Annotated in this window: 106 protein-coding genes, 1 tRNA gene and 1 pseudogene (1 of these 108 cut by a window edge); 71 read left to right on the top strand and 37 right to left on the bottom strand. The window is 71.1% G+C overall.

The genetic code is table 11. The features are described from left to right. Positions 1-676: the 5' portion of a pyridoxal phosphate-dependent aminotransferase gene (locus ACZ6I3_RS35645; protein WP_469420355.1), read on the bottom strand. It extends 518 nt beyond the left edge of the window; only the first 676 of its 1,194 coding nucleotides appear in the window; it begins with the start codon at positions 674-676; its stop codon lies off the left edge, out of view. Positions 677-804: 128 nt separating this feature from the next. Between ACZ6I3_RS35645 and ACZ6I3_RS35640 the strand changes: the two genes are divergently transcribed. The 19 genes from ACZ6I3_RS35640 (at position 805) to ACZ6I3_RS35550 (ending at position 20,799) form a co-directional block, all read left to right on the top strand. Continuing rightward, a complete protein-coding gene (locus tag ACZ6I3_RS35640; RefSeq protein WP_469420354.1) occupies positions 805-1,080 on the top strand; it encodes a hypothetical protein in 276 nt (91 codons plus the stop codon). A 556-nt stretch (positions 1,081-1,636) separates the two neighbouring features. Then, positions 1,637-2,164 (top strand): DUF2617 family protein, encoded by a 528-nt coding sequence (locus tag ACZ6I3_RS35635; RefSeq protein WP_469420352.1) that lies wholly within the window; start codon positions 1,637-1,639, stop codon positions 2,162-2,164. Between the two features lie 114 nt (positions 2,165-2,278). Next, complete coding sequence (locus ACZ6I3_RS35630; protein ID WP_469420350.1) at positions 2,279-3,934, top strand: polyamine aminopropyltransferase; 1,656 nt, start codon at positions 2,279-2,281, stop codon at positions 3,932-3,934. A gap of 107 nt (positions 3,935-4,041) precedes the next feature. Then, positions 4,042-5,049: an SRPBCC domain-containing protein gene (locus ACZ6I3_RS35625; RefSeq protein WP_469420349.1), complete on the top strand. Its 1,008-nt coding sequence runs from the start codon at positions 4,042-4,044 to the stop codon at positions 5,047-5,049. A 51-nt stretch (positions 5,050-5,100) separates the two neighbouring features. Beyond that, positions 5,101-5,889 (top strand): aldose epimerase family protein, encoded by a 789-nt coding sequence (locus ACZ6I3_RS35620; RefSeq protein WP_469420347.1) that lies wholly within the window; start codon positions 5,101-5,103, stop codon positions 5,887-5,889. 10 nt (positions 5,890-5,899) lie between these two features. Next, positions 5,900-6,448 (top strand): orotate phosphoribosyltransferase, encoded by a 549-nt coding sequence (gene pyrE / locus ACZ6I3_RS35615; protein ID WP_454360502.1) that lies wholly within the window; start codon positions 5,900-5,902, stop codon positions 6,446-6,448. Positions 6,449-6,595: 147 nt separating this feature from the next. Continuing rightward, a complete protein-coding gene (gene fbaA, locus ACZ6I3_RS35610; RefSeq protein WP_469420345.1) occupies positions 6,596-7,627 on the top strand; it encodes a class II fructose-bisphosphate aldolase in 1,032 nt (343 codons plus the stop codon). Positions 7,628-7,700: 73 nt separating this feature from the next. After that, positions 7,701-9,167 (top strand): MFS transporter, encoded by a 1,467-nt coding sequence (locus tag ACZ6I3_RS35605; protein WP_469420344.1) that lies wholly within the window; start codon positions 7,701-7,703, stop codon positions 9,165-9,167. 131 nt (positions 9,168-9,298) lie between these two features. Next, positions 9,299-9,712 carry a DUF3151 domain-containing protein gene (locus ACZ6I3_RS35600; RefSeq protein ID WP_399024863.1) on the top strand — a complete coding sequence of 138 codons (414 nt, stop codon included), beginning with the start codon at positions 9,299-9,301 and terminating at the stop codon, positions 9,710-9,712. 152 nt (positions 9,713-9,864) lie between these two features. Next, entirely contained in the window at positions 9,865-10,695 is an 831-nt protein-coding gene (locus ACZ6I3_RS35595) for a tryptophan 2,3-dioxygenase family protein (protein ID WP_469420342.1), read from the top strand. Next, complete coding sequence (gene kynU, locus ACZ6I3_RS35590) at positions 10,688-11,878, top strand: kynureninase (RefSeq protein WP_469420341.1); 1,191 nt, start codon at positions 10,688-10,690, stop codon at positions 11,876-11,878. The genes ACZ6I3_RS35595 and kynU overlap by 8 nt, the downstream gene beginning before the upstream one ends. Before the next feature lie 217 nt (positions 11,879-12,095). After that, the gene (locus ACZ6I3_RS35585) at positions 12,096-12,962 is read left to right on the top strand and encodes an alpha/beta hydrolase (protein ID WP_469420339.1); all 867 of its coding nucleotides are present in this window, start codon (positions 12,096-12,098) and stop codon (positions 12,960-12,962) included. 164 nt (positions 12,963-13,126) lie between these two features. Next, entirely contained in the window at positions 13,127-14,128 is a 1,002-nt protein-coding gene (locus ACZ6I3_RS35580) for an alpha/beta hydrolase (protein ID WP_469420337.1), read from the top strand. Next, on the top strand, positions 14,121-15,350 hold the full coding sequence (locus ACZ6I3_RS35575; protein WP_469420335.1) for an acyltransferase family protein: 1,230 nt from the start codon (positions 14,121-14,123) through the stop codon (positions 15,348-15,350). The genes ACZ6I3_RS35580 and ACZ6I3_RS35575 overlap by 8 nt, the downstream gene beginning before the upstream one ends. Further along, on the top strand, positions 15,343-16,734 hold the full coding sequence (locus tag ACZ6I3_RS35570; RefSeq protein ID WP_469420333.1) for a sensor histidine kinase: 1,392 nt from the start codon (positions 15,343-15,345) through the stop codon (positions 16,732-16,734). Before ACZ6I3_RS35575 ends, ACZ6I3_RS35570 begins: the two co-directional genes overlap by 8 nt. Then, a complete protein-coding gene (locus ACZ6I3_RS35565) occupies positions 16,731-17,414 on the top strand; it encodes a response regulator (protein WP_469420331.1) in 684 nt (227 codons plus the stop codon). The genes ACZ6I3_RS35570 and ACZ6I3_RS35565 overlap by 4 nt, the downstream gene beginning before the upstream one ends. A gap of 93 nt (positions 17,415-17,507) precedes the next feature. Next, entirely contained in the window at positions 17,508-18,848 is a 1,341-nt protein-coding gene (locus ACZ6I3_RS35560; protein ID WP_469420329.1) for a sensor histidine kinase, read from the top strand. Continuing rightward, positions 18,845-19,510: a response regulator gene (locus tag ACZ6I3_RS35555; RefSeq protein ID WP_189725722.1), complete on the top strand. Its 666-nt coding sequence runs from the start codon at positions 18,845-18,847 to the stop codon at positions 19,508-19,510. Before ACZ6I3_RS35560 ends, ACZ6I3_RS35555 begins: the two co-directional genes overlap by 4 nt. A 71-nt stretch (positions 19,511-19,581) precedes the next feature. Beyond that, a complete protein-coding gene (locus ACZ6I3_RS35550) occupies positions 19,582-20,799 on the top strand; it encodes a cytochrome P450 (protein WP_469420327.1) in 1,218 nt (405 codons plus the stop codon). On the opposite strand, the gene ACZ6I3_RS35545 is transcribed toward ACZ6I3_RS35550, so the two are convergent. Genes ACZ6I3_RS35545 through ACZ6I3_RS35535 form a run of 3 tightly spaced genes read right to left on the bottom strand, consistent with a single transcriptional unit; the run spans position 20,783 to position 23,557 of the window. After that, the gene (locus tag ACZ6I3_RS35545; protein WP_469420326.1) at positions 20,783-21,007 is read right to left on the bottom strand and encodes a hypothetical protein; all 225 of its coding nucleotides are present in this window, start codon (positions 21,005-21,007) and stop codon (positions 20,783-20,785) included. The two genes, ACZ6I3_RS35550 and ACZ6I3_RS35545, sit on opposite strands and share 17 nt — an antisense overlap. 46 nt (positions 21,008-21,053) lie before the next feature. Further along, a complete protein-coding gene (locus ACZ6I3_RS35540; RefSeq protein ID WP_469420324.1) occupies positions 21,054-22,652 on the bottom strand; it encodes an ABC transporter permease in 1,599 nt (532 codons plus the stop codon). Continuing rightward, complete coding sequence (locus ACZ6I3_RS35535) at positions 22,649-23,557, bottom strand: ABC transporter ATP-binding protein (protein WP_469420322.1); 909 nt, start codon at positions 23,555-23,557, stop codon at positions 22,649-22,651. The genes ACZ6I3_RS35540 and ACZ6I3_RS35535 overlap by 4 nt, the downstream gene beginning before the upstream one ends. 74 nt (positions 23,558-23,631) lie before the next feature. On the opposite strand from ACZ6I3_RS35535, the gene ACZ6I3_RS35530 reads away from it, so the two are divergent. Both ACZ6I3_RS35530 and ACZ6I3_RS35525 read left to right on the top strand, forming a co-directional pair. Continuing rightward, entirely contained in the window at positions 23,632-24,129 is a 498-nt protein-coding gene (locus ACZ6I3_RS35530) for a GbsR/MarR family transcriptional regulator (protein ID WP_469420320.1), read from the top strand. A 52-nt stretch (positions 24,130-24,181) separates the two neighbouring features. Further along, on the top strand, positions 24,182-24,778 hold the full coding sequence (locus ACZ6I3_RS35525) for a Uma2 family endonuclease (protein ID WP_469420318.1): 597 nt from the start codon (positions 24,182-24,184) through the stop codon (positions 24,776-24,778). A gap of 1 nt (position 24,779) precedes the next feature. Here ACZ6I3_RS35525 and ACZ6I3_RS35520 read toward each other — a convergent pair whose 3' ends face one another. Further along, positions 24,780-25,658, bottom strand: a complete 879-nt coding sequence (locus ACZ6I3_RS35520) for a diacylglycerol kinase family protein (protein WP_469420317.1) — start codon at positions 25,656-25,658, stop codon at positions 24,780-24,782. Between the two features lie 185 nt (positions 25,659-25,843). Between ACZ6I3_RS35520 and ACZ6I3_RS35515 the strand changes: the two genes are divergently transcribed. After that, positions 25,844-27,127, top strand: coding sequence for an adenylosuccinate synthase (locus ACZ6I3_RS35515; RefSeq protein WP_469420315.1), 1,284 nt, complete (start codon positions 25,844-25,846; stop codon positions 27,125-27,127). Positions 27,128-27,170: 43 nt separating this feature from the next. Here ACZ6I3_RS35515 and ACZ6I3_RS35510 read toward each other — a convergent pair whose 3' ends face one another. The 4 genes from ACZ6I3_RS35510 to ACZ6I3_RS35495 all read right to left on the bottom strand — a co-directional run bounded on the left by ACZ6I3_RS35510 (position 27,171) and on the right by ACZ6I3_RS35495 (position 30,569). Next, positions 27,171-27,557 (bottom strand): hypothetical protein, encoded by a 387-nt coding sequence (locus ACZ6I3_RS35510; RefSeq protein ID WP_469420313.1) that lies wholly within the window; start codon positions 27,555-27,557, stop codon positions 27,171-27,173. Positions 27,558-27,582: 25 nt separating this feature from the next. Beyond that, on the bottom strand, positions 27,583-28,233 hold the full coding sequence (locus tag ACZ6I3_RS35505; protein ID WP_376388725.1) for a hypothetical protein: 651 nt from the start codon (positions 28,231-28,233) through the stop codon (positions 27,583-27,585). A 135-nt stretch (positions 28,234-28,368) separates the two neighbouring features. Beyond that, positions 28,369-29,067 carry a GntR family transcriptional regulator gene (locus ACZ6I3_RS35500; RefSeq protein ID WP_469420312.1) on the bottom strand — a complete coding sequence of 233 codons (699 nt, stop codon included), beginning with the start codon at positions 29,065-29,067 and terminating at the stop codon, positions 28,369-28,371. Positions 29,068-29,213: 146 nt separating this feature from the next. Continuing rightward, complete coding sequence (locus ACZ6I3_RS35495) at positions 29,214-30,569, bottom strand: aminotransferase class III-fold pyridoxal phosphate-dependent enzyme (protein WP_469420310.1); 1,356 nt, start codon at positions 30,567-30,569, stop codon at positions 29,214-29,216. A gap of 187 nt (positions 30,570-30,756) precedes the next feature. Between ACZ6I3_RS35495 and ACZ6I3_RS35490 the strand changes: the two genes are divergently transcribed. The 4 genes from ACZ6I3_RS35490 to ACZ6I3_RS35475 all read left to right on the top strand — a co-directional run bounded on the left by ACZ6I3_RS35490 (position 30,757) and on the right by ACZ6I3_RS35475 (position 35,543). Next, positions 30,757-31,362: a type 1 glutamine amidotransferase family protein gene (locus ACZ6I3_RS35490; protein WP_469420309.1), complete on the top strand. Its 606-nt coding sequence runs from the start codon at positions 30,757-30,759 to the stop codon at positions 31,360-31,362. Then, positions 31,359-31,817, top strand: a complete 459-nt coding sequence (locus tag ACZ6I3_RS35485; RefSeq protein WP_469420307.1) for a MarR family winged helix-turn-helix transcriptional regulator — start codon at positions 31,359-31,361, stop codon at positions 31,815-31,817. Before ACZ6I3_RS35490 ends, ACZ6I3_RS35485 begins: the two co-directional genes overlap by 4 nt. Before the next feature lie 79 nt (positions 31,818-31,896). Beyond that, entirely contained in the window at positions 31,897-33,861 is a 1,965-nt protein-coding gene (locus tag ACZ6I3_RS35480; RefSeq protein WP_469420305.1) for a serine/threonine-protein kinase, read from the top strand. 128 nt (positions 33,862-33,989) lie between these two features. After that, the gene (locus ACZ6I3_RS35475) at positions 33,990-35,543 is read left to right on the top strand and encodes a substrate-binding domain-containing protein (protein ID WP_469420303.1); all 1,554 of its coding nucleotides are present in this window, start codon (positions 33,990-33,992) and stop codon (positions 35,541-35,543) included. A 10-nt stretch (positions 35,544-35,553) separates the two neighbouring features. On the opposite strand, the gene ACZ6I3_RS35470 is transcribed toward ACZ6I3_RS35475, so the two are convergent. Next, positions 35,554-36,309, bottom strand: a complete 756-nt coding sequence (locus ACZ6I3_RS35470) for an SLATT domain-containing protein (protein ID WP_469420301.1) — start codon at positions 36,307-36,309, stop codon at positions 35,554-35,556. A gap of 278 nt (positions 36,310-36,587) precedes the next feature. Here ACZ6I3_RS35470 and ACZ6I3_RS35465 point away from each other — a divergent pair, with 278 nt between their 5' ends. The 3 genes from ACZ6I3_RS35465 to ACZ6I3_RS35455 all read left to right on the top strand — a co-directional run bounded on the left by ACZ6I3_RS35465 (position 36,588) and on the right by ACZ6I3_RS35455 (position 38,256). Continuing rightward, positions 36,588-36,929 carry a YbaB/EbfC family nucleoid-associated protein gene (locus ACZ6I3_RS35465; RefSeq protein WP_078899404.1) on the top strand — a complete coding sequence of 114 codons (342 nt, stop codon included), beginning with the start codon at positions 36,588-36,590 and terminating at the stop codon, positions 36,927-36,929. 75 nt (positions 36,930-37,004) lie between these two features. Continuing rightward, positions 37,005-37,604 (top strand): recombination mediator RecR, encoded by a 600-nt coding sequence (gene recR, locus ACZ6I3_RS35460; RefSeq protein WP_003991835.1) that lies wholly within the window; start codon positions 37,005-37,007, stop codon positions 37,602-37,604. Then, a complete protein-coding gene (locus ACZ6I3_RS35455; RefSeq protein WP_469420298.1) occupies positions 37,597-38,256 on the top strand; it encodes a DUF5063 domain-containing protein in 660 nt (219 codons plus the stop codon). Before recR ends, ACZ6I3_RS35455 begins: the two co-directional genes overlap by 8 nt. Here the strand turns inward: ACZ6I3_RS35455 and ACZ6I3_RS35450 are convergent. After that, positions 38,249-42,907, bottom strand: a complete 4,659-nt coding sequence (locus tag ACZ6I3_RS35450; RefSeq protein WP_469420297.1) for a wHTH domain-containing protein — start codon at positions 42,905-42,907, stop codon at positions 38,249-38,251. The genes ACZ6I3_RS35455 and ACZ6I3_RS35450 overlap by 8 nt on opposite strands. 194 nt (positions 42,908-43,101) lie before the next feature. Here ACZ6I3_RS35450 and ACZ6I3_RS35445 point away from each other — a divergent pair, with 194 nt between their 5' ends. After that, a complete protein-coding gene (locus tag ACZ6I3_RS35445; RefSeq protein WP_469420296.1) occupies positions 43,102-43,278 on the top strand; it encodes a hypothetical protein in 177 nt (58 codons plus the stop codon). A 38-nt stretch (positions 43,279-43,316) separates the two neighbouring features. Here the strand turns inward: ACZ6I3_RS35445 and ACZ6I3_RS35440 are convergent, their stop codons facing one another. Continuing rightward, on the bottom strand, positions 43,317-44,153 hold the full coding sequence (locus tag ACZ6I3_RS35440) for a PhzF family phenazine biosynthesis protein (protein WP_469420294.1): 837 nt from the start codon (positions 44,151-44,153) through the stop codon (positions 43,317-43,319). Between the two features lie 151 nt (positions 44,154-44,304). Between ACZ6I3_RS35440 and ACZ6I3_RS35435 the strand changes: the two genes are divergently transcribed. After that, positions 44,305-44,841 (top strand): SgcJ/EcaC family oxidoreductase, encoded by a 537-nt coding sequence (locus ACZ6I3_RS35435; RefSeq protein ID WP_469420293.1) that lies wholly within the window; start codon positions 44,305-44,307, stop codon positions 44,839-44,841. Between the two features lie 6 nt (positions 44,842-44,847). Here ACZ6I3_RS35435 and ACZ6I3_RS35430 read toward each other — a convergent pair whose 3' ends face one another. Continuing rightward, positions 44,848-46,185, bottom strand: coding sequence for a sensor histidine kinase (locus ACZ6I3_RS35430; protein ID WP_469420292.1), 1,338 nt, complete (start codon positions 46,183-46,185; stop codon positions 44,848-44,850). After that, on the bottom strand, positions 46,182-46,877 hold the full coding sequence (locus ACZ6I3_RS35425; protein WP_215119959.1) for a response regulator transcription factor: 696 nt from the start codon (positions 46,875-46,877) through the stop codon (positions 46,182-46,184). Before ACZ6I3_RS35425 ends, ACZ6I3_RS35430 begins: the two co-directional genes overlap by 4 nt. A 235-nt stretch (positions 46,878-47,112) precedes the next feature. Here ACZ6I3_RS35425 and ACZ6I3_RS35420 point away from each other — a divergent pair, with 235 nt between their 5' ends. The 4 genes from ACZ6I3_RS35420 to ACZ6I3_RS35405 all read left to right on the top strand — a co-directional run bounded on the left by ACZ6I3_RS35420 (position 47,113) and on the right by ACZ6I3_RS35405 (position 51,636). After that, positions 47,113-48,405: an aspartate kinase gene (locus ACZ6I3_RS35420; RefSeq protein WP_469420291.1), complete on the top strand. Its 1,293-nt coding sequence runs from the start codon at positions 47,113-47,115 to the stop codon at positions 48,403-48,405. Continuing rightward, positions 48,405-49,496, top strand: coding sequence for an aspartate-semialdehyde dehydrogenase (locus ACZ6I3_RS35415; protein ID WP_469420290.1), 1,092 nt, complete (start codon positions 48,405-48,407; stop codon positions 49,494-49,496). The genes ACZ6I3_RS35420 and ACZ6I3_RS35415 overlap by 1 nt, the downstream gene beginning before the upstream one ends. A gap of 458 nt (positions 49,497-49,954) precedes the next feature. Further along, a complete protein-coding gene (locus tag ACZ6I3_RS35410) occupies positions 49,955-50,530 on the top strand; it encodes a SigE family RNA polymerase sigma factor (protein ID WP_469420371.1) in 576 nt (191 codons plus the stop codon). A 65-nt stretch (positions 50,531-50,595) separates the two neighbouring features. Next, a complete protein-coding gene (locus ACZ6I3_RS35405; RefSeq protein WP_469420288.1) occupies positions 50,596-51,636 on the top strand; it encodes a hypothetical protein in 1,041 nt (346 codons plus the stop codon). 15 nt (positions 51,637-51,651) lie between these two features. On the opposite strand, the gene ACZ6I3_RS35400 is transcribed toward ACZ6I3_RS35405, so the two are convergent. After that, positions 51,652-52,455 (bottom strand): SURF1 family protein, encoded by an 804-nt coding sequence (locus ACZ6I3_RS35400; protein WP_469420287.1) that lies wholly within the window; start codon positions 52,453-52,455, stop codon positions 51,652-51,654. A gap of 168 nt (positions 52,456-52,623) precedes the next feature. On the opposite strand from ACZ6I3_RS35400, the gene ACZ6I3_RS35395 reads away from it, so the two are divergent. Next, the gene (locus ACZ6I3_RS35395; RefSeq protein WP_469420285.1) at positions 52,624-54,501 is read left to right on the top strand and encodes a S9 family peptidase; all 1,878 of its coding nucleotides are present in this window, start codon (positions 52,624-52,626) and stop codon (positions 54,499-54,501) included. Between the two features lie 117 nt (positions 54,502-54,618). Here ACZ6I3_RS35395 and ACZ6I3_RS35390 read toward each other — a convergent pair whose 3' ends face one another. Then, positions 54,619-56,514 carry a potassium channel family protein gene (locus tag ACZ6I3_RS35390; protein ID WP_469420284.1) on the bottom strand — a complete coding sequence of 632 codons (1,896 nt, stop codon included), beginning with the start codon at positions 56,512-56,514 and terminating at the stop codon, positions 54,619-54,621. Positions 56,515-56,694: 180 nt separating this feature from the next. Here ACZ6I3_RS35390 and ACZ6I3_RS35385 point away from each other — a divergent pair, with 180 nt between their 5' ends. From ACZ6I3_RS35385 to ACZ6I3_RS35375, 3 genes are all read left to right on the top strand, one after another. Beyond that, the gene (locus ACZ6I3_RS35385; RefSeq protein WP_469420370.1) at positions 56,695-57,717 is read left to right on the top strand and encodes a permease; all 1,023 of its coding nucleotides are present in this window, start codon (positions 56,695-56,697) and stop codon (positions 57,715-57,717) included. After that, entirely contained in the window at positions 57,714-58,421 is a 708-nt protein-coding gene (locus tag ACZ6I3_RS35380; RefSeq protein WP_469420283.1) for a TIGR03943 family putative permease subunit, read from the top strand. The genes ACZ6I3_RS35385 and ACZ6I3_RS35380 overlap by 4 nt, the downstream gene beginning before the upstream one ends. Positions 58,422-58,485: 64 nt before the next feature. Further along, complete coding sequence (locus tag ACZ6I3_RS35375; protein WP_469420281.1) at positions 58,486-58,827, top strand: Pycsar system effector family protein; 342 nt, start codon at positions 58,486-58,488, stop codon at positions 58,825-58,827. A 50-nt stretch (positions 58,828-58,877) separates the two neighbouring features. Here the strand turns inward: ACZ6I3_RS35375 and ACZ6I3_RS35370 are convergent, their stop codons facing one another. After that, positions 58,878-59,444 (bottom strand): hypothetical protein, encoded by a 567-nt coding sequence (locus tag ACZ6I3_RS35370; protein WP_469420279.1) that lies wholly within the window; start codon positions 59,442-59,444, stop codon positions 58,878-58,880. A 137-nt stretch (positions 59,445-59,581) separates the two neighbouring features. Continuing rightward, positions 59,582-60,445 (bottom strand): hypothetical protein, encoded by an 864-nt coding sequence (locus ACZ6I3_RS35365; RefSeq protein WP_469420278.1) that lies wholly within the window; start codon positions 60,443-60,445, stop codon positions 59,582-59,584. Positions 60,446-60,809: 364 nt separating this feature from the next. Here ACZ6I3_RS35365 and ACZ6I3_RS35360 point away from each other — a divergent pair, with 364 nt between their 5' ends. Further along, positions 60,810-62,054: a PP2C family protein-serine/threonine phosphatase gene (locus ACZ6I3_RS35360; protein WP_469420277.1), complete on the top strand. Its 1,245-nt coding sequence runs from the start codon at positions 60,810-60,812 to the stop codon at positions 62,052-62,054. 33 nt (positions 62,055-62,087) lie between these two features. Here the strand turns inward: ACZ6I3_RS35360 and ACZ6I3_RS35355 are convergent, their stop codons facing one another. Together ACZ6I3_RS35355 and ACZ6I3_RS35350 are read right to left on the bottom strand one after the other, a co-directional pair. Next, complete coding sequence (locus tag ACZ6I3_RS35355) at positions 62,088-62,219, bottom strand: DUF397 domain-containing protein (protein ID WP_469420369.1); 132 nt, start codon at positions 62,217-62,219, stop codon at positions 62,088-62,090. Further along, a complete protein-coding gene (locus ACZ6I3_RS35350; RefSeq protein WP_469420367.1) occupies positions 62,182-63,096 on the bottom strand; it encodes a helix-turn-helix domain-containing protein in 915 nt (304 codons plus the stop codon). The genes ACZ6I3_RS35355 and ACZ6I3_RS35350 overlap by 38 nt, the downstream gene beginning before the upstream one ends. A gap of 191 nt (positions 63,097-63,287) precedes the next feature. Here ACZ6I3_RS35350 and ACZ6I3_RS35345 point away from each other — a divergent pair, with 191 nt between their 5' ends. The 8 genes from ACZ6I3_RS35345 to ACZ6I3_RS35310 all read left to right on the top strand — a co-directional run bounded on the left by ACZ6I3_RS35345 (position 63,288) and on the right by ACZ6I3_RS35310 (position 69,757). Next, positions 63,288-63,758 (top strand): ATP-binding protein, encoded by a 471-nt coding sequence (locus ACZ6I3_RS35345; RefSeq protein ID WP_469420275.1) that lies wholly within the window; start codon positions 63,288-63,290, stop codon positions 63,756-63,758. 403 nt (positions 63,759-64,161) lie between these two features. Next, a complete protein-coding gene (locus ACZ6I3_RS35340) occupies positions 64,162-65,700 on the top strand; it encodes a hypothetical protein (RefSeq protein WP_469420274.1) in 1,539 nt (512 codons plus the stop codon). A gap of 2 nt (positions 65,701-65,702) precedes the next feature. Further along, positions 65,703-66,098: a hypothetical protein gene (locus ACZ6I3_RS35335; RefSeq protein ID WP_469420273.1), complete on the top strand. Its 396-nt coding sequence runs from the start codon at positions 65,703-65,705 to the stop codon at positions 66,096-66,098. A 104-nt stretch (positions 66,099-66,202) separates the two neighbouring features. After that, positions 66,203-66,622 (top strand): hypothetical protein, encoded by a 420-nt coding sequence (locus tag ACZ6I3_RS35330; protein ID WP_469420272.1) that lies wholly within the window; start codon positions 66,203-66,205, stop codon positions 66,620-66,622. Further along, on the top strand, positions 66,606-67,301 hold the full coding sequence (locus ACZ6I3_RS35325; RefSeq protein ID WP_469420271.1) for a hypothetical protein: 696 nt from the start codon (positions 66,606-66,608) through the stop codon (positions 67,299-67,301). The genes ACZ6I3_RS35330 and ACZ6I3_RS35325 overlap by 17 nt, the downstream gene beginning before the upstream one ends. Positions 67,302-68,392: 1,091 nt before the next feature. Next, positions 68,393-68,644 carry a hypothetical protein gene (locus tag ACZ6I3_RS35320; RefSeq protein WP_469420270.1) on the top strand — a complete coding sequence of 84 codons (252 nt, stop codon included), beginning with the start codon at positions 68,393-68,395 and terminating at the stop codon, positions 68,642-68,644. Beyond that, positions 68,631-69,257, top strand: coding sequence for a helix-turn-helix domain-containing protein (locus ACZ6I3_RS35315; protein WP_469420268.1), 627 nt, complete (start codon positions 68,631-68,633; stop codon positions 69,255-69,257). The genes ACZ6I3_RS35320 and ACZ6I3_RS35315 overlap by 14 nt, the downstream gene beginning before the upstream one ends. Beyond that, positions 69,257-69,757 carry a hypothetical protein gene (locus ACZ6I3_RS35310; RefSeq protein WP_469420267.1) on the top strand — a complete coding sequence of 167 codons (501 nt, stop codon included), beginning with the start codon at positions 69,257-69,259 and terminating at the stop codon, positions 69,755-69,757. Before ACZ6I3_RS35315 ends, ACZ6I3_RS35310 begins: the two co-directional genes overlap by 1 nt. 564 nt (positions 69,758-70,321) lie before the next feature. On the opposite strand, the gene ACZ6I3_RS35305 is transcribed toward ACZ6I3_RS35310, so the two are convergent. The 5 genes from ACZ6I3_RS35305 to ACZ6I3_RS35285 all read right to left on the bottom strand — a co-directional run bounded on the left by ACZ6I3_RS35305 (position 70,322) and on the right by ACZ6I3_RS35285 (position 74,215). After that, positions 70,322-71,164, bottom strand: a complete 843-nt coding sequence (locus ACZ6I3_RS35305) for an HNH endonuclease (RefSeq protein WP_469420265.1) — start codon at positions 71,162-71,164, stop codon at positions 70,322-70,324. Between the two features lie 463 nt (positions 71,165-71,627). Next, entirely contained in the window at positions 71,628-72,152 is a 525-nt protein-coding gene (locus ACZ6I3_RS35300; protein WP_469420264.1) for a hypothetical protein, read from the bottom strand. A gap of 148 nt (positions 72,153-72,300) precedes the next feature. Next, positions 72,301-72,374: transfer RNA gene (locus ACZ6I3_RS35295), tRNA-Pro, on the bottom strand. A 47-nt stretch (positions 72,375-72,421) separates the two neighbouring features. Then, positions 72,422-73,192 (bottom strand): Pr6Pr family membrane protein, encoded by a 771-nt coding sequence (locus ACZ6I3_RS35290; protein WP_469420262.1) that lies wholly within the window; start codon positions 73,190-73,192, stop codon positions 72,422-72,424. Positions 73,193-73,288: 96 nt separating this feature from the next. Beyond that, the gene (locus ACZ6I3_RS35285; RefSeq protein ID WP_469420261.1) at positions 73,289-74,215 is read right to left on the bottom strand and encodes a metallophosphoesterase; all 927 of its coding nucleotides are present in this window, start codon (positions 74,213-74,215) and stop codon (positions 73,289-73,291) included. Positions 74,216-74,362: 147 nt separating this feature from the next. On the opposite strand from ACZ6I3_RS35285, the gene ACZ6I3_RS35280 reads away from it, so the two are divergent. Further along, positions 74,363-74,827 (top strand): GatB/YqeY domain-containing protein, encoded by a 465-nt coding sequence (locus tag ACZ6I3_RS35280; RefSeq protein WP_468192704.1) that lies wholly within the window; start codon positions 74,363-74,365, stop codon positions 74,825-74,827. A 115-nt stretch (positions 74,828-74,942) separates the two neighbouring features. Here the strand turns inward: ACZ6I3_RS35280 and ACZ6I3_RS35275 are convergent, their stop codons facing one another. Continuing rightward, entirely contained in the window at positions 74,943-77,243 is a 2,301-nt protein-coding gene (locus ACZ6I3_RS35275; protein WP_469420259.1) for a transglycosylase domain-containing protein, read from the bottom strand. Between the two features lie 408 nt (positions 77,244-77,651). Between ACZ6I3_RS35275 and wblA the strand changes: the two genes are divergently transcribed. Beyond that, the gene (gene wblA, locus ACZ6I3_RS35270) at positions 77,652-77,990 is read left to right on the top strand and encodes a transcriptional regulator WblA (protein WP_215119936.1); all 339 of its coding nucleotides are present in this window, start codon (positions 77,652-77,654) and stop codon (positions 77,988-77,990) included. Positions 77,991-78,060: 70 nt separating this feature from the next. On the opposite strand, the gene bagB is transcribed toward wblA, so the two are convergent. Continuing rightward, positions 78,061-79,494, bottom strand: a complete 1,434-nt coding sequence (bagB, locus tag ACZ6I3_RS35265) for an ATPase BagB (RefSeq protein WP_469420257.1) — start codon at positions 79,492-79,494, stop codon at positions 78,061-78,063. A 70-nt stretch (positions 79,495-79,564) separates the two neighbouring features. Beyond that, entirely contained in the window at positions 79,565-80,542 is a 978-nt protein-coding gene (bagA, locus tag ACZ6I3_RS35260) for an ATPase BagA (protein WP_469420255.1), read from the bottom strand. 106 nt (positions 80,543-80,648) lie between these two features. Here bagA and ACZ6I3_RS35255 point away from each other — a divergent pair, with 106 nt between their 5' ends. The 4 genes from ACZ6I3_RS35255 (at position 80,649) to ACZ6I3_RS35240 (ending at position 83,072) form a co-directional block, all read left to right on the top strand. Beyond that, positions 80,649-80,807 carry a DUF4177 domain-containing protein gene (locus ACZ6I3_RS35255; RefSeq protein WP_097218487.1) on the top strand — a complete coding sequence of 53 codons (159 nt, stop codon included), beginning with the start codon at positions 80,649-80,651 and terminating at the stop codon, positions 80,805-80,807. Next, entirely contained in the window at positions 80,807-81,268 is a 462-nt protein-coding gene (locus ACZ6I3_RS35250) for a RidA family protein (protein WP_403889615.1), read from the top strand. Before ACZ6I3_RS35255 ends, ACZ6I3_RS35250 begins: the two co-directional genes overlap by 1 nt. A gap of 83 nt (positions 81,269-81,351) precedes the next feature. After that, positions 81,352-82,245, top strand: coding sequence for an NUDIX hydrolase (locus ACZ6I3_RS35245; RefSeq protein ID WP_469420254.1), 894 nt, complete (start codon positions 81,352-81,354; stop codon positions 82,243-82,245). Beyond that, positions 82,242-83,072, top strand: coding sequence for an MBL fold metallo-hydrolase (locus ACZ6I3_RS35240; protein WP_469420252.1), 831 nt, complete (start codon positions 82,242-82,244; stop codon positions 83,070-83,072). The genes ACZ6I3_RS35245 and ACZ6I3_RS35240 overlap by 4 nt, the downstream gene beginning before the upstream one ends. An 83-nt stretch (positions 83,073-83,155) precedes the next feature. Here the strand turns inward: ACZ6I3_RS35240 and ACZ6I3_RS35235 are convergent, their stop codons facing one another. Continuing rightward, positions 83,156-83,830 (bottom strand): Crp/Fnr family transcriptional regulator, encoded by a 675-nt coding sequence (locus ACZ6I3_RS35235; protein ID WP_215119931.1) that lies wholly within the window; start codon positions 83,828-83,830, stop codon positions 83,156-83,158. A gap of 275 nt (positions 83,831-84,105) precedes the next feature. Between ACZ6I3_RS35235 and nth the strand changes: the two genes are divergently transcribed. The 3 genes from nth (at position 84,106) to ACZ6I3_RS35220 (ending at position 87,152) form a co-directional block, all read left to right on the top strand. Continuing rightward, complete coding sequence (nth, locus tag ACZ6I3_RS35230; protein WP_469420251.1) at positions 84,106-85,137, top strand: endonuclease III; 1,032 nt, start codon at positions 84,106-84,108, stop codon at positions 85,135-85,137. Between the two features lie 106 nt (positions 85,138-85,243). Continuing rightward, the gene (locus tag ACZ6I3_RS35225; RefSeq protein WP_469420250.1) at positions 85,244-85,939 is read left to right on the top strand and encodes an NUDIX hydrolase; all 696 of its coding nucleotides are present in this window, start codon (positions 85,244-85,246) and stop codon (positions 85,937-85,939) included. A 13-nt stretch (positions 85,940-85,952) separates the two neighbouring features. Next, the gene (locus tag ACZ6I3_RS35220) at positions 85,953-87,152 is read left to right on the top strand and encodes a MarP family serine protease (RefSeq protein ID WP_469420249.1); all 1,200 of its coding nucleotides are present in this window, start codon (positions 85,953-85,955) and stop codon (positions 87,150-87,152) included. Between the two features lie 60 nt (positions 87,153-87,212). Here ACZ6I3_RS35220 and ACZ6I3_RS35215 read toward each other — a convergent pair whose 3' ends face one another. The 5 genes from ACZ6I3_RS35215 to acs form a co-directional block, all read right to left on the bottom strand. Continuing rightward, on the bottom strand, positions 87,213-87,395 hold the full coding sequence (locus ACZ6I3_RS35215; protein ID WP_078506886.1) for a hypothetical protein: 183 nt from the start codon (positions 87,393-87,395) through the stop codon (positions 87,213-87,215). A gap of 127 nt (positions 87,396-87,522) precedes the next feature. Continuing rightward, entirely contained in the window at positions 87,523-88,476 is a 954-nt protein-coding gene (locus ACZ6I3_RS35210; protein ID WP_469420248.1) for an alpha/beta fold hydrolase, read from the bottom strand. Continuing rightward, positions 88,473-88,961, bottom strand: a complete 489-nt coding sequence (locus ACZ6I3_RS35205) for a phage holin family protein (protein ID WP_469420247.1) — start codon at positions 88,959-88,961, stop codon at positions 88,473-88,475. The genes ACZ6I3_RS35210 and ACZ6I3_RS35205 overlap by 4 nt, the downstream gene beginning before the upstream one ends. A gap of 42 nt (positions 88,962-89,003) precedes the next feature. Then, complete coding sequence (gene nhaA / locus ACZ6I3_RS35200) at positions 89,004-90,440, bottom strand: Na+/H+ antiporter NhaA (protein ID WP_469420245.1); 1,437 nt, start codon at positions 90,438-90,440, stop codon at positions 89,004-89,006. Between the two features lie 191 nt (positions 90,441-90,631). Further along, a complete protein-coding gene (gene acs, locus ACZ6I3_RS35195; RefSeq protein ID WP_469420243.1) occupies positions 90,632-92,587 on the bottom strand; it encodes an acetate--CoA ligase in 1,956 nt (651 codons plus the stop codon). Between the two features lie 240 nt (positions 92,588-92,827). On the opposite strand from acs, the gene ACZ6I3_RS35190 reads away from it, so the two are divergent. Both ACZ6I3_RS35190 and ACZ6I3_RS35185 read left to right on the top strand, forming a co-directional pair. Then, the gene (locus ACZ6I3_RS35190; protein ID WP_469420242.1) at positions 92,828-93,442 is read left to right on the top strand and encodes an RNA polymerase sigma factor; all 615 of its coding nucleotides are present in this window, start codon (positions 92,828-92,830) and stop codon (positions 93,440-93,442) included. Continuing rightward, entirely contained in the window at positions 93,439-94,155 is a 717-nt protein-coding gene (locus ACZ6I3_RS35185; protein WP_469420240.1) for a hypothetical protein, read from the top strand. The genes ACZ6I3_RS35190 and ACZ6I3_RS35185 overlap by 4 nt, the downstream gene beginning before the upstream one ends. Positions 94,156-94,610: 455 nt before the next feature. On the opposite strand, the gene ACZ6I3_RS35180 is transcribed toward ACZ6I3_RS35185, so the two are convergent. Next, positions 94,611-96,980 (bottom strand): bifunctional SulP family inorganic anion transporter/carbonic anhydrase, encoded by a 2,370-nt coding sequence (locus ACZ6I3_RS35180; RefSeq protein ID WP_469420239.1) that lies wholly within the window; start codon positions 96,978-96,980, stop codon positions 94,611-94,613. 294 nt (positions 96,981-97,274) lie between these two features. Here ACZ6I3_RS35180 and ACZ6I3_RS35175 point away from each other — a divergent pair, with 294 nt between their 5' ends. Both ACZ6I3_RS35175 and ACZ6I3_RS35170 read left to right on the top strand, forming a co-directional pair. Further along, the gene (locus ACZ6I3_RS35175) at positions 97,275-98,540 is read left to right on the top strand and encodes a polysaccharide deacetylase family protein (RefSeq protein ID WP_469420237.1); all 1,266 of its coding nucleotides are present in this window, start codon (positions 97,275-97,277) and stop codon (positions 98,538-98,540) included. Positions 98,541-98,601: 61 nt separating this feature from the next. Then, positions 98,602-99,426 carry a Fic family protein gene (locus ACZ6I3_RS35170; RefSeq protein WP_469420235.1) on the top strand — a complete coding sequence of 275 codons (825 nt, stop codon included), beginning with the start codon at positions 98,602-98,604 and terminating at the stop codon, positions 99,424-99,426. A 340-nt stretch (positions 99,427-99,766) separates the two neighbouring features. Here the strand turns inward: ACZ6I3_RS35170 and ACZ6I3_RS35165 are convergent, their stop codons facing one another. After that, complete coding sequence (locus tag ACZ6I3_RS35165) at positions 99,767-100,600, bottom strand: HAD family hydrolase (protein WP_469420234.1); 834 nt, start codon at positions 100,598-100,600, stop codon at positions 99,767-99,769. A 582-nt stretch (positions 100,601-101,182) separates the two neighbouring features. Between ACZ6I3_RS35165 and ssd the strand changes: the two genes are divergently transcribed. The 7 genes and pseudogenes from ssd to ACZ6I3_RS35130 form a co-directional block, all read left to right on the top strand. After that, positions 101,183-102,298 (top strand): septum site-determining protein Ssd, encoded by a 1,116-nt coding sequence (ssd, locus tag ACZ6I3_RS35160; RefSeq protein WP_469420232.1) that lies wholly within the window; start codon positions 101,183-101,185, stop codon positions 102,296-102,298. Beyond that, complete coding sequence (locus ACZ6I3_RS35155) at positions 102,295-103,653, top strand: TadA family conjugal transfer-associated ATPase (RefSeq protein ID WP_469420231.1); 1,359 nt, start codon at positions 102,295-102,297, stop codon at positions 103,651-103,653. The genes ssd and ACZ6I3_RS35155 overlap by 4 nt, the downstream gene beginning before the upstream one ends. A 7-nt stretch (positions 103,654-103,660) precedes the next feature. Further along, positions 103,661-104,509: a type II secretion system F family protein gene (locus ACZ6I3_RS35150; RefSeq protein ID WP_469420366.1), complete on the top strand. Its 849-nt coding sequence runs from the start codon at positions 103,661-103,663 to the stop codon at positions 104,507-104,509. After that, the gene (locus tag ACZ6I3_RS35145) at positions 104,506-105,294 is read left to right on the top strand and encodes a type II secretion system F family protein (protein ID WP_469420230.1); all 789 of its coding nucleotides are present in this window, start codon (positions 104,506-104,508) and stop codon (positions 105,292-105,294) included. Before ACZ6I3_RS35150 ends, ACZ6I3_RS35145 begins: the two co-directional genes overlap by 4 nt. 84 nt (positions 105,295-105,378) lie before the next feature. Further along, entirely contained in the window at positions 105,379-105,588 is a 210-nt protein-coding gene (locus ACZ6I3_RS35140; RefSeq protein WP_469420228.1) for a DUF4244 domain-containing protein, read from the top strand. Then, the gene (locus tag ACZ6I3_RS35135) at positions 105,575-105,934 is read left to right on the top strand and encodes a TadE family type IV pilus minor pilin (protein WP_469420226.1); all 360 of its coding nucleotides are present in this window, start codon (positions 105,575-105,577) and stop codon (positions 105,932-105,934) included. Before ACZ6I3_RS35140 ends, ACZ6I3_RS35135 begins: the two co-directional genes overlap by 14 nt. Further along, a pseudogene (locus ACZ6I3_RS35130) lies at positions 105,931-106,215 on the top strand (Rv3654c family TadE-like protein); the annotation flags it as partial. The gene ACZ6I3_RS35135 and the pseudogene ACZ6I3_RS35130, both read left to right, overlap by 4 nt. Before the next feature lie 40 nt (positions 106,216-106,255). Here the strand turns inward: ACZ6I3_RS35130 and ACZ6I3_RS35125 are convergent. Continuing rightward, positions 106,256-108,841 (bottom strand): DEAD/DEAH box helicase, encoded by a 2,586-nt coding sequence (locus tag ACZ6I3_RS35125; RefSeq protein ID WP_469420225.1) that lies wholly within the window; start codon positions 108,839-108,841, stop codon positions 106,256-106,258. A 78-nt stretch (positions 108,842-108,919) separates the two neighbouring features. Here ACZ6I3_RS35125 and bldG point away from each other — a divergent pair, with 78 nt between their 5' ends. The 3 genes from bldG (at position 108,920) to ACZ6I3_RS35110 (ending at position 112,512) form a co-directional block, all read left to right on the top strand. After that, entirely contained in the window at positions 108,920-109,261 is a 342-nt protein-coding gene (gene bldG / locus ACZ6I3_RS35120; RefSeq protein ID WP_003991900.1) for an anti-sigma factor antagonist BldG, read from the top strand. Positions 109,262-109,394: 133 nt separating this feature from the next. Further along, positions 109,395-109,832, top strand: a complete 438-nt coding sequence (locus ACZ6I3_RS35115; RefSeq protein WP_469420224.1) for an ATP-binding protein — start codon at positions 109,395-109,397, stop codon at positions 109,830-109,832. Positions 109,833-110,106: 274 nt separating this feature from the next. Continuing rightward, positions 110,107-112,512 (top strand): sodium-translocating pyrophosphatase, encoded by a 2,406-nt coding sequence (locus ACZ6I3_RS35110; protein ID WP_469420222.1) that lies wholly within the window; start codon positions 110,107-110,109, stop codon positions 112,510-112,512. Positions 112,513-112,648: the final 136 nt, after the last annotated feature.

Raw genomic sequence — 112,648 nt, 5'->3', positions numbered from 1 at the left:
GCACGTGCTCGGCCTCGTCGAAGACCAGGTGCTCGTACACCTCGTCCGTCACCACGAGCAGATCGCGCTCCACCGCCAGCTCGGCGATCGCGGCCAGCTCCTCGCGCGTGAGGACCGTGCCGGTGGGGTTGTGCGGGGTGTTGACCAGCAGCAGGCGGGTGCGGTCGGTGACGGCGTCGCGCAGCTCGTCGAGGTCGAGGCGGAAGCGGCCCTCGTCCTCGTGTGCGCGCAGGGTGACCGGCACCCGGCGCCCGCCCGCCATCGCGATGCACGCCGCGTACGAGTCGTAGTACGGCTCCAGGGCGATCACCTCGTCGCCGGGCTCCACCAGGGCCAGCAGCGAGGCCGCGATGGCCTCCGTGGCCCCGGCGGTGACCAGGACCTCCGTGTCGGGGTCGTACGACAGCCCGTAGCGCCGCTGCTGGTGGGCGGCGACCGCCGTGCGCAGCTCGGGGACGCCGGGGCCCGGCGGGTACTGGTTGCCGCGGCCGTCCCGCAGGGCCCGTACGGCGGCTTCCCTGACCTCCTCCGGGCCGTCGGTGTCGGGGAAGCCCTGGCCGAGGTTGATGGCGCCGGTGCTCAAGGCCAGGGCGGACATCTCGGCGAAGATCGTCGTCCCGAACTCGGCGAGCCGGCGGTTGAGGAGGGGGCGCGCGCTGGAGGTCATGCCGGTCATCCTGCGCCGAAGCTCTGGACTTCCTCAACTCTGCTTTGGGGCGTTCGAGGGCAGGGCATCCCCTGTTCACGCAAGAGCGAGGCGCCCACGGGGGGCCGCTTCGGGGGAAACGAAAGGAGGGTGACGCCATGGTTATCGGCATCATCCTGGCGGTGTTCGCAGTCGTCCTGGTCGCGGCGCTGGTGTCCGGTGTGCGCAGGGGCGGCTCCAGGCGGTCGGCGCGTCGCCGACCGTGGACGTCCTCCGGTTCGGCGAGCAGCGGCAGCACCGGAAGCTGGTGGGCCGGTGGGGGAGACTCCGGCTCGTCCGGCGGTTCGTCCTGCAGCAGTGGCTCGTCCTGCGGAGGCGGGTCGTCCTGCGGGGGCGGCGGCGGTGGCGGGGGCTGCGGTGGCGGAGGCAGCTGACGGCAGTCGGCGAGCCCTCCCCACGGGGGAGACGCACCCACCGAACGCGGGGTCCGCAACTGAGGCGGGCCCCGCGTTTCCCGTCCGGCGGATCCGTCGAACGTCTGTCGGGTAACTGCACGAGGTCTCAGTCAACGTCGCATGTCTGTAGGACAACTGCCTCCATGGGACGGCGTACTCGGGCGTGACTCCGGCAACTGCGCTTGTCAAAGGGGCATCTCGCGGGCCCCTTCCGAGTTCGGGCACCCGTCCGTCCCGGCTCCGGGCGGCAGCCCCGGCGCACCGGCGCACGCCTCCCCGACACCGGCGCACGCCGTAGTTGAACAATTGAGCTGTAGAGCCCTCTGAGGGATGGAAACCCTACGAACTTGGGTAAAAACGCTGTGTTGGCGCCACAGTTCATGATTCCCTCTAACACACCGACGCGGCCCCTCGGACGCCCTGCGGACACCCTCCTGAAACCGGCCGACCGGGTTGATCCGGGCCGAATTTTCCCGGTGCGACCGGGGCGCGGCGGACCCATCTCCCTCTCCTTGTGTGCTTGCGGAGCCGATCCATGCTCACGACCCTGAACACCTCCTACACCGACACGCGCGCGGCCGATCTCGCCTGGGCGCTGGGGCGCGAGCCGCTTCCCGCACTGGCCGCACTGGACCTCGAACTGACGGGCACCAAACTGCAGTTGCGCCTCCTCGGCGCGTCCCACCAGGTCCTGCTGGAGGAGGAGCGGGGCATCTGCTCGGAGACGGTGGCGTGCATCCCGGGCAGCAGCACCCCGCTTCCGCTGGGCGTCGCTAAGCGGGTGGGCGACTGGGAGTACGAGTTCGCGGCCCGGGTCGAGGTCCTCTCGCCCGGCTCCTTCGAGGGCCGCGCCCAGGAGTTGCTGGCCCTCGTCTCCGACCATCCGCACGGCCTCGCGGGCGTCTTCCCCGGCAGCCCGCACGCCTTCACGGCACTGCTGGCCCAGCACCACGAGGGACAGGTGCACTGGCGGACCTGGCACGCGTACCCGCAGGACGGCCAGTTGGTGGCGACCCGGACGAGGGTCGGCGTACGGATGCCGGCGACGGTCTCCGTCAACTGAACCGCCGGCGCCTCAGGCGGCAAACCGCATCTCTCACCGATATCGGGCCTCTGTAAACCAGCACCACACGTGTGGGTGACGAACCGCGGTCGAGGCGTGACGTAACGTCGCAGCGTGATCGAGCCGCACGCGCCCGCCCCGCCCGGTTCCCCGCCCCCCTGGAGCGCCCCGGGCGGCCCCGGCGGCCCGGCGCGGCTGCCCGTCCGGCCGGGCACCGGACGGTTCCTGGTCCTCGCCGGCGTGTTCGTCTGCGCGGCCTGCGGACTCGTGTACGAACTCGAACTCGTCGCCCTCGCCTCCTACTTGATGGGCGACTCGGTCACCCAGGCGTCGGTCGTGCTGTCCGTCATGGTCTTCGCGATGGGCATCGGCTCCCTCGCCGCGAAGCGGCTGCGCGGGCTCGCCGCGGCCGGTTTCGGCGCCGTCGAGGCCACGCTCGCGCTCGTCGGCGGATGCAGCGCCATGGCCCTGTACGCTGTGTTCGCCTGGACCGGCGACTGGGGCGGTATGTGGGCGAGCGGCCCCCGCTGCCTCCTGGTCGCCTTCTCCCTCGCGACCGGGCTGCTCATCGGCGCCGAGGTCCCGCTGCTGATGGAGCTGATCCAACGCATCCGCCGCCAGGACGCGGGCGGCGCGGTGGCCGACCTGTCCGCCGCGGACTACGTCGGCGCCCTCGTCGGAGGCCTCGCCTTCCCCTTCCTCCTGCTGCCGTTCCTCGGCCAGCTCACCGGCGCGCTGCTCACCGGCGCCGTCAACGCGGTCGTCGGCGGGGCGCTGGTGCTCGGGCTGTTCCGCCGGGATCTGACCCGGCGCGCCCGCTGGCTGCTGCTGCTCGTCAACGGGCTCGTGCTCGCGGTCCTCGCCTCGGCCGCCGTCCTCGTCGACGACTTCGAGCGGGCCGCCCGGCAGGCGATGTACGGCAGGGACGTCCGCGTCGCGCTCCAGACCGGCGTCCAGGAGGTCGTCCTCGCGGGCGGCACGGACGGCCGGCCCCTCGCCCTCTTCCTCGACGGCCGGCTCCGGGTCAGCGGACGCGACGAACTCCGCTACCACGAGGCCCTCGTCCACCCCGCGATGACCGGGACGCACGCGCGCGTGCTGATCCTCGGCGGCGGGGACGGCCTGGCGGCCCGCGAGGTGCTGCGCCACCCCGGAGTGGACCGGGTCGACATCGTCGAACTCGATGCCGAGGTCGTACGGCTGGCCCGCACCGACCCGGGCCTGTCCGCGCTGAACCGGCACGCCTACGGCGACCCGCGCGTGCGCGTGACGGTCCAGGACGCCTTCGGCTGGCTGCGCGGGGCGCCCCCGGCGGCGTACGACGTGGTCGTCTCGGATCTGCCGGACCCGGGGATCACGGCGAGTACGAAGCTGTACTCGCAGGAGTTCTACGGCCTCGCGCGGCGCGTGCTGGCCCCCGGCGGCCGGCTCGTGGTGCACGCCGGGCCGGTCGCGGCGGGCCCTCGGGTGTACTGGACGGTGGACGCGACGGTGCGCGCGGCGGGCTTCCGTACCGCCCCCTACGGCATGAAGGGGCGCCGCGCCGGTTTCGCCGCCGGCCCCGACCGCACACCGGCCGACCGCTCCCGGGCGCCCCGGGACTGGGGTTTCGTCCTGGCCGCCCGCACGGACCCGCGGCCACGCCTCGACCCGGACGGTCCGCGCCCGCGGATCCTCACGGACGCGTCGCTCGCGGCGGGGGCGCGGGCGGCGTGGGGGACGCGGATCGCCGGGCTGCCCGCTTCGACGCTGGTGCATCCGCGGTACTGAGGGAGCCGGGGGCGGGGCGGCGCAGGATACGCCGGGCGGACCCGGATGCGGAGCGAATCCCGGAGGTGGGGGTGCGTTTTCGCCTGTGCTGGGTAGAGTCCGTCGACATGGAGCACGAGGTGTTCGTTCCGGTTCCGGCCGAGCGGCTCAGGGAGGTGCTGGACGACCCCGCGCGGGTCGCCCGGGTGGTACCCGGGCTCCAGCAGGACGCCGGCGCCGAGCCGGTCGCCGGGCGGCTGAAGATCCGGGTCGGCAGTCATTCCGTCACCTACCGGGGTGCCGTACGGGTCTCCCGGCGGGACGACGGGGCGTACGCCGTGGAGGGTGAGGCGGAGGAGTCGCGCGGCAGCGGCTCGGTCAAGATCGCCCTGCGGATCTTCCTGCGGGAGGCGGAGGGCGGCTGCACCGTCGCGTTCGACGGCACGGCCTCCGCGGACGGGCGGATCAAGGACCTGCCGTCCGACGCGGTGCAGAGCGCCGTCGTCCGCCTGCTGAACCGCTTCGCGGAACACCTGGCCGACACGGCCCCGGAGACGACGACGTCCCTCGCCACCCAGGACTTCGAACCCCGGGCGACGACCGACCACGAAACGACCCCGGACGCGGACGACGAGGCCCTGCCCCCGGCGGGGGCCGCCGAGGGCCCGTCTTCCGACTCCGGCGGTGAGGGCCCGGCGTCCGCCCCCGGTGCCGAGGACTCGGCCTCCGGCTCTGGCGGCGAGAGCCCGGCTTCCGGCCACGCCGGCGAGAGCCCCGCCTCCGGTTCGGCCGACGAGAGCTCCACACCGGCCCCTGATGACCAGCCCCCCGCCCCGGCGCCAGACGATCAGCCCCCCGCCCCCGAACCCCCCGCCGTTCCGTCGGCCCCCGTAGGGCGGGCCGCTGAAGGGGACGAGGACGCCGAGTCCATCGCCGAGGCGGCGCACGCGCGGCGGACGATGATCGGGCGGAGTGCCGAGGAGGTCGATCACGCCCCGCCGCGCGGACGGTACGCGCCGGTGCCCGCGCCGCAGACCGTGTCGCCCCCGGCCCCGCTGCGCTGGGCGGCGCCCGCGGCGGCGCTCGCCGTGGCGTCGGCCATCGTGGCGGTCCGGGCCCTGCGCCGACGGCGTTGAAACGTCCCGCACCGCACGGTGCCCCCTTGATCACCGCAGTAGGGTCGTCCCGTGAGTGACGAAGACATCACGCTGACCGCGGGCGACGCGGAGGTGACCGTGCAGCCGGGCAACGGCGGCCGGGTCGGAGGGCTGCGGATCGGCGGCGTGGAGGTGCTGCGGCAGGGGGAGCGGTTCGGCTGCTTTCCGATGGTGCCCTGGTGCGGCAGGGTCCGGGACGGCCGGTTCCTGGACGGCGCCGCCGTACGGCAGCTGCCGCTCAACGCCCCGCCCCACGCCATCCACGGCACCGTCCGCGACCACGCCTGGCGCACCGCCCGCACGAGCACGGACGAGGCCGTCATCACGTACGAGCTCGTCGACCCCTGGCCCCACCCGGGCCGCGTCACCCAGGTCGTCGCCCTCGCCGAGAACGCGCTGACGCTCACCATGTCCGTGGAGACGTACGACTCGTCCTTCCCGGCGCAGATCGGCTGGCACCCGTGGTTCAACCGCAACCTCGGTGGCGAGGACGTACAGCTCGACTTCGACCCCGCCTGGCAGGAGGAGCGCGGCGACGACCACCTGCCCACCGGCAACCGCCTCGACCCGAAGCCCGGCCCCTGGGACGACTGCTTCGGGATGCCCGGCGGCGTCGACGTCACCCTGACCTGGCCCGGGCAGCTGGAGCTGAAGGTGGCGAGCCGCGAGGAGTGGGTCGTCGTCTACGACGAGCAGGAGGCGGCCGTGTGCGTGGAGCCGCAGACCGGGCCGCCCAACGGGCTCAACACCATGCCGCGCCTGGTCACGCCCCTGGAGCCGCTGGAGGCCACCACTACCTGGAGCTGGCGCCGCCTCTAAGCTGGGCGCCATGACGGACACACGCGGCGCGCTGCTGCAGCAGATCAAGGACAAGGCCGTGGTGCACGGCAAGGTGACCCTGTCGTCGGGTCTGGAGGCCGACTACTACGTCGACCTGCGCCGCGTCACGCTCGACGGCGAGGCCGCCCCCCTGGTCGGGCAGGTGCTGCTGGATCTGACGTCGGAGCTGGAGTTCGACGCCGTCGGCGGGCTCACCATGGGCGCCGACCCGGTCGCCGCCGCCATGCTGCATGCCGCCGCCGCGCGCGGGAAGCGTCTGGACGCCTTCGTCGTCCGCAAGGCCGCGAAGGCGCACGGGCTGCAGCGGCGCGTCGAGGGCCCGGACATCGCGGGCCGCCGCGTGCTGGTCGTCGAGGACACCTCCACCACCGGCGGCTCCCCGCTGACCGCCGTCGAGGCCGTGCGCGAGGCCGGGGCCGAGGTCGTGGCCGTCGCGACGATCGTCGACCGGGCGACCGGCGCCGCGGAGAAGATCCAGGAGGGCGCCGGGGTGCCGTACCTCTTCGCCTTCTCGAAGGACGAGCTCGGACTGGACTGACCGGAGCCTGACCAGGGCGTGGACGGTGGCCTGGACCTTCCGGCCAAGTCTGGAAGGATGGGGCCGACGATGACGTCGCATCCCAAGGTCTAGGTCAGGGCCGAAAAGAGCGCAGTACCCCAACCCGCAGATACAAGGAGCGGACGCATGCCCATCGCAACTCCCGAGGTCTACAACGAGATGCTGGACCGGGCGAAGGCAGGAAAGTTCGCCTACCCGGCCATCAACGTGACCTCCACCCAGACCCTGCACGCGGCCCTGCGCGGTTTCGCTGAGGCGGAGAGCGACGGCATCGTCCAGATCTCCACGGGTGGCGCCGAGTTCCTGGGCGGTCAGTACAGCAAGGACATGGTGACCGGCTCGGTCGCCCTGGCCGAGTTCGCGCACATCGTCGCCGAGAAGTACCCGGTGAACATCGCCCTGCACACGGACCACTGCCCGAAGGACAAGCTCGACGGGTACGTACGTCCGCTGCTGGCGCTCTCCCAGAAGCGCGTCGAGGCCGGTCTGAACCCGCTGTTCCAGTCGCACATGTGGGACGGCTCGGCCGAGACCCTGGCCGACAACCTCTCCATCGCGCAGGAGCTGCTGGAGCTCGCCCGCGCCGCCAGGATCATCCTCGAGGTGGAGATCACCCCGACCGGTGGCGAGGAGGACGGTGTCTCGCACGAGATCAACGACTCCCTCTACACCACGGTCGACGACGCGATCCGCACCGTCGAGGCCCTGGGCCTGGGCGAGAAGGGCCGCTACCTGCTGGCCGCGTCCTTCGGCAACGTGCACGGCGTGTACAAGCCGGGCAACGTCGTCCTCCGTCCCGAGCTGCTGAAGGAGCTGAACGAGGGCGTCGCCGCCAAGTTCGGCAAGGCCGCCTCTCCCGGTCCCTTCGACTTCGTCTTCCACGGCGGCTCCGGCTCCACCGCCGAGGAGATCGCCACCGCGCTGGACAACGGCGTCGTGAAGATGAACCTCGACACGGACACCCAGTACGCCTTCACCCGCCCGGTCGCGGACCACATGCTCCGCAACTACGACGGTGTCCTGAAGGTCGACGGCGAGGTCGGCTCCAAGAAGACCTACGACCCGCGCACCTGGGGCAAGCTGGCCGAGGCGTCCATGGCCAAGCGCGTCCTCGAGGCCTGCGGCAACCTCCGCTCCACCGGCACGAAGATCAAGTAAGTCAGGTTCTGGTCTTCTCGTCGTTTGAGCCCGGCACCTCCTGTGGTGCCGGGCTCTTCCGTATGCTCCCTGCATGCCCGATGTCCGGCTGGCCTCCCCGCAGGGCAAGTGGATCCTGCTCACCACCGTCCTCGGTTCCAGCATGGCCCTGCTGGACTCGACCGTCGTCAATGTCGCGCTGCCCCGCATCGGCCGTGACCTCGACGCGAACCTGTCCGCACTGCAGTGGACGGTCAACGCGTACATGGTCACGCTGGCCGGGCTGATCCTGCTGGGCGGGGCGCTGGGAGACCGTTTCGGGCGCCGGAAGGTGTTCGTCGTCGGGGTGGTGTGGTTCGCGGTGGCGTCCCTGCTGTGCGGGATCGCGCCGAACGCGGGGACGCTGATCGCCGCGCGGGCCCTGCAGGGGGTGGGCGGTGCCCTGCTGACCCCGGGGTCGCTGGCGCTGATCCAGGCGTCCTTCCACCCCGACGACCGGGGCCGGGCGGTGGGTCTGTGGTCCGGCTTCGGCGGCGTCGGCGCGGCGGTCGGGCCGTTCGTCGGCGGCTGGCTGGTGGACGGGCCGGGCTGGCGGTGGGTGTTCCTGCTGAACGTGCCGCTGGCGCTGGTGTGCGTGCCGGTGGCGCTGCGGCATGTCCCCGAGTCGGGCGGAGAGGGGGCCCGTGGCCGGTTCGACGTGCTGGGCGCGGTGCTGGGCGCGGTGGCGCTGGCGCTGCTGACGTACGCGCTGATCGAGGCCGGTGAGGGCGGCTGGGTGGTGGCCCTCTCGGCGGTGGCCGGGGTGGCCGCGGCCGTCGCGTTCGTGGTCGTCGAGCGGCGCAGGCCCGATCCGATGATGCCGACGGACATCTTCTCCTCCCGCCAGTTCACGGTGATCAACATCGTCACCCTGTGTGTGTACGCGGCCCTCGGCGGGTTCTTCTTCCTCGCGGCTCTGCAGCTCCAGGTCGTCGTGGGCTACACCGCCCTCGGGGCCGGTACGGCGCTGCTGCCGACGACCGTGCTGATGCTGCTGCTGTCGGCGCGGTCCGGGGAGCTGGCCGACCGGATCGGGCCGCGTCTGCCGCTCACGGTGGGGCCGCTGCTGAGCGCCGCCGGGATGCTGCTGATGCTGCGGGTGGGGCCGGGCGCGTCCTACTGGGCCGATGTGCTCCCGGCGCTGGTGGTGCTCGGACTGGGCCTGGTCATGCTGGTGGCGCCGCTGACGGCGACCGTGCTGGGTTCCGTGGATGTGGCGCGGGCGGGGCTGGCCAGCGGCATCAACAACGCGGCGGCCCGGGCGGCGGGGCTGGTGGCGGTGGCCGCGCTGCCGCTGCTCGCCGGGATGGGGGAGGAGGCGTACCGGGAGCCGGCCGCCTTCGACGCGGCGTTCGGGCGGGCGATGGGGTGGTGCGCGGGGGCGCTGGTGGTGGGGGCGTTGATCGCGGGGGCCACGGTGCGCAGGCCTCCGCCCGGGTGCAAGCGGCCGGAGTGCCTGCGGCAGGGCGGTGTCGTGTCACCTCCGCTGGAGGGGGAGCCGGTGCGGAAGCGGCTGTCCTAGGGCCTGTCTGACAAATCCCCGCCTGCTCTGCGGGCGGACGACGGGGATTTGTCAGACAGGCCCTGGCAGCCGTCCGGCCAGTACCCCCGCCCACTGCGCCGCGGCTGTCGTCATGGCGCAGACTTGACCCCATGTCCATTCACGAGAACCTTCTCGGGGGTCCGCCCCCGACCCACCTCCCCGATGACCCCGGGCCACGGGAACTGCTCGCTTCGGGTACCGCGCCGGTCGACGTCGCCGCCGCGCACCCCACCTCCTCGCTCGCCTGGGCGCAGCTCGCCGACGAGGCGTTCGAGCGGGGCGCCACCGTGGAGTCGTACGCGTACGCCCGTACGGGCTACCACCGCGGCCTGGACGCCCTGCGCCGCAGCGGCTGGAAGGGCCACGGCCCGGTGCCGTGGGAGCACGAGCCGAACCGCGGCTTCCTGCGCGCCCTGCACGCCCTCGCCCGCGCCGCGCAGACGATCGGCGAGCAGGAGGAGTACGAGCGCTGCTCGCAGTTCCTCAAGGACTCCTCGCCGACGGCGGCGCAGGTCCTGGGCTGACAGCGGTCTGTAGAGGCGAGGCCCGTCCGCTGAGCGGGCGGGCCTTGCGGTTCCGGGGGATTATTGCGGAGTATGCCCGTGGGGACCGGGGCCCCCGTGCCGGAATTCGGCAGGGGCGGACCGCTACCCGGAGTTATCTGCAGGAGACAGCGATGTCCCACGAGGCTCACGAGCCCGAGACCCCGCATCTCGATTTCCAAGGCACGACGCCGTACGAGGACTACGTCAAGGCGGACGTGCTCACCCACCTCCAGCACACCCTCTCGGACGACCCCGGAGAGATGGTCTTCCTGGTGACGACCCAGGTGATGGAGCTGTGGTTCACCGTCATCGTCCACGAGTGGGAGACAGCGGCCCGCGCACTGCGCGGCGACGACATCCCCACCGCGACCGCCGCGCTGAAGCGGTCCGTGCGCGAGCTGGAGGCGCTCAACGCCTCCTGGAGGCCGCTCGCCCAGCTCACGCCCGCCCAGTTCAACTCGTACCGCAGCGCCCTCGGCGAGGGCTCCGGCTTCCAGTCGGCGATGTACCGGCGGATGGAGTTCCTGCTCGGCGAGAAGTCCGCGTCCATGCTCGTCCCGCACCGGGGCGCCCCGCGCGTGCACGCCGAGCTGGAGAAGGCCCTGCACGAGCCGAGCCTGTACGACGAGGTCGTACGGCTGCTCGCGAGGCGCGGGTACGACGTCCCGGAGGCCGTGCTGCGGCGGGACGTGGCGAAGCGCTACGAGCCGTCGCCGGAGGTGGAGGCGGCCTGGACGGCCGTCTACTCCGGCGACGAGAGCGACGGACTGGCCCGGCTGGGCGAGGCGCTGAGCGATGTCGCCGAGCTGGTGTGGCGCTGGCGCAACGACCATCTGGTCGCCACCCGCCGCGCGATGGGCTCCAAGACCGGCACGGGCGGCTCCGCCGGGGTGGCCTGGCTGGAGAAGCGGGCGCAGAAGAACGTCTTCCCCGAGCTGTGGACGGCGCGGTCCTATGTCTGAACTGGCCGTCACGGCAGAGAAGCTGGACGCCGCCGACGAACTGGGCGGCAAGCGCGAGGGGTTCGTCCTCGACGAGGTCGTCTACCTCGACGGCAACTCGCTCGGCGCGCTGCCGGCCGTCGTCCCCGGGCGGGTCGAGGACGTCGTACGGCGTCAGTGGGGCGAGCTGCGCATCCGGTCCTGGGAGGAGAGCGGCTGGTGGACGGCGCCCGAGCGGATCGGTGACCGGATCGCCCCGCTGGTCGGGGCGGCACCCGGGCAGATCGTGGTCGGCGACTCGACGAGTGTCAATGTCTTCAAGGCACTGGTGGGTGCCGTGCGCCTCGCCGGGGACGACCGCGACGAGATCCTCGTCGACGCCACGACCTTCCCGACCGACGGGTACATCGCGGAGTCGGCGGCGCGGATGACCGGCCGCACCCTGCGGCCGGTGACCCCGGCTGAGGTGCCGGGCGCGCTGTCCGGCCGTACCGCCGCCGTCCTCCTCAACCACGTCGACTACCGCACCGGCCGGCTGCACGACCTGCCGGCGCTGACGGCCGCCGTGCACGAGGCGGGCGCGCTCGCCGTCTGGGACCTGTGCCACAGCGCGGGCGCCCTGCCGGTCGGGCTCGACGAGCACGGGGTGGACCTGGCCGTCGGCTGTACCTACAAGTACCTGAACGGCGGCCCGGGTTCCCCGGCGTACCTGTACGTACGCCGGGAGCTGCAGGACCGCTTCGACTCCCCGCTGCCCGGCTGGAACTCGCACGCCGAGCCGTTCGGGATGCGCGGCGCCTACGAACCGGCCTCCGGTGCGTTGCGCGGCCGGGTCGGTACGCCGGACATCCTCTCCATGCTCGCCCTGGAGGCGGCCCTGGAGGTGTGGGACGGGGTGTCGGTCGAGGCGGTGCGGGCCAAGTCCCTCGCGCTGACGGACTTCTTCCTCCGGTGTGTGGCGGAGTACGTGCCCGAGGGCAGGGCCGAGTGCCTGACGCCGGTGGCGCACGCGGAGCGGGGCAGCCAGATCGCCCTGCGCTGTGACGACGCCGGCGAGGTGATGAAACGGCTGATCGAGCGGGGTGTGGTCGGCGACTTCCGGGCGCCGGACGTGCTGCGCTTCGGGTTCACGCCGCTGTACGTGGGCTTCGCCGACGTGGAGCGGGCGGCGCGGGTGCTGGCGGAGACGCTGTCCCTCGCGTGAGTCGCCCGTGACGGACGGCCCCTGCCGCCGCGGGGGCCGTCCGTCACGGCTCGCCGTTCGTCACCAACTCGCCGTAGACGCAAGGAAACGGCTGAACCGTCCGATCTTCACCCAGCGTGACATCCACGTGTCCGCGCATGTCACCTGCCTGGTACCGTCCCGGCCAACGGCCGACTTCTCACTGGTCCGCCCGTACGTTTCGCTGGAAGGTTGGAGCATGACGGACGACGTCGCAGCAGCACGCGCCGCTGCCGAGGAGAAGTCGGCGTTCTCCCACGAGCCCGTCGGCCCCGACGCCACCGCCGCCTACGGCGACCACCCCGACCAGGTGATCGACTTCTACGCCCCGCGCGGCGAGGCCGGTCCGGGCGGCCCCGCCCCGGTCGTCCTCGTGCTGCACGGCGGTGCCTGGCGGGCGCCGTACGACCGGCGTCACATCAGCCCCTTCGCGGCCTTCCTCGCCCGTCGCGGACTGGCCGTGGCCAGTGCCGAGTACCGGCGCGGTGGCGGTGAGGACTCCCTCGCGGGCCGCTGGCCCGACACCTTCGACGACGTGGCCGCCGCGCTGGACGCCCTCCCGGCGCTGGTACGGGAGCTGCTGCCGCAGGCCGACCCGCGCCGTACGGTCCTCACCGGCCACTCGGCGGGCGGGCACCTCGCGCTGTGGGGCGCCGCCCGGCACGTCCTGCCGCCCGACTCGCCCTGGCGCAGTGGCGGTTCGGCGGCGCTGCGGGGTGTGGTCGCCCTCGCGCCGATCGCGGACCTCGCGGTCGCCGACAAGCTGGACGTGTGCGGGGGTGCCGTACGCCAACTCCTCGGCGGGGACGAGCACCTCGCCGAGCGGCGGCCGTACGCGGACCCGGCGCTGCTGCTGCCGACCGGCATCGCCACCACCCTCGTCCAGGGGCGCGCGGACCTCGATGTGCCGCAGCTGGTCGCCGAGTCGTACGCGGAGGCGGCGGCGAAGGCCGGGGAGATGGTGGGGGTGACGCTGCTGGAGGACGTGGGGCACTTCCCGCTCATCGACCCCGCGGCGGACGCGTGTGCCGTGGTGGCTCAGGAGATCGAGCAACTGGCCTGGTGAGAGGCGTTCCTGGCCGGACCCTTGGGTGGTCCCCCGGCCATACCCGTAGTACTTGAGAGCTACGCCGCAGGTGAGTTCCCCGGTGGGACGCGGACGACGACTCCGGCTCCGTAACTTCCCTTCCGTGCAGACCCGATGGCCGGGTGCGCTGGAGGGGAACGACCATGGGGCTGGCATCGGGGTACCGCCGTAGCGACGGAGGCCGGCGCCGCGTCGGCCGATGGCGTCGTGCCGCGCTCGCCGCCCTCGTCACGGGTGCGGTGGTTCTCCCTCTTTCCGGGGCGGTGCGGCCGGAGATCCCCGCTCCCGCACCCGCCTCTCTCGCTCCGCTCAGCGCGTCGACGCTGGACGAGGCGTACGCGGCCAACCGCGCCAACGCCGCCGAAGCGGCCCGCATGGCCGCGGGCCACCACGACCGGGCCCGTGCCGCGACGGACCGTTCCCTGGCCGCCCCGGCCCGGCACCTGCTCGCCTTCGACGGCCGCGGCTCCGGCCTGGTCACGGAGGTCCTGGGCGACCTCCGCCGGGCCGACCGGATAGCCGTCCTGGTCCCCGGCTCCGACACGAGCCTCGACACCTACGGCCGGTTCCACGCGGCCGCCGCCGCGCTGCACGGGCAGCTCGTGCGGCAGGCCCCGGCGGGCACGCGCACCGCGGTGGTGGCCTGGCTGGGCTACGAGACGCCGGGCACGGTCAGCACGACGGTCACGACGACCGGCAGGGCCGAGCAGGCGGCCCCGCGGCTGCGCGCCCTGGTCTCCGGCCTGCGCGCCATAGCGGGCGACGGACCGCGTATCTCGCTGCTGTGCCACTCGTACGGCTCGGTCGTCTGCGGACGGGCCGCCGCCGGGCTCGCCGTCGACGACCTCGCGCTCGTCGGCAGCCCCGGCACCGGCGCGGACTCCGCCGCCGCCCTGCGCACTCGCGCCCGCGTCTGGGCGGCCCTCGGCGGTGACGACTGGGTGGCGAACGTCCCGCATGTCAGCACGGACCTGTTCGGCACCACCGTCGGCTTCGGCACCGACCCCGCCTCCCCGGCCTTCGGCGCCCGGGTCTTCGCGGCCGGCGACGGCGGCCACAGCGACTACTTCAGGCCCGGCACGGCCTCCCTGGCCAACCTGACCCGGATCGTCCTGGGCGAGACCGAGGCGGTGACCCATGAGTGACGTCGGCGTACGGACGACCGGTATCGGCGTACGAGGTGTCCGGCAGGCGGTGCTGCGCGGCGCCGGCCGTGTCGGTTCGGCCACCCCGGCCGAACGGGACCGGGCCGTGGACGCCCTGCGCGCCGTCGCGGTGCTCGGCGTCGTCCTCGGCCACTGGCTGGTCACGGCCCTGGTCTCCGACGGCCGCGCCCTGCGCACGGCGAGCCCGCTCAGGGACATGCCGTGGCTGACGCCCGTCTCCTGGCTGTTCCAGACCCTCGCCGTGTTCTTCCTGGTCGGCGGCCATGTCGCCACGCGCGGCTATGCCTCGGCCCGCGCCCGGGGCGTCCCGTACCACCGCTGGCTGACGGGCCGTCTGACCCGGTTGTTCAAGCCGGTCGCGGCCGTCCTCGGCCTGTGGACGGTCGCCGCGCTCGCGCTGCTGCTGTCGGGCGCCGAGTTCGGGACGGTCCGCACGCTGGTGAAACTGGCCCTGTCACCCTTGTGGTTCCTCGTGGTGTTCGCCGTGCTGACGGCGGTGACCCCGTTGCTGACCCGGCTGAACCCCCTGTGGCCGCTGGCCGTCGTACTGCATGTGGACCTTGTGCGGTTCGGCCTGGGCGGCCCCGCCTGGCTGGGCTGGGTGAACGTGGCGGCGGGCTGGATGGTGCCCTACACCCTGGGCGCGGCCTGGACCCGGGGCGAGCTGGAGGGCCGCCGCGCGGGCTGGGTCCTGCTCGGCTGCGGTACGGCGGCGACCGCCGCTCTCGTCGTCCTCGCCGGCTACCCGGCGTCGATGGTCGGCGTCCCGGGCGAGGGCATGTCCAACCTGGACCCGCCGACGCTGGCCGTGGTCACCTTCGGCCTGGCCCAGTGCGGTCTCGCCCTGCTGCTGCGGGAGCGGCTGCGCCGCGCGATGCGCCGGCCCGTGGCCTGGGCGGCGGTGGCGCTCGTCAACCTCTCCGCGATGACCGTCTTCCTGTGGCACCAGACGGCCCTGATGGCCACGACGGCCACCGGCCTCCTCGCGGGCCGGCTCCCCGGGCTGCACACCCGGCCCGACGGGCTCGACTGGGTCGGGGCCCGGCTCCTGTGGCTTCCCGTGTTCGCCCTGGCCCTCGCGGTCTGCTGCGCCGCGTTCCGTTCCTTCGAACGGGGCGGTGACAAGGGCCGCCGTTCGCGGGTGGTGCGGGCGCACCGTCCGTCCGGCCGGGGGACAGCGGCGAAGGCCCGCCATGTCTAGGCTGGGCCGCGTGACGGACACGGGGGTGGGCGGCGCGCCGCGAGCGGGCGTCAGGGGCTGGCTGCGGACACTGCGCGGGGACCTGGGGACGGTCCGGGCCGACCCGCTGCCGCCCTCCACCTGGCTGCGCTGGCTGCCGCACGGGCTGGTGTGCCTGGCCGCGTTCGGCGTCTTCCTCGGTGGCGTCAACGACATGGCGGACAACGGCCATCTGAGCCGCGGCCCGGCCCTCCTGGTCGCGGGCGCGCAGGGCGGCGCGGTGGTGCTGGGGCTGTGGCGGCCGGTGCCGGCGTGGTGGCTGTCGCTGGGGGCCTTCTTCACGGGTGCCGTCCTGTTGCACCGTCGGCTGAGCATCGAGCTGGAGACCTACACCTGGCCCTGGACCGCGGCCGGGATCATCGGCATGCTGCTCGTGCTGCTGCTGCTCGCGCTGCGGGTGCCCACCCGGGCGTCGGTGGCGGCCCTGGTCGTGACCGCACTGGTCACCTATGGCCTGGAGAACCTGTGGGTCCGGGTGGACCACGACGCCACGGGCACACTCGCGATCGCTCTGGCCACCTTCGCCGTGGTCGTCGGCACCGCCCTGCGCGGCCGCCGCGAGGCCCGCGCGCAGCTCCTGGAGCAGACCACGCTCACGGCCGAGGAACGCACCCGGCGCACCCTGCTGGAGGAGCGCAGCCGTATCGCGCGGGAGCTGCACGACGTGGTGGCGCACCACATGTCGGTCATCTCCATCCAGGCTCAGGTCGCCCCGCATCTCGTCGAGAACCCGCCCGACGAGCTCAAGGAGAACCTCGCGGGCATCCGGCAGAACGCCCTGGAGGCGCTGACCGAGCTGCGCCGGGTGCTGGGCGTGCTGCGCTCGGAGCACCCCGGGCCGGGGGAGGCCCTCGTCGGCCCGGGCGGCGACACCGCCGACCACGCCCCGCAGCCCACCCTCGACCGGCTCGACGCGCTGGTGGAGAACACCCGGGCCGCCGGCCGCGAGGTCACCACCGAGATCAACGGCGAGCGGCGTCCGCTGCCGCCCGGCGTGGAGCTGTCGGCGTACCGGATCGTGCAGGAGGCCCTGAGCAACGTCCTGCGGCACGCGCCCGGCGCGAGCGCCAAGGTCCGTCTCACGTACCAGTCGGACGGTCTTGAGGTGGAGATAGTCAACTCCCGGCCGACGGGGCCCGCGTCGCCCTCGACGGGAGCGGGGCACGGACTGCTCGGCATGCGGGAGCGGGTCGCGATGCTCGGCGGCACCATGACGGCGCACCCGTGGCACTGGGACGGCTTCAAGGTCAGCGCGTTCCTCCCGGACACCCCGCCCGCCGACGCGACTCCGGGCACCGACCGGATCACCTACCACTTCCCCGACCCCGAGGCAGGAACCCCATGACGAGTGGCAGCGGCAAACCCATCCGGGTACTCATCGTCGACGACCAGGCGATGGTCCGGCAGGGCTTCACCGTGCTGCTCGGCATCCAGCCCGACATAGAGGTCGTCGGCGAGGCCCGGGAGGGCCGGGAAGCCGTGGCGAAGGCCGCCGAGACCGCCCCGGACGTCGTCCTCATGGACATCCGCATGCCCGGGGTCGGCGGGATCGAGGCCACCGAGCTGATCACGGCCGCGCACCCGGACATCAAGGTGCTGGTGCTCACCACCTTCGACCTCGACGAGTACGTGTACGACGCGCTGCGCGCCGGGGCGTCCGGCTTCCTGCTGAAGGACGCGTCGTCGGAGCAGCTCGCCGAGGCGGTCCGGGTGGTGGCGGCCGGGGAGGCGCTGCTCGCCCCGGTCATCACGCGCAAGCTGATCGCCGAGTTCTCCCGGCTGGACGGCCGGCCCCGCTCCCCGCTCAAGGAACGCGTCGGCGATCTGACCGAGCGGGAGACGGAGGTGCTCGCCCTGATCGCGCAGGGCCTGTCGAACGGGGAGATCGCCCGGCACCTCTTCGTCGCCGAGCAGACGGTGAAGACCCACGTGGGCCGGATCCTGGTGAAGCTTGGCCTCAGGGACCGGACGCAGGCGGCGGTGTTCGCGTACGAGTCGGGGCTGGTGCGGCCGTCGGGGTACTGAGACCAGGTGCCCCCCGTAGTACCTGAGAGGGACGGTGTGGAACCCCTCTCACTGGGGACGACCGGGGCCCGGGGTGCGCATACCTTTCTGTACGTGACCGAGACGACTCACACGCAGACCATGCCGCCGGGGGACAGGGCCAAGCCGCGCAGTCCGGAGTACCGGGTGGCGGTGGACTCCCTGCGCGGGCTGCGGCAGGACCTGATCCATGACGCCTTCGCCTACCGGCCGCTGCCGGGCCGGCGCACGGACGGCCGGTTCGCCCGGCGGCTGCCCGGCCGCCTGCGGGAGTACGCGGCCTGGACGCCGCACGCCCTGATCGTCGCGGCGGCCCTGATATCCGTGGCCTTCGCCACCGTCGACTCCGGTGGACCGGCCGCGCTGATGGGTCTGTTCTGCGCGGTTCCGGTGCTGCTGACCATGGTGCGGCCGGTGGGGGCGTTCTGGGCGTCCATGGTCTCCACCCTGGTCGTGGCCGTGATCGGCAGCCGCTGGTTCGAATGGCCGTGGGCGGCCGGCAGCTTCGTCAGCCACCTGACCGTGCTGACGGTGGTGGCGATGCGCACCAGGCCGCGCACGGCCGGGTGGATGTGGGCGCTGACGGCGCTGTACGCCGTCGTCGCGGACAGCGGCATCGGCCCGACCTCCATGTACGGCAGCAACTCCGGCGCCATGCTGATCATCTCGGCGCTGGTCCTGCTCTGCGTCACCGTCCGGCACATCCGCCGGGACGCCGTGCAGGAGGTCACCGCCCAGCAGACGGTCACCGCGCACGAGCGGTCCCGCCGCACCCTGCTGGAGGAGCGCACCACGATCGCCCGCGAGCTGCACGACGTCGTCGCCCACCACATGTCGGTGGTCGCCATCCAGGCGGAGGCCGCGCCCTACCGGGTGGAGAACCCGCCGCCGGAGCTGGAGAAGGCCTTCGCCACGATCCGGGAGAACGCGGTGGCGGCCCTGACCGAACTGCGCCGCGTCCTGGGCGTCGTGCGCGCCGAGGACTACGAGGCCCCGGACGCCCCGCAGCCCACGCTCGCCGAGCTGGAGGGGCTGCTGGCCAATGTGCGGGAGGCCGGGCTGGGCGTGGACAAGGCGGTGACCGGGGCGGTGCGCGAACTGCCCCAGGGCGTGGAGCTGTCGGCGTACCGCATCGTGCAGGAGGCGCTGAGCAACTCCCTGCGGCACGCCCCGGGCGCGACCGCCCGCGTCGAGATCGGCTACGTCCTCGGCGGGCTGGGCCTGCGTATAGTCAACGGCCCGCCGCCGAACCCCAGCCTGATCAAACCCTCGCCCGGCGCCGGACACGGCATCACCGGCATGCGGGAGCGGGTGTCGATGCTCAGCGGCGAGATGACGGCGGGCCGCACGGACGACGGAGGCTACGAGGTGGCGGTGTTCCTTCCGGTCGCACTGCCGGACGAGGGTGACGCATGACCATTCGCGTACTGATCGCGGACGACCAGATGATGGTGCGCGAGGGCTTCTCCGTCCTGCTGAACGCGATGCCGGACATCGAGGTCGTCGGCGAGGCGGTGAACGGCCGGGAGGCCGTCGCGAAGGTCCGCGAACTCGCCCCGGACGTGGTGCTGATGGACATCCGCATGCCCGAGCTGAACGGCATCGAGGCGACCCGCGAGATCGTCGCCGCCGACGGCGCGGCGAAGGTGCTGGTGCTCACCACCTTCGATCTCGACGAGTACGTGTACCAGGCGCTGCGCGCGGGAGCCTCCGGCTTCCTCCTCAAGGACGCCTCGGCCCGCCAGCTCGCCGACGGGGTGCGGATCGTGTCCACCGGGGAGGCCCTCCTGGCCCCCTCGGTCACCAGGCGTCTGATCACCGAGTTCTCCAAGCTCTCCGAGACCCCGCGCCTCATGCCCTCCGCGCAGGCGGCGTACGGGGACCTCACCGAGCGGGAGACGGAGGTGCTGGTCCTGATCGCGCAGGGCCTGTCGAACGCGGAGATCGCCGAGCGGCTGGTGGTCGCCGAGTCGACGATCAAGACACATGTCAGCCGGATCCTGGTGAAGCTCGGCCTCCGGGACCGCACCCAGGCGGCGGTGTTCGCGTACGAGGCACGGCTGGTGACGCCGGGCTAGCCGGCGGGCGGGGGCCCGTTCGTGTCGGAACACCCCTGGTCGGAGACGGGGATCCGGGCTAGCGTCCGTCCATGGCAGCTGCTTTCGACCTCGCGTTCGACCCGTGGGACCCGGCGTTCCTCGCCGACCCTTACCCCGCCTACGCCGAGCTGCGGGCCAGGGGCCGCGTGCACTACTACGAGCCCACGAACCAGTGGCTCGTCCCGCACCACGCGGACGTCTCGGCCCTGCTGCGCGACCGGCGCCTGGGCCGGACGTACCAGCACCGCTTCACGCACGAGGAGTTCGGCCGGACCGCGCCGCCGCGGGAGCACGAGCCGTTCCACACGCTCAACGACCACGGGATGCTCGACCTGGAGCCGCCGGACCACACCCGGATCCGGCGCCTGGTGTCGAAGGCGTTCACACCGCGCACGGTGGAGCGGCTGAGGCCGTATGTGGCCGATCTCGCCGGGGAGCTGGTCGACGGGCTCGTCAAGCGAGGCGGCGGCGACCTGCTCGGCGACGTCGCCGAACCCCTCCCCGTCGCCGTGATCGCCGAGATGCTCGGCATCCCGGAGTCCGACCGGGCCCCGCTGCGCCCCTGGTCGGCGGACATCTGCGGGATGTACGAGCTGAACCCGTCCGAGGAGACGGCGGCGAAGGCGGTCAGGGCGTCGGTGGAGTTCTCCGACTACCTGCGTGAACTGATCGCGGCCCGCCGCGAGGAACCGGGCGACGACCTGATCTCGGGCCTCATCGAGGCACACGACGAGGGCGACCGCCTCACCGAGCAGGAGATGATCTCGACGGCGGTCCTCCTCCTGAACGCCGGCCACGAGGCCACGGTGAACTCCACGGTCAACGGCTGGTACGCCCTCTTCCGCGACGAGGCCCAACTGGCGGCCCTGCGCGCGGACCACACCCTCGTCCCCACCGCCGTCGAAGAACTGATGCGCTACGACACCCCGCTCCAGCTCTTCGAACGCTGGGTCCTGGACGACATCGAGATCGCCGGCACGACGATCCCGCGCGGTGCGGAGATCGCCCTGCTCTTCGGCTCCGCCAACCACGACGCGACGGTCTTCTCCGACCCGGCCCGCCTCGACCTGAGCCGCACGGACAACCCCCACATCTCCTTCAGCGCGGGCATCCACTACTGCATCGGCGCGCCGTTGGCACGGATCGAGCTGGCGGCCTCCATGACGGCCCTCCTGGAGAAGGCCCCGACGCTCCGCCTCGCCGAGGAGCCGCGACGGAAGCCCAACTTCGTGATCCGGGGTCTTGAGGGGCTCAGCGTCGCGGTCTGAGACGCCGGACCAGCGCCCAGGCCGCCAGGGAGGCGGCGACCCCGCCGAGGACCGCCAGCGGCAGTTCGGCGTAGAGGACGCTCCAGTCCGGGGCCGCCTCGAACCGCCAGAGCCGCTCCCGGACCCCGACGGCCCACACCGCGAGCCCCGCGCCCGCGCCGACGGACGCGGTCAGGCATCCCGCAGCGGCCTGCGTACGTTGTCCCATGCCCGGCATGGACGTACGCGGGCCGCGGCGCGGTTCCGGCCGCCGCTCAGGAGGTCATGTCCCGGCGCCGCAGCCCCGCCAGGCCGGCGGCCACCAGCACCACGGCCAGCCCCAGCAGGACCAGCACCGGCCCCCACTCCATCGCCCCGCCCGGCAGCTTGGGCAGGTGCCCGAAGGGCGACAGGTCCAGCACCGCCCGCGGCACGTCCAGCGCGGGCCCGACCCAGCCGATCAGCAGGACCGCTCCGGCGACGCCCCAGGCCGCCGCCGCTGCCCGGGGCAGTACGCCGATCAGCAGGACCGCGAGGCCGCCGATCACCCAGATCGCCGGGAGCTGCACCAGGCACGCCCCCAGGATCGGGCCGATGTCCCTGCCGTAGCCGAGGGCGAAGCCCAGGCCGGCCAGCAGCATCAGGAGCGCCGCACCGCCGAAGGCGATCGCCAGATGCCCGGCGGCCCACCGCAGCCGCCCGACCGCGTTCGCCAGGACCGGTTCCGCCCGGCCCGACGTCTCCTCGCCGTGCAGCCGCAGCACCGACGCCACGATGTACAGGGCCGCGACCAGGCCGAGCATGCCGACCATCGACGCCAGGAACGCGTCCGTCAGGCCGGAGTGGCCGCCCATCCGCTCGAAGATCCGCCGGGCACCGGCGTTGTCGCCGACCAGGTCGGCCGCGCCCTCGGTCATGCCGCCGTAGACCGCCCCGGCGAGGAGGAAGCCGATGCTCCAGCCCAGGACACCGCCCCGCTGCAACCGCCAGGCCAGCGCGCCCGCGCTGCCCAGGCGGCCGCTCGCGGGCCCCGGCCGGGTGGGCAGGAAGCTCATGCCGACGTCCCGGCGGCCGGCCAGCCCGTAGGCCGCCGCGCCCTGGAGCAGGACCGCCCCGGCGAGCAGCGCCAGTACCCACCAGCGTTCGTCGGCGTACGGCCGCAGGTTCTCCAGCCAGCCCAGCGGCGACAGCCACGTCAGTACCGACGAGCCGTCGTCCGTCGCGGAGTCGCCCGCCGCGCGCAGGACGAAGGCGGTGCCCAGCACCGCCGCCGTCAGCCCTCGGGCCAGCCGGGCGCTCTCCGTCAGCTGGGCGACGATCGCCGCCATCGTGGCGAAGACCATCCCGACTCCGGCGATCCCCAGGCCCAGGGCCAGCGCCCCGGCCACTCCCCGCCCGGCCAGTCCGGCCGTCACCAGCAGCGCCAGGACCGCGTTGGCGACGGCCGCCGCCAGCAGGGCCGACGTCAGGGAGGCCCGGCGGCCCACCATCCCGGACGCCACCAGCTCCTGACGGCCGCTCTCCTCCTCGTCCCGGGTGTGCCGTACGACGACCAGCAGGCTCATCACGGCGGCCAGGGCACCCGCGTAGACGCCGACCCGCCAGGCCGTCAGCGCGCCGATCGAGTCGTCGAAGACCGGGCCGATCATCGCGCGCAGCGAGGAGTTGGCGGCCATCTGCCGGATCAGGTCGGCGCGTTCGGCCGGGGTGCCGTACAGGCCCTCCAGCGTGCCCGGCATGGAGAGGACCATCAGGGCGTTGACCCCGATCCACACCGGGATCATCAGCCGGTCGCGGCGCAGCGCGAACCGCAACAGCGTGCCCGTCCCGGCCAGCTGACGTGAGCTGCCGGGCCGCACCGCGAAGGCCGTCATCGGGCCGCCGCCTCTGCCGTCTCGTCCGACTGGTAGTGCCGCAGGAACAGCTCCTCCAGCGTCGGCGGCGTCGAGGTCAGCGACCGGACACCCGACTCGCTCAGCGACCGCAGTACGCCGTTCAGCCGGTCGGTGTCGACCTGGAGCCGGACGCGGTGGCCCTGGACGTCGAGGTCGTGGACGCCGGGCAGCTCGGCCAGTCCGTTGGGCGGGCCCGCGAGTTCGGCGACGACGCTGGTGCGGGTCAGATGGCGCAGGTCGGCGAGCGACCCGCTCTCGACCGTACGGCCCTTGCGGATGATGCTCACCCGGTCGCACAGCTCCTCCACCTCGCTGAGGATGTGGGAGGAGAGCAGGACGGTCCGCCCCCGGTCGCGCTCCTCCTCGACGCACCGCCGGAAGACCTCCTCCATCAGCGGATCAAGCCCCGAGGTCGGCTCGTCCAGGATCAGCAGGTCGACGTCCGAGGCGAACGCGGCGACCAGGGCGACCTTCTGCCGGTTGCCCTTGGAGTACGTACGGCCCTTCTTGGTGGGGTCGAGTTCGAAGCGCTCGATCAGCTCCGCGCGGCGCCTCGTGTCCAGTCCTCCGCGCAGCCGCCCGTACAGGTCGATGACCTCGCCGCCGGAGAGGTTGCGCCACAGCGTCACGTCCCCCGGGACGTAGGCGATACGGCGGTGCGCCTCGACGGCGTCCGCCCACGGGTCGCGGCCGAGCACCTGCGCGGCGCCCGAGTCGGCGCGCAGCAGGCCGAGCAGGACACGGATGGTGGTGGACTTGCCGGCGCCGTTGGGGCCGAGGAAGCCGTGGACCTCGCCGGAGGCGACCTCCAGATCGAGCCCGTCGAGTGCGTGCGTCCGTCCGAACGACTTGTGCAGTCCGGAGACGGTGATGGCCTTCGTCATGCTTCAGAAGCTACGCTTTCTTCAGAAACTTGTGAAGTTAAGGAACCGTATGAATCGCGGATAGGGTGAACCGCATGACGGAATCAGCCGGGAGCGGCCGGGACGCGGAGGCCGTGTCGAGGTTCGTGGAGTCCTTCGCGGCGCAGCTCGTCGAGGCCGGTATGCCGCGGATGCCCGCCCGGGTCTTCGCCGCGCTGCTCGCCTCCGACGAGGGTTCGCTGACCTCCGCCGAACTGGGGGACCAGCTGCGCATCAGCCCCGCGGCGGTGTCCGGGGCGGTGCGCTACCTGGCCCAGACGCACATGGTCTCGCGCGAACGGGAGCCCGGTTCCCGCCGGGAGCGCTACCGGGTGCACGGCGACCAGTGGTACGAGGCCCTGACCAACCGCGAGGCCGTCCTCAAGCGCTGGGAGGGGGCCCTGCGCGAGGGCGTCACCAGCCTCGGCGCCACCACCCCGGCGGGCCGCCGCCTGTCCGAGACCCTCGCGTTCTTCGAGTTCCTGCAGGGCGAGGTCGCGGCGATGATGGAGCGCTGGCGGGTGCACCGGGAGGAGCGGTTCGGGGCAGGGTGATCGGTCGGCTACGCTGAGTGGTGGCTGGTTCGTACTCAGGGGAGGGCGCATCATGACAGTCATGGCAGAGCGACCGACGATAAGCGGTGCCGAGTCCAGCAGCTTCCAGGAACTGCTGGACATCCTCGACGAGCTGCGCCTGCGCGACGGCTTCAAGGCCGAAATCATCAAGGGGAAGATCGTTGTGTCGCCGTGGTCGCAGGGCTACTACCACCGCGTCATGGAGCTCGTGTGTGAACAGCTGCGGTCGTATCTCCTCCCAGGGCACCGCATGAGTTGTGGCCCGTTCCTGTACGTCTTTCCAGGGGACGAGCGGGCGTACGGACCGGACATCCACGCCGCGCCCGGGCGCGTGTTCGAGACGACCAGCAACCGGCTGGACGGTGAGGCCTTGTCCTTCGTCGCCGAACTGACGTCCAGCAGCACCCGGGATGACGACCTGACCGACAAGGTCGAGGTCTACGGACGAGCAGGCGTCCCCGTCTACCTGCTCCTCGACATGCAGGAGGAGCAGGCCACGGTCCTGTGGACGCCGTCCGCCAAGGGATACGAGTCGCGCGTCACCCGGCCGTTCGGCGAGAAACTTCCCATCCCTGCCCCCTTCGACTGTCTGCTGGACACCGCCGGGTTCCAGGCCCCCGAGGACTGACTCACGACCCTGCCGGCACCGTCAGCCCCCACGCCCCCTCCCGCACACTCCACGTCCGGGTCCGGACCGGCCCCGACACCACCGTGTCCGCCCGGTAGCGGAAGTGCGCCCCCGAGACGGTCACCGTGCGGCCCCGCGCGAGCAGGGGAGAGGCCTCGGCGCCCACCGACACCGGCCGGACCTCCACCGACGCGATCCCCGCGGGGCCCGGCGCCACCGACACCGCCTCGACCGGCTGGTCCAGGTCGACGAGGGTCTCCCCGTCCACCTCGACCCGCAGCCGGGACGGCCCGGGCTCCGGCGCGGCGGCGAGCCGGGACGGGCGGCCCGCCGGCACCAGGGTCCGGACCAGGGACTGGCAGGTCCGCAGCCACGGGTGGCCCGTCGCCGCCTCCGGATCCTCGTCCTGAGGCCCCTCGGCCGCCGGGAAGGGCGACAGGGGCGGTATGCGCAACGCGCCGAGCACCACCCCGTCGCTGTCGTCGACCATCAGGTCCATCCGCCGCTCGACCCCGTCGAGCACCGCCCGCGCCGCGGCCACCGTCCCCGTCGGCACCCCCAGCGAACGCGCGAGGGACTGCACACCACCGACCGGCACCACCGCCAGCGCGCACCCGGTCAGCTCCCGGTGCCGGTGCAGCAGCGACACCGCGCGGATCAGGGCCCGGTCGTCGCCCACCACGACCGGGCGCCGCGAGCCCCGCCGGGCCAGCGCCCGGGCGAACTCCTCCGGCCCCTCCGGCAGGCACACCTTCGTGCCGGCACCCCCGCTGAGCACGTCTTTCGCGATCCGCACGGACTCGTTGTCCGTCCGGCGGGCGACCGGGTCTATGACCACCAGCAGCTGCTCGGACGTCGGAGAAGTCGCCACCTCGGCCATGCCTCGCTTCCTCGGGTAGCATCTTTGTGCAAGAGCCCCTTGCGCTATTGCGCCAGGGGCTTCGTCTATTCCGGGGCATCCGGTCCGACGGTTGGCGGCCAACGGTGGTCGCGGTGCACGCGGTGGTACACCGCCGCGTTCGCCCTCGACCATGGACATGCCCCGCCCGGAAGGGGTGTACGCGCGTGCCCGCACTTGTGCTGCTCGGTGCTCAGTGGGGTGACGAAGGCAAGGGAAAGGCCACCGACCTGCTCGGTGGATCCGTGGACTATGTAGTGCGCTACCAGGGCGGCAACAACGCCGGCCACACGGTGGTCGTAGGTGACCAGAAGTACGCACTGCACCTCCTCCCTTCCGGAATCCTGTCTCCCGGCTGCACGCCGGTCATCGGTAACGGTGTCGTCGTCGACCCGTCGGTCCTGCTCTCCGAGCTGAGCGGTCTGAACGAGCGTGGTGTCGACACCTCCAAGCTCCTCCTCAGCGGCAACGCGCACATCATCACGCCGTACAACGTCACCGTCGACAAGGTGACGGAGCGCTTCCTCGGAAAGCGCAAGATCGGCACGACCGGGCGCGGCATCGGACCGACCTACGCGGACAAGATCAACCGTGTCGGTATCCGTGTGCAGGACCTCTACGACGAGTCGATCCTCACGCAGAAGGTCGAGGCGGCCCTCGACATCAAGAACCAGGTCCTCACCAAGCTCTACAACCGGCGCGCGATCGCCGTGGACCAGGTGGTCGAGGAGCTGCTGACGTACGCCGACAAGCTCCGGCCGTACGTCTCCGACACCGTCCTGGTGCTGAACCAGGCCTTGGAGGAGGACAAGGTGGTCCTCTTCGAGGGCGGCCAGGGCACGCTCCTCGACATCGACCACGGCACGTACCCCTTCGTCACCTCCTCGAACCCGACCGCGGGCGGCGCCTGCACCGGCGCCGGCGTGGGCCCGACGAAGATCAGCCGGGTCATCGGCATCCTCAAGGCCTACACGACCCGTGTCGGCGCGGGCCCGTTCCCGACGGAGCTCTTCGACGAGGACGGCGAGGCGCTGCGCCGCATCGGCGGCGAGAAGGGCGTGACCACCGGCCGCGACCGCCGCTGCGGCTGGTTCGACGCGGTGATCGCCCGCTACGCGACCCGCGTCAACGGCCTGACCGACTTCTTCCTGACCAAGCTCGACGTCCTCACCGGCTGGGAGCAGATCCCGGTCTGCGTGGCGTACGAGATCGACGGCAAGCGCGTCGAGGAGCTCCCGTACTCCCAGACCGACTTCCACCACGCGAAGCCGGTCTACGAGATGCTGCCGGGCTGGAGCGAGGACATCAGCAAGGCCAAGTCCTTCTCCGACCTGCCGAAGAACGCCCAGGCCTACGTCAAGGCGCTGGAGGAGATGTCGGGCGCCCCGATCTCCGCGATCGGCGTGGGCCCGGGCCGGGACGAGACGATCGAGATCAACTCGTTCCTGTAGGACGCCTCCTGCCGCGGCCGGTGACCGAGGGAGTGATCCCCGGTCACCGGCCGAGCTGTGCCGCCAGTTCCTGAACGATGCGGTGGCCGCCGAGCAGATCGATGCCGGTGCGCTCGCGGAGCAGCTTGACGGCCTGGATGTCCGAGTCCCGCTTCCCCTCGCCCAGTACGTCCGTCAACTCCGCGACCAGAGCGGCGTCCGACTCCCGCAGGGCGTCCAGTGCCTGGCTGTGCGTGGTGGGCAGGGTGCCGCCCTCGACCAGCAGCTCCAGGGCCACGGAGCCGGTGTGCAGATTCAGGCTCGAACTCTTGCGCAGGCGACGAATCGCCCTGGCCGTCCGGCCCTCACCCGCCAGCACCCTCGCCTCATCCTGCGCCTCCTGCCCGACCGTGGTGATCATCGCGGTCAGGCGGGCTTCGGTACTCGTCATGGACACACCTTCCAGGCCTTGGGCCTCAACTGAAGACGATCATCGACCCCTGCGCCAGACTCCGCGTCACCGCCGCGTGCAGCCCGAGCCAGACGTGGCGTTCGCGGGCGAACGGGCTGGGGTCGTAGGGGGCGGGGACGGCGGGTTCCTCCAGTTCCGTGGGGGCCAGGGGTGCCTGGGGTGCCGCCGGGGGGTTGGCCGGGTCGATGCCGAGGGCGGGGGCGACCGTCTCCAGCTCCCGCAGCAGGGCGTGCGAGGAGCCCAGCGGGCCGCCGCCCGCGAGAAGATCGTCGTCGGCGAGGGGGCTGGGGAAGTCGACGGGGACGTACGCGCCCGCGTGGTCGTAGTGCCAGACGAGGTGCGACTGCTGGGCCGTCGACTCGAACATCTCCAGCAACTGCTCGTAGTCGCCGCCGAGTTCGTCCACGGGCGTCACCGGCAGGCCGCACACCTGGAGCAGATAGGCGCGGCGCAGGAAGTGCAGCGCGTCGTAGTCGAAGCCCGCGACCGGGGCGACCTCGCCGGACAGGCCCGGCATGTACTGGTACACCGGCACCGGCGGCAACCCGGCCTCGGCGAGCACCTTGTTGTATTGCGCGAGTTCCTCGGCGAACGGGTTGTCCGGCGTGTGGCACAAGACGTCGACGAGCGGTACCAGCCACAGGTCACAGGCCAAAGAAGGCTCCTCGATCAGCACAGCGGTCGGTTGGCGTCGGGTAGCACGGTGGTCAGGGAAGCGTATCGGTGCGGCACGGCAGAGGCTCCTGTCGTGCATGTCCCATACCCATACGGACAGCTGCGACGCGGGCCATCAGCAGGCGAGGCGCTCGATCAGGGCGAGCGAGTGGGAGTTGTAGCCGGAGATGATCGACCGGGCCGTGACCGTGTCCTGGTCGGCCAGGGCGTCGACCAGCGCGGTGTGGCCGGCCCACAGCTCGCCGCGCAGGTCGGCGAGGCGGCGCAGATGCTGCACCGCGCCCACCCAGGTCTGGACGCGCAGCCGGTGCAGGAAGTCGCCCAGATACGGGTTGCCGAAGAGGGCGGCGAGTTCGCGCCAGTAGCGCAGGTCGTAGCCGATGAGAACGGTGAGGTCACCGGCCGCGGCGGCCCGCTGCGCCTCCTCGCCGCGCCGCCGGACCCCGGCGAGCACGGAGGCGACCCGGGGATCGTCGGGCTGGAGCGAGTCGCGCTGCCCGGAGGTGAGGGCGTGGAACATCCCCTCGATGACCAGGTCACGGGCCTCGATCATGCCGCGGAAGTCCTCGGCCGAGTACTCGTGGACCCGGAAGCCGCGGTGCTGGTCGGCGTCGAGGAGCCCCTGGGCCGAGAGGTCGACCAGGGCCTCGCGCACCGGCGTCGCGGACACCCCGTACTGCTCGGCGATCTCCTTGACCGTGAACTCCTGACCCGGCTGGAGCCGTCCGGCCAGCACCTCGTCACGAAGGGCGTCCGCGATCTGCTGGCGCAGGGTGCTGCGCGTCACGGCGCCGTTGCCGGTGCTGCCGGGCATGGTCAGGGCGTCTCCCTCGTCGCGTTCGGGTGGCGTGCACGTATATGTATGTCTACGAGCCCGCCACCTTACGCGTTCGAATGAGGCGCGAGGTTGTCGGCTACTGACGGGTTTACATCTGTTTACCCTGCTGTTCGGTCCGCTGTCTACGCCGTGTACTCGTCCGCCACCGACAGCGCCGTGTCCAGGACCGCGAGGCCTTCCTTCAGCTCCGCCTCGCCGATGTTGCAGGGCGGCACCACATGCGTCCGGTTCATGTTCACGAACGGCCACAGCCCGCCGCCCTTCGCGGCGGCGGCGAAGGCGGCCATCGGCGCGTTCGCCTCCCCGGCCGCGTTGTACGGCACCAGCGGCTCGCGCGTCTCCCGGTTCCGCACCAGCTCCAGCGCCCAGAACATGCCGACGCCGCGCACCTCGCCGACGCTCGGGTGCCGCTCGGCGAGCGCGGCCAGCTCCGGCCCGACGACGGACGCGCCCAGCCGGGCCGCGTTCTCGACGATGCCCTCCTCCGCCATGACGTTGATCGTCGCGACGGCGGCGGCACACGCCAGCGGGTGTCCGGAGTAGGTCAGACCGCCGGGGTAGGGCCGCTTGCCGAACGTCTCCGCGATCGCGCCGGAGATCGCGACACCGCCCAGCGGCACATAGCCGCTGTTCACGCCCTTCGCGAAGGTCAGCAGGTCGGGCGTGACGTCGAACAGGTCGGCCGCGAACCACTCACCGGTCCGTCCGAACCCGGCCATGACCTCGTCCAGGACGAAGACGATCCCGTACTTGTCGCAGATCTCGCGCACACCGGCGAGGTAGCCGGGCGGCGGGACCATGATCCCGGCCGTTCCCGGGATCGTCTCCAGGATGATCGCCGCGACGGTCGAGGGCCCCTCGAAGGCGATCGTCGTCTCCAGGTGCTCCAGCGCCCGGGCGCACTCCTGCTCCTCGGTCTCGGCGTAGAAGCGGGTGCGGTAGAGGTAGGGCGCCCAGAAGCGCGCGACCCCGGCCGTGCCGCTGTCGGAGGCCCAGCGGCGCGGGTCGCCGGTGAGGTTCACGGCCTGCTGCGTGCCGCCGTGGTACGAGCGGTACGCCGAGAGCACCTTGGGGCGGCCCGTGTGCAGCCGGGCCATGCGGATGGCGTGCTCGACGGCGTCGGCGCCGCCGTTGGTGAAGAAGATCTTGTCCAGGTCGCCGGGGGTCCGCTCGGCGATCAGCCGCGCCGCCTCCGACCGCGCCTCGATCGCGAACGCGGGCGCGAAGGTCGTCATCTTCGCCGCCTGCTCCTGGATCGCGGCGACGACCTCGGGGTGCTGGTAGCCGATGTTCGTGTAGACGAGCCCACTGGAGAAGTCGAGGTAGCGGCGGCCGTCGTAGTCCCAGAAGTACGACCCCTGCGCGCCGGCGACGGCGAGCGGGTCGATGAGCTCCTGGGCGGACCAGGAGTGGAACACATGGTCACGGTCGGCGGCCTTGACGGCGGCACCGGCTTCAGGGTTCGGCTGAGGGGTCATGCGGGCGAGCGTAGGCATGCGGAGTACGAGCGGGAAATCGGCGTCGTGTGTGAGGTCTGGGGGTTTCCGCGACAGGTTGTCGACGGGGAGGAGCCACACGGCGGGCACGGAGGGCCTTCCCGCCGGGCATTGACAACACGCTGTCCAATCGACAGTATGTTGTCATACTCGAACTCCAGGAGGAGCCATGAGCGCCAAGCCCGTCCATCTCGCCGTCTACGACACCCTCGCCGACTGGGAGACCGGCCACGCCACGGCCCACCTCGCCCGCGCCGGCCACACGATCCGCACGGTCGGCCCGTCCACGGCCCCGGTCACCAGCACCGGCGGACTGCGCGTCCAGCCCGACACGGCCCTGGACGACGTACGGCCCGAGGACAGCGCGCTGCTGATCCTCCCGGGCGCCGACCTCTGGGACACGGGCGACGACCTCGCGCCCTTCGCCCGCAAGGCCCGGGCCTTCCTGGACGCGGGCGTACCCGTCGCCGCGATCTGCGGGGCCACCGCCGGACTCGCCCGGGAGGGCCTGCTCGACGACCGTGACCACACCAGCGCGGTCTCCTTCTACCTGGCCGCGACCGGCTACGCGGGCGCCGGGCGCTACGTCGAGACCGACGCGGTCACCGACGGCGCCCTGGTCACCGCGGGCCCGACCGAGCCCGTCGCCTTCGCCCGGGAGATCCTCCGGCTGCTCGGGGTCTACGAGGGTGAGGTGCTCGACGCCTGGTACCGGCTGTTCCACGACTCCGACGCGGCGGCGTACGCGGTGCTGGAGAAGGCCGGCGCGCTGTGAGCCGGGAGCGTCAGGATCTGTTCAGCCGCAGCGCCCTCGGGGTGTTCAGGCTCAACGGCCAGTTCCTCGCCGTCGCGGAGGAACTGGCCCGGCCCGCCGGGCTCACCGCCGCCTGGTGGCAGGTGCTCGGCGCGGTCCTCGGCGAGCCGCTGCCCGTCTCCGGCATCGCCCGCGCCATGGGCATCACCCGCCAGAGCGTGCAGCGCATCGCCGACCTGCTGGTGGAACGCGGCCTCGCCGAGTACCGGCCGAACCCCGCGCACCGCCGCGCCAAGCTCCTCGCACCGACCGAGGAGGGCCGCGCGGCGATCGCCCGGATCGACCCCGGGCACGCGGCGTTCGCCGACCGGCTGGCGGAGGAGTTCGGGGAGGCGGAACTGGCGGAGGCGGTGCGGGCACTGGAACGTCTGTCCAAGGTGCTCGACCAGGCAGGTCCGCCTGTTACGGAACCGTAGACAGCGACCAGGTCACCCCGCCCCGGACCCGCACTATTCTCGATCTGTTGCTCATGTTCGGGGGGAAGGCGGCTGAGCGATGGACAAGCTGGGACTTGGGGATCCCGTACGCATCGGTGCCTATCGGCTGCTGGCGCGGCTCGGCGCCGGTGGGATGGGGCAGGTGTATCTGGCCCGCTCCGAGCGGGGCCGTACGGTCGCCGTGAAACTCGTGCGTGAGGAACTGGCCGCGCAGGAGGAGTTCCGGGAGCGGTTCCGGCAGGAGGTGCGGGCCGCGCGGCGGGTCGGCGGGTACTGGACGGCGCCGGTGCTGGACGCGGACACCGAGGCGGCGGTGCCGTGGGTCGCCACGGGGTACGTCGCCGGGCCGAGTCTCCAGCAGGTCGTCGGGCACGACCACGGTGCCCTGCCCGAGCGGACGGTCCGTATCCTCGCGGCCGGGCTCGCGCACGCGCTCAAGGACATCCACGCCGCCGGCATCGTCCACCGCGACCTCAAGCCGTCCAACGTGCTGGTCACCATCGACGGCCCGCGCGTCATCGACTTCGGTATCGCACGGGCCCTGGAGACCGTGACGGACGGCGGGCTCACGCGCACCGGCGCGCTCGTCGGATCGCCCGGTTTCATGGCGCCCGAGCAGGTGCGGGGCGACCGCGTCACCCCGGCCTGCGACGTCTTCTGCCTCGGCTCCGTCCTCGCCTACGCCGCGACCGGTGCCCTGCCCTTCGGCACCGCCAACAGCGGTGTGCACGCGCTGATGTTCCGCATCGCCCAGGAGGAACCGGACCTGACGGGGGTGCCCGAGGGCATCGCCGACCTGGTCCGGGACTGTCTGCGCAAGGACCCCGCCGCCCGCCCGACCCTGGACCGCGTCCTGGAACGCACCGGCGCGGACGACACCGTCGCCGACGGCCGCGCCCTCGACCCCTGGCTGCCGAGCGCGCTGGTGGCCCAACTGGGGCGTCACGCGGTGCGGTTGCTGGACGCGGAGGACCCGGAAGGAGACGGTGCCGCGGGCCGGGCCCCCGAAGGGGCGCGGGGCAGTGACACGGGCGGCTCCGCCGCGTCGGCGCGACCAGCCCCCACCGGCCCTGAAGGGGCGCGGGGAACTGCGCGACCAGCCCCCACCGGCCCGCAGCCGGAGTACGGAGCCGACGCCACCCCCGAACATGCCCCGGCCGCCGACGAATCGTCACCGAACCCCGTGCCACAGGCGCCCACCGCGCCCACCGCGCCCACCGCTCCGCCTCCGCCGGGCCAACCGGGCGAGGGCCCGCCACTGAACCACCTGCCCACCATGGTCGCGAGCCAGGGCGTACCGCCCGGCCCATACGCGCCCCCACCCCCGTACCCGCCCCCGGCATACGGCTACCCCCAGCAACACCCCCAGCCCGGATCCACCCCGCCCTACGGCCCACCGCCCTACGGCCCAACGCCCTACGGCCCACCGCCGTACGGCACGCCGCAGGAACCGCCCCGCAACGGCCGTTCCACCGCGCTGCTCGTCGTGATCGCCCTGGTCGTCGCGCTGGCCGCGGGCGGCTCGGTGTACGCGCTGATGCAGGGCGGTGCGGGCGACCGGGCCGACGACCGCTCCACCCCCACGCAGGACACCGGCGCCCCCTCGGACTCCGGCGCCTCCTCGCAGACCTCGCGGCCGGACACCAGCGCCTCCTCCCCGGCGGACGGCGCGATCCCGACGGGGTACCTCGGGACCTGGACCACCACCATCGACAGCGCCGACGGGCAGCACACCCGCTCCCTGACGATCCGGCAGGGCGGGCCGGGCGACACGGTCCTGTCCCTCGTGGCGGACGGCCCCACGGCCTCGGGCGGCACCTACCACTGCGTGTTCGAGGGCGAGCTGACCGACTCCCCGGGGTCCGGCGGCCCGTTGAGGATCGGCCCGTCCACCGTGTCCGTCGGGCAGCCGCGCTCCGCCTGCACACCGGGCGAAGCCACCGAGGTCACCCTCCTGACGGACTACACGCTCCAGCGCGTGAACACGAGCAGCGGGGAGCAGCTGACTTACTCGAAGGAGTGAGGCAACTCCCGGTTCACGCGGCGTCGTTGAACGTCCGGCGAATTCAAGCCGACGAAATCCGGATATCCGCTCGTACAGCCGTACGGTGTCCAGACGATCGAGTCCGGGCGGCGGCGGGGGCACCCACGGTGGAGTGGTTGAGCGCGGAGAACCTCGTGGCTGTGGCGACGGCCCTGCTCGGCATCATCGCCTCGGGCGTCATGGTCTGGTACGAGCGCCGGGTGCCGCGCCGCAAGCGGGTCGGCTACCGCGTGCAGATGGACAACGCCATCGGCGACGACGTGCGCTCGGGCCGCGCCAGCCGCCGTCTCGGCCTGTTCGACGAGGCCCCGGACATGTCCGACGCGACCCTGGTCCTGCTGCGCATCGAGAACGACGGTTCGCAGGGCATCGACCGCGACGACTACACCGGCCCCGAACTGCACGGCCTGACCGCGGTGTTCGCCGGCCGTACCGTCCGGGGCGTCTCGGTGACCCAGCCGTCGGACACCGACCACCTCATGGACCACTTCACCGCGGCCCGCGGCTTCGCCTATGAGGGCAACACCCTGCGCATCCCCCGCGTCCCGCTCAACCGGGGCGACCACTTCAAACTGCTCGTGCTGCTCGCCGGCGGCGATGTCGGCGACGAGATCCGGCTGGTCGGCGGCCTGCGCGACGGCGAGGTGCATCCCAACCGCAGCGCCACGCCGGACGACAAGCCGCCGCTGTTCAGCCGGGCGGCGCGGCTGATCACCATCGCGCTCACGGTGAGCGTGGTCACCCTGGCGGCGATCGTCGTCGTCCAGGACGACACCCCGCCCCCGATCGGCTGCGCGAGCGGCACCCTCACCCTCACCGGCTCGACCGCCTTCGCTCCGGTGCTGCGCGAGGTGGCCGCCAAGTACGAGCGGGACTGCGGGGGCGACCCCGTCATCGAGGTGGACACCCACGGCTCGACGGCCGGGATCCGGGAGCTCGCGGCGGCCGGCGACCGGGCGGCACGGGACGGGCGGGGATCCCCGCCGGTGGTGGCCCTGTCGGACGGCCCCAAGCCGGCCGGCCTGCCCACACTGCGCGAGAACCGGGTGGCGGTGTCCGTCTTCGCGCTGGTGGTCAACGACGACGTGAGGCTGAAGAACCTGTCCACGGCGGACGTACGGCGTCTCTACCGGGGCGAGATCCGCAACTGGAGGCAGCTCGGCGGCCCGGATCTGCCCGTGCACCTGGTCAGCCGGGACGCGGGCTCGGGGACGCGGCAGGTATTCCAGCGCCGGGTGCTGGGCCGGGGCGAGATCGCCAACTCCTCCGTCGACTGCGTCCACAAGGACGACCCGACGGCCGCCGTCATCCGCTGCGAACTCGACTCCACGGAACAGGTGCTGACGACGGTCGCCGGTCTCCCGGGCGCCGTCGGCTACAGCGAACTCAACCTGGCCGCCCGCGCGAAGGGCCTGCACTCCCTGCGTCTGGACGGCGACCCGGCCTCCGTCGACGCCATCGAACACGGCACGAGCGACTACCCCTACCGCGAGATCGAGTACGCCTACACCTACGGCCGCCCCCCGGCCGACTCCCTGGCGTCGAGCTTCCTGACGTACCTCTCCCGCGGCAACGGCCAGGACGTCACCCGCACCCACGGCCACGTCCCGTGCTGGACACCGGAGGGCCTGACGCTGTGTGCGCAGGACGACGGGAACTGACCCCGCCCGCTCACCTCGGCTCCGGCGGCCGCTGCCGGGGCATGTTCGGCCGGGCGCCCCCCGTCGGCGGCACGGCGAACCGCCCGTTCACACCCCCCGCCTCGACCCCCCGCCCCGCACCGGACAACACCACCGCCTGCATCCCCACCGGCGCACCCCCGGCCCGGAACTCTCCCATCCAGTCCCCGGTCTCGACCCGGACCAGCTCACTCACGTCCTCGGTGAACCTCCGCAGCACCCCCAGGCACCGCTCGGCGGCCTCGGCGGCCGTCCCCTCCGCCGGCCCCAGCACCTCCCGCACGCACTCCGCCGCCCAGTCGAACTGCAACGCCTGCAACCGCCGCTGCACGGCCTGCGCGGTGGCCACGTCCCGCATCCAGCCCGACGTCACCCCGAAGTACCGGTCGGCGGCCACACACGCCACCCCCAGCAGCAGCGCCAGACACCCCCAGGGCGCGACCCCGCCGGCGACCCCGGTCAGCTCCAGCAGGGGCAGCGCGACGCCGGTGACCGCCCCCACCGCGGCCCCGCAGCGCAGCACCCGCGCGCACCGCCGCTTCCACACGCGGTCCCCGAGGTACCAGGCGGCCGTCCGCAGCGCCCCGCGCTCGACCCACCGGTACAGCTCGTCCAGCCGGACCGCCGGCTCGCCCCAGTCGCCGAGCGGAAAGGCCCGCCCGGTCAGATCGCCCGGCCCCGGCCGGGCCGCCCCCTCGCCCCGTCCGTCCTGAGGCGGCACCTCGGGCTGCATCTCCGGCTGACCCACCCGGCACTCCCTACTGACCACGAACGACCATGTACGACCACGCGCGGTTCACGCCGAATCACACTGCGCGACGAACGACACACCTGACGCGCCGGACCCTTCCTACCCCCCAATGGGTGGCGAAGGCGCAGCTTTCGCCACTTTTCCGCCCGGAAGTATTCCTTGATCCGGTATAGGGCGCGAGGGGGGATCACTCGAAAGAGTGCTGGGGCGACGGCAGGCCTGACCACGTAGGCTCGTGCCGAACGGGAAAACCCGTACCGAGCAAGGAGCTGATCGTGATCCCCGGTGGTGGCCAGCCCAATATGCAGCAGTTGCTCCAGCAGGCCCAGAAGATGCAACAGGACCTGGCACAGGCGCAGGAGGAACTGGCGCAGACGGAGGTCGACGGGCAGGCGGGCGGTGGCCTGGTGACCGCGACCGTCACCGGCGCCGGCGAACTGCGCGCCCTGAAGATCGACCCGAAGGCGGTCGACCCCGACGACACCGAGACACTGGCCGATCTGGTCGTGGCGGCGGTCCAGGCGGCCAACGAGAACGCGCAGGCGCTCCAGCAGCAGAAGCTGGGCCCGCTCGCGCAGGGCCTGGGCGGCGGCGGCATCCCGGGTCTGCCGTTCTGAGACGCCCGCCGCCTTCCTCGGACGGGCGGCGGACAACTACCGTAGAGAACTCGACGTCCCAGGAAGGGCAGTCCGTTGTACGAAGGCGTGGTCCAGGACCTGATCGACGAGCTGGGGCGGCTGCCCGGCGTCGGTCCCAAGAGCGCCCAGCGGATCGCCTTCCACATCCTCCAGGCCGAACCTACGGACGTACGGCGCCTCGCCCAGGCCCTCATGGAGGTCAAGGCGAAGGTCCGCTTCTGCGCGACCTGCGGCAACGTCGCGCAGGAGGAGCTGTGCAACATCTGCCGCGACACCCGGCGCGACCCCGCCGTGATCTGCGTGGTCGAGGAGCCGAAGGACGTCGTGGCGATCGAGCGGACGCGTGAGTTCCGGGGCCGGTACCACGTCCTCGGCGGCGCGATCAGCCCGATCGACGGGGTGGGGCCCGACGACCTGCGCATCAGGGAGCTGCTCGCCCGGCTCGCCGACGGCACGGTCACCGAGCTGATCCTCGCCACGGATCCGAATCTCGAAGGCGAGGCGACAGCGACGTACCTCGCCCGCATGATCAAGCCCATGGGCCTGAAGGTCACCCGCCTGGCCAGCGGCCTCCCGGTGGGTGGCGACCTGGAATACGCGGACGAGGTCACCCTCGGCCGCGCCTTCGAGGGGAGACGACTCCTAGATGTCTGACGCCACGCTGCACGCGACCGATCAGAACCCGGACGACTTCGCGGTCCAGATCGCGGACCAGGTCGAGAGCTTCCTGGTCGCTGTCACGGAGGTCGCGAAGGGCGACGAGCCGGAGTCGGCCGTGCCCTTCCTCCTCCTGGAGGTCTCCCAGCTCCTCCTGGCCGGCGGCCGGCTCGGCGCGCACGAGGACATCGTGCCGGACGAGCGCTACGAGCCCGACTCGGGCCCCGAGCCGGACGTCGACGAACTCCGCGAGAACCTGGCCCGCCTCCTCGACCCGATCGACATCTACTCCGAGGTCTTCGACCCCTACGAGCCCCGGAAGGCGCCGGTACCGGCCCGGATCTCCGACGACCTGGCCGACGTCATGGCCGACCTGCGCCACGGCATGGCCCACTACCGGGCGGGCCGCACCACGGAGGCCCTGTGGTGGTGGCAGTTCTCCTACTTCTCCAACTGGGGCTCCACCGCCTCCGCCACCCTCCGTGCCCTCCAGTCGGTCCTCGCCCACGTCCGCCTCAACCAGCCCCTCGCCGAACTCGACGGCCTGGACACGGACCAGGGCATGGGCGACGACACGCTGGAATTCGAGGCGGGCAGGGTCATGGCGGAGGAGATCGGCGCGCCGCTGGGGATGCGCGAGGTCAAGTAGCCTCGACCGGCCGGGCGGCGCCCGGCTCCTGTTCCATGATCAGGCCGGGTACTTCGGGCAGCGCGGCGCGGACGGCGTCGCGGACGCGCTGGAGATCGACGTCCAGACGTTCCAGCCGCTCCACGAGTTCCTGGGCGGGCAGGTCGAAGTGGCGGGCGATGTACAGAAAGTCGGAGACCGGCTCGCTGAGGCCGGCGGGCGGGGTCCGCTTGCCCGGGGCGGGTTTCAACCGGGAGAGCCGGTGGTCGGTCTCGTCCAGTCGGCCGATCCGGTCCTCGGGGACCCGGAAACCGAACGCGGACAGTCGTTCCGCGATCTCGTGGGGTTCCTTGGACAGCCTCCAGGCGACGGCGACGAGATGGTGCAGCGGGACCGGCCGGCCTTCATCGAGAGGCTGCTTGGTCTCGTCGTCCAGGCCCAGCAGATACCGGTCGAACGCGTAGGCGTCCGCCGGTGCTGCATCGAGCGGCGTGACCAGCCCGTACTGGGCGAGACGGTCGACGACGGTCCGCGGTGGCATGCCGAGGCCGGAGGACTTCAGCACCACATCGTGTACCGACACCGGGCGGTCCGGGGAAAGCGGCTCCCTGGGCGACCCGTGGCGCCGGTTCGCCTCGAGCAGGAGGTCGTCCTTGGCCTCGGCGCCAGGGGGGAACGCGATGTCCGGTGGTACGAGTCCGTAGGCGCGCAGCCGGGATGCCACGTCCGCCGGCGGGAGTCCGGTCTCGAGCGACGCCCTTGCCACTTGATGGGCTGTCACGGAGTCGTCCGCCTGGATCCAGGGGGCCTTGGCGTTGGCATGGGCGCTGAGGATCACCACGTCCGTGTCGTTCGCCCGGTGCGGCAGCGCGGAGGGTGTGGCGAGTCCCAGCGCCTCGATGCACCGGGCCATCTCGGGCGGCGGCACGCCCCGCTCGGATGAGACGCGGGCCAGTACACCGGGCGGGATCGCGTCCTTTTCGCTCAGGCTTCGCCACTCACGGGCGCCCCATCCCCACTCCGTGCTCCGCCGGAGGAATTCGTCGGCCTGCTCTTCCCGTGCGGGGGCGAGTTCCGGACGGAAGCCGAGGGCCCGCAGTTCCCGTGCGACGTCGGGCACCGTGCGCTCCAACTCGGCGGCGGCATGCAGCACATGGCCGACCGCGACCGGCTCTTGGGGGTCCAGCGGATCCTTCCCCCGCAGGTGGTGGCTGACCAGACGAAGTGTCCTGTCGTCCGCGGCCTCCAGCAGAGGACCGTCCGCCGTGACGGTGAAGCCGAACCACCTCAGCCACTGGACCGCCGTACCGAGGTCGATGCCGAGTTCGCGGCGGGCTTTGAGGAGGTGCCCGGGAGCCACCGGTCCGCGGACACCGAGCCAGGGGCTCCGGCCGTTGAGGTCACGGCTGAGCAGGACCAGTGCGCGCTCGTCCATGTCCTCTGCGGACGGGTCCGGTTCCGGGACGACGAGTCCGAAGGCCCTCATGCGCCGGGCGGCCTCACCGAGACTGATGCCGAACTCGACACGGGCCCTGAGCAGGTGCCCCGGGGTCACTTCGGCGGCGTTGCCGAACCAGAACGACAGCGAACCCCGAGAGCGGAGCGGATGCGTCAGGTCATGGCTGAGCAGCGCGAGGTTGATCTCGTCGGCGACGGGATCCTCCTCGGTCGGGCTCGGTGTCGCCAGGCGCAGTTCCCTCATGCGCTCCACGGCCTCGCGGTAGGAGATCGCCCGGATGCATGCCAGGAAGAGAGCGTGTCCGGGAGCGGCCAGATCGTTCTTGAGATCCGGGAAGGGCCAGTGGCGCTCGTTCCAGACATCGTGGACCGGGGTGCACGCGAGGACATCGGACGGCAGCGCGGGAAGCACCCGCTCCACCTGTTCCAGCTCCGGAACGACCGCCGAGAGTGCCGTCAGCTCGGCGTTGGGCCGGTGGGCCAGCAGCCGCCAGAGCAGGATGCGGTCGTCCATGGTGCCGCCCACCCTCCCGGCCGGGGTTTCGCCGAGGGCCGCCTCGTAGTCCCTGAGCGTGGAGTCGCGCTGGTGGACGGTCAGAAGGTCCAGGGGGAAGAACCCGGTGGCGGCCACAGCCGACCGGTGACCGTGCAGTTCCATCTCGTACCCGGCCGCCCCCGCCGCCTCCGTCACGATGTCGGCGAGCCGGGGACTGCGGCCGGCGACCTCGGCGAGCCACTCGGTGTCCACAAGCGGGGGATCGGCCGCGAGGAGCGTCGGCAGCGCGGCCCGGAGCAGGGACTCCACGTCCGCGCAGATGTCGGCGTCCAGGATCTCCGTACGGTCCACGGAGAGCCGGCGGGGCCGGGTCCTGCCGGTGAGGTTGACCACGGCACCGCGCAGTCGGCGCTTGTCGCCCGGGTCGGTCAGAACGCCTCGCCGTACCCGGGGTTCGGTGTAGATCCCGTCGACCAGGACGCCTCCGCCGGACCGGCACCAGACGACCTGGCCGTCCGCCCCGTCGGGTCCGGCCGGCCAGGAGACCAGGCGGCCGTGGGCCTCGAAGCCGTCGGTTCGCAGCCCGAGTGCCTCCCGCGGGCGCAGGACACCGGGTTCCCACGTCACGGTCTGCCCGCCCTGCCGGGCGGTGGTCGCGAACTCCGCGATTCCCAGGAGCCTGCGCAACTCCCGCACGCAGGAGGGTGCCTTGTCGTCGTCCCGCAGATACAGGCGGACGGTGGTGCCGATGGATCCCGGGCGGTCGGTGGGCCGGACCCGGAAGTAGTGGCCGGGGCCGCTGATCAGGACCGTGATCTCACGTAGGCGACCGTCGGCACCGTTCATGTGACAGGTGGTCACCCGGATCTCGTCGGCGAGCATGAAGTAGCTGAGCACGCCGATGCCGAACCGGCTGTTCGGATGCATGGTGACGCCACGGCTCTGCCACTCCTGCCGTTCCTCCTGGAACCGCGGAAGATCCGTGAAACGGACGCCGGCCTGCGAGAACACCTCGGACAGGGTGACCTCGTCCATGCCGACGCCGTTGTCCTCGCACTGCAGGTAGTGCCGGTCCTCGTCCTTGTCGTACCCCTGCGTGAACTCGATCCGGCCCCGGTACCCGCTGACGGTCTCGGCGGCCTGGGACTTGGCCCGGCGGTAACGGCAGGCGTCCAGGGCGTTCTGGTAGAGCTCGCGGATGGCGAGGGACCGGTCGCGGTAGAGGTTCTCGCCCATGAGGAGTTCCTGGACGCGTTCCTCGTCGAGCCGGAAGCGGATGACACCGCCGACGGGAACGGCCTTGCCCTCGGTGTCGACTTCACGGACCTCCTCGACGCCCGTGTACAGGGGCAGCGCGTCGAAGTCGGGCGCCGCGGCCCGCCGGACGGCCCGCAGCAGGGACTCCAGCCGGTGCGCGTGCTCGGTGAGGGCGGCCACCACGGCGGGATGGCCGCAGCCGGCCCTGAGCCCGATGCCTTCCCCGCGCGGCTGCCAGGAGGCCTTGTCGACCGTACCGAGGAGCCGCACCGGGTCGAGGGGGTCGGGAACGCCCACGTGCCGGACGATCACCGAGGAGAGGTCCGTGGCCTCGACCGCCATGCCGTGCGCGACGGCGAAGAGGGCTCCCACCAGCCGTTCCCGCACGTCCTGGAAGTCCCGGCCGTCGAAGTTCAGTTGGTAGGGGTATTCGCGCAGATGGTCCGGACGGGCGGCGTCGAACAGCTCGTTCGGTCCGGAGTGGGCGGAGCCCAGCAGGCGGGACAGGAGTTCCGGGTCGAGTACGGCTTCGAGGCCGGTGCCTTCGGCGCCCACGGCCGACAGGAACTCCGTGAGCCGCCCCGGCTGCCGTCCCGCCCACTGGTGGAACAGCCACCACCCGATCTCCCGCCGCCCGTCGGGGCGGTCCTTCAGGGCACCCAGCTCCGCCCGCCGCACGAGCCGTTCATGGCCGCCCAGCAGCACCTCGTACATCCGCCGTTCCTCGTCCGGCGCGGCCCGCTGCCCGAGGTCCGTCGGGTCGACGTGGGACAGTTCCGCCGCCGTCCGCGACCGGTGCGCCTGGTAGACGAAGGGGAGCAGGGCGATCAGCGTGGCCTCGGCGGGGGAGACGAGGACCGTGCCGCCGCTCCGGAGCAGGCCTATCAGCCAGTTGGTCCAGCGGGAGATCCGCCGGGCCAGGCCGACGTCGTGCCACGGGTCGTCGGCGAGCTCCGCCCGCGCCTCGTCGTACAGCTCCGCAAGCCGGTCGGCGGCTCTTCGGGCCTGCGTCCTGAGGGCTTCGGCCTGCTCCGTCGCGCCCGGCCCCAGCAGCTGCCAGGCCGGGGAGCCCGTGACGTCCTCCCGCCAGCACGGCCGGGTTCCGGAGGTACGGGACATGGCGGGGGCAGGAACACCCGGGCCGGTGAGCCCGTTGCCCTTGCCGCGATCCGCGCGCGCCCGGGCCGCCAGGGTGCGCCAGCGTTCCCTCGTCGGGATGCGCAGGGCCGGGTTCCTCCGGCGCGCGATGCTCTCGAGGGCGGCGACGAAGAGCACCACTCGTGCGTCGGTGCGCGGGACTCTGCGCATCTCCACCCAGTCCGCGACGCTGCTGTCCGAGGGGGCGTCACGGGGGGAGGCCAGGACGGCCCGGATCTCCGCGTGCACGGCGGCCGGGTCGGGCTTCTCGGCCAGCTTCAGCAGCCTGGCCAGTTCCGTCCAGTAGGTGTGTGGTTCCTTCATGGCCCCCGTACCCGCGCGCTCGTGCCGCCCGATGGTCCCGAGTCGGGCGAATCGGCCGACTCGGAAAGTTCCAAGCTACCGAGCTGACCTGCGCGGCAACGCCCGATCGCCCAGATTGCCCGGCTCGGCGGCCGGCCCTCTCCCGGCACCTTCATGGACGTTCCCGCCGTCCCGAGGCCCCCGAAGGAGCCGCCATGGACCCGCTTCTCGTCGCCGCGCTGCCCGTGTGCGGCGTCCTCACCCTGCTGATCGTCGCCTGGGCGGCCGTCCTGTTCGTGCGCTCCGCACTCGACGGAGCCGAATCCAAGGACCGGGCCAGGATCCTGGGCGCCCTGGCGGAGGTGATCCGGGCGCTACGGGGGAGGCGGTGAGGCCGAAGGCGGACGCGTCCTTGTACCACGGGGCCCGCTCAGAGCCGTACGGCCGGGCCGGTCACCGCGATCCCGGTGTCCGGCTCCGCCGGTACCGTCACCGTGATCGTGCTCGGCCGCCCCATGTCCACGCCCTGGTGGACCGTCAGGGTGGCCGGGGTCGGTACGAGGCTCAGTTCCCGCAGGTAGCCGCCGAACGCGGCCGCCGCCGCTCCCGTGGCCGGGTCCTCCACCACACCGCCCGGCGGGAACGGGTTGCGGGCGTGGAAGACGGTGGGTGACTCCCGCCGGACCAGGTCGATGGTGGTCCAGCCCATGCGGGCCATGAGCGTGCCGAGTGCCGCCATGTCGTACTCCAGGCGGGCCAGCCGGTCCCGGCTCGCGGCGGCGACGACCGGGTGCCAGGCTCCGGCGAAGGCCACCCGGGGAGGCAGCGCCGGGTCCAGGTCCGCCTCGGACCAGCCCAGGATCGCCAGCAGCTCGTCCAGGTCGCCCTCCTCGATCGGTGCCGTACGGGGGGCGACGCTGACCAGGGTCGCCACCAGGGAGCCGTCCGCCGACCGGTCGGTGGTGACGGTGACCGGGCCCGCCGCGGTGCGCAGCAGCAGGCGCCCGGTGCCGTGCCGCTCCGCGTGGGCCACGGCCGTGGCGATCGTCGCGTGGCCGCAGAACGGCACCTCGGCGAGCGGGCTGAAGTACCGCACGTCCAGGGCGTCGTCGCCGGACGCCACCACGAACGCCGTCTCGGAGTAACCGACTTCGGCCGCCGTCGCCAGCATCGCCGCGTCGTCGGCGCCGGTGGCGTCCAGCACCACACCTGCCGGGTTTCCGCCCTGGGGATCCGTACTGAATGCCACGTAGCGCAATATCTCCATGCGCAGACGGTAGCGCCCGACCCCTCGGTCACGCTGCGTGTTTTGGGGGCTCCTTGTACGACCCCTGTACGCGGGCTGCACGGGCCCTAACCAGCGAAACGCGAGTCTGGAGTCACTTCACCAACTCCACTCGATCGCACGGGAGATGAACATGACCCGCCGCCCCGCAGCCACGTCCATAAGCAAGCGCGTCGCCGTCGCCACCGCCGTGGCCGTCGTCGCCGCCGGCACCTTCGCCGCCGGTGCCGGGGTCGCCGGAGCCGACTCCGGGAGCAAGGGCGAGAGGTACGCCAAGCCGGTCACCGAGGCGCAGGTGCTCGGGCTGTTCGACAAGTGGAACGCCGCGCTGCGGACCGGCGACCCGAAGAAGGTCGCCGACCTGTACGCGAAGGACGCGGTCCTGCTGCCGACCGTCTCCAACAACGTCCGTACCGACAGAGCCGAGATCGTCGACTACTTCGAGCACTTCCTCAAGAACAAGCCTTCCGGGACGAAGGTCGAGTCCCACGTCAACATCCTCGACCGGGACTCCGTGATCGACACGGGCGTGTACGAGTTCGCCCTCACGGACCCCGCGACGGGCGAGAAGAGCACCGTCGAGGCCCGCTACACCTACGCCTACGAGAAGCAGCCGAACGGGAAGTGGCTGATCGTGAACCACCACTCCTCGAAGATGCCGGAGAGCTGAGCGGCCTCAGCCGCCCGCCCGGTGGGACGCCCGGAGCGTGATCGTCACGCACAGGCCGCCGCCCGGGGCGTCCGTCAGCGCCACCGTCCCGCCGTCGTCCGTCGCCAGTTGCCGGACGACGGCGAGACCCAGGCCCGAGCCGGACTTCCCGGTCAGGCCCTGGCCGCGCCAGAACCGGTCGAAGGCGCGGGACTTCTCGGTGTCCGACATGCCGGGCCCCTCGTCCAGGACCGACACCCCCACCACATCGCCCCGGGGCTCCACCCGCACGGTGATCGTCCCGCCGTCCGGTGACACCTCCAGGGCGTTGGAGAGCACGTTGTCCAGCATCTGGTCCAGATGACCGGGACTGGCCAGCACAGACGGCCGGCCGTCGGCACTCCCCCTGAGCGCGATGGTGACTCCGCGCTCGTCGGCGGCCGGTCTCCACACGGCGAGCCGCTCCCGTACGAGGTCCATCAGCGGGAGCGGCTCGGCCGCCGCCACCTTGGCCTCGGCCCGGGCCAGCACCAGCAGGCCGTTGACCAGGCGGCTCATCCGGACGACCTCGGCCGTCGCCTGCTCCACGTCCTCGCGTACGACATCGTCGTCCACGCCGTCCGCGATGTTGTCCAGGGACAGCCGCAGCGCGGTGAGCGGGGTGCGCAGCTGGTGGGACGCGTCCGCCACGAAGATGCGCTGGGCGGCGATCAGCGTGTCCAGGCGTTCCGCGCCCTGGTTGAGGGTGCGGGCGAGGGTCTGGGTCTCCGGCGGCCCGGTCACCGGGGAGCGAGCCGTCAGGTCGCCGTCACTGAACTTGCTGGCCATGTCGTTGAGCTGCCGCAGCGGCCGGGTGATGCGGCGGGCGGCGAACGCGCCGATCGCGGCGGCCGCCGCGAGCACGACCACCGCGAGCCCGGCCCTGAAGCCCCAGATCTGCCAGAGCCGCCAGGTCATGTCCGAGGTCGGGTAGACGATCCGCACGGCCGCGTCGCCCCGCGCGGGGACGGTGACCTTCAGGTGCTCGCCCCAGACGAAGTCGGACCCCCAGTCCGTCGTCACCTCGTTCCTCTGCGTGGCCCGGGTCAGCGCCTCGTCCGCGGCGGGCTCCGGCAGCCGCGGGTCGCAGGAGGCGGTGGGGGTCGCCTGTACGTCGCCGTACGCCCTGGCCACCTCGGTCAGGGCCTCGCACGAGGCGCCGGTGCCGTTGCTCAGCAGCAGCGCCATCGTGTTCGCCTCGCGCAGGACGGACTGCCTGGTGTCGTCCCGCAGCTGCTTGGTGAGGGTGAAGGCGACCGGCACCGTGAACAGGAGGATGGCCACCGCGACCAGGAGGATGTAGCTCCGGATGAGCTGCCGGTTCATGAGGCCCCGTCGTCCTTGACGATCTCCAGCCGGAAGCCCACCCCGCGCACCGCCTCGATCGCGATCGCCCCGGCGAGCTTGCGCCGCAGCGCCGCCACGTGCACGTCCAGCGTCTTGGTCGGCCCGAACCAGTTCGCGTCCCAGACCGCTTCCATGATCTGCTCGCGCGACATCAGCGCCCCGGGCTCCTCGGTGAGGAAGGCCAGCAGGTCGTACTCCTTGGGCGCGAGGGCCACCTCCTCGCCGTCGAGGCGCACCCGGGCCGCCTTGCGGTCGATCGTCAGGCGCGTGCCGTAGCGGTCGGGGCCGGGCGCGGGGGCGCCCGCCGCGGGCGTACGGGCCTGCGTACGGCGCATGACGGCCCTTATCCGGGCGATGACCTCCCGGACCCCGAACGGCTTGGAGACGTAGTCGTCCGCGCCGAGCTCCAGGCCCACCACCCGGTCCGTCTCGTCGCTGCGGGCGCTGATCACGATGATCGGGACGTCGCCGCGCCCGCGCAGCGCCTTGCAGACGTCCAGGCCGTCGGTGTCGGGCAGGCCGAGATCCAGCAGGACGACGTCGTACGGACCCTCGTGCCGCAGCGCCGCCGCGCCGGTGGTCACCCACTCGACCTCGAAGCCGTAGCGCCTCAGACCACGGCGCAGGGATTCGGCGACCGGTTCATCGTCTTCCACCAGGAGTACACGCACAGCCGAACCCTAGTGCTTGAAAGTTGGCTTACCGAGGTCGGCCGAGCGACGATTGTGACGCCGGGCACTTTCTCGCGTGGCCTGTGCCCAGGTGGGCATGAGCAGGTCTGAGCGAGTACCCCGGAAATCTCATCATGCGATATCGCGGAAGGGATTTTCGGACGCTCGATAGAATGAGCCGACCGCGGTACGAATGCGTATATGCGGATAGAGACGGATTGAGCGAGGAGCGCACGTGGGCCTTGTCGTGCAGAAGTACGGAGGCTCCTCCGTAGCCGATGCCGAGGGCATCAAGCGCGTCGCCAAGCGAATCGTGGAAGCGAAGCAGAACGGCCACCAGGTGGTTGCCGTGGTTTCCGCGATGGGCGACACGACGGACGAGCTGATCGATCTCGCCGAGCAGGTATCCCCGATGCCTGCCGGGCGAGAGCTCGACATGCTGCTGACCGCCGGAGAGCGGATCTCCATGGCGTTGCTGGCCATGGCGATCAAGAAGCTGGGTCACGAGGCCCAGTCGTTCACCGGCAGCCAGGCAGGAGTCATCACCGACTCGGTCCACAACAAAGCGCGCATCATCGATGTCACGCCGGGCCGGATCAAGACCTCGGTGGACGAGGGCAACATCGCGATCGTGGCCGGTTTCCAGGGCGTCAGCCAGGACACCAAGGACATCACCACCCTCGGCCGCGGCGGCTCAGACACCACGGCGGTGGCTCTCGCCGCCGCCCTCGACGCCGACGTCTGCGAGATCTACACGGACGTCGACGGCGTGTTCACCGCCGACCCGCGTGTGGTGACGAAGGCCCGGAAGATCGACTGGATCTCCTTCGAGGACATGCTCGAACTGGCGGCGTCCGGGTCGAAGGTGCTGCTCCACCGCTGCGTGGAGTACGCCCGCCGGTACAACATCCCGATCCACGTACGGTCCAGCTTCAGCGGACTCCAGGGCACCTGGGTCAGCAGCGAGCCGATCGTTCAGAAGACGCAGCAGCAAGGGGAAAAGCAGGTGGAGCAGGCTCTCATCTCCGGTGTCGCGCACGACACCTCCGAGGCCAAGGTCACGGTCGTCGGGGTGCCCGACAAGCCGGGCGAGGCGGCTTCGATCTTCCGCACGATCGCCGACGCCGAGATCAACATCGACATGGTCGTGCAGAACGTGTCCGCGGCCTCCACGGGCCTGACGGACATCTCCTTCACGCTGCCGAAGACCGACGGCCGCAAGGCCATCGACGCGCTGGAGAAGAACAAGGCCGGCATCGGCTTCGACTCCCTGCGCTACGACGACCAGATCGGCAAGATCTCCCTGGTCGGCGCCGGTATGAAGACCAACCCGGGTGTCACGGCCGACTTCTTCAAGGCGCTGGCCGACGCGGGCGTGAACATCGAGCTGATCTCGACCTCCGAGATCCGCATCTCGGTCGTCACGCGCGCCGACGACGTGCCCGAGGCCGTCCGTGCCGTGCACTCCGCCTTCGGGCTCGACTCCGACAGCGACGAGGCTGTCGTCTACGGAGGCACCGGCCGCTGATGGCCCACCTCCGACAGGACGCCCGGACCGGCAGGTCCGGGCGTCCGACGCTTGCCGTGGTGGGCGCGACCGGTGCCGTCGGCACGGTCATGCGCCAGATCCTGTCCCAGCGGGCCGACGTCTGGGGCGAGATCCGGCTGATCGCCTCCCCCCGCTCGGCCGGCCGCAAGCTGGCCGTGCGCGGTGAGGAGACCGAGGTCATGGCGCTCACCGAGGAGGCCTTCGACGGGGTCGACGTCGCGATGTTCGACGTCCCCGACGAGGTCGCCGAGCGGTGGGCGCCGCTGGCGGTCGCCAAGGGCGCGGTGGTCGTCGACAACTCCGGCACGTTCCGGATGGACCCGGACGTGCCGCTCGTCGTGCCCGAGGTCAATCCGCACGCCGTGCGGATGCGGCCGCGCGGGATCATCGCCAACCCCAGCTGCACGACGCTCTCCATGATCGTGGCCCTGGGCGCGCTGCACGCCGAGTTCGGGCTGCGCGAGCTCGTCGCCTCCTCGTACCAGGCGGTCAGCGGCGCCGGGCGCGCGGGCGTGGCCACCCTGCGGCGGCAGCTGTCCCTGGTCGCCGGCACGGAGCTGGGCAGCGGCCCCGGTGACGTACGGCGGGCCGTCGGAGACGACACCGGACCGTTCCCGGAACCGGTCGCGCTGAACGTCGTGCCCTGGGCCGGTTCGGCGCGCGAGGACGGCTGGTCCTCCGAGGAGCTGAAGGTCCGGGACGAGTCCCGCAAGATCCTCGGCCTGCCCGGGCTGCCCGTGGCCGTCACCTGTGTCCGGGTGCCGGTGATCACCACGCACTCGCTGACCGTGCACGCCCGCTTCGAGGGTGAGGTCACCGTCGACAAGGCCCGCGAGATCCTCGCCACGGCGCCCGGTGTCGTGCTGTTCGACAACCCGGCCGCCGGGGAGTTCCCGACCCCCGCCGACGTCGTGGGCACCGACCCGACCTGGGTCGGCCGGGTGCGGCGGGCGCTGGACGACCCCACGGCGCTCGAACTCTTCGTGTGCGGGGACAACCTGCGCAAGGGTTCCGCGCTCAACACCGCGCAGATCGCCGAGGTGGTGGCCGCCGAGCTGTCGCTGTCGTAGGCGGTTTGTAGGATCTGTGTACGACATGTGAGCTGATCGATGGTCCGGACCACTTGTCCGGGGCGCTTCGGCATCAGAAAATTTGTCTCCCCGTCCTCCGCAACCGTGCGGAGGGCGGGGAGCGTCTTTGCGGTCGCACTTAGGCCGTGCAAGCGCTTCATCAGGCGTGGGGACGCCTGGAACCGGGCGTGGGGACGTCCGTTCACAATTGGACATAGGGGAAGAGCGGGACGCATGAGGGCATTTGACGCACCATCTGTTGTGCAGCCTGACGCGGGTAGACCGTCGACGGCGACGGTCGGCGTGAAAGTGACGCCCGGCACGTACAACCCTCACGGGGGTCAGCGTGTCCAACAGGCGTGGCAGAGGTACTCGACTTCAGTTCGGCACGCGGCACGGTCCTGCGACCGCCCCGTCCGGCGGCTCTACGACCCCGCATGGCCGGTACGCCCGGTGGCATGCCGGTGATCGCGCCCGTGCCCGCGGCGCGGCCGGCCCGCATACCGAACCAGCGTGACGGTGCCGAGGACGAGGCGGCGGCCGGCACCACCGTCGACCACCTCACCGAGACCTACCGCGCGCACTACCGCTCGCTGCTGGGTCTCGCCGCCCTCCTCCTCGACGACACCGCCTCCTGCGAGGACGTCGTCCAGGAGGCCTTCATCCGGGTCCACTCGGCCCGCAAGCGGGTCCGCGAGCCCGAGAAGACCCTGGCCTACCTGCGGCAGACGGTCGTCAACCTCTCGCGTTCCGCGCTGCGCCGCCGCATACTCGGCCTGAAGCTGCTGTCGAAGCCCATGCCCGACATGGCCAGTGCCGAGGAAGGCGCCTACGACCAGCTGGAGCGCGACTCCCTCATCAAGGCGATGAAGGGGCTGCAGCGCCGCCAGCGCGAGGTGCTGGTGCTGCGCTACTTCGCGGACATGACCGAGGCACAGGTCGCCGAGGCCCTCGGCATATCCCTGGGCTCGGTCAAGGCGTACGGCTCGCGCGGCATCGCGGCGCTCCGGCTGGCCATGGAGGCGTCGGCATGAGCGCCTCGGACGGCGCGGGGCGTGACGGGCACCATCCGAAGCAATCGCACGCTGGGAACGGAACTGTGAACCACGGCCCCGACGACCAGAGCCCCGAGGGGTTCGGCTCGGACGAGCTGGACCTGCGCTCGATGCTGCACCAGGTGGTGCAGGAGGTGGAACCGCGCGACGGCACGCTGGAGTATCTCCGCAAGGCGGTGCCCCAGCGGCGGACCCGCAAGCGGCAGGCCGTCGTCGGCGTGGCAGCCGCCTTCCTCTTCATCGGCACGGCCGTCCCCGCGCTCGTGCACGTCTCCAACTCCACCGGCTCCGACGCCAACCCGTCGGCCATCGGCCACGCCTCCGAGGCCCAGGGCGGCGCGAGCCAGGGCAAGGGACCGGACGGCGGCGAGAGTGCCGTGGGCGGCGGCTCCGGCAAGACCGAGGGCAAGGACAAGGGCGAGAAGAAGAAGGAGGAGAAGGGCAAGGGCACCGGCGGCGCCGCCACCGGCGCGACCCAGGGCGCCGACCCCTCCTCCACGACCGCCGCCGGAATCGAGGCGTGCACCGCTGCCCAGCTCGGCCCCGCCGCAGGCAGCAGCGCCGCCCCCGACTCCACGGGCGCGGTCTACGGCTCCTTCCGCGTCACCAACGTCTCCGCGGCGAGCTGCACGGTCACCGCCCCCGGCTCGGTGAGCGCGCTGCCGCAGGGCACGGCCGACATCAGCAAGGTCAGCACCGCCCGGCACGCGGCCGGGGACGCGGCGGCGGGCCTGCCCGACCCGTCCCTGGAGGCGGCCCAGCTGGTGCTCGCGCCCGGAGCCGCCTACGACGTGAAGTTCGCCTGGGTCCCCACGGAGACCTGCCCCACCCCCGGCGGCAGCGTCGGCGGCCCCGGCGACCCGAGCCCCGAACCCACCCCGACGGGCGAGACGACGGAGACGGGCGGCACCTCCACCGGCGGCGACACGGGCACCGCCCCGCAGCTGCCCACGGAGGAGGGCCCGACCGACGGCAGCGTGGCGGTGACGTACACGCCGGGTACGGGCTCGGGCGCCGGCTCGGTCACGGTGTCCAACGCGTGCGCGGGGACCGTGTACTGGACGGGCGTGCTGGCGGGCGCGTAGAGCATCGGGGCGCGGTCAGACGGCCGGCGCCCGCTGCTCTTCCTCGTCCTGCTCTTCCTCGTCCGGGACCAGGCCCAGCTCCGCGTCCCGGGCGAACTCCACCTCGCGCCGCAGCAACCGGAACCACATGAAGATCACGAACCCGACGAAGGCGAACCACTCGGCGGTGTAGCCGAGGTTCTGGAACGCCTTCAGGTCGAGACCCGAGTCCGGCGGGGCGCTCGCGGGCACCGCCTTCATGCCCGAGTCGCCCTTGGCGAGCGTGACCCACGCGTCGTACACGTCGTACGGCACCAGGTTGACCAGGGACGCCGCGCTGATCGCCGCGGTCTGCCCGGACGGCAGGCCGCCCTGCGCGCTGACGCCGTTGGCGCCCGGGGACTCGGACGCCTGGAGCGCCCCCGTGACCGTGACCTCACCGGTGGGCGCGGCGGGGGCCTCGGCCGCGTCCGGTGAGCCGGGCAGCCAGCCGCGGACGACCGGCAGCGCCTCGCCCGAGTCGGTGCGCAGCAGCGTCAGGACGTAGTAGCCCTGCTTGTCGTCGAGCTCACGGCCCGGCACCAGCAGCTGCTTGCCGTAGCGGCCGGACGCGGTGACCTGCTTGCCGGACGTCGCCTTGGTCACCGGCAGCATCCTGGCCAGCGGCCGGGGCGCCTCGTGCCGGGCCTCGGAGACCTGCTCGGTCGCGGTGCGGTGGTCCTGCACGCGGTCCTCGAACCGGCCCAGCTGCCAGGACCCCATGAAGATGCAGAAGGGGATGGACAACAGCACGAAGACGTTGATCCCCCACCATCGGGGCGTCAGCAGAAACCGGTACACACCCCAAAGGTACGGGGCTGCCCGAAGGGTCCGGCCTGCGGGGTGGGCGCCCGCTCGGTACGCGCTTTCCGTTCTTTCCGGCCTGCCGGGACGGGGAACCGGTGGAGGTTATCCACAGGCTGGGCACCTCGGCAGCGCATTGTCGGCCGGGGCGGGCAGTATGGGGCCATGACTGAGAGCAACGCGTCCGATGCGCGGGACCAGCGGGACCCGCGGGACCAGCACGAACAAGTGGTACAGGCGGGACAGCAGGAGCGGATGCCGGACTGGGAGAAGCGCTTTCGCGCGCCCCGGGTGTCCCTGCCCGACTGGGCGGAGGACGCGCCGGACCGCTCCCTGTTCGTGTCGAACGCGACAGGGACGTACGAGTTGTACGCGTGGGACCGTTCGACGGGCGACCAGCGCCAGGTGACGGACCGGCCGAACGGCACGACGGACGGTGTGCTGTCGCCGGACGGCGCCTGGATCTGGTGGTTCGACGACAAGGACGGCGACGAGTTCGGCGTGTGGCGCCGCCAGCCGTTCAAGGGCGGCGAGGACGAACCGGCCGCCGCGGGCCTCGATGCCTCCTACCCGGCGGGCCTCGCCCTCGGCCGCGACGGGCGCACGGCGGTCGTGGGGCGCTCGACGGACGAGGACGGTACGACGATCCACCTCGTCCGCACCGGCGAGGAGCCGGTGGAGATCTACCGTCACCGCGAGTCCGCCGGCGTCGGCGACCTCGCCCACGACGGCTCGCTCATCGCCGTCGAGCACACCGAGCACGGCGACGCGATGCACTCGGCCCTGCGCGTCCTGCGCCCCGACGGCACCCCGGTCGCCGGCCTCGACGACACCGAGGGCGGGACCCGCGAGCTCGGCCTCGAGGTCCTCGGCTTCGCCCCCGTCGACGGCGACACCCGCCTCCTCATCGGCCACCAGCGTCGCGGCCGCTGGGAGCCCCTGGTGTGGGACGTGGCCACGGGCGAGGAGACGGACCTGGCGCTGGAGCTGCCCGGCGACGTCAGCGCCGAGTGGTACCCGGACGGCACCGGCCTGCTCGTCGTGCACGGCTTCGAGGCCCGCAGCGAGCTGTTCCGCTACGACCTCGCGAGCCGCGCCCTGACGGAGATCCCGACCCCGCCCGGCACGGTCTCCGGCGCCACCGCCCGGCCCGACGGCAGCGTGGAGTACCTGTGGTCCTCGGCCGCCGAACCGTCGGCGCTGCGCTCCACGACGGGCGGTGTCGTGCTCGACCCGCCCGGCATGAAGTCCCCCGGCTCGGTGCCGGTGGAGGACGTGTGGGTGGAGGGCCCCGGCGGCCGCATCCACGCGCTGGTCCAGAAGCCGAAGGACACCACCGGCCCGCTCCCCACGGTCTTCGAGATCCACGGCGGCCCGACCTGGCACGACAACGACTCCTTCGCGGCGGGCCCGGCGGCCTGGGTCGACCACGGCTACGCGGTGGTCCGGGTCAACTACCGAGGCTCCACGGGCTACGGCCGTGCCTGGACCGACGCCCTGAAGCACCGCGTGGGCCTCATCGAACTGGAGGACATCGCCGCGGTCCGCGAATGGGCGGTCACCTCCGGCCTCGCCGACCCCGACCGCATCGTCCTCACCGGCGGTTCCTGGGGCGGCTACCTCACCCTCCTCGGCCTCGGCGTCCAGCCCGACGCGTGGACGCTGGGCATCGCGGCGGTCCCCGTCGCCGACTACGTCACGGCGTACCACGACGAGATGGAAGCGCTGAAGGCGATGGACCGCACCCTCCTCGGCGGCACGCCCGAGGAGGTCCCCGACCGCTTCGAGGCGTCCTCTCCGCTGACCTACGTCGACCAGGTCAGGGCCCCGGTCTACATCTCGGCCGGCGTCAACGACCCCCGCTGCCCGATCCGCCAGATCGAGAACTACGTCAAACGCCTGGAGAAGCGGAGCGCGATCCACGAGGTGTACCGGTATGACGCCGGGCACGGGTCCTTGGTGGTGGACGAGCGGATCAAGCAGGTGCGGCTGGAACTGGAGTTCGCGGAGAGGCACCTAGCCCGCGGGCATGCGTGCCGCTAAGGGCGGCACGGGTGGGCGCGGGCGGCACCCCGCTGCGCCGGGTTGCGTGACGCCCCGGCCTCAGCATCAACGCCGGGCACCTTGTGGCGCCTAGCCGTGCAGGGACACAGCTCGGCGTCACGCCCCCGCCCGCTCCCGCCTCCTCCGCCCCAGCAACTCCGCCAGCCCCCGCCGAGTCGCCGCCAGCACCACCCGATCACCGGCCCCCAGCACATACGTAGGAGGCAGATCCCACACCAGCCCCGAAGCAGGCACCCGCTCCTCACCCACAGGCTCGTCATCCCCCCGCCGCCCTCCAGGAGGTGAAGTATTGAGCGCCAGCACCCGCCAGGCCCCCGCCCGAAACGCCTCCGCCACCGTCCTGCCCTCCAGCTGCGGATGCCCGGCCACCTCCACCTCCGCGAACAGCAGCACCCGCCGCTCCACCGGAATCGCCCCCAGGATCTGCCGCCCCATCATCGCCCCGGCGAACGCGGGCGCGGCCAGATGGGACACACTCCGGCTCCGGGTGAGGGCGAAGGGATGCGCGGCCCGCATGGTCCGGTACACGGCGGTCGCGAAGTCGTCGTCGTACAGCCGCAGCACGACCCGCAGATCGGGCCGCACGGACCGCGCGTACAGCGAGGCCTCCAGATTCGTCGTGTCCGCGCTGGTCAGCGCCAGCAGGGCGTGCGCCCGATGGATCTTCGCGGCCTCCAGCACCCCTTCCTGCGTGACATCTCCGAGCACCACCGGCACCCGCAGCCGCCGCGCCGTGGCCATCCCCCTGGCCTCCGGATCGGACTCGACGCACACCACGGGAATGTGCAGCTCACGCAACCGCGTCAGCACCCGCGTCCCGATCTTGCCGAGCCCGAGCAGCACCACGTGCCCGCCGAGCCCCCGAGGAGGCTTGCGCAGGGTGGACGCGCTGCGGAACGTGCCCAGGGCCTCCAGCACCGCGGCCAGCAGCACCGGCAGCAGCAGCAACCCGACCAGCCCGGACAGCAGTTGCAGGATCTGCCGCCCCGTCGACTCGTGGTACGCGGGATCGTTGATGCCGAAGAGGTCGAGGAGCGTGACGTACGTGGCGTACAGCGGATGCTCGTCGGTCACGACCATGAACGCGACGGCGAGCGCGAGCACGCACCCGATCAGCCCCGCCAGCGACCAGCGCAGCCGCCGCGAGAACAGCGAGGCGAACGGCGGCACACCACCGCCCCGCCCGGCGGACAGGGACGGCCCGGAGTACGACACCTGCTCCAGGACGACGGTCCCGCGCCCGGTCGCGGACGCCACCGCCATCTCGTCCGGCAGCAGTTGAGGCCCGTGCTCCCCGCTGGTCTCGGAACCGTCCGCACCGGCCGGGTCGTTGCTCGTCGCGGACAGCAGTGCCAGGGTGCACAGCCCCGGGTCGGCCACCTCGCCCGGCCGCGGCGGCTGCCGCTCCACGGCCCGCAGGACGAGTCCTTCCGTCTGGACGACCTTGCTGGTGCCGACGAGGGCGGTGGCGGCCAGCGCGGGCGCGGCCGTGTCGGCGTCGGACAGCACGGTCGTCGAGGTGTCCACGTCCGTGCCCGGTCCCGCCCCGGAGGCCACGACCGCCGTCTGGTCGAGCAGTTCCTCGATGTGCTGCCCCAACCGCCGGTTGTAGAGCCGCAGTACGAGTCTGAGGCCGGGGTTGATCCGGCGGGCGGTGAGCGCGGCGCGGATGTTGGTCTCGTCGTCGTCGTACACGAGCGCCAGAGCCGCCGCCCGGTCGGCGCCCACCTCGGTGAGCACGGCCTCGGTGATCTCGGCGGCCTCCACGACCTGTTCGGTCGCGGCAGGTTCGGCGCCGCCCGTGCCCGTCCGGTTGACGGCCGCGCTGACCCGGTCGAACAGCGCCGCCGAGGCGGCCCGGGCCCGCCCGACCACCGGCTGCCGCACCCGGCGTCCCGACGGCGGCACGACGAGCGTGACCTGTTCGCCGTAGACACCCCGGAGTTCTGCGGCCAGCCGATGGGCGAGCCCGTCGTCACCGCATACGACCATGTGCGTGGCCGGTTCACCTGGCTGGACTTGATTCGGAACGCTCCCCACAAGGGAGAAGACTGCCCCACCGGGACGGCTGGTTCCAGAAGGGAACCGAGGTGGGTGAACGCCCGGGCCCGCCCGTCCGTACCGAAGGGGAGGCAATGCATGCCCATGCGCACCACCGGAGGTACCGGGCCCGTGGCCACCACGAAGACCGTCCCGAGGGAGAGCGGCCCGGAAACCGGGGAGAGCCCGACGGCCCGGGACGAGGGCAGACACCACAACCCCGCCCTCCTGCTGACCCTCCTCCTGGTGACGGCGGTGATGTTCCAGGGCCCGATCCGCGGGGCCCTGGCCGCACCGGTGATGCAGAGCTGGATGACCGTGTTCGTGGCGGTCATGGTCCAGGCGTTGCCGTTCCTGGTGCTCGGCGTGCTGCTGTCGGCGGCGATCGCGGTGTTCGTGCCGCCGTCGTTCTTCGCCCGGGCCCTGCCGAAGCGCCCGGTCCTCGCGGTCCCGGTCGCGAGCGCGGCGGGCGCGGTGCTGCCGGGCTGCGAATGCGCCTCGGTGCCGGTCGCCGGAGCACTGGTGCGCAGAGGCGTCACCCCCGCGGCCGCGCTGGCGTTCCTCCTCTCCGCGCCCGCCATCAACCCGATCGTGCTGACGGCGACGGCCGTGGCCTTCCCCGGCGACCCGGAGATGGTCCTGGCCCGTTTCGTCGCGAGCCTGCTGGTGGCCTGCGCGATGGGCTGGCTCTGGCACCGCCTCGGCCGCACGGACTGGCTGCGGCCCCCGGAAAGGGCGTCGTACGAGGGTCAGAGCAAGGGCGCGGCCTTCTGGGGCTCGGTACGCCACGACGTGACGCACGCGGGCGGCTTCCTGGTGATCGGCGCGATGGCCGCCGCGACGCTGAAGGCGGTGGTACCGGCGGAGTGGCTGCGCGCGGCGGCCGGTCATCCGGTCCTGTCCGTCCTGGCCCTCGCGGTGCTGGCCGTCCTCCTCTCCATCTGCTCGGAGGCGGACGCGTTCGTGGCGGCGTCCCTCACGCAGTTCTCCCTGACGGCCCGTCTGACGTTCCTCGTCGTCGGCCCCATGATCGACCTGAAGCTCTTCGCGATGCAGGCGGGCACCTTCGGCCGGGCCTTCGCCCTGCGCTTCGCGCCCGCGACCTTCGCCCTGGCCGTGATCGTGTCGGCCCTGACCGGAACGGTCCTGCTGTGAACCGCCTCGCCCAGAGCGCCCTCCTCTTCCTCCTGGGCGCCACGCTCCTGCACTCCGGCATGACCGACCTCTACCTGCGCTACGTCAAGGCGGGCCTGCGCCCGCTGGTCCTGGCGGCGGGCGTGGTACTGATCGCGACGGCGGCGGCGACGCTCTGGTACGACCGCCGAGGCACCGGACACGGGCACGATCATCACCACGAGCCTCGCGTCACCTGGCTCCTCACGCTCCCCGTGCTGGCCCTGATCCTGGTCGCCCCGCCGGCCCTGGGCTCCTACAGCGCGTCCCACACCGGCACGGCCCTCCAGAAACCCTTCGGCTTCGCGGACCTCCCGGCCGACGGCCCCCTCCGCCTGGGCGTCGCCGACTACGCGGGCCGAGCGGTCTACGACAACGGCCGTTCCCTCCGCGACCGCGAGCTGAGGATCACCGGCTTCGTCACCCTGGACCGCGCGGGCACCCCCTACCTGGTCCGCATGGGCCTCAACTGCTGCGCGGCGGACGCCCAGCCGGTCAAGATCGCCCTGACCGGCGACATCCCCCCGGTCCTGAGCCCGGACACCTGGCTGGAGATCACCGGCCGCTACACCCCGCGCCGGACCAAGGACCCGGTCAACGACGGCCCGATCCCGTACCTCGAGGTCACCCGCGCCAAGCCGGTCCCCACCCCGCACGACCCCTACGACGAAACGTGGAACACGTGAAGTGGCGTACTGGACCGCCCACTTGCGGGTACTCGTAAGGCCCGCTGTTCAGCGAGGGGGACGTATGACCACACACAGAGGCCGGTTGCGCACCGAGGCCCGCGAGGAACTCGTGAAGGCCGACAACAGAGCCGAACTGACCCTGGCGACCCTGGGCGCGGCCCTGACCGCCCTGCTCGGTGCGATCGCCGCCGGCGTCATCGCACCCGCCCAGTACCCCGTGATCCCCCAGCTCCTGGTCTGGTCCGGCTGCGCGGCCTGCGCCCCGTCCCTGGTCCTGCTCGGCCTGGCCGCGAGGCCCCGCACCGTCTGGGTCAAGTACCGCTGCATACGCCGGGGAATGGCCTGGGGCGCGGTCTTCCTCACGCTGACCCTGGCGGGAACACTGGCCGGGGCGCTCACGTAAGGACTGAGCCGAGCCCTCCCCACGGGAGAACTCGGCACAGGATCAGCGGGTCAGACCGAGCGGCTGCCCTTGAAGTCGTAGTGAACGACGTCCTTGCCGTCCTCGTCCCAGTTGAGGCGCAGGGCCCCGTCGGCGTACGCGCTCTTGCCGCCGACCTTCTTCTTGATCGTGGAGGACGTCCACGAACCGTTCCCGCTGCCGTTCATGGCGGCCAGCTTGGCCCGGATGCCGAAGTCCTTCTTCAGCAGGACGCTGTCCGCGCCCGCGTCGGAGTGCTTGAGGTACAGCCGGAACCCGGCGCTGTCGAAGGTCTCCGACAGGTCGCTCCCGGAGTACCACGGGGGAGCGTCCCAGCTCACCTTGGCCTTGGCGTAGACATAGCTGCCGGACCGGGCCACACAGTTCTTGACGGTGAAGTCCCAGTTGTCGCCCCAGGGCCCGGAGTACCCGGCGTCATCGATGGTCTTGGAGCTCTCCGAGCACTTCCAGCTCAGCGCGGCCGCCGGCGATACGGACAGCACGGACGCGCCGACGACGGTGGCACCGACCAGCGCGACCGACATGAACTTCTTGCCCGTGGCCGACTGCCGCGAAGGCGTTATTCGACGCAGATTCATTCTCAGGTCCCCTCGTTGGTGTTGCGATCTGCTCACTCATGAGCAGAGATTGATCACCCTACAACGGGTTCGCGACCGCACATGTTTGAAGTGGCGTCAGCAATCGCGTAGTTGGCCCGGGCTCAGGTGGCTCAGGCTCAGCAGGCCGCGCGGAGACGATCCCGGGACTCCCCGGACCGGCATTCCCGGCATTCCCGGCAGTGTCCGGGCTCCGGCGCGCGGAAGGCGCGCTCGCATCCGTCGCAGGTCTGGAGCGGCAGCACGACCGGGCGCTCGACAAGGGGGAGTGGCGGCGGCGCGGGCAGGGGGGTCTCCCGGAGCCGGAAGGCGAGGATGCCCGCCGGCCGGGCCAGGAAGTGGTCGGGGAGCCGTGCGGTCAGCAGTGCCGTGATCTGGGATGGCGTGACCCCGGTCGCGAGCCACCGCGTGACGCCCGGCGCCAGCCGCACGGCCTCCTGCTCGGACAGCACGAGACGCGGATCGACCCGGCGGAGCGCGGCCAGAACGGCGACGGCCTGGGGATCGGCGTCGGAGAGCGACGCCCGATTCTCCGGCTGGTCCCGAGCGGGGGAGGGCGTGACCTCCTCGGCCGCGGGCGCCTTCCGGGGCCGGGTCCGCGTCGGCGGCTCGGGCGGTTCGTCGTCGGAGGCACCGCCGGGTACGTCGTAGAAGTACGTCCGGGTACGGATCTGCCCGGTGGGCGTCCGTTCACGGCGTCGCTCCAGATACCCAGCCCCTTCAAGCTCCCTGAGCGCTCGCGAGATCAGGATCTCGCCCTCGTCGAAGTGCGCGCACAAGGCGGCGATGCTCACGGACGAGCCATCGGGCAGGGAGGAGATGTACGCCGCGACGCCGACCGTGACGGCGCTGCCACGTCGCTGCGCGAGGGCGTTGGAGATCACGGTGAAGTCGGCGGTCAGCCGGGTGCGGACGTGAATCACGCCGGAAGTCGGAGCTCCGGCGTCGGCGCGCAGGCGCGCGTTAGACTGCGGGTCAGCCATCGGGAAGGCGTTCACTTCCTGATCGGTCAGGCCCTCGATCGGGATTGCCGTCCCGGCCGGGGGCCGTCGTCTGTGTGAGGTTGTCGCGGCGAACGTAACGGCCCGCATCCCGCCCCTGCAAGCCGGTCACTCGGACGGGTGACGCGGGCCGCCTGGCCGGGGAGGGTGGGTGGGCGGGTAGTTCTTTCCCCCGGTTCTTTCAGGAGGTCAGCGACCCGCCGGACCCTCGCGGACAAAGGGCCGGTGAGCCCGGAAGGCGGACGGTGGCCGGGGCCTGGCGGGGGAGGCGGTGGTCCGGCGAGGCGTCGCTTTCCCTCCTATCGTGTATCCGCACAGTGACGGTCGGCGCCGAGGCGGGCAACACATGACGGAACCGCAGATCGACTACGCGGCGGTCTTCCATGCCCTGCCCGGCATGGTGGCCCTGCTCACCCCCGAACTGGTGTACGCCGACGCCAACGAGGACTTCCTCAGGCTGGCCGGGCGCACGCGCGAGCAACTGCTGGGCCGCTACATCTTCGACGTCTTCCCCGAGAACCCCAACGATCCGGCCGCGGCCGGCATGCGGGAGACCCGGGAGTCGATGCTCCGCGTGGTGGCCACCGGCGAGCGCGACACCATGGCGCTGCTGCGCTACGACATCGAGGCCCCCGAGCGCCCCGGCCACTGGGTGGAACACTTCTGGAGCCCGGTCAACGCACCCGTGCTGGGCCAGGACGGGCGGGTGACGCTGATCGCGCACCGGGTGGAGGAGGTCACCGAACTCATCCACGCCCGCGCCCGTGCCCGCGGCGGCACGGGCGGCGAGAGCAGCCGGGCCCGCGTGCTGGAGGCCGAGCTCTACACCCGCTCCCGTGAACTGCAGGAAGTCAACGAACGCCTGCGCCGGGCCCACGCGCGCGAACGCGAGGTCGCCCTGGCCCTGCAGGCGGCGATGCTGCCCGCCCCGGGGCCGGTCGGGCACCACCGGGCAGCCGTCCGCTACCGGCCCGCCGTCGGCACCCTGAACGTGTGCGGCGACTGGTACGACCTGGTCGACCTGCCCGGCGACCGCATCGCGGTCGCTGTCGGCGACGTCGTCGGCCACGGCCTGGAAGCGGCCGGTGTCATGGGGCAGTTGCGCAGCGCGCTGAGCGCGGCCGCCCGTGTCGCCGACGGCCCGGCCCGGGCGCTGGAGGCCCTCGGCCTGTACGCCCGCCATGTCGACGGTGCGGAGTCGACCACGGTGGTGAAGACCTACATCGACTGGGAGACCCACACCCTCACGTACAGCAGCGCGGGCCACCCACCGCCCGCCCTGCTCCACCCCGACGGCACGGTGACCTTCCTCGACCAGGCGACCGATCCGCCTCTCGGCGCGCGTCCCGAGCACGTTCCGCGGCCGGAGGCCAGTACGGCCTTCGCCGAGGGCGCCACCCTGGTCCTCTACTCCGACGGCCTGATCGAGCGCCGTGACGAGGACATCGACACCGGCCTGGCCCGCCTCGCCGACTCCCTCGTCCGCCACGGCCGAGCCGACCCCGAGACCCTGGCCGACGCCCTGCTGGCAGACCTCCTCCCACCCTCCGGCACCACCGACGACACGGCGCTGGTCATCATCCGCCTGTGAGCCGGCGACTCTGCCTGCGATGGCGCCGCCACCTCAGGGACGGCGGTTCTTGGCCTTCAACTCGCCTATGAAGGCGCTCCAGGCGGCGCCTTCGAAGCACAGTGCCGCCCCCTGCGGGACCTTGCTGTCACGGACGGGAACGACGGCCCGGAACCCGTCGGCCACCTCCACGCAGTTGCCGCCCTCCTGGTTGCTGTAGCTGCTCTTGCGCCAGTCGGCGCCGTTCAGATCGGGACGGGACCTTCGCTCCACGGTGGTTGTCCTCCATCACGGATCGGATCATGTCGAGCGACATGAGCGGGGGCAGCGCTGCCGCCCTCAGCCGATCGTAGGACAGCGTGAAGCCCCTGACCTCGTCCGGATCCTCGACGAGTTGGCCGTAGTGCGCGCCTTCCGTGTAGGCGATCTCAGATCCGTCCGGCATGGTGAGCACCGTGAGCGAGCCGCCCATGGCATCGTGCTCGCCCTGGTCGAACGGCAGTACCTGCACCGTGATGTGAGACTCCGTCGCGGTCCTGATTAGCCGCGTCAACTGCTCACGCATCACCGCGCGGCCGCCGACGGGACGCCGGAGCACCGCCTCGTCGAGGACGACCCACACCTCGGGACGATCGGGCGTATTCAGTCGCTCCTGCCGTCCCATCCGAAGGGCGACCCGCTCTTCCAGCTGCTCCTCACTGCCGAGAGTTCGACCGACACTCAATACCGCCCGCGCGTAGTCCTCCGTCTGCAACAGCCCCGGCACCACATGAGCTGCGTACTCGCGGATGGCCACCGCCCGCGCCGAGCACTCCATGAACTTCCGCGACCAGTCGGGAAACGCCTCCCGGTACACGAACGGCCACAACTCGACCAGCAACTCGTCCGCACCGAGAGCCACGTCCAGCGCACGCGCCAACTCCAGCGTCGGCCTCGCTCCGGACGCCCGCTCGATCTGGGTGATCCGGGTGCTCACCACATGCGCCCTGACACCGAGTTCGGCCTGAGTCAGTCCGGCCGCCGTACGGAGCCTGCGCACCCGGGCGCCGAACAGCGCCGCCATCGAAGAACCCGGGTCAATTCCGTTGGCCAAGGGGTCACTTCCGTTCCTTACGGGCTGAAAAGTAAGGCTGTGTCACCTACCGAGCGTAGGGCGCTCGGACCACTCTTGAACACAGAACGTAACGACTCGCTTACGACGACATCGCGTACGTCACGGATCTCTCAGGCGCGCCCAGCAAGGACGGACCAACCGTGCAGACAGAAACGACGACCACCCCGGAACTCCGCTCCTTCGCGGCACAGTTCGTCTCCTCGCCACGAGGCGCGCAGCTCGCCCGGCGTCTCGCCGTCCGGCGCATGCAGGAGTGGGGCTACCCGCCGGAGTCCGACACGTCGTGCACGGTCGCTCTCGTCGTCGGCGAACTCACCGCGAACGCCGTACAGCACGGCCGATCTCGCGGACGCGACTTCGCCCTCCGGCTCACTCTCGACGCGACGGTGAACCTGTTCCGCGTCGAGGTCGCGGACGCCGCCTCCGAGAAGCGGCCGCCCGCTGCCCCGCCCTCGTCTCGCCCCGAAGGCGAGTCCGGCCGGGGCCTGCTCCTGGTGGACGCCCTCGCCGTGCGCTGGGGGTCGGAGCCTCGTCGCCCCGTGGGAAAGACGGTCTGGGCGGATGTGTCTGTGGAGGCGCCGACTCGGGTCGCCAGCCTTCGCCCTGAGTGAGGCCGGTCGAAATCTTGATGCTGAGCCCCGACTGCATGTCAGGCAAACCGAAGGCAGTTTCGGCCAATCCTTGGCTATCCCGTGAGGTTGCGAGGATTGTCGCGTTTGCGGTCTGGCGGTTCTTGCTGCCCCCCGTGAAGATGCCCGCCTGTCGATGTAACGGGGGACCAGGATGGCGGTTGGGTGGGGCGTGCGTGCCCGGGGGAGGGCACGGGCGGAGGAGGCGGAGTGGCCCGCTGTCCCGATTCAGGCGAACCCTCCTGGCCCAGGGGCCAATCGTCCCGCCAACGCGGACCCCGCATCGTCTGAAGTGACGCGGCTACTGTGCCAGGCGGTCTATGCGCGTCCTGATCGGGTGAAAGCCGCGAAAGCGTGGTGGCGCAGTTTTCGAGGCAAAGCGGAGATGGCCAAGAAGCCCCGGCGCAGTACCAGGCGGCCGATCTATCTGGAGGGTAGCGACGACTGCCCGCCTCTCGGCGAACCGACTGCGCAGTGGGTTGTCGACCATGTGCTGCACGGTCCACGGCTGCCCGTGCCGTCGTACGGCTTCGACCTCGTTTCGGTGACGGCGCACAGCCTTTGTGCGCGGCGCCGCCGATGGACACGGCGCACCTGCATTCTGGTCCTGTGTGGACTGGTCGCCTATGCGGTGCCGTGGGCTTTCGTGATCTGGGCTGCTGCCGTCGCCGTCGCTCTGTTCCTACGGTGGGCTGCTTTCCGTGCGATCCGCAGAGGCGGCCTGACGCGGTTGGCACCTTCGCGGCGCCTGGCGTATGCCGTGCTGCTCACACCGTGGCTGCTCGCACTCCTGCCGTATGGACCCGTTGGCGGCGACGCGTTCGAGCTGAGACTTGAACTGGCCTTGCTCCCCTTCGGGCTGGCGGCTGTCGTCGCCCTGGCGTACGCGGCCGACCGACTTGTGTCACGGGCCGCCCTGGGTGCCCTGGCACGAGAGGGCGTGTCGCCCGATGGCCTGCCGTGGGTCGCTGCGAAGGCCGGACGCAGGATCTCGGACATCAGCAAGGACCAGACACAGTTGGCGCTGCCCTACGACGCCTCGGAGCAGTTCGTCGGTGCCGGACGCGACGTCTGGGGGCCCGCACGCATCAGCATCCCCCTGAAACCCAAGGACGCCGAGGAGTCGGTCAGACCGTTCGGGGAGGCGGAACTTCTCCGACGCGTGGGCACAGCCCTCAACGAACTGGGCCGCGGTGCCAGAGAGATCACCGATCCGCTTCCCGGGTTCTCGATGGAGCGCATCCTCGGCCTTCCGGCAGCACGATGGCTTCAACGCACCCGTGAGACGAAGGTGGAGCTGTCTGACCTGAGTGGTCTCGGACGCAGGTCCCCTTCCGGTGTGCCGGACCGGCTGTATCTCCGGGCCCAGTGCATCAGCTGGGACGGACAGATCGTGGTGAGCGTGTTCGTGCATGCCGCACTGGAGGCCGGCGAACTGCGGCTGACGATCCGTCCACACGTGACGACACCGCTTTACAACGAGCTGCGTGTGACCGCCGCACCTGCCCGGACACATGGAACGCGTCTGCTCACGTGGCTTGCCACACAGTCGCTCCTGGACACGGCCGTGGGCCCTTTGTCCGTGTGGCGACTGGTCGCCCGTCTTGGTGAGAAGACCGAAGGTCGTGCAGAGGAAGAAGACCCGGTGAGCCTGCGCGACCGGTACTCCACCCAAGAAGTCACTGACATGCACCAGAGCGACGATGCCAAGAGGCACGTCGTTCTGATTCAGTCCTGTGTCTTCCGGACCGTTGCCGAGTATCTCGACGAGCAGGGGATCGACCTAGCTGCGTACGAACGGCAGGTCGCCACCGTGACCAACAACATCCTCGTCTATGGGGACAACAACGCCCCCATCCAGAACGTCGCAGGCAGCGGCATCAGTGGCGTCGGCCAGGACAACAAGTATCAAGGAGGCAAGTAGTGATGGTGGGACGGCGTCGCCCTGAGCCGGACCTGGGCCATGGCTCGGGCATCAGCATCGGCGGTAGCAACAACGCACCGTTGCAGAACGTGGTGGGGCAGAACATCTCCAATGTCCATCAGTCTGCCCTTGTGCAGGGCACTGTCGACATCGACGCTGTGCGCGGCCTCCTGGCGGCCTTCCGCGCGGACATCGACCGTAACGCGCCTGACTTGCAGAACGTCACGGTCCTGCGCGCCATGGCGGACACAGTCGACACCTCGCTCGCGACCCCCGATGTGCCACAGGTCGGCACACTGCGCGGGATCGCGCAGGCGTTGCCCGCTCTGGTTGTGGGCACCGCAGTCCAGCAAGGAGGCGAAGCGCTCGCCAACGCCATCGGCGGACTGCTGAGTTGAGTCGGCTGGTCCTGGAGTCGTCCTGGGACGCGGGATAAACCGTTCTGGCTGCCGCCTGCGACGCACGTGGATACAGTGCTGCGACCAGTTGGGGGGAATACGAAGTGGACGAAGTCACGTTCGCGGCCACCACCATGGCCGCGGCCTTCCTCACCCAGGCGACCCAGGAGGGGTACCAGAGGGTCCGTGAGGCTGTTGGCCGTCTGATCCGACGCAGCGGTCAAGAGGACGAGGCAGCGGCTCAGCTTGAGCGTCTGGATCGAGACCGGAGAGCTGTGGCCCAGACCCGGGCGGGTGACCGTGAGGCCGTAGTACGGGCTGCTGCGATCGTGTGGGCTCCCGTGCTCGTACGACTCGCGGAGTCGGAACCAGTGGCGTATGCGGAGCTGCTGGCTCTGGCCCGGCAGGATCTCCCGACCTCTGTGGTCAACCAGCACAATCACGGTACGGGCACCTTCGTCAACGGAAACATTGAAGGCGGCCTGACCATCAACCATGGCGCGGGGCATGGCAGACACGACTGACCCCCAGGTCCAGGGCGGGCAGCACAATCGCGGGCCTGGCGTGTTCATCGCGGGCAATGTGTACGGAGACATCAACAACCACCAGACATTACGTCCGAAGCACGGGCGGGATGACGAGCCCCAGGCGTCCCAGGAGCACTATCGCAGCGAGAAGGAATCTCCCGCCGGGCGGCAAGCGGGTGAGGCGGGGCTCGGCGGGAGGTTGCTCGGCTGGACGTTGCTCACCGTCTGGGTACTCGGGTCGTCCGTCTACTGCGTCGTTGCAGCTTTTGTGGACCCACAAACGGCTGGGGGGCCTGTCGGAGCCGTTCTTGGCGCTGTGCTGTTCGCCCTTGGTGGGTTGGTCCCGCTGGCCTTCGTGGTCACGGCTCTCGCGGAAATTTGCGCCGCAGGTACGGCCAACGCTGCCGACTCCGCGAGAAAGCGATGGGCGCAGGGTCAGCGAGCCGCAGCCCGTTTGAATCTTCGTTACGCGGATTCAGCCGCTCGTGTCGCGAGCGTCAGTGCAGTTCTGGTTGGGTTCATTACGGGTCTGTTCGGATTCCTGGCCATCGGGAAAAAGGCTGCAGACCGGGCTCACAACGCTCGCGAACTCGCCGAGTCCGAGATCGCCAAGACGTGCTTGGCGCTGGGAGAAAACCTCGACGGACACGACTACTCGGAGCCGCCGGCTCAGTAGTGAGCGCTGACTGTGCACCTGATCTTGCAGAGCCGATTTCAGAAGCGGATTCTGAACTCGGCTCTGCAAGATCAGGTGCCCGACCCGCTCTGCGGATCAGTCCCCTGACCTGGTACTTCACTGTCGGGGTGGCGGGATTTGAACCCACGACCTCTTCGTCCCAAACGCGGTCAAGGGTCCTTGTGACGTTGCAACCTAGGTGTCAGGGCTGCTCGTTCGGCTCCACCACTGTCCACGTCAGTCCAGGACAGTAGTGGTGCGGCTTCCTCGTTTGGCCCCGGGCCAGCCGGACATGACAGGACTCTGCTGAGCGCCACGACCAGGCAGGTTACACAGCGTTACGCACGGAGACGTAGGCGCTCATCCGTTCAGTAGCCAGTCAGCTGATCTTGGTACAGGCAGGGCAGCTCGGCGAACCGTGGTCAGAATCTGCATCCCGTGCTGTGGCCACCCTCAATGGGCCATTGCTGGGCAGGTGCGACCCGAGGTCTAGCGTATGCGGCAAAGTGATGCCACAAAGCGGTGAAGAGCTGCTGTTGCACAGCGGGGCGGATCGTTACCATCTAACCTCATTTACTGCGGGGTGCAGCAACCCGTAGCGGCTGCGGGGGGGGGCAGACGTGACTGAGGGTGCGCGGTTCGAGCTTCGGCAGGCGTGCTACCGCTGTGACCTGTGCCTTCGCTATGGACTTGTCGACATCCAGCCAATCGAGTGATTCTCTGCCGGCCTACGCCCCTCTCACCTGGGGAAAGGTCTAAGTGTTATTAAGGATCACTGTGAACGCCTTCACGGGGAGGGGGCTTTAGTGTTTACTAAAGATGGCAGGTGGGTACTTTGGCAAGGTAGTGGAAAGTCATTCCATGATCGCATCGAGTGTGCGATGAGGGAGGATGGATCCTCGCCGATGGCGACATTTTGGGCGGATTTGAAAAAGGGTGACTGGTCTAGTGACCCATACTTCCAAAGCCCCCCAGACGAGGACCAAATACATAACGCCGCAAAACTATTTGCCCATCTCAGACATATTGGCGAAAAGGGGTACCCTCCTTATCAGAGGGCTATCAACTTTCTTCAGGATGGAATATGGGAGGTGAAGCACGATCACCATCGGATCGCCTACTTTGACACTGTCGGCGACGGCGAGTATGACCCGAAAGGTAAAGTCGACGATCGCAGGTGTGTCGACCCTGACTTGGAAGACGATTTCTGGTGGTATCCGGAATTGGACCCGATTTTGCGTTTAACTAACGGCTGGGCTAAAGTAGGCCAAAAGGCTCCGCCGGAAGAAATTCAGCTAGCATGTCTGGTGCGAGAGGAGGACGTAGAACATGATAAGCCGTAGTCAGAAGAGCTTGATTGATAGCTACGCTAGTTTCCCTCGCGGTGCTCAAGAGCTTTCTGCGGCGAGCCTGGCCCAGAACGTAGTCGCTTGTCTGGAGCAGGCGAAGGTAGCCTCCGGGAAGTCGAACAGGGAACTCTCCTCGCTCTTGGGGGTATCGGAAGGGGCCGTATCCCAGGTCTTGAACGGGGACGGCAACATTCGTATCTCCACGTTGGCGCGATATCTGCGTGCAATGGGCTTTGAACCCCGTCTGAATGCAGACCCTGTGGAGGGTGGCGAATCCCTTCCGGTCGAGCCACGTCGAGTTCGAAGTCGACGAAAAGGCAACTCCAGGGAAACAGTCACGCCGCGTGTAGAGCGTATGAGTGTCTCTGTTTCTCGCTGTAGCGTCACAGATGGTGACGTAGTGGCTCCTGCGCTTTCGGTCTTGCTCGTGATGCCGGACGAAGATTTTGACGTTACGAGGGCGACAACTCGGGAGCACCAGGAAACGCCCAGGGTTTGGCATGTCCTCGAAGGTCACTCCTGGGTGGCATCCCTGACAGCCGAGGCCCCAGAGGCGGGCGATTCATACGAAGATGATTCGCGCGGCCAAGCCGTGGAGGCTACGTAATGGCAACTCGCGAGCTACACGACGGCGAAGAGGTAATCGCGGACGCTTCCTCTTTGGTGGAGGTTGTGCTTGGTGACGCTTCAGCGAGGAGGGGGCCGGCCAAGCACTACAAGCCGGGTACTGCGCAAGTTTCAGTCGAGTCCGAAGGCAGCTTCAGTCGAAACCCAAAGAACCCTTCTAAAGGTTTGATCGCTTGCAAGGATCGGTATTCGGCCGAGTTGCTAAATTCGGACGGAGATCGCATCGCTATCATTAGAGCCTCTTTTGTTGCTGCTTTTTCTGTGGTACGCGATGAAGATCCGGGTGAGGAGGAGCTTGAAGCATTCGCGAACTCCACGGGCCGACTGGTCATTCGCCCTTATGCGCGAGAGTTTATTCAGCAACTTTCGACGCGTATGGGCGTGCCATCCTTCATGCTCGAGGTGTTGCGCTTTCACGGGACCGTACTGGAGGACGAGGGCGGCGAAGTAGGCGCCGCTGCAAGTGACGTTGGTACCTAGATCGTCACATTCGGAAACCATGTTTCCCATTTCCGAGTGACTGTAAGCGTGTCAGATACTCTTGAGTCTCGGGTTATACAGCGTATCGACGCCTTCTCGGCAGCTAGTTCGCGGTCGGCCATGATGAGTGCTGGCATTGATTGACGGTCGTGTCTGCTCTATATCGCCAGCACCCGCTGCCGTGACGCCGAGAGTGACCCGTGCTTCCGCGTTTTGCATAGGCGAGCGTTCGCGCCCGTCAAAGTCCGTTCCGGTCCGGAGGACTTCCTCTGCAAGCGTGCGGGCAAGTTTGTCCTCGCCAACCAGCCAGTAGCAATCCGTTGCGTAGAAGTCGAATTTAGAGGGGTCCACCACGAAGCAGGGGCCCTTGCATTCGCGTGGCCCCCTGCTTCGGCGGGATTTGAACCCACGACCTCTTCGTCCCGAATGAGGTTCGGGCGCGGTCGCCAGCGGCGGATCTGGTGTTTTCGCTGATCAGGGCGTTGGTCTGCATGCCTTGGATGGGCTTCGCCAGGGCTCGGGGAGCGGGTTGGCTCCCATGAAGCCGGGCGCCCAGGAACCACGTCACTGGTCGGAATCGGGCGGAGCAGCAGGGGCCGATTTCCTCTGCCGAGGGTCATCCGTCGGCTTTCGCAGGCGGGCGAGCAGGTCTTTCGCCAGCTGGCGATAGCGCGTGACTTCCTCGTTGAACTCTGAGTTGTCCACGTCCAATCCAGTGGCCGGCCCAGGCAACCCGGCGAGCTTTCGAAGGGTCGGCTCGAAGTCCGGCTCGAGCCCCTTGTGGCACGTTCCGCAGAGGGTGACGAGGTTCTCCTCGGCGGTGGGACCAGCCATGCGCCAGGGAATCAGATGGTGCACGTGCAACTCGATGTCCGTGTGGTCGGTGGCTTTGCGACCACAGATCACGCATCGGTAGTCATCGCGTTTGAGTACCTGCATACGTAGCTTCCGGGTGGGGGCGCGTCGTTCCACGGCGTCATCCCGAAGGTGTTCCGTGTTCAGGAACCCGAACCCGCCAACCTCGACCGAGCCGTCGTGCACGCACTCCGAGGGAGCGATCACGTCAGGCAACCGCTCTTCGGCAAGCTGCTTGGCGACTAACGCGTTTCCGCCAAGTCGCAGATAGATCGCCAGGGCGGAATCGTCGTGCACCGAAACCCAGCCCTGCCCAATCGACGACCAGAGTTCTGCCATGGCTGCTGGAAGGACCAGGCTGGCAGCGCGTACTTCCCAGCGGGGATTTCGTTCGGACATCCCAACCCAGTGAGTCTGCGCCGACCAGCAGACGCGTCCTCGTCGATTGGCTCGAAGGGTCAGGGCGTAATAGTCGCCATCGGGTTCAAAGGTCTTCATCCTGCGAAGCGTTCGCAAGAGCTTCTCCCTGGCGGCGTTCTGCTCGTCTGGCATGGCTCGATGCTCTCAGCGGGGACTGACATCCTGTGCCGCCGTGGAGGATATGGACGACTCGGCCCGTGGCGCCGCCTCGTGCTACAAGTAGCTCGCCTGCCTCAGGTTATGGACGCGCGGGTTCGACGCTCGCGGCCGGTCTCGTCGGCACCGCCGTCGGCGACTTGGCCAACTTCCCGCCGCTGGACTCTTTCTGGCTTGGGTTCTTCGGGGTGCTGATTCCGGGGATGGCGGGTGGCTCGGCCGAGCGGATGCAGGGTCGTACGTGGGTGGGCCTGGCTGTGTCCGGACTGGGAGGGCTTGCGGTGGGGGTGGCGGATCTGTGCCGGGATGAGCCGACGGGTATCCGCGGAGGTGATCCGGGCGGCGGCTGCTTCCCGGAACACCTCCGCCTTGGCGTCGCCTGGGTGCGGCAACCGTACATGAGTTCCATGTCGTCCCAGGCTTGGGCTTGCACGAGTGCTTAGGTGTCCAGCAGCCGTCGGCAGAGCGCGACGAAGTCATCAGAGGCGCTGTAGGCGGCAGCCTTGAGGTCTTCCAGGTCAGACTCGTCCGGCACCAGCAATCCTGGCTCCGGGGCGAGCCTTCCCGAGGCTGCCTCCAGGGCGATAACTAGGTCGTTTGTCCAGTGGTACAGCGCTGAAGACAGCTCCATCGCTGCGAACCATGCTTCCTCTGGGCCTTCCAGGGCGACGAGTCCGACAGCGGAATCAATCTTCTTCACCGCATCATCGAAGTCCCTGGAGAGAGAGGGTGCGTTCCGCTCGCCATCCATGTAGGCGTCTAAGGCGGAGCCGCCGATCCTGATCACCTCGGACGCCTGACTCAGCAGCTGAGAGTACGCATCCCGCCGCTGTTGCCGCCGCCAGTGGTCGTGCTGGTTGCGTTTTTGATCCTTGCCAGCGCGCCATGTAGCTCCCAGGGTGCCCGTGACGCCGATGAGGCCGCCGACCACCGTCCCTACTAACCCAGCGATGGCTTGATCCACAGCGACATTAAACCTACTGGTCCACTGGCGCCGGGCTCGATCAGCCGAATCACCGTCGTCTGTGGCAGGGAGGCGCGATCAGATTCGTTTGGCCCCCGAGCATGACAGAGGGCCAATCGCGATCATGCGATTGGCCCTCTGACCAGCGTCGGGGTGGCGGGATTTGAACCCACGACCTCTTCGTCCCGAACGAAGCGCGCTGCCAAGCTGCGCTACACCCCGATGTCGCTGCTGTCGCGGCGACGACGTTTACTTTAGCCCACCGGTGGCTAGAGACGAAATCCGGTTTTCCAGGGGTGCCGGAGGGGGTTCGGGCGGGCGTGGTCGAGGGCTACGAGGAGGACCGCCAGGGCGTAGAAGGCGAGGCCGAGGAGGAGGGCGTTGCCGAGGACCTTCTTGTAGCCGTCCTGGTCGACGTCCAGGAAGGGGTACAGGTAGCGGCCGGACGAGCCCGGGAGGAGCAGTTCGCCTCGGAGGAGGGAGAAGGTCAGGTAGGCCAGGGGATAGAGGAGCCAGGTGCTGGCCTGGCGCAGGTGCAGACGGCCGGGGGGCGTGAGCAGGAGCCAGTCCAGTACGGCCGCGATCGGGGTCACCGTGTGGAGGGTGTAGTGGGTGAGGGCCTGCCAGCCGGTCAGGTGGGCCGCTTCGCCCGTGAGGGAGAAGGGGCTGGCCTCGTTCGCCAGGAGCAGGTGGTACGCCAGGGCCGCGACGACGACGTAGAGGGTCGTCGCGCCCAGGACGGCTCCCGGCAGGGGGCGGCCGGCCGTCCAGGCGCGGCGGGCCGAGAGGGCCATGACCAGCGCCAGCAGGATGTTGCTCTGGATCGCGAAGTACCCCAGGGTCTGGGACGGGTCGCCGAGGAGCAGCTCCAGCGTGACGCCGCCGGCGGCGGCGAAGGCGACCAGCAGGCGGAAGGCCGCGGCCGCCGGGCGGCGGACCGGGGTGACGACGGCCGTGGCCGGGACGGGGGAGGGCTTCAGCGCGGGCCTGCCCGGTATCACGGGCAGGTCCGGGATGTCCCTGGGTATCGGGGCTGTCATGCCCCCACGCTGACAGAAACGGACATAGGGGGCGATGTGGGCGGGCTGTGTGGGTTACCCCGCCCATTTCCCCGCCCATCCGGTCGCGAGCCCCGGCTACTCCCGCCCCACCAGCGTCAGCAGCGTCGCCTCCGGCGGGCACGCGAACCGTACCGGCGTGTAGCGGCTCGTACCGCAGCCCGCCGACACGTGCAGATACGACGTACGGTCCTCCACCGTGTGCGTCGACAGGCCCTTCACCCGGTCCGTGTCCAGGTCGCAGTTGGTGACCAGGGCACCGTAGAAGGGGATGCACAGCTGGCCGCCGTGGGTGTGACCGGCCAGGATCAGGGGGTAGTCGTCGGCCGTGAAGGAGTCCAGGGCGCGCAGGTAGGGGGCGTGGACGACGCCCATCGAGAAGTCGGCGGCGTCGGAGGGGCCGCCGGCCACCTGCGCGTAGCGGTCCCGCTTGATGTGCGGGTCGTCCAGGCCCGTCAGCTCCAGCTCGACGCCTTCGATCTTGAGCGTGCCGCGGGTGTTGGTCAGGTTGAGCCAGCCCGCCGCGTCGAAACCGTCCCGCAGGTCCTCCCACGGGTTGTGCACGACTCCCACGGCCGGGGCGTTGCCGTTGAGGCCGTGGCGGCCCTGGACCCTCTCCAGCAGGTAGCGGGCGGGGTTGCGCAGCGTGGGGCCGTAGTAGTCGTTGGAGCCGAAGACGTACGCGCCCGGGAACTCCATCAGGGGGCCGAGCGAGTCCAGGACCTCCGGGACGCCCTCCGGGTCGGAGAGGTTGTCGCCCGTGTTGATCACGAAGTCGGGGCGCAGGCCCGCCAGGGACCGCAGCCAGCGCTGCTTCTTGTGCTGGCCGCCGACCATGTGGATGTCGGAGACCTGCAGCACACGCAGCGGGCGCATCCCTGAGGGCAGGACCGGGACGGTGACCCGTCGGAGGCGGAAGGAGCGGGCTTCGAAGCCCGCGGCGTACAACAGACCGGCGGCACCAGCCGCCGCGATTCCCAGGGGGACTCCGTATCGCGCGCGCATACGACCATCGTCTCAGACCCCGGACGTCGGCCCTGCCCGGGCGGTGCCCGAAATGCCCTCGCGGCACCGGCGCTTCGATCCACCGCCCCGCCGCCGCCCTGCAAAACAGGGGGCGTCTTTCCTTCCGCACCTGCGACAATCAGCCCCATGACCACGCTCAAGTCGAAGTTGCAGGACGACCTCAACGTTGCGATCAAGGAGCGCGACGAGCTCCGCTCCTCGACGCTCCGGCTGACGCTCGCCGCGATCACCAAGGAGGAGGTCGCGGGCAAGGAGAAGCGCGCGCTCTCCGACGACGAGGTGCAGAAGGTGATCACCCGCGAGGCCAAGAAGCGCCGCGAGGCGGCCGAGGCCTTCGCCCAGGGTGGTCGTGCCGAGAGCGCCGAGCGGGAGAAGGCGGAGGGCGAGGTGCTCGCCGAGTACCTGCCCAAGCAGCTGTCCGACGACGAGCTCCAGCAGATCGTGGCCCAGGCCGTCGAGGAGGCCAAGGCCGCCGGTGCCGAGGGGCCGCGGGCCATGGGCGCGGTCATGAAGATCGTGAACCCGAAGGTGGCCGGGCAGGCCGAGGGCGGCCGCGTCGCCGCCGTGGTGAAGAAGCTGCTCGCCGGCTGATCACCAGCAGACGAAAAAGGTGGCCCCCTCCTCCCGTACGGGAAAGAGGGGGCCACCTCCGTTCGCTCACACCGTCGGCTCAGCGAGTGCCGTCGGCTCAGCGAGCGCCGTCGGCTCAGCCGAACCGCCCGCCGTTGCCGTTGCCACCGCCGTTGTCCTGGCCCCGGAAGAAGCCCTCGGGGAGGGAGAACGAAGGCGTCGGAATGGGCTCGCCGCCCCCGCCGCCGTTGTTGTTGCCGCCGACCAGGCCGCCGATGAAGCCGCCGTTGCCGTTGCCGCCGCCGTTGTCGTCGTCGTCGCGGTCGTCGTCGTCACGGTTCCCGTCGCCGCGGCCCTTGTGGTTGCCGTCGGGGATGTGGACGTCGTTGAACTGCTCGACCGGCTTGCCCTCCAGCGCGCCCGACATCATGTCGCGCCAGATCGGACCGGGGACCTCACCACCGAAGACCTTGCCGTACGACCGGCCGCCGATGGTGATGCCGGACATCTTCCGCTTGTGCGCGGGGTCGCCGACCCAGACCGCGCCGGCCATGTTCGGGGTGTAGCCCACGAACCAGGCCGCGTAGCGCTCGTCCGTCGTACCGGTCTTGCCCGCGCTGGGACGGCCGCTGAGGCCGGCCTTCGAACCGGTGCCGTCCTCGACGACGCCCTTCAGCAGCGCGTTGATCGTGTCGGCGGTCTTCTCCGACATCGCCCGCGAGCAGGTCGACTTCGGGACCTCGAGCGACTTGCTCTTGTCGCCGACCCGCTGGCTGACCGACTCGATGGCGACCGGCGTGCAGTGCATGCCGCGCGCGGCGAAGGTCGCGTACCCGTTCGCCATGGTCAGCGGGGTCATCTCCTGGGTGCCGAGGGCGATGGACGGCGCCTGGTCCATCTTGCGGCCGTCGGCCCGCTCGACGCCCATCTTCTTCGCCATCGTCGTCACCGGGCAGATGCCGATGTCGCTGATCATCTGGACGTAGTAGGTGTTGACCGACTTGGCGGTCGCTTCCTTCATGTCGTACGGGCCGACCTCGGAGCTGTTCTCGTTCTCGAGCTTGGCGGGGTTGGAGCGGTCGTTCGCCCACCGCTTGCCGCCACAAGCCGAGACCGGGCTCGGGTAGGCCATCTGGTACGGGGAGGAGTACACCTTGTTCGCCGGCATGCCGTCCTCGAGGGCCGCCGCCGCCACGATCGGCTTGAACGTCGAACCGGGCTGATAGCCCATGCCGCCGCCCATCGACCCGTCGACGGAGAGGTTGATCTGCGTCTCGTTCTTGCCGAAGCCGTACGGACGCGACTGGCCCATGGCGAGGATCTTGCCGGTGCCGGGCTGGACGATGCTGGCGGAGGTGGCCACCTCGTCGCTCTTGTAGACGTGGTCCTTGATGGACCGCTGCGCCGAGTCCTGGGCCGCCGGGTCCATGGTGGTGCGGATGGTGAGGCCGCCCTGGTTCCAGACCTTCGCCCTGGCCTCCTTGGTCTTGCCGAAGACCTTGTCGTTCAGGAAGACCTCGCGCACGTAGTCACAGAAGAAGCCCGCACCCTTGACCGCCGTGATGCAGCCGTTCCTGGGCTTGCTGACCTTGAGGCCGAGCGGCGCCTTCATCGCCTCGTCGGCCTGTGCCCGGGAGATGTCGCCGACGGCGGCCATGCGCTGGAGCACGGTGTTGCGGCGCTTGGTGGCCTCCGCCTCGTCGTTGACCGGGTCGTACCGGCTGGGCGACTGGACGATGCCGCCGAGGAGGGCCGACTCCTGGATGTTGAGGTCCTTGGCGGACTTGGAGAAGTAGCGCTGGGCCGCGGCCTCGACGCCGTAGGCCTGCTGGCCGAAGAACGTGATGTTCAGGTAGTTCTCGAGGATCTTCTTCTTCCCGAGCTCTTCCTCGACCTGGATCGCGTACTTCAGCTCGCGGATCTTGCGGCCGATGGTCTGCTGGGTGGCCTGCGCGACCTTCGTCGGGTCGTCGCCCGCCTCCTCGACGAAGACGTTCTTCACGTACTGCTGCGTCAGGGTCGAGGCGCCCTGGGAGACCTCACCGCTGCGCGCGTTCTTGTTGAGGGCGCGCAGGACACCCTTCAGGTCGACCGCGCCGTGCTGGTAGAAGCGCGAGTCCTCGATCGCGACGATCGCCTTCTGCATGTACGGCGAGACGTCCTTGAGCGGGACCACCGTGCGGTCGCGCGAGTAGACCGTGGCGATCTGGCCGCCGTCGGCGTCGAGGATCGTGGTGCGCTGACTCAGCGGTGGCGTCTTCATGTTGGCGGGGAGCTCGTCGAAGCTCTCGACCGAGCCCTTCGCCGCGAGCCCCAGCGCGCCCACCGCGGGCAGCGCGATACCGGCCAGTACGGCTCCCGCGAGGACACTGACACCGAGGAACTTGGCGGCCTGCTGCGCAGGAGACAGACCACCGCCCGAGCTCTTCTTTGGCATGAGGGCAGCCTACGTTCTCATTCGCCGGACAGGCGTATAGGCCTTGGCCTAAGCTGCTCTCAACTGTCACAGCAGTGAGGCCACGTATCAATACGTCCGGCGACCCCGAATCGTTCTGGGTGTTCCCCAACTTTTTTGTTGGGGTCGTGTCCGAATCCGCCTTGTGTGTCATACGGCGTCCGTTGTGACGCAACTGAACTGTCCTGCTTTGCCGGGAAGGTTCTGTATGTCGCCAGCTCACTCCCCCGGGTGATCTGCCGCTTACCCATAGTCCGTTCGGGCCATTCAAGATTGGGCCCGAAGGGGGTGTTGCGCTGTGCCCACCTTCCGTAACGTCCTCAACTGGCGGCGGTGAATATGCCGCTGCCGCCGTGGGGGAGCCTCGATTCGGGAGAGGACGGCGCCGGTATGGGCTGGGTAGTCGACTGGAGTGCGCAGGCGGCCTGCCGCACTACCGATCCGGACGAACTGTTCGTTCAAGGAGCAGCGCAGAACAGGGCCAAGGCGGTGTGCACCGGATGTCCGGTGCGTACGGAGTGCCTGGCCGACGCGCTCGACAATCGCGTCGAGTTCGGCGTGTGGGGAGGCATGACGGAGCGGGAGCGCCGCGCACTGCTGCGCAGGCGGCCCACGGTGACGTCCTGGCGCCGGCTGCTGGAGACGGCGCGCAGCGAGTACGAGCGCGGCACGGGTGTCGTGTCCCTCGACGACGACGAGATCTACGAGAACTACGCCGCGGTGGGCTGAGGAGTTCCCTCCGGGGACGCCACGGGGGATTCTCGGCGCTGATGTCCGGTCGGGGGCCCGTACGGGCCCCTCAGGCATCACGGCCGGGCGACTCCGGCTCGGCCACGTCCGGAAGCTCGCGCTCGTTCGCCGCGAGCCGGTCGCCGATGTCGCGCAGGCCGGCGAGGTCGTGCACATCGCCGGGCAGCGCGGCCACTTCCGTCACGGCCACCTCGGGGTGGAGCGCGGCGAAGCGGTCACGCGTGCGCTGCTCACGGGAGAGCAGCTGCATGCGCTCGGCGTGCAGCCTCAGCAGGCCTGCCGTGAGCTGGTCGACGGACCGCTCGGTGTCTTCGGCGTCTTCGGAGTCCTCGGTGGGGGAGCCACCTTCGGGAGCCGATGTCGATGCCGTGGCTGAGGTCTGAGCTGAGGTCTGAGCTGGGGTCTGATCTGGGGTTTCGGGCGTGGGTGAGGCTGAACTTCCGTATGCGTCGGGGGAGTTACGAAGTCCAGCTTTCCCGCCCTCCTGATCCACAATGCGGGGCTCTTCAAGATTTTCCGCGGCGGCGAGCGCCCGCTCGGCCGACAGCCGGTCGGCCCCGCTGCCGTGCACCCGGTTGAGCACAAGACCGGCGAGCGGCATGTCCTCCGCGGCCAGGCGCTCCACGAAGTACGCCGCCTCGCGCAGCGCGTCCCGCTCCGGGGCCGCGACCACGAGGAACGCCGTCCCGGGTGCCTGGAGCAGCTTGTACGTCGCGTCCGCGCGCGTGCGGAAGCCCCCGAACGTCGTGTCCATCGCGGACACGAACGTCTGGACGTCCTTGAGGAGCTGACCGCCGAGCAGCTTGCCGAGGGTGCCGGTCATCATCGACATCCCGACGTTCAGGAACTTCATCCCGGCGCGCCCGCCCAGCTTCGCCGGCGCCGTCAGCAGCCGGATCAGCCGCCCGTCCAGGAACGACCCGAGCCGCTTGGGCGCGTCCAGGAAGTCCAGGGCCGAGCGGGACGGCGGGGTGTCGACGATGATCAGGTCCCACTCGTCCCGGGCCCGCAGCTGCCCGAGCTTCTCCATCGCCATGTACTCCTGCGTGCCCGCGAAGCCCGCCGAGAGCGACTGGTAGAAGGGGTTGCCCAGGATCGCGGCCGCCCGCTCGGCGTCCGCGTGCACCTCGACGATCTCGTCGAAGGTGCGCTTCATGTCGAGCATCATCGCGTGCAGCTCGCCGCCCGCGGAGTCATCGATGCCCTTGACCCGGCGCGGGGTGTTGTCGAGGGAGTCGATGCCCATGGACTGGGCGAGCCGTCGGGCCGGGTCGATGGTGAGGACGACCACCTTGCGGCCCCGCTCGGCCGCGCGCAGGCCCAGGGCCGCAGCCGTCGTGGTCTTGCCGACCCCGCCCGAACCGCAGCACACCACGATCCGGGTCTTCGGATCCGCCAGCAGCGGATCGACGTCGAGCAGGCGAGCGGGGGACATGCGAGGGCGGGCCGGGTCGTGCGTGCGGTCCGGGTCCGGACGACTCATGACATCCCCTGCTTCCGACTCATGACGGGCCTTGCCTGTGTGTCCTCGCTCATGACGCGTGTGTCCTGGCTCATGACACGCCCTGCCCGCGCAGCTCGCGGGCCAGCGCGTACAGCCCCGCCAGGTCCATGCCCTCGGCGAACAGCGGCAGTTCGTGCAGCGGCAGGCCCAGCTCGGCCAGCACCGCACGCTGCTCGTGCTCCAGCGCGTACCGCTCGGCGTACTCCTCGGCCTGTGTGAGCAGCGGGTCCACCAGCCGCTCGGCGTGCCCGCCGCGCCGTGCCCCGCCGAGCCCGGCGGACGACAGCGACCGCGCGACAGTGGAACGCGTGGCCGTCCGGACGAGTTCCAGATCGGTCTCGTCCAACACCTCCGGGCGCACCATGTTCACGATGATCCGCCCCACCGGCAGCCGAGCCGACCGCAGCTCGGCGATGCCGTCCACAGTCTCCTGGACGGGCATCTCCTCCAGCAGCGTCACCAGGTGCACGGCCGTCTCCGGCGACTTCAGCACCCGCATCACGGCCTGTGCCTGATTGTGTATCGGGCCGATCTTGGCGAGGCCGGCGACCTCGTCGTTGACGTTGAGGAAGCGCGTGATGCGCCCGGTGGGCGGCGCGTCCATGACGACGTAGTCGTAGGTGAAGCGCCCGCTGCGCTCCTTGCGCCGCACCGCCTCGCACGCCTTGCCGGTGAGGAGTACGTCCCTCAGGCCCGGCGCGATGGTGGTGGCGAAGTCGATCGCGCCGAGCTTCTTCAGGGCTCTTCCGGCGCTGCCCAGCTTGTAGAACATCTGGAGGTAGTCCAGAAGGGCCAGTTCGGGGTCGATGGCCAGCGCGTACACCTCCCCGCCCCCGGGAGCGACGGCGATCTTCCGCTCCTCATAAGGCAGCGCTTCCGTTTCGAAGAGCTGCGCGATGCCCTGGCGGCCTTCGACCTCGACGAGAAGCGTCCGCTTCCCCTGCGTGGCCAAGGCCAGCGCTAGGGCCGCGGCCACCGTGGTCTTGCCGGTACCGCCCTTGCCGCTGACGACCTGGAGCCTGCTCACGTATTCGAGCCTAACCAGTCCGCGCCCGGGCTACTCCGGAGGCTGTGGACAACCCGCGCCGTGGTCGGCCGTCTGCCCCTGTCCGCCAGGGGCTAGAGTCGGCCGCATGACCAAGTGGGAATACTCAACCGTGCCGCTGCTCGTCCATGCCACGAAGCAGATTCTGGACACCTGGGGCGAGGACGGCTGGGAGCTCGTCCAGGTCGTGCCCGGGCCGAACAACCCCGAGCAGCTCGTGGCCTACCTGAAGCGGGAGAAGCAGTAGTGGGTGCCGTCGAGGCGAAGCTGGCAGAGCTGGGTCTGACCCTGCCCGACGTCGTCCCGCCGCTGGCCGCGTACCAGCCGGCCGTGCAGAGCGGCCCGTACGTCTACACCGCCGGGCAGCTCCCGATGGTGGAGGGCAAGCTTCCGGTCACCGGCAAGGTCGGTGCCGAGGTCACCCCGGAGGAGGCCAAGGAGCTGGCGCGTACGTGCGCGCTGAACGCCCTGGCCGCCGTCAAGTCCGTCGCCGGTGACCTGGACCGTATCGCGCGCGTGGTGAAGGTTGTCGGCTTCGTGGCCTCGGCCTCGGACTTCACGGGCCAGCCCGCGGTGCTGAACGGCGCGAGCGAGCTGCTCGGCGCGGTCCTCGGCGACAAGGGTGTGCACGCGCGCAGCGCGGTGGGCGTGGCGGTGCTGCCGCTGGACGCCCCGGTGGAGGTCGAGATCCAGGTGGAGCTGGCGTAGCTTCCCCGCGCTTCCCCGCGAGGGGAAACCGCCCCCTCAGGGGCCACTCGAACATCCGCCCGTCACGGGATAGCCTCGCGCCCATGGCGAACGGTCAGTGGTACCCCCCGGAATGGCCGGACCGCATCCGCGCCCTGGCGGACGGCACGCTCACGCCGGTCACCCCGAAGCGCGCGGCCACCGTCATGCTCCTGAAGGACAGCGGCACCGGCACCGGTCCCGCTGTCCACATGCTGCGCAGACGCGCCTCCATGGCCTTCGCCGGAGGCGCGTACGCGTATCCGGGCGGCGGCGTCGACCCCCGGGACGACGACCAGCAGGTCCGCTGGGCGGGCCCCACGCGCGCGTGGTGGGCGGACCGGCTCGGCGTCGACGAGACGGCGGCCCAGGCGATCGTCTGCGCGGCCGTACGGGAGACGTACGAGGAGGCGGGCGTCCTGCTCGCCGGACCGGCGCCCGACTCGGTCGTCGGTGACACCACCGGGGCCGACTGGGAGGCGGACCGTGCCGCCCTGGTCGCCCGGGACCTGTCCTTCGCAGAGTTCCTGGACCGCCGCGGCCTGGTCCTGCGCTCGGACCTGCTCGGCGCGTGGACCCGCTGGATCACCCCGGAGTTCGAGGCCCGCCGCTACGACACCTGGTTCTTCGTGGCCGCGCTTCCCGAGGGACAGCGCACCCGCAACGCCTCCACCGAGGCGGACCGTACGGTGTGGATCGCCCCGGGCGAGGCGGCGGCCGGCTACGACAAGGGCGAGCTGCTGATGATGCCGCCGACCATCGCGACCCTGCGCCAGCTGACGCCGTACGACACGGCGGCCCGGGCGCTCGCGGACGCCCCGGGGCGTGATCTCACGCCCGTGCTGGCCACCGCCCGCCTCGTGGAGGGCGAGATCGTGCTCTCCTGGCCGGGCCACGACGAGTTCACCAAGCACATCCCGACCCGCCCGACCTTCCCGACCGGTGGAGCCAGCGCATGACGGACGCAGCAGCCCTTCCCGGCCAGCCCCGGGGCGGTGTCCTCACGGGCCCCGCCACCGCGCGGGCCGTCAACGTCCTGGCCCCCAACCCGTCGGCGATGACCCTGGACGGCACGAACACCTGGATCCTCTCCGAGCCCGGCTCGGACCTGGCCGTGGTGGTCGACCCGGGGCCGCTCGACGACGGACATCTGCGCCATGTCGTCGCCACGGCAGAGCAGGCCGGCAAGCGCGTCGCCCTGACGCTGCTGACCCATGGCCATCCCGACCACGCCGAGGGCGCCGGGCGGTTCGCCGAACTGACCGGCACACGCGTGCGTGCGCTCGATCCGGCCCTCCGGCTGGGCGACGAGGGACTGGCCGCCGGGGACGTGATCACCGTCGGCGGCCTCGAACTGAGGGTCGTACCGACCCCCGGCCACACCGCCGACTCCCTCTCCTTCCACCTCCCGGCGGACCAGGCCGTCCTGACCGGCGACACGATCCTCGGCCGTGGCACGACGGTCGTGGCCCACCCCGACGGCCGCCTCGGCGACTACCTGGACTCCCTGCGGCGCCTCAGGTCCCTCACGGTCGACGACGGCGTCCACACGGTGCTCCCGGGCCACGGACCGGTCCTGGAGGACGCCCAGGGCGCCGTCGAGTACTACCTCGCCCACCGGGCCAAGCGCCTCGCGCAGGTGGAGACGGCCGTCGAGGACGGCTACCGCACCCCCACCGAGGTCGTCGCCCACGTCTACGCGGACGTGGACCGCTCCCTGTGGCCGGCGGCGGAACTGTCGGTGCGGGCGCAGTTGGACTACCTGGACGAGCACGGGCTCATCTGACCGCTGACGTGTCCTGGTACGACGTCGGGCCCTGTCTCGCGAGGAGACAGGGCCCGATGACGTACGGCACGCGCGGGTGCGCGTCAGCGCGAGCGCTTGGCGAGGCGTTCCACGTCGAGCAGGATCACCGCGCGGGCCTCCAGGCGCAGCCAGCCGCGCTGGGCGAAGTCCGCCAGTGCCTTGTTGACCGTCTCGCGGGACGCGCCGACCAGCTGGGCCAGCTCCTCCTGCGTGAGGTCGTGGACGACGTGGATGCCCTCCTCGGACTGCACGCCGAACCGGCGGGACAGGTCCAGCAGGGCACGGGCGACCCGGCCCGGGACGTCCGAGAAGACGAGGTCGGACATCGCGTCGTTGGTCTTGCGCAGCCGGCGGGCGACAGCGCGCAGCAGCGCCGTGGCCACCTCGGGGCGGGCGTTCAGCCAGGGCTGGAGGTCGCCGTGGCCGAGACCGAGCAGCTTGACCTCGGTCAGCGCGGAGGCCGTCGCGGTGCGCGGGCCCGGGTCGAAGAGCGACAGCTCGCCGATGAGCTCGCCGGGGCCGACCACGGCCAGCATGTTCTCCCGGCCGTCCGGGGACGTGCGGTGGAGCTTGACCTTGCCCTCCGTGACCACATACAGGCGGTCGCCGGGGTCCCCCTCGTGGAACAGCGAGTCGCCGCGCGCGAGGGTCACCTCACTCATGGAGGCGCGGAGCTCCGAGGCCTGCTCGTCATCGAGCGCCGCGAAGAGCGGGTTGCGCCGCAGAACGTCGTCCACGAGTTCTCTCCTTGTCGACCTGCTCAGGGGACCTGGATCCCCCTTGTATCAAGGCACCGAGGTGCCCGTTTTGCCGGACGGTCCAAACAGTGTGATCTGTCACAAGGATGCCGCACAGGTGTCCCGGGGTACGCGGCAGGGGTCCAATTGGACGCCGATCTTCAGGGCCCGGGGCGGATGTCGGTGCCACGCCTTAGGCTGGCCGGGTGTCCAAATCGCCGGTGAGAGCACAGGCCGAGGGGGCTGCGCGGGTGGCTGTACGTCGCGATTCCGCTGTGGGCGAACAGAGCCCCGATGGCGGTAGGAAAACGGCGAAAGGGAACAAGACGGATTCCGCGAAGAAGGCGGCCGCCGGGAAGGCGTCAGCCAAGAAGGCGTCAGCCAAGAAGACGCCCGCAGTGAAGGCGCCCGCCAAGAAGGCACCCGCAGTGAAGAAGGCACCCGCCGCCAAGAAGGTCACCGTCGCGCCCAAGAAGGCCACAGCGCGCGTCAAGGGCACCGCCCCCGCAAAGGCCGTCGTCCACCCGCCCGGTGACGAGTCGCGCACCGCGCTGGTCCGCAGAGCCCGCCGTATCAACCGCGAGCTCGCCGAGGTCTTCCCGTACGCCCACCCCGAGCTGGACTTCGACAACTCCTTCCAACTGGTCGTCGCCACGGTCCTGTCCGCCCAGACCACCGACCTGCGCGTCAACCAGACGACACCCGCCCTCTTCGCCAAGTACCCCACCCCCGAGGACCTGGCCGCCGCCAACCCCGAGGAGGTGGAGGAGATCCTCCGCCCGTGCGGCTTCTTCCGGGCCAAGACGAAGTCGGTCATAGGGCTGTCCAAGGCCCTGGTGGAGGACTTCGGCGGTGAGGTCCCGGGCCGGCTGGAGGACCTGGTCAAGCTGCCCGGCGTCGGCCGCAAGACCGCGTTCGTCGTGCTCGGCAACGCCTTCGGACGGCCCGGCATCACCGTGGACACCCACTTCCAGCGCCTGGTGCGCCGCTGGCGGTGGACCGGCGAGACCGACCCGGACAAGATCGAGGCCGCCATCGGCGCGCTCTTCCCGAAGAGCGACTGGACGGACCTCTCGCACCATGTGATCTGGCACGGCCGCCGCATCTGCCACGCCCGCAAGCCCGCCTGCGGTGCCTGCCCGATCGCCCCGCTCTGCCCGGCGTTCGGCGAGGGCGAGACCGACCCCGAGAAGGCGAAGAAGCTGCTCAAGTACGAGAAGGGCGGCTTCCCCGGCCAGCGGCTGCGGCCCCCGCAGGCGTATCTGGACGCGGGCGGCAAGCCGGCGCCGCCGCTGGGGGCCGGATGAGCTGCCCGGTCGGCGGACCGAGCTGCCCGAACGGGGGATCGCGGCCGTTCGCGGAACGATCTCGGACCTGCCGCGCGTTGGAAGCGGCAGGACGACGGGGGTGGCGATGACGCGTGCGAGCGACACACAGGACGGGCCTTTGACGCCGAGCAAGGAGGGCCTGCCCGCCTGGCTGGACCCGGTGGTGCGTGCCGTGGAGACGGTCAGGCCGCAGCAGCTCAGCCGTTTCCTGCCGCCGGAGGACGGCGCCGGGCGCCAGTCCGCCGTGCTGGTCCTGTTCGGGGAGGGCGAGCGCGGGCCCGAGCTGCTGCTCATGGAGCGCGCGAGCTCCCTGCGCTCGCATGCCGGCCAGCCCTCGTTCCCCGGCGGCGCCCTCGACCCCGAGGACGGCGACCCGTGGGGCGACGGCCCACTGCGGGCCGCCCTGCGCGAGGCGGAGGAGGAGACCGGCCTCGACCCCTCGGGCGTCCAGCTCTTCGGCGTCCTGCCCAGGCTGTACATCCCGGTCAGCGGCTTCGTCGTCACCCCGGTGCTGGGCTGGTGGCGCGAACCGAGCCCGGTCGGGGTCGTCGATCCGAACGAGACCGCCAGGGTCTTCACCGTCCCCGTGGTGGATCTCACGGACCCCGCCCACCGCGCCACCACCGTCCACCCCAGCGGCCACCGAGGTCCGGCGTTTCTGGTCGAATCAGCCCTTGTCTGGGGTTTCACGGCCGGAATCATCGACCGGCTGCTGCACTTCGCGGGCTGGGAGCGGCCCTGGGACCGCGAGAAGCAGGTCCCGCTCGACTGGCGCGCATGACAGGGTGGCCTCCGTGAACGTGCTGGACATCTTGTTGCTGGTCGCCGCCGTGTGGTTCGCGGTCGTCGGGTACCGCCAGGGATTCGTCGTCGGCATCCTGTCGGTGATCGGCTTCCTGGGCGGCGGTCTCGTCGCGGTCTACGTACTGCCCGTCATCTGGGACGCGCTCACGGACAACGCGGAGGTGAACACGACCGCCGCCGTCGTCGCGGTCGTCGTCGTCATCGTCTGCGCCTCCGTCGGCCAGGCCCTCACCACCCACCTCGGCAACAAGCTGCGCCGGCACATCACCTGGTCTCCGGCCCGGGCCCTCGACGCCACCGGCGGCGCCCTGGTCAACGTCCTGGCGATGCTCCTGGTCGCCTGGCTGATCGGCTCGGCCCTCGCGGGCACCACCCTGCCGACGCTCGGCAAGGAGGTCCGCAACTCCAAGGTGCTGCTGGGCGTCTCCCAGGCGCTGCCGGACCAGGCCGCCACCTGGTTCGCCGACTTCTCCTCCGTCCTCGCGCAGAACGGCTTCCCGCAGGTCTTCAGCCCGTTCTCGAACGAGCCGATCACCGACGTCCAGCCGCCGGACCCGGCCCTGGCCGACAGCCCCGTGGCGAACCGCGCCCAGCGCTCCATCGTCAAGGTCATGGGCACCGCCCCGAGCTGCGGCAAGGTCCTGGAGGGCACCGGCTTCGTCTTCTCCGGCCGCCGGGTGATGACCAACGCGCATGTGGTGGGCGGTGTCGACGAGCCGACCGTGCAGATAGGCGGCGAGGGCCGGAAGTACGACGCCACGGTCGTCCTCTACGACTGGCGGCGCGACATCGCCGTGCTCGACGTGCCGGACCTCAAGGCGCCCGCGCTGCGCTTCACCACCGAGGACGCGACCAGCGGGGACGGCGCGATCGTCGCGGGCTTCCCGGAGAACGGGGCGTACGACGTGCGAGCAGCGCGCGTACGCGGCCGCATCACGGCCAACGGCCCGGACATCTACCACCGCGACACGGTCCGCCGCGACGTCTACTCCCTCTACGCGACCGTCCGCCAGGGCAACTCCGGCGGCCCGCTGCTCACCCCCGAGGGCAAGGTCTACGGCGTGGTCTTCGCCAAGTCCCTGGACGATGCCGAGACGGGGTACGCGCTGACCGTGGACGAGATCCAGGAGGACATCACCAAGGGGCGCAGCGCCAACCAGCAGGTGGACAGCGACAGCTGCGCGCTCTAGGAGCGGCCCCAGCGGCCCCGCGGCAGGGTGGTCGGGGGCGTCACTCGCGCGGGTGGCGCCTCAGTCGCGTGTGTGGCGCAGACGTACGGAGACCCAGCGGGCCCGGCGGCGGAGGATGCGCGGAATCCCGACCCGGGGATCCGCGGTCACCATCTGCGGTGCGCCGCTTCGCTGGTGGGGGTTCGCACCGCCCGCCGAGCGGCGATTGCGGCTTGCGTCACTGTAGTCGTGCGTCCAGCCCATACCCCGACCTGTGCCCCCGCCTCATGGTCGATAACCGCTCGCCGGGCGCCCAATTGGCCTATGCGCCAGGCAAGTGGCCGTTCGTAGGACAAGCGTTCACGTGCGGATACCGGGCGGGGTCGGCCGGTCACCGGTCGGGTTCGGGATCCTTGAGCCAGTTGATGAGCTCCGAGGAGAACGCGACCGGGTCCTCCTCGTGCGGGAAGTGGCCGAGACCGTCGAACAGGCGCCAGCGGTAGGGGGCTTCGACGTACTCGCCGGACCCGGCCGCGCTGCGCGTGCGCATCACGGGGTCGAGCGAGCCGTGCAGATGGAGGGTGGGCACGCGCACGGGCCGCTTCATGCGGCGGTTGAACTGGATGCCGTCCGGGCGGGCCAGGGAGCGCACCATCCAGCGGTACGGCTCGACCGCGCAGTGCGCGGCGGAGGGGATGCACATGGCGCGCCGGTACGCCTCGAGGGCCTCGTCCTCCGGCGGGCGCGGCCCGGACCACTCCTGGATCAGCTCGGCCACGAGCGCCCCGTCGTCGGCGGTGAGCTGCCGCTCCGGGATCCAGGGCCGCTGGAACCCCCAGATGTGTGAACCGGCGCGCGTCTGCTTGACGTCTCGCAGCATGGCCGAGCGCCAGCGCCGCGGATGCGGCATGGACGCGACCGCCAGCCGCCGCACCAGCTTGGGGCGCATCGCGGCCGCCGTCCACGCGAGGTATCCGCCCAGGTCGTGGCCGACCAGGGCGGCGTCCGGCTCGCCGAGGGAGCGGATGACGCCGGTGACGTCGAGCGCGAGGTTGGCGGGGTCGTAACCGCGCGGCGTACGGTCGCTGCCCCCGACGCCCCGCAGGTCCATGGCGACGGCCCGGAAGCCCGCGTCGGCGAGCGCCACCAGCTGGTGCCGCCAGGTCCACCAGAACTGCGGGAAGCCGTGCAGCAGCAGCACCAGCGGCCCGTCACCCAGCTCGGCGATGTGGAAGCGGGCGCCGTTGGCGGCGACGTCGCGATGGCTCACCTTTCTCCCGCCGGGGACGTCCAGAAGAACGGCCGAGGCCGGCTGTGCGAAAGGTGGTGTGGCGGGGTCCGTCATGACGACGAGCGTGCCACAGCCTCGATGGCCTCCGGGACCCGGTCCTGCGGGAGCTCCGGACGCGGGTGCGGCTTGGCCTTCTGCAGGACGACCGCGGTCTCCTTCATCGAGGCGGCGACCTTCTGCGGGCCCTTGCTCTTCTTGGCCTTCTTCGCGAAGACCACGCCGATCAGCGCGAGCACGACCGCGACCAGCACGTTCGCCGCGAAGGACAGCAGGAAGCAGATCGCGAGGTTCCAGTTGCTCCAGGTGCGGATGCCGTACGCCAGGGCGAAGTTCAGCATCGGCAGGGAGAAGATCAGCACCGCGCCGGCCGCCGAGAAGGCGCCGCCGCTGGTCGCGCCGCGCTTGACGTCCTGCTTGAGCTGCGCCTTCGCCAGCGCGATCTCGTCGTGCACCAGCGCCGACATTTCCGTCGTCGCCGAGGCGAACAGCTGGCCGATGCTGCGTTCGGCGCCGACCGGGCTGCCGTCGGGTGCGCTCATCGCGGTCTCTCCCTCTCCGTCTTTTTGTACCGTCTCGTCAGATCATGCCGGACCGTCGTGGTCCTCGCCTGCCCCGCCCGGTACTTCGGCAAGCTCGTGGCGCGCGGCTGCCTTCTCCTGGGCGATCCTGCGGTGCTCCGCGGCCTTGGCCTCGTAGCGGGCGGCCAGGCGCAGGTGGTACGCCGGTTCGTCCTCCTCGTAGATGTCCGGGATGCCGTCGAGGTCGTCGTCGCGCTCCTCGTCCTCCCACAGGCGGCGGTACTTGGCGTTCCGTATCTTCAGCAGGACGGTCGCCAGCGTCGCGGCGATGAGCGAGCCCAGAAGTACGGCGGCCTTGACCTCGTTCGTCATCGCCTCGTCGCCGGCGAAGGCGAGTTCGCCGATGAGCAGCGAGACGGTGAAGCCGATGCCGGCGAGGCTCGCCACCGCGAACACGTCTCCCCAGGCGAGATCGTCGCTGAGCGAGGCCCTGGTGAAACGGGCCGTCAGCCAGGTCCCGCCGAAGATGCCCAGTGTCTTGCCGACGACGAGTCCGAGGACGACGCCGAGGGTCTCCGGCTGATCGAACACATCGGCGAGCGCGCCGCCGGAGATGGCGACACCGGCACTGAAGAGCGCGAACAGCGGTACGGCCAGCCCTGCCGAGAGAGGGCGTACGAGATGCTCGATGTGCTCGCCGGGGGAGTGGGCCTCGCCCTCCTTGCGGTGGCAGCGCAGCATCAGCCCCATGGCGACGCCGGCGACGGTGGCGTGGACGCCGCTGTTGTACATCAGCGCCCAGATCACGAGCGCGAGCGGCACGTACACGTACCAGCCGCGTACGCCCTTGCGCAGCAGCAGCCAGAAGACGCCCAGGCCCACCACGGCGCCGCCGAGCGCGGCGAAGTTCAGGTCGGCGGTGAAGAAGACGGCGATGATCAGGATCGCGAAGAGGTCGTCGACGACGGCGAGCGTGAGCAGGAAGGCCCGCAGCGCGCTCGGCAGGGACGTGCCGATGACCGCGAGCACGGCGAGCGCGAAGGCGATGTCGGTGGCGGTGGGCACGGCCCACCCGGCCAGGGAGCCGCCGCCGGTGACGTTGGTGACGGTGTAGACGAGCGCCGGTACGGCCATGCCGCACAGGGCGGCGACGACCGGGAGCGCGGCGGCCCTGGGGTCGCGCAGGTCGCCCGCGACGAGTTCGCGCTTGAGTTCGATCCCGGCCACGAAGAAGAAGATCGCCAGCAGCCCGTCGGCGGCCCAGTGCGCGAGAGACAGGTCGAGGCCGAGCGCGGAGGGGCCCAGCTTGAAGTGGGCGACGCTCTCGTAGCTGTTCTGCAGCGCGGGGATGTTCGCCCAGAGCAGTGCGGTGACCGCGGCGGCGAGCAGCAGCACACCGCCGACGGTCTCGGTGCGCAGCGCGTCCGCCACGTAGGTCCGCTCGGGCAGCGAGAGCCGTCCGAGGACCTTGCGAGGGGTGGTGGAGCGGGGCGCGATCACTGGGGAGACCTCCGGTTCTGGGCAGGACGCAACTACCTGCCGACCAGACTTCCCGGCACCCCTATGAGCTTTGTTTTGCTTAGCTTACCTAAGTGTGCGGCGGGGTGCACGGAATGACCTCCACCATGCCGCGAGGGGCACCCGGAGCGCATGACCGCCGGATGCCCCTCGTCCGTTCCGGTATCCCGTACTCAGTCCTCGCTGGGCGCGGCGGGCAGCTTGGACTGGATGAGGTCCATGACCGTGGAGTCGGTCAGCGTGGTGACGTCACCGAGCTGACGGTTCTCGGCGACGTCCCGCAGCAGACGGCGCATGATCTTGCCGGAGCGGGTCTTGGGCAGCTCGGCCACCGGCAGGACCCGCTTGGGCTTGGCGATCGGGCCGAGGGTGGTGCCGACGTGGTTGCGCAGCTCGGCGACCAGGTCCTCGGACTCGGCGGCCGTACCGCGCAGGATCACGAACGCGACGATCGCCTGCCCGGTCGTCTCGTCCGCCGCTCCGACCACGGCCGCCTCGGCGACCGACGGGTGGGACACGAGCGCGGACTCGACCTCGGTGGTGGAGATGTTGTGCCCCGAGACGAGCATGACGTCGTCGACCCGGCCGAGCAGCCAGATGTCGCCGTCGTCGTCCTTCTTGGCCCCGTCGCCGGCGAAGTACTTGCCCTCGAAGCGCGACCAGTACGTGTCGATGAACCGCTGGTCGTCGCCCCAGATGGTGCGCAGCATCGACGGCCACGGCTCGGTGAGCACCAGGTAGCCGCCACCGCCGTCGGGCACCTCGCGCGCCTCGTCGTCGACGACCGTCGCGGCGATGCCGGGCAGCGGCGTCTGCGCGGAGCCCGGCTTCGTCGCGGTCACGCCCGGCAGCGGGGTGATCATCATGGAGCCGGTCTCGGTCTGCCACCAGGTGTCCACGATCGGGGTGCGGTCGCCGCCGATGTTCTTGCGGTACCAGATCCACGCCTCGGGGTTGATCGGCTCGCCCACCGAGCCCAGCACCCGCAGGCTGGACAGGTCGAACTTGGCGGGGATGTCGTCGCCCCACTTCATGAACGTGCGGATCGCGGTCGGCGCGGTGTAGAGGATCGTCACGCCGTACTTCTGCACGATCTCCCAGAAGCGCCCCTGGTGCGGGGTGTCGGGCGTGCCCTCGTACATGACCTGCGTCGCGCCGTTGGCGAGCGGGCCGTAGACGATGTACGAGTGCCCCGTGACCCAGCCGACGTCGGCGGTGCACCAGTACACGTCGGTCTCCGGCTTGAGGTCGAAGACGGCGTGGTGGGTGTAGGCGGTTTGGGTGAGGTAGCCGCCGGAGGTGTGCAGGATGCCCTTCGGCTTCCCCGTGGTGCCCGAGGTGTACAGGATGAACAGCGGGTGCTCGGCGTTGAACGCCTGCGGGGCGTGCTCGGCGCTCTGCCGCTCCACGACGTCGTGCCACCACACGTCGCGGCCCTCGGTGAAGGCGACCTCCTGGCCCGTGCGGCGCACGACCAGGACGTGCTCGACGATGCCTGCCTTCTCGACCGCCTCGTCCACGGCCGGCTTGAGCGCGGACGGCTTGCCGCGCCGGTAGCCGCCGTCGGAGGTGATGACCACGCGCGCGTCGGCGTCCTGGATGCGGGTGGCGAGCGCGTCCGAGGAGAAGCCGCCGAAGACGACCGAGTGGGCGGCGCCGACCCGGGCGCACGCCAGCATCGCGATCGCGGTCTCGGGGATCATCGGCATGTAGACGGCGACCCGGTCGCCGGCCTGAACTCCGAGCTCCAGCAGGGCGTTGGCGGCCTTGGAGACCTCGTCCTTGAGCTCGGCGTAGGTGATCGCGCGGCTGTCGCCGGGCTCACCCTCGAAGTGGATGGCGACACGGTCGCCGAGCCCGGCCTCCACATGCCGGTCGACGCAGTTGTAGGCGACATTGAGCTCGCCGTCCTTGAACCACTTGGCGAACGGCGGGTTCGACCAGTCGAGGGTCTCGGTGGGCTCCTTGGCCCAGGTCAGCCGACGGGCCTGCTCGGCCCAGAAGCCGAGCCTGTCAGCCTTGGCCTGTTCATACGCCTCCGCGGTGACGTTGGCGCCTGCGGCCAGGTCGGCGGGGGGTGCGAACCTGCGCTCTTCCTTCAGCAGGTTGGCCAGGCTTTCGTTGCTCACGGCATCTGCCTTTCCCGGGGTGTCCGTTGTGTCCCAGGCCACAGCTCATCAGACCCGGGGGTGCGATGACAAGGGCCGACCGTCGATTGGTTTAGACCTCTTGGGGTCGGTTTCGGCGGCCGGGGTCATCCGTACCCACGGACGCCGACCAGGCAGGGTTCATCCTCTGTAACGCCTCTCACAGTTCGGCCCAACTACAGGTGTAGGCGCACCGAGAGAACCGAGAGAGAGGACAGCCGAGTGGACGGCATAAGGGGCGGACCCGCGGCGGCGGCCCACGACCCTCAGCTCTTCGAAGAGTTCTACCGGCGCCATGTGGACGCCGTGATGTCTTTCGTGGCCCGGCGTGTCGCCGACGTCCACACGGTGGCGGACCTGACCGCCGAGGTCTTCCTCGCGGCGCTCGACTCCGCCCACACGTATCGCCCCGGCCGGGGCGACGAGCGGGCCTGGCTGTACGGCATCGCGCGCAACATCGTCTCCTCCGAGCGCCGCCGGGTCGCTCGTGAGACGGCGCGCGACCGCCGCATCTCGGGGCGGCGGTTGCTGGATCCCGACGACATCGCGCGGCTCGAGGACAAGCTCGACGCCGAGAGCCCGGGGCGCCGGGCGCTGGCCGCGCTGGAGCGGCTGCCGGACGGCGAACGGGCCGTCGTCGAACTCGTCGCCGTGGACCAGCTCACGGTGACCGAGGCCGCCGCCGCGCTCGGCATCCGCCAGGTCACGGCCCGGGTGCGGCTGCACCGTGCCCGCAAGGCCCTGCGAGCGGAGGCGGATCCGGTGCCGGAGGCCCCGCCCGGCGCACCCCTGTCGTACGTCACCGGCGGAGCCGGAGAATCCGGAGGAGAGGCATGACCACGAAGAACACGTTCGAGGACCGGCTGCTGGCCGAGCTGCGGCGCGAGATCGAGCTGCGCGGGGCCACCGGTTCCGCGCGGGCGGTGACCACCGGTTCCGCGCAGGCGGTGGCCACCGGTCCCGCCGAGAAGGTCGCCGCGCGACGCTCCCCGTTCGCGGCGGTGCTCACGGGGCGGCGGCTCGCCCTGGCCGCGGGCGCCTGCGCCGTGACCGGGCTGGCGCTGGTGCTCGTGCTTGTGCCGGGCTCACCGGGCGAATCCCCGGCGTACGCGGTGGAGCGGCACGGCGACGGCAGCGTCACCCTCACCCTCACGAAGATCGCGATAGGCGAGGACGCCCAGCGCCGACTGGCCGAACGCCTGCGGGCCGAGGGCATCCACGCGACCGTCGACAAGCTCTCCTTCGGCCAACACTGCGCTCAGCCGCGCGGCAAGATGCTGGCGAGCCGCGTGGAACGGGGGTTCATCGGCGAGCCGCCCGAGGAGGGCTCCGTCCCCGTCGGCGGCCCGACCGACCCGGCCTTCCACCGCAATTGGCAGGTCACCCTGTATCCCGGCGACTCCCTGGGCATGGAGAGCACCAGCCGCAAGGACGGCCGACCCGGGCTCAACTCCGAGTCGTTCTACGCGATCAAGGGCAAGATCGCGCCTTGCGAGCCGGAGCTGGGGCCGGAGCCGGGGCTGGGGCCGGAGCCGGGTTCTGAGGGCTGAGGGCTGAGAGGGCCGGCGGGCGGCGCACGGGGGTCGCCGCCCGCCTTCGCCCGACCTGGCCCGGGCAAGGGCTGTTGGGCACGGGCCGCCGCCTCGGACGGCTGCCGTGGGGCGAGGCCCCGGGTTCACTTCGGTTGCGGTGGGGCGGGGCCCCGGGTTCACGTCGGTTGCCGCGGGGTGGGCTCGCCGGGCTCATGCCAGCTGCCGTGGGGCGGGCCCCGCTCTCACGCTGACTGCCGTGGGGCGGGCCCCGGGTTCACGCCGGCTGAGGTGGGGCGGGCCCGCCGGGCTCATGCCGGTTGCGGTGGGGCGGGACCCCGGGCTCACGTCAGGTGCGGCGGGGCGGGGCCCCTGGGGGTTCACGTCGACTGCGGTCGGGCGGGCCCGCCGGGTCGTGCCGGCTGCCGTGGGCGGGCCCCGCGCTCACGCTTACCGCCGTGGGGCGGACCCCGGGCTCACGCCGGCTGGTCGGACTCCCGTACGTGGTCGAACACCCGGTCCCCGTCTACCTCGGTGAGCAGATACGCCTGGGCCTCCCCGACGTGGAAGTACATGCCGTGCAGCTCCAGCTCGCCCTCCTTCAGGGCGCGTGCGACCGAGTCGTGGGCGCGCAGGTGCTCCAACTGCTGGACCACGTTGGTCAGGCAGAGCTGCTCCACCACGCCCTCGGGCGCCCGTCCGGCCAGCCTGCCCCACGGCGGGCTGTCGTCGGTCACGCGCTCCAGGCTGGGCCGGCCGTGCCGCAGCCATCGCTCGAGCGGGGTCCGGGTGCCGCCCGGTTCGGAGCTGAGCAGTGCCTGCATGGCTCCGCATCCGGAGTGCCCGCACACCGTGATGGACCGTACCTTCAGCACATCCACCGCGTACTCGATCGCCGCGGCCACCGAGTCGTCCCCGCTCTCCTCGCCGGGCAGCGGCACGAGGTTGCCCACGTTGCGCACCACGAAGAGGTCGCCGGGACCACTGGAGGTGATCATCGAGGTGACCAGCCGTGAGTCGGCGCAGGTCAGGAAGAGCTGCGAAGGACGCTGTCCCTCGCGCGCCAGCCGGGCCAGTTCACTGCGCACCAGGGGCGCGGTGTTGCGCTGGAACGCGCTGATGCCACGCGCCAGTTCGTCCCCGCTGGCTCCGCCGGGACCTGTCGCGTCCGGCTCGGGGCGGTCCGTGCCGTCCGGGTCGTGCTCGGTGCGGGGCGCGGACCCGGGGTGGTCGCACTGGTGGTTGCGCCAGGGTGTCCAGGGCCGGCAACGGCAGTCGGTGAGGGGCTGGGGCTCGGAGACACGGGTGCCGGGATGCCGGCCGGCGATCTCCACGCTGCCGCCCTGCGCGGTGTGCGTCTTCTGCCAGTCCTGCAACGTCTCGTACGCCGCGTGGTCCATGAACGAACCGTCCAGCTCGACGACGGCGTCGGCCCCGTGGGGTACGAGATGCAGGGCCCGGCTGAGCCGTGGCACCGCGAGGAACGTCAACTGTCCTCTGACGTGTACGTGATGGACTCCTTCCGTCTCGTCGTGCGTGATGCGGGTGCGGGTGAGGCGGTGCAGGGCGACGCCGACGGCCATGGCGATGCCCAGCGCGACGCCTTCCAGGACGCCGAGGGACACGACGCCCAGGGTGGTGACGGCGTAGACCCACACTTCACGGTGGCGCGTCACCGTGCGGATGTGGTGCAGGGACACCATCTGGATGCCGACGGCCATCACCAGGGCGGCGAGCGAGGCGAGCGGGATGAGCTCCAGGAGCGGGACCATCAGCAGTGCGGCGATCACTACGAGAACGCCGTGCAGCATCGTGGAGTTCCGGCTCACCGCACCCGCGTGGACATTCGCCGAACTCCGCACGGCCACACCGGCGATGGGCAGTCCGCCGAGCGAGCCGGAGACGATGTTGGCGGCGCCCTGTCCGAGCAGTTCGCGGTCGAGGCGGGAACGGCCGACCTGGGCGGACAGGCCGGGGCGGCCCGCCACCAGCTTGTCCACGGCGACCGCGCCGAGCAGTGACTGCACGCTGCACACCAGCGTGGTGGTGAGCACCGCGGCGACGAGGCCGAGCACGGGGCCCTCGGGCAGCCCGGCCAGGGCGTGGTTGCTCCAGGACGGCAGGTCGACCTTGGGCAGGCGCAGACCCGCGAGGGCGGCGACCGCGGTGGCTCCGGCCACGGCGATGAGCGCGGCCGGGATCTTGCGCAGCAGGCGTCCGGCCCGGCCGGGCAGTCTCGGCCAGAGCAGCAGCAGCGCGAGCGTCAGCGCGCTCACCGAGACGGCCGCGGGGTGCACGTGTGCCAACTGGGCGGGCAGTGCGCGGAGGTTGTCGGGGACGGAACTCTGCGGTGTGCCGCCGAGCACGATGTGCAGCTGGGCGACGGCGATGGTGACACCGATCCCGGCGAGCATGCCGTGCACGATGGCGGGGCTGACGGCGAGGGCGCCACGGGCCACGCGCAGGCAGCCCAGGCCGAGTTGGGCGAGGCCGGCGAGGACGGTGATGGCGCAGGTCGTCCGCCAGCCGTAGCGCAGGATGAGGTCGGCGGTGACGACGGTGAGTCCGGCGGCCGGTCCGCTCACCTGGAGCGGGGAGCCGCCGAGCCGTCCGGCGACGATTCCGCCCACGGCGGCGGCGACGAGGCCGGCCTGCAGGGGGGCGCCGGTGGCGAGGGCGATGCCCAGGGACAGGGGCAGGGCGATCAGGAAGACCGCGATCGAGGCCGACACGTCGGCACCCGCGATCCGGAAGCGGCGGGGGCCGGTCGGGGGCGGGCTGTGGGGCGGGTGGGTGCGCTCGGTCCGGTTCGGGTCGGCGGCGCGTGTGGGGACGCAGGCAGACATCTTTTCCCGTCTCCTCCGGGGCTGCGCGGTCGCGTGACTGGGACTCCCGCTCGGGGCGGGGTTCGGTCGCGGCCGTAGGGCACGGCGTAAATCGGCGGGATGCATCAACGCTCGGTAAACGGATCGTAATGCAGAGTAAAGGACAGGCATAGACTTTACGGGCAAATGGGCGAATAAATCACCCCGACGAGTGAAGTGGCCATTTCATCGGCTTGTCGTACTAATTCCTTCTCCGTCCCGTGCGAATTTGGCGGCGCTGTCGGCACCCGAGAGAAGGAAGAAGGTGGGCGACACATGGCCGCCACCCACAGGATCGCCGCGTGCTCCGTGACCGCCGCGGTCTGCGCCGCATCGCTCGCCGGTTGCTCGACCGGCACTTCCCGGAACGAAGCCCCCGACCCGCAGACGGCCAAACCGGCCCAGGCGCCGAAGAGCGCGGTCCGGCTGATCGGAGACGGCTCCACCGCCTACACCGGCGCCCAGCCCCATCTGCCCAGGCCCGAACGGCTGCGGCCCGGCCAGAAGCCCCCGCAGTTCGTCGTCTTCTCCTGGGACGGCGCGGGCGAGGACAGCCAGAGGCTGTTCTCCCACTTCCGCAAGGTCGCCAAGGCCAACGACGCGACGATGACGTACTTCCTGAGCGGCGTGTACATGCTGCCGGACGAGAAACGCGACCTCTACCGGCCACCGCAGCACTCCCCGGGCCGCTCCGACATCGGCTTCAACGACCGCCACGGCATCGCCGCCACCGCGAAGCAGCTGCGCCTGGCGTGGCTGGAGGGCAACGAGATCGGCACCCACTTCAACGGCCACTTCTGCGGCAGCGGCGGCGGGGTCGGCGAGTGGTCGGTGGAGGACTGGAAGGACGAGATCGCCCAGGCCAAGCACTTCGTGAGGACCTGGAAGACCAACACGGGCCTGCGGAACGCGTCCCCGCTGCCCTTCGACTACGACAAGGAGCTCATCGGCGCCCGCACGCCCTGCCTCGAAGGCCAGCGGAACTTCATGAAGGCGGCCCGCGATCTGGGCTTCCGCTACGACACCAGCGGCGTCAACGACCAGGTCTGGCCCAAGCGGAAGCAGGGCCTGTGGGACGTGTCCATGCAGCTCGTACCCTTCCCCGGGCACTCCTACGAGCAGCTCACCATGGACTACAACTTCATGGTCAACCAGTCGGGCACCACCACCCAGGGCGACCCCGGCAAGTTCGACTTCTGGGGCGACCAGATGCGCGACGGCCTGCTCAAGGGCTTCTACCGGGCGTACGACGGCAACCGCGCGCCCCTGATCATCGGCAACCACTTCGAGTCCTGGAACGGCGGCACCTACATGCGGGCCGTCGAGGAGGTCATCGAGGCGGTGTGCACCAAGAAGGAGGTGCGTTGTGTCTCGTTCCGCCGGCTCGTGGACTGGCTGGACGCCCAGGACCCGGAGACGCTGGAGAAGCTGCGCTCCCTGAAGGTCGGCGAGGCGCCGAAGCAGGGCTGGGCGTCCTTCCTCGAGGGTGACCCCGCCCCGGCCCCGAAGGGCGTGCCCGGGGCGCCGGCGGCGAAGCGGTAGCGCAAGTGAAGAAGGCCACTCCGCCGTGGGGAGGGCTCCCGGGGTGCGTAGGGTCGTACTCATGAGTACAGCAGGTGCGACCGCCGACCCCCTGGCGACCCTGGGAGCGCTGCCCGGTGTGGCCGAGTCCGTGGAGTCCGTGCGCAAGGCCGTGGACCGGGTCTACGGGCACCGGATCATGCGGCGGCGCAGCAACGCGGTCACCTCCGAGGCGGCCCTGCGCGGCGCCCGTGGCTCGGCGGCGCTGTCCGGCGCGGACTGGGCCCTTGAGGAGGTGCGCCGGCGTACGGACTTCAGCGGTGACGACGAGGCCCACACTGTGGGTGCCGCGCTGCGGCTCACGGCGGAGGCGGGCCAGTTGCTGTCGATCTGGCGGCAGTCGCCCCTGAGGGTGCTGGCCCGGCTGCACCTGGTCGCGGCCGCCGACCAGGCCGAACAGGTGGGACGGCCCCGGCAGGAGGGCGAGCCGGTCGACGAGCCGCTCGTCGCGCTGCCGCTGCCCGGCGCGGCCGAGGCGCACGGCCGACTGGAGGGGCTGGCCGGGCTGATCATCGCGGGCGGCACCGCACCGGCGCTGGTGACGGCCGCCGTCGTGCACGGCGAACTTCTCGCGCTGCGCCCGTTCACGTCCCACAACGGCCTGGTCGCGCGCACGGCCGAGCGCATCGTCCTGGTCGGCAGCGGTCTGGACCCGAAGTCGGTCTGCCCGGCCGAGGTCGGCCACGCCGAGCTGGGCCGCGGCGCCTACCGGGAAGCCCTCGACGGGTACGTCTCCGGTACGCCGGAGGGTGTGGCCGCCTGGATCGCCCACTGCGGCAGGGCGGTCGAACTGGGGGCCCGCGAGTCGACGGCGGTGTGCGAGGCGCTGCAGCGCGGAGCGGCGTGACACTCATCCGCAGGGCCGGAAAGTGATGCGGCGGTACGAGAAGCTCGTACCGCCGCTGGCATGAGCATCGGGTTACCAAGCGTCCTCGATATATGCCCATCAGGTCGGGAACTTTGCCCGTCCCTGGTGCGGCTGGCCCGTATTCGACGGGTCGACGTCGCGTGGGTGCCCGGTGTTCATGCTCGGTCCGTGGGGCCAAATGCGTATTTAAGGTGATCCTCGCGGATGTCCTTGGTCTCGCGGGCCGTTGAGTCCTTTGTACTCCTGCCCCGCAGTAAGCGGAAGTCCAGGCTGCACTTCTTTACTTTTGGGTTCAAATAGGGCTACGGGTCGTCCCGGGTCAGGCGACCGACGCCCGGCGGCGGTTCGCATACCAGACCAGTCCCGCGGTGGCCGCCGCGGCGCCTATCGCGGCGACCGCGACGAGCGCCGGACGCGGCGGTACGGAGAACGCGGGAATGCGCTGCTTGAGCCGAACCGGGCGGTGGAAGTCCAGAATCGGCCACCCGCGCGCGAGGGCCTCGCGGCGCAGCGCGCGGTCAGGGTTCACGGCATGGGGGTTGCCGACGGACTCCAGCATCGGGACGTCGGTCGCCGAGTCGCTGTAGGCGTAGCAGCGGCTGAGGTCGTACCCCTCGGACGCGGCGAGTTCCCTGATGGCCTCGGCCTTGGTCGGGCCGTACGCGTAGTACTCCACCTCGCCGGTGAAGCAGCCGTCGTCGCCCACGACCATGCGGGTCGCCACCACGCGGTCCGCGCCGAGCAGTTCACCGATCGGCTCGACCACCTCCGCGCCCGAGGTGGATACGATCACGACGTCGCGGCCGGCGGTGTGGTGTTCCTCGATGAGGGAGGCTGCCTCGTCGTAGATGATCGGGTCGATCAGATCGTGCAGCGTCTCGGCGACGATCTCCTTCACCTGCCGCACGTTCCAGCCGCGGCACAGCGCGGACAAGTAGGCGCGCATACGCTCCATCTGGTCGTGGTCGGCGCCGCCGGCCAGGAAGACGAACTGGGCATATGCGGTGCGCAAGACAGCCCTGCGGTTGATCAGACCGCCTTGGTAGAACGACTTGCTGAACGTGAGCGTGCTCGACTTCGCAATGACCGTCTTGTCCAGGTCAAAGAAGGCCGCTGTGCGGGGCAACGAGTGGTTTTCCACGCCACTGAGCATAGGGGCAGCCCATTCGGCGTAAGGTGGGGCGCGTGGGTTTGCCTGAGAGGGCTCTCGGGTACACCATGGAAGTCACGGATCGTTCGCGACCGTGCTAACCCGGTCCGGCTCCTCCCCCCCCCGAGTCGGCCGTGGAGACGACCCCCACTCTCCCCCCCGGTGGGGGTCGTCGCATGTCCGGGTGGGTTTTCTCCCTCTCTTACGCGGCTTGATCGCCGCTCCGATGCAGTGTCGGGAGCGGTCTTGTCATGCCCATGTCCACTCACGCTGTGTAGTTGTCGGACTGCTCTGTGGAAGTCGCACAGGGGGTCTGCGGCGGTCACCGGTATGGGTGACGGCGATATTCACAACTGTCGAGACGTCCACAGTTATCCACCAAGATCCACACGATTTCCGGGATCGCTGCACCGTGATTCCCAACGCACCCCGCTCGCGGCGAGTTCATGGCCGGTTCCGATTGGCGGGGGCGTTTGGCCGGTTTCTGCCGGCCGTTCAAAGGGAGGACGCCTTGCCGGTTCTTCCCACGTTCGGGAATCGCGGGGCAGCAGGGCCGCGCGAGGCAAGCAGTGAAGGGGGATGACCGTGGCCGGAGCCGTCACACACGATCCGCCACCGGCCGCCGGAGGGCGGCAGGGCGGACCACTGATCGTCACCGAGGACACCGACCTCCTCGACGACCTGCTGCGCCTGTGCGCGGCGGCGGGCGCCACACCCGAGGTGCACCACGGGGTGCCGGAGCGCAGAGGCGGCTGGGAGGCCGCTCCGCTCGTCCTCGTGGGGGACGACGCCGCGCGGCGCGTACGCGGGGCCGTCCACAGAAGGGGCGTCAGAAGGGGCGTCGTCCTCGTCGGCCGGGACCAGGACGACTCGGGGGTGTGGCGGCGGGCCGTCGAGATCGGCGCCGAGCACGTCCTGATGCTGCCCGACGGCGAGCAGTGGCTCGTCGACCGCATCGCCGACGTGGCCGAGGGCGTCGGCCGGCCCGCCCTCACCGTGGGCGTCATCGGCGGCCGGGGCGGGGCCGGAGCGTCCACGCTCGCGTGCGCGCTGGCCGTCACCTCCGCGCGGGAGGGGCTGCGCACGCTCCTCGTGGACGCCGATCCGCTGGGTGGCGGACTCGACGTACTCCTCGGCGGTGAGACGGCCGAAGGACTGCGCTGGCCCGCGTTCGCCTCCTCCCGCGGACGGGTCGGCGGGGGTGCCCTGGAGGAGTCGCTCCCCGAGCTGCACTCGCTGCGGGTGCTCAGCTGGGACCGCGGCGACCGGATCGCCGTCCCGCCCCAGGCGGTGCGCGCGGTGCTCGCGGCGGCCCGTCGCAGGGGCGGCACGGTCGTGGTCGACCTGCCACGCCGCATCGACGACGGAGTCGCCGAGGTGCTCACCCAACTGGACCTCGGCGTGCTGGTGGTGCCCGCCGAGCTGCGGGCCGTCGCGGCCGCCGGGCGCGTGGCGTCCGCTGTCGGAATGGTCCTGCGCGACCTGCGGGTGGCGGTCCGCGGGCCGTACCCGCCGGGGCTCGACGACCGGGAGGTCGCCCGGCTGCTCGGACTGCCCCTGGCCGGCGAGGTGCCGGTCGAGCCCGGGCTGCTGCGCCCGGACGAGGGCACGGCACCACCGGGTGGCGTCCCGCGCGGACCGCTCGCCCGGTTCTGCAAGGGGTTCTGGGAGCGGGCGCTCGTCGAGGCGGGTGCCCCATGAGCGCAGTGACCGAAGCGGTGTCAGGACCCGGAGGCGCCGGGCTGCTCGACGGGGTGCGGCGGTGGCTGGCCGAGAGCGGGGCCGAGCCGACCCCCGCGCGTGTGGCCCAGGCCCTGCGGGAGCAGGGGCGGGTGCTCGGGGACGCCGAAGTCCTGGGGGCCGCCGCACAGTTGCGGTCCGAACTGGTCGGCAGCGGACCGTTGGAGCCGCTGCTCGCCGACCCCTCGGTTACGGACGTGCTGGTGTCGGCCCCGGACCGGGTCTGGGTGGACCGGGGCGGCGGACTGGAGCTGACGCCGGTGCGTTTCGCGGACGCGGCGGCCGTCCGACGACTCGCCCAGCGCCTCGCCGCCGTGGCCGGGCGCCGCCTGGACGACGCCCGGCCCTGGGCCGACGCCCGGCTGCCCGACGGGACCCGGCTGCACGCGGTGCTGCCACCGGTTGCCGTGGGCTGCGCCTGCCTGTCGCTGCGGGTCGTACGGCCGCGTGCCTTCACCCTCGGCGAGCTGGTCGCGGCGGGCACGGTGCCGCCGGGCGGGGACCGCGTGCTGCGCCGGCTGCTCGACGCACGGCTGTCCTTCCTGGTCAGCGGCGGCACGGGCTCGGGCAAGACGACTCTGTTGAGTGCCCTTCTGGGGCTGGTGGGACCGGACGAGCGGATCGTCCTCGCCGAGGACTCGGCGGAACTGCGGCCGGATCATCCGCATGTGGTGCGGCTGGAGACCAGACCCGCCAACCAGGAGGGCGCGGGCCTCGTCACCCTCGAGGACCTGGTGCGCCAGGCACTGCGGATGCGGCCCGACCGGCTGGTCGTGGGCGAGGTGCGCGGACCCGAAGTGGTGCATCTGCTGGCCGCGTTGAACACGGGCCACGAGGGCGGCTGCGGAACCGTCCACGCCAATGCCGCCGCCGATGTACCGGCCCGGCTGGAGGCGCTCGGCACGGCCGCCGGGCTCGACCGGGCCGCGCTGCACAGCCAGGTGGCGGCCGCCCTCTCCGTGGTGCTGCACCTCGTACGCGACCGGAGCGGGCGGCGGCGGATCGCCGAGGTGCACGTGCTGGAGCGGGATTCGTCGGGGCTGGTGCGGACGGTGCCGGCCCTGCGGTGGGGAGCGGAGGCCTTCGTGCGCGAACGGGGGTGGGGGCGGTTGCGGGGGTTGCTGCGGAGTGAGGACGGCGAGGGCAGGGACGGCAGCGGGGGCGGCGAGGGCATCGCGGGCCGCGAGGGCGGTGGAAGTGGGCCGGGTGAGGGCGGCCCTGTGCCGGTGACAGCGGGCGGGCGAGGGATGGCGAGGGCTGAGGGGGCCGAGCGATGGCAGGGGCTGGGAGGGCCGAGTAGTGGCAGGGGCGGCTGAGATGTCGATGGGGGCGGCCGTGGCGTGTGTGGGGGCGGCGGTGTGGTTGCTGGGCGAGCGGGACTCGGTGGCGCGTCGGGCGCGCCTGCTGCTCGCGGGCGGTGGAGCGGTCGGCAGTGGGCCGCCCGGGTGGTGGCAGGTGACCGGTGGGCTGCGGCGGGTCCGCGGGCGGTTGCGGGCCGAGTGGTGGTCGCCGGTGGCCGGGTTGGTGCTGGCGGTGCTCGGGGCGTCGGTACTGCCGGTCGTCCTGGGGGCGGCCGGGGTGCCGTTGCTGCGGCGGGTCCGGCTGGCCGGTCGGGTGGGGCGGGACCGGGAGCGTCGGGCGGACGCGGTGATCGCGTTGTGCGGGGCGCTCGCCGGGGAGGTGCGGGCCGGACGTCAGCCGGGCGAGGCGCTGTTGAGGGCCGCGCGGGACTGCGGGGGACTTGTGGACGCGCAGGCGACGGTTCTGGCGGCGGCGCGCTTCGGCGGCGATGTGCCGGGCGCGCTCGCGGCGGCGGCCGGGCAGCCGGGCGGCGAGGGGCTGCGGGGGCTCGCGGCGTGCTGGCGGGTGGCCGTGGACCAGGGCGCGGGGCTCGCGGCCGGACTCGACCGGCTCGCCGCCGCCCTGCGCGCCGAGCGGGACCAACGCTCCGATCTGCGCGCCCAGTTGGCGGGCGCCCGGGCCACGGCGGTGATGCTCGCCGGCTTGCCTGCCCTGGGGCTTCTCATCGGCACCGCCCTGGGCGCCGAGCCGCTCGAAGTCCTGCTCCACACGGCGGCGGGCCTGGGCTGTCTGGTGGTCGGCGGTGTGCTGGAGGGCCTGGGGCTGTGGTGGGTGCTGCGGATCGTGCGCGGCGCGGAGGAGGCGGCGTGAGCGGGGAAGTTGTCCACAGGCTGGGGGTGGCGGTGGGGATCGTGCTGGCCCTCGGGTGGTCGGTGCGGTGGCTGACGGAGGCGCGGCGCCGCCGGAGGATGCGGCGTCGGCTGGCCGAGCTGGCGCCCCGGGAGGAGACCGCTCCCGTCCCGCGCCTCGCCTTACGCCGGGCCGCGCGTACCTGGCTGCCTCCCGTGGGTGTGGCGTGTGCCGCATGGGCGCTGGTCGGCGGCCTCGCCGGTGCCGCCGTGGGACTGGCCGGTGCGGTCGGGATATGGCGGTGGCGGCTCCGGCAGGAGGCGGTGGGTACGGACCCGCGGGCGCCCGACCTCGCCGAGGCCACGCGACAACTGCCCCTCGCGGCCGACCTGCTGGCGGCCTGCATCGCGGCGGGCGCAGGCCCGGTGATCGCTGCGCGGGCGGTGGGCGAGGCCTTGGGTGGCCCTGTGGGCGACGCCCTGGCGCGTGGCGCGGCGGAGGTCCGGCTGGGCGGTGAGCCGGGCGCGGCCTGGCGGAGGCTGGCCGCCGTCCCGGGCGCCGGAGGCCTGGCGCGGCTGCTCGAAGGGGCCGGTGTGTCCGGACTGCCCGCCGCCGCACCGGTCGCACGGCTCGCCGCCGAGGCCCGAGCCGACTGGGGCCGCGCCGCGACGGCCCGGGCCCGCAGAGCGGGCGTCATGGTCAGCGCGCCGGTCGGGCTGTGCTTCCTGCCCGCGTTCATCGCGGTCGGGGTGCTGCCCGTGGTGATCGGGCTCGCGGGCGGGGCGCTCGGAGGGGGTGGTGGATGACGCGGATACGGGCCGGCAGACCGGCGGCACCGACAGAAGTCAGCAGGACCCGAAGGTAGTTCGGACGTTTTCACGGAGGTTGAGATGTATCAGGTGGTACGGGCGCGGCTGCGCGCCCTGGTGTGTGGAATGCGTGCGGCGCGCAGGGACGCGGGGATGGTCACGTCCGAGTACGCGATGGGAATCGTCGCGGCGGTGGCGTTCGCCGTCGTGCTCTACAAGGTCGTCACCAGCGGCGCGGTCAGCGCGGAGCTGCAGAGCATGGTGACGGATGCCCTCAATGCGCGGATGTGAGCGGGGCTCGGATCGGGGGTTCGTCACGGCGGAGTCGGCCGTGGTGCTGCCCGTCCTGGTGATGTTCGCGATGGCGCTGGTGTGCGGTCTGCTGGCCGTGGCCGCACAGATCCAGTGCGTGGACGCGGCACGGACGGGCGCTCGCGCCGCGGCCCGCCAGGACCCGCCCGACGCGGTCGTGCGGCTGACCCGCGAGGCGGCGCCGCCAGGAGCGAAGGTGACCGTCAGCCGGGAAGCGGAACACGTCCGGGTGACCGTCGTGGCCGAACCGCCGGTGCTGAGCGGGCTGTCCCTGGCCGTGCGTGAGGAGGCCGTGGCGTCGGTGGAGGAGGCGGTGGGCACATGAGACGCCGGGGCATGACGCGCGACGCCTCGGACCGGGGCTCCGCCACCGTCTGGAGCGTCGGGGCGATCACCGTCCTGTGCGTGGTGTTCGGTGTCGTCCTCGCGCTCGGACAGGCCGTCGCGATCCGGCACCGGGCGGCGGGCGGTGCGGATCTCGCGGCGCTCGCCGCGGCGGACCACTGGGCCGACGGCGGTACGGCGGCCTGTGCCCGGGCCGGCCGGGTGGCCCGGGCACAGGGCGTGCGGCTCGTGCGGTGCGAGGTCGTCGGTGAGATCTCGGACGTGACGGCGGCGTCGGGACGCGGGCCGTTCACGGCGGAGGTCAGGGCGCGGGCGGGGCCTCCGACGGCTCCCCTGGAACTCCCGTCGGCGGCGGGGAGGACGCGGGTCGGTCCTCCGGCGGCTCCGCCGGATCTCCGGTCGGCTGCTCGGCCGCCCCGCTCTCCTCCGTCTCCTTCTCCTCGGGGGCACCCTCCAGCAACACGGTGAGCAGCCGCACCGCCCCCTTCTTGTGCAGCGGGTCGTTGCCGTTGCCGCACTTGGGGGACTGGATGCAGGACGGGCAGCCGGCCTCGCACTCGCAGGAGGCGATGGCCTGGCGGGTGGCGGTCAGCCAGGTGCGGGCGGTGTGGAAGGCGCGCTCCGCGAAGCCCGCGCCGCCGGGGTGGCCGTCGTAGACGAAGACCGTGGGCAGCAGCGTGTCGGGATGGAGCGGGATCGACACACCGCCGATGTCCCAGCGGTCGCAGGTCGCGAAGAGGGGCAGCAGGCCGATCGAGGCGTGCTCGGCGGCGTGCAGGGAGCCCCCGAGGATCTCCGGGTTGATCCGGGCCCGGTCCAGCTGGTCCTCGGTGACCGTCCACCACACGGCCCGGGTGCGCAGCGTACGAGGAGGGAGGTCGAGTTTCGTCTCGCCCAGCACTTCACCGGTGATGAGCCGTCTGCGCAGGAAGGAGACGACCTGGTTGGTGACCTCGACCGAGCCGTAGCAGAGGCGGCCGTCGCCCCAGGGGATCTCGGTGTCCGTCTCCAGGACGGAGATCGACGTCGTGTCGCGGGCGACCGTGGAGTACGGCGGGGCGGCCTCCTCGACGAGGGCGACGGAGTCCTCCATGTCCAGGGAGCGCACCAGGTAGGTGCGGCCCTGGTGGAGGTGGACCGCGCCCTCGTGCACCGTCGAGTGCGCGGCACCGGCGTCGACCGTGCCGAGCAGCCGGCCCGTGCCGGTCTCGACGACCTGGACCGGGCGTCCGCCCTCACCGCGGATGTCGGTCAGGTCGGCGGCGCGCTCGCGGCGGGTCCAGTGCCAGGCCCTGGTGCGGCGGCGCAGCAGCTTCGCGGCCTCCAGCTGGGGGAGCAGTCCCTCGCAGGCCGGGCCGAACAGGTCGAGGTCCTCGTCCGTCAGGGGCAGTTCCGCCGCGGCCGCGCACAGGTGAGGGGCCAGCACATAGGGGTTGTCCGGGTCGAGGACCGTGGACTCGACGGGCTGGTCGAACAGCGCCTCCGGGTGGTGGACCAGGAAGGTGTCCAGTGGGTCGTCGCGGGCCACCAGGACGGCCAGCGCCCCCTGCCCGGACCGTCCGGCCCGGCCCGCCTGCTGCCACAGGGAGGCACGGGTGCCGGGGTAGCCGGCGATGACGACCGCGTCCAGACCGGAGATGTCGATGCCGAGTTCGAGGGCGTTCGTCGCGGCGAGGCCCAGCAGTTCACCCGAATGGAGGGCGTGTTCGAGTGCGCGGCGTTCTTCCGGGAGATAGCCGCCCCGGTACGCCGCGACACGCCGGGCCAGCGACCGGTCGACCTCGGCCAGACGCTCCTGGGAGATCACAGAGATCAGCTCGGCGCCGCGCCGGGAGCGCACGAAGGCGACCGAGCGCACGCCCTGCACGGTGAGGTCGGTCAGCAGGTCGGCGGCCTCCGCGGTGGCCGTACGGCGGACGGGGGCGCCCTTCTCGCCGTGCAGCTCGGTCAGCGGCGGCTCCCACAGGGCGAACACCAGTTCGCCGCGTGGAGAGGCGTCGTCGGCGACCTCCAGCACCGGCAGGCCGGTGAGGCGGCGGGCCGCCACCGAGGGCTCGGCGGCGGTGGCGGAGGCCAGCAGGAACACCGGCGAGGCCCCGTAGCGGGCGCACAGGCGGCGCAGCCGGCGCAGCACCTGGGCGACATGCGAGCCGAACACGCCGCGGTAGGTGTGGCACTCGTCGACGACGACGTACTTCAGCGATTTCAGGAAGGAGGACCAGCGGGGGTGGGACGGAAGTATGCCGCGGTGCAGCATGTCCGGGTTGGTCAGGACGTAGTTGCCGTACTGGCGGATCCACTCGCGTTCCTCGAACGGAGTGTCGCCGTCGTAGACGGCCGGGCGCACCGAATGGCCCAGTGGATGTGAAAGTTCCTTCACCGAACGGCACTGGTCCGCCGCAAGAGCCTTGGTGGGAGCCAGATACAGGGTGGTCGCGCCGCGGCCGTTCGGGGCCTCGGCGCCGTCCAGAAGGGTGGACAGGACCGGCACTAGGTACGCCAGGGACTTGCCGGAGGCCGTGCCCGTGGCGACGACGACCGAGTCGCCGTCCAGCGCGTGCTCGGCCGCACGGGCCTGATGCGCCCAGGGGTGTTCGATGCCCGCGGCGCGCACGGCGGCGACGACCTCCGCGCGGATCCGGTCCGGCCAGACGGCATGCCGACCCTCGCGCGGGGGCAAGTGCTCCGTATGAGTAATGCGCGAAGCCCTGCTCGGACCGGATGCGAGCCGGTCCAGGACCACGCCCGGCGCGGGTCGGGAGGCGGGGTCCGACGGGGTTCGATCGGATCGGTGATTCTTGGCCATCGGCACCGAGTGTGTCACTGGCGTGACGGACAATGGAGCCAAGGCGTCGTGCACGCCTGCCGGTAAGTGATTGAATGCCATCGCGGCTGGCGAAGCGTCCAAGGGCTGAAGCCGAGTGCCCGAAGGGCGACCGCTCGATAGCAAGGTGCTGGAGGATCCGTGGACCTGTCCCTGTCGACCGAGACCATGGGCGATCGCACGATCGTCAGGGTCGGTGGCGAAATCGACGTATATACCGCGCCCAAGCTGCGCGAGCAGTTGGTCGAGCTGGTGAACGACGGCAGTTTCCACCTTGTCGTCGACATGGAGGGCGTGGACTTCCTCGACTCCACCGGACTCGGCGTACTGGTCGGCGGCCTGAAGCGCGTACGAGCCCATGAGGGCTCCCTGCGCCTGGTCTGCAACCAGGAGCGCATTCTGAAGATCTTCCGTATCACCGGCCTCACCAAGGTGTTCCCGATTCACACCTCGGTCGAGGAAGCGGTTGCGGCCACCGACTGACACCGGACCCGGGCCTCGCGCCCGGGCCGGCCGAAGCACGGCAGAAGTTCGGAAGAAGTGAAGACCGAGGGGGCCCGGGCTTTCGGCGGCCCGGAGCCTCCCGACAGCACGCCCGTAGTTGCGAGGGGGATGCATGGCCACCGTTGAGCTCCGCTTCAGCGCGCTGCCCGAGCACGTCAGGACCGCCCGGCTGGTGGCGGCAGCGGTGGCGCGCAGGGCCGGAGTGGACGAGGCCGTCCTCGACGAGGTCAGGCTCGCCGTCGGCGAGGCGTGCACCCGTGCCGTCGGGCTGCACCAGACCGTGGGGATCTCGGCACCGGTGAAGGTGCTGCTGATCGAGGAGGAGAAGCAGTTCTCCATCGAGGTCGGCGACGAGGCCCCGCACGCGGTCCCGGGTGAGCACGCGCCCGGAGCCGGCCCCGGCGACCCCGACGGGGAAGCCGACGAGGACGAGATGGGCCTCGCGGTCATCAGCGGACTCGTCGACGACGTCGAGGTCAGCGCGGGGGAGCACGGCGGATCGATCAAGATGACGTGGCCGACCACGCCGCCGCCGACGATTCTGGTCTGAACCGGCCACGCCACACACAGTTCCTGACGAAGGGCCCCACCCGTGGGGCCCTTCGTCATGTGCGGCTGTCAGTGCTCGCCTTTACAGTAGTTCCTGTGCCGTTCATCGCGTGAATTCGTTCACGATCATTCGCGTGCCCCGCGGACGCCTCAGAATGCTTTCAGGGCATTACCTCGGAAGTCCAATTCCGTTTATCGCGCTCTGTTTTGATCAGGTTCCGGTACCTACAATCCCGTCCACATCTTGAGCTCAGCCCAAGCGTCAAGGAGGACGAATGGCGGGGCTTTTCAACTCACCACAGTCGGGTCATCCCACCGACCTCGCAGCCGCCGTACTGACCGATGGCAACCGCGTCCTCATCGTGGTCATCGCGGTCGTCGCGCTGGCGGCACTTGCGGTCGCGGGGGTCCTGGTGCGCCAGGTACTCGCGGCCGGCGAGGGCACCGACAGCATGAAGAAGATCGCGGCGGCGGTCCAGGAGGGCGCGAACGCCTATCTGGCACGGCAGCTTCGCACGCTCGGCGTATTCGCCGTGGTCGTGTTCTTCCTGCTCATGCTGCTGCCCGCGGACGACTGGAATCAGCGTGCCGGACGTTCGGTGTTCTTCCTGATCGGAGCGGCGTTCTCGGCGGCCACCGGCTATATCGGCATGTGGCTCGCCGTACGCAGCAATGTGCGTGTCGCCGCGGCGGCGCGCGAAGCCACACCGGCGGCAGGCGAGCCGGAAAAGGATCTGACCGCCGTCTCGCACAAAGCGATGAAGATCGCATTTCGCACCGGCGGCGTGGTCGGCATGTTCACGGTGGGCCTCGGCCTGCTGGGCGCCTCGTGCGTGGTGCTGGTGTACGCCGCCGACGCGCCGAAGGTGCTCGAGGGCTTCGGCCTCGGGGCCGCGCTGATCGCGATGTTCATGCGGGTCGGCGGCGGCATCTTCACCAAGGCCGCCGACGTCGGCGCCGACCTGGTCGGCAAGGTCGAACAGGGCATTCCGGAGGACGATCCGCGCAATGCCGCGACCATCGCCGACAACGTGGGCGACAACGTCGGCGACTGCGCGGGCATGGCGGCCGACCTCTTCGAGTCGTACGCCGTCACCCTGGTCGCCGCGCTGATCCTGGGCTCGGCGGCCTTCGGCGACGCCGGGCTCGGCTTCCCGCTGCTCGTGCCGGCGATCGGTGTGATCACCGCGATGATCGGCATCTTCGCGGTGGCGCCCAGACGTGCCGACCGCAGCGGCATGAGCGCCATCAACCGGGGGTTCTTCATCTCCGCGGTGATCTCGCTCGTGCTGGTGGCGGTGGCCGTGTTCGTCTACCTGCCGGGGAAGTACTCGGATCTCGACGGCGTCACCGACGCCGCCATCCTGGGCAAGGACGGCGACCCGCGGGTCCTCGCGCTCGTCGCGGTGGCCATCGGCATCGTGCTCGCCGCCCTGATCCAGCAACTGACCGGCTACTTCACCGAGACCACCCGAAGGCCCGTCAGGGACATCGGCAAGACCTCGCTCACGGGTCCGGCCACCGTCGTCCTCGCCGGTGTCTCCGTCGGTCTCGAATCCGCCGTCTACACCGCCCTGTTGATCGGCCTCGGCGTGTACGGGGCGTTCCTGCTGGGCGGTACGTCGATCATGCTGGCGCTGTTCGCCGTGGCGCTGGCCGGCACCGGCCTGCTCACCACGGTCGGCGTGATCGTCGCGATGGACACCTTCGGGCCGGTCTCCGACAACGCGCAGGGCATCGCGGAGATGTCCGGTGACGTCGAGGGCGCGGGCGCGCAGGTGCTCACCAACCTGGACGCGGTCGGCAACACCACCAAGGCGATCACCAAGGGCATCGCGATCGCCACGGCGGTGCTCGCGGCGGCGGCGCTGTTCGGGTCGTACCGCGACGCGATCATCACCGGCGCGCGCGATGTGGGCGAGAAGCTCGGGGGCGAAGGTGCCCCGATGAGCCTGATGATGGACATCTCGCAGCCCAACAACCTCGTCGGTCTCATCGCGGGCGCGGCGGTCGTCTTCCTCTTCTCGGGGCTGGCCGTCAACGCGGTGTCGCGGTCGGCGGGTTCCGTGGTCTTCGAGGTGCGGCGGCAGTTCCGCGAGAAGCCCGGGATCATGGACTACAGCGAGCAGCCGGAGTACGGCAAGGTCGTCGACATCTGTACCAAGGACGCGCTGCGCGAACTCGCCACGCCCGGTCTGCTGGCCGTGCTGGCGCCGATCTTCATCGGGTTCACGCTCGGCGTCGGTCCGCTCGGCGCGTTCCTGGCGGGCGCGATCGGCGCGGGCACGCTGATGGCGGTGTTCCTGGCCAACTCCGGCGGCGCCTGGGACAACGCCAAGAAGCTCGTCGAGGACGGTCACCACGGAGGCAAGGGCAGCGAGGCCCACGCGGCGACCGTGATCGGCGACACCGTCGGCGACCCGTTCAAGGACACCGCCGGTCCCGCGATCAACCCGCTGCTCAAGGTCATGAACCTGGTTTCGCTGCTCATCGCGCCCGCGGTGATCAAGTTCTCCTACGGTCCGGACAAGAGCATCGGCGTGCGGATCCTGATCGCGGCGCTCGCGTTCGCCGTGATCGCCGGGGCGGTCTACGTGTCAAAGCGGCGCGGGATCGCCGTAGGTGACGAAGACAACGCCGAACCGGAACCCAAGTCACCGGATCCGGCGGTGGTTTCGTAGGGAGGTCCGTCGAACCCCAGCTCAAGGTGCGGGGGGGGGGGGGGGGGGGGGGGGGGGGGGGGGGGTGGAGGGGGGGGGGGGGGGGGAGAGGGGGGGGGGGGGGTGGGGGGGGGGAGAGAGAGAGGGAAAAGAGTTG

The organism is Streptomyces sp. NPDC041940, assembly GCF_055589465.1.
Note: the sequence above shows the minus strand (reverse complement) of the source record. Positions and strands in the feature narration are given on the sequence as shown.

Coding starts and splice junctions, on each gene's coding strand:
- ACZ6I3_RS35640 (WP_469420354.1), top strand. CDS start 805: ATGGTTATCGGCATCATCCTGGCGGTGTTCGCAGTCGTCCTGGTCGCG.
- ACZ6I3_RS35635 (WP_469420352.1), top strand. CDS start 1,637: ATGCTCACGACCCTGAACACCTCCTACACCGACACGCGCGCGGCCGAT.
- ACZ6I3_RS35625 (WP_469420349.1), top strand. CDS start 4,042: ATGGAGCACGAGGTGTTCGTTCCGGTTCCGGCCGAGCGGCTCAGGGAG.
- pyrE (WP_454360502.1), top strand. CDS start 5,900: ATGACGGACACACGCGGCGCGCTGCTGCAGCAGATCAAGGACAAGGCC.
- fbaA (WP_469420345.1), top strand. CDS start 6,596: ATGCCCATCGCAACTCCCGAGGTCTACAACGAGATGCTGGACCGGGCG.
- ACZ6I3_RS35605 (WP_469420344.1), top strand. CDS start 7,701: ATGCCCGATGTCCGGCTGGCCTCCCCGCAGGGCAAGTGGATCCTGCTC.
- ACZ6I3_RS35600 (WP_399024863.1), top strand. CDS start 9,299: ATGTCCATTCACGAGAACCTTCTCGGGGGTCCGCCCCCGACCCACCTC.
- ACZ6I3_RS35595 (WP_469420342.1), top strand. CDS start 9,865: ATGTCCCACGAGGCTCACGAGCCCGAGACCCCGCATCTCGATTTCCAA.
- kynU (WP_469420341.1), top strand. CDS start 10,688: ATGTCTGAACTGGCCGTCACGGCAGAGAAGCTGGACGCCGCCGACGAA.
- ACZ6I3_RS35585 (WP_469420339.1), top strand. CDS start 12,096: ATGACGGACGACGTCGCAGCAGCACGCGCCGCTGCCGAGGAGAAGTCG.
- ACZ6I3_RS35580 (WP_469420337.1), top strand. CDS start 13,127: ATGGGGCTGGCATCGGGGTACCGCCGTAGCGACGGAGGCCGGCGCCGC.
- ACZ6I3_RS35575 (WP_469420335.1), top strand. CDS start 14,121: ATGAGTGACGTCGGCGTACGGACGACCGGTATCGGCGTACGAGGTGTC.
- ACZ6I3_RS35570 (WP_469420333.1), top strand. CDS start 15,343: ATGTCTAGGCTGGGCCGCGTGACGGACACGGGGGTGGGCGGCGCGCCG.
- ACZ6I3_RS35565 (WP_469420331.1), top strand. CDS start 16,731: ATGACGAGTGGCAGCGGCAAACCCATCCGGGTACTCATCGTCGACGAC.
- ACZ6I3_RS35555 (WP_189725722.1), top strand. CDS start 18,845: ATGACCATTCGCGTACTGATCGCGGACGACCAGATGATGGTGCGCGAG.
- ACZ6I3_RS35550 (WP_469420327.1), top strand. CDS start 19,582: ATGGCAGCTGCTTTCGACCTCGCGTTCGACCCGTGGGACCCGGCGTTC.
- ACZ6I3_RS35545 (WP_469420326.1), bottom strand. CDS start 21,007: ATGGGACAACGTACGCAGGCCGCTGCGGGATGCCTGACCGCGTCCGTC.
- ACZ6I3_RS35540 (WP_469420324.1), bottom strand. CDS start 22,652: ATGACGGCCTTCGCGGTGCGGCCCGGCAGCTCACGTCAGCTGGCCGGG.
- ACZ6I3_RS35535 (WP_469420322.1), bottom strand. CDS start 23,557: ATGACGAAGGCCATCACCGTCTCCGGACTGCACAAGTCGTTCGGACGG.
- ACZ6I3_RS35530 (WP_469420320.1), top strand. CDS start 23,632: ATGACGGAATCAGCCGGGAGCGGCCGGGACGCGGAGGCCGTGTCGAGG.
- ACZ6I3_RS35525 (WP_469420318.1), top strand. CDS start 24,182: ATGACAGTCATGGCAGAGCGACCGACGATAAGCGGTGCCGAGTCCAGC.
- ACZ6I3_RS35520 (WP_469420317.1), bottom strand. CDS start 25,658: ATGGCCGAGGTGGCGACTTCTCCGACGTCCGAGCAGCTGCTGGTGGTC.
- ACZ6I3_RS35510 (WP_469420313.1), bottom strand. CDS start 27,557: ATGACGAGTACCGAAGCCCGCCTGACCGCGATGATCACCACGGTCGGG.
- ACZ6I3_RS35500 (WP_469420312.1), bottom strand. CDS start 29,067: ATGCCCGGCAGCACCGGCAACGGCGCCGTGACGCGCAGCACCCTGCGC.
- ACZ6I3_RS35495 (WP_469420310.1), bottom strand. CDS start 30,569: ATGACCCCTCAGCCGAACCCTGAAGCCGGTGCCGCCGTCAAGGCCGCC.
- ACZ6I3_RS35490 (WP_469420309.1), top strand. CDS start 30,757: ATGAGCGCCAAGCCCGTCCATCTCGCCGTCTACGACACCCTCGCCGAC.
- ACZ6I3_RS35480 (WP_469420305.1), top strand. CDS start 31,897: ATGGACAAGCTGGGACTTGGGGATCCCGTACGCATCGGTGCCTATCGG.
- ACZ6I3_RS35455 (WP_469420298.1), top strand. CDS start 37,597: ATGTCTGACGCCACGCTGCACGCGACCGATCAGAACCCGGACGACTTC.
- ACZ6I3_RS35450 (WP_469420297.1), bottom strand. CDS start 42,907: ATGAAGGAACCACACACCTACTGGACGGAACTGGCCAGGCTGCTGAAG.
- ACZ6I3_RS35445 (WP_469420296.1), top strand. CDS start 43,102: ATGGACCCGCTTCTCGTCGCCGCGCTGCCCGTGTGCGGCGTCCTCACC.
- ACZ6I3_RS35440 (WP_469420294.1), bottom strand. CDS start 44,153: ATGGAGATATTGCGCTACGTGGCATTCAGTACGGATCCCCAGGGCGGA.
- ACZ6I3_RS35435 (WP_469420293.1), top strand. CDS start 44,305: ATGACCCGCCGCCCCGCAGCCACGTCCATAAGCAAGCGCGTCGCCGTC.
- ACZ6I3_RS35430 (WP_469420292.1), bottom strand. CDS start 46,185: ATGAACCGGCAGCTCATCCGGAGCTACATCCTCCTGGTCGCGGTGGCC.
- ACZ6I3_RS35415 (WP_469420290.1), top strand. CDS start 48,405: ATGGCCCACCTCCGACAGGACGCCCGGACCGGCAGGTCCGGGCGTCCG.
- ACZ6I3_RS35410 (WP_469420371.1), top strand. CDS start 49,955: ATGCCGGTGATCGCGCCCGTGCCCGCGGCGCGGCCGGCCCGCATACCG.
- ACZ6I3_RS35395 (WP_469420285.1), top strand. CDS start 52,624: ATGACTGAGAGCAACGCGTCCGATGCGCGGGACCAGCGGGACCCGCGG.
- ACZ6I3_RS35390 (WP_469420284.1), bottom strand. CDS start 56,514: ATGGTCGTATGCGGTGACGACGGGCTCGCCCATCGGCTGGCCGCAGAA.
- ACZ6I3_RS35375 (WP_469420281.1), top strand. CDS start 58,486: ATGACCACACACAGAGGCCGGTTGCGCACCGAGGCCCGCGAGGAACTC.
- ACZ6I3_RS35370 (WP_469420279.1), bottom strand. CDS start 59,444: ATGAATCTGCGTCGAATAACGCCTTCGCGGCAGTCGGCCACGGGCAAG.
- ACZ6I3_RS35365 (WP_469420278.1), bottom strand. CDS start 60,445: ATGGCTGACCCGCAGTCTAACGCGCGCCTGCGCGCCGACGCCGGAGCT.
- ACZ6I3_RS35360 (WP_469420277.1), top strand. CDS start 60,810: ATGACGGAACCGCAGATCGACTACGCGGCGGTCTTCCATGCCCTGCCC.
- ACZ6I3_RS35350 (WP_469420367.1), bottom strand. CDS start 63,096: ATGGCGGCGCTGTTCGGCGCCCGGGTGCGCAGGCTCCGTACGGCGGCC.
- ACZ6I3_RS35340 (WP_469420274.1), top strand. CDS start 64,162: ATGGCCAAGAAGCCCCGGCGCAGTACCAGGCGGCCGATCTATCTGGAG.
- ACZ6I3_RS35335 (WP_469420273.1), top strand. CDS start 65,703: ATGGTGGGACGGCGTCGCCCTGAGCCGGACCTGGGCCATGGCTCGGGC.
- ACZ6I3_RS35325 (WP_469420271.1), top strand. CDS start 66,606: ATGGCAGACACGACTGACCCCCAGGTCCAGGGCGGGCAGCACAATCGC.
- ACZ6I3_RS35315 (WP_469420268.1), top strand. CDS start 68,631: ATGATAAGCCGTAGTCAGAAGAGCTTGATTGATAGCTACGCTAGTTTC.
- ACZ6I3_RS35310 (WP_469420267.1), top strand. CDS start 69,257: ATGGCAACTCGCGAGCTACACGACGGCGAAGAGGTAATCGCGGACGCT.
- ACZ6I3_RS35305 (WP_469420265.1), bottom strand. CDS start 71,164: ATGCCAGACGAGCAGAACGCCGCCAGGGAGAAGCTCTTGCGAACGCTT.
- ACZ6I3_RS35290 (WP_469420262.1), bottom strand. CDS start 73,192: ATGACAGCCCCGATACCCAGGGACATCCCGGACCTGCCCGTGATACCG.
- ACZ6I3_RS35285 (WP_469420261.1), bottom strand. CDS start 74,215: ATGCGCGCGCGATACGGAGTCCCCCTGGGAATCGCGGCGGCTGGTGCC.
- ACZ6I3_RS35280 (WP_468192704.1), top strand. CDS start 74,363: ATGACCACGCTCAAGTCGAAGTTGCAGGACGACCTCAACGTTGCGATC.
- ACZ6I3_RS35275 (WP_469420259.1), bottom strand. CDS start 77,243: ATGCCAAAGAAGAGCTCGGGCGGTGGTCTGTCTCCTGCGCAGCAGGCC.
- wblA (WP_215119936.1), top strand. CDS start 77,652: ATGGGCTGGGTAGTCGACTGGAGTGCGCAGGCGGCCTGCCGCACTACC.
- bagB (WP_469420257.1), bottom strand. CDS start 79,494: ATGAGTCGTCCGGACCCGGACCGCACGCACGACCCGGCCCGCCCTCGC.
- ACZ6I3_RS35255 (WP_097218487.1), top strand. CDS start 80,649: ATGACCAAGTGGGAATACTCAACCGTGCCGCTGCTCGTCCATGCCACG.
- ACZ6I3_RS35245 (WP_469420254.1), top strand. CDS start 81,352: ATGGCGAACGGTCAGTGGTACCCCCCGGAATGGCCGGACCGCATCCGC.
- ACZ6I3_RS35240 (WP_469420252.1), top strand. CDS start 82,242: ATGACGGACGCAGCAGCCCTTCCCGGCCAGCCCCGGGGCGGTGTCCTC.
- ACZ6I3_RS35225 (WP_469420250.1), top strand. CDS start 85,244: ATGACGCGTGCGAGCGACACACAGGACGGGCCTTTGACGCCGAGCAAG.
- ACZ6I3_RS35215 (WP_078506886.1), bottom strand. CDS start 87,395: ATGGGCTGGACGCACGACTACAGTGACGCAAGCCGCAATCGCCGCTCG.
- ACZ6I3_RS35210 (WP_469420248.1), bottom strand. CDS start 88,476: ATGACGGACCCCGCCACACCACCTTTCGCACAGCCGGCCTCGGCCGTT.
- ACZ6I3_RS35205 (WP_469420247.1), bottom strand. CDS start 88,961: ATGAGCGCACCCGACGGCAGCCCGGTCGGCGCCGAACGCAGCATCGGC.
- ACZ6I3_RS35185 (WP_469420240.1), top strand. CDS start 93,439: ATGACCACGAAGAACACGTTCGAGGACCGGCTGCTGGCCGAGCTGCGG.
- ACZ6I3_RS35180 (WP_469420239.1), bottom strand. CDS start 96,980: ATGTCTGCCTGCGTCCCCACACGCGCCGCCGACCCGAACCGGACCGAG.
- ACZ6I3_RS35175 (WP_469420237.1), top strand. CDS start 97,275: ATGGCCGCCACCCACAGGATCGCCGCGTGCTCCGTGACCGCCGCGGTC.
- ACZ6I3_RS35170 (WP_469420235.1), top strand. CDS start 98,602: ATGAGTACAGCAGGTGCGACCGCCGACCCCCTGGCGACCCTGGGAGCG.
- ACZ6I3_RS35165 (WP_469420234.1), bottom strand. CDS start 100,600: ATGCTCAGTGGCGTGGAAAACCACTCGTTGCCCCGCACAGCGGCCTTC.
- ACZ6I3_RS35155 (WP_469420231.1), top strand. CDS start 102,295: ATGAGCGCAGTGACCGAAGCGGTGTCAGGACCCGGAGGCGCCGGGCTG.
- ACZ6I3_RS35150 (WP_469420366.1), top strand. CDS start 103,661: ATGGGGGCGGCCGTGGCGTGTGTGGGGGCGGCGGTGTGGTTGCTGGGC.
- ACZ6I3_RS35140 (WP_469420228.1), top strand. CDS start 105,379: ATGTATCAGGTGGTACGGGCGCGGCTGCGCGCCCTGGTGTGTGGAATG.
- ACZ6I3_RS35135 (WP_469420226.1), top strand. CDS start 105,575: ATGCGCGGATGTGAGCGGGGCTCGGATCGGGGGTTCGTCACGGCGGAG.
- ACZ6I3_RS35125 (WP_469420225.1), bottom strand. CDS start 108,841: ATGGCATTCAATCACTTACCGGCAGGCGTGCACGACGCCTTGGCTCCA.
- ACZ6I3_RS35115 (WP_469420224.1), top strand. CDS start 109,395: ATGGCCACCGTTGAGCTCCGCTTCAGCGCGCTGCCCGAGCACGTCAGG.
- ACZ6I3_RS35110 (WP_469420222.1), top strand. CDS start 110,107: ATGGCGGGGCTTTTCAACTCACCACAGTCGGGTCATCCCACCGACCTC.